This is a genomic window from Pseudomonas sp. G5(2012) (assembly GCF_000408945.1).
Lineage (GTDB): Bacteria > Pseudomonadota > Gammaproteobacteria > Pseudomonadales > Pseudomonadaceae > Aquipseudomonas > Aquipseudomonas umsongensis.
In genome coordinates this window covers 1-109613 of the sequence record NZ_APIO01000006.1, presented here as the reverse complement: position 1 = coordinate 109613, position 109613 = coordinate 1, and the positions used below count along the sequence as shown (strand labels likewise).

General features: G+C 61.2%; 97 protein-coding genes and 8 tRNA genes. 56 read left to right on the top strand and 49 right to left on the bottom strand.

The annotated features are described in order from the left end of the window. Positions 1 to 133: 133 nt before the first annotated feature. The 14 genes from paaZ to paaF all read right to left on the bottom strand — a co-directional run bounded on the left by paaZ (position 134) and on the right by paaF (position 14705). Positions 134 to 2188 (bottom strand): phenylacetic acid degradation bifunctional protein PaaZ, encoded by a 2055-nt coding sequence (paaZ, locus tag PG5_RS02780; protein WP_020795557.1) that lies wholly within the window; start codon positions 2186 to 2188, stop codon positions 134 to 136. 35 nt (positions 2189 to 2223) lie between these two features. After that, positions 2224 to 3870, bottom strand: a complete 1647-nt coding sequence (locus tag PG5_RS02775; protein WP_020795556.1) for a cation acetate symporter — start codon at positions 3868 to 3870, stop codon at positions 2224 to 2226. Beyond that, positions 3867 to 4175 (bottom strand): DUF485 domain-containing protein, encoded by a 309-nt coding sequence (locus tag PG5_RS02770; protein WP_020795555.1) that lies wholly within the window; start codon positions 4173 to 4175, stop codon positions 3867 to 3869. Before PG5_RS02770 ends, PG5_RS02775 begins: the two co-directional genes overlap by 4 nt. A 194-nt stretch (positions 4176 to 4369) precedes the next feature. Beyond that, positions 4370 to 5446, bottom strand: coding sequence for a 1,2-phenylacetyl-CoA epoxidase subunit PaaE (gene paaE, locus PG5_RS02765; RefSeq protein ID WP_020795554.1), 1077 nt, complete (start codon positions 5444 to 5446; stop codon positions 4370 to 4372). Between the two features lie 31 nt (positions 5447 to 5477). Beyond that, positions 5478 to 6011, bottom strand: a complete 534-nt coding sequence (gene paaD / locus PG5_RS02760) for a 1,2-phenylacetyl-CoA epoxidase subunit PaaD (RefSeq protein WP_020795553.1) — start codon at positions 6009 to 6011, stop codon at positions 5478 to 5480. Further along, entirely contained in the window at positions 5998 to 6759 is a 762-nt protein-coding gene (paaC, locus tag PG5_RS02755) for a 1,2-phenylacetyl-CoA epoxidase subunit PaaC (protein WP_020795552.1), read from the bottom strand. Before paaC ends, paaD begins: the two co-directional genes overlap by 14 nt. Positions 6760 to 6767: 8 nt before the next feature. Beyond that, entirely contained in the window at positions 6768 to 7049 is a 282-nt protein-coding gene (paaB, locus tag PG5_RS02750; protein ID WP_020795551.1) for a 1,2-phenylacetyl-CoA epoxidase subunit PaaB, read from the bottom strand. Between the two features lie 152 nt (positions 7050 to 7201). Further along, positions 7202 to 8191, bottom strand: a complete 990-nt coding sequence (gene paaA / locus PG5_RS02745) for a 1,2-phenylacetyl-CoA epoxidase subunit PaaA (RefSeq protein ID WP_020795550.1) — start codon at positions 8189 to 8191, stop codon at positions 7202 to 7204. A gap of 318 nt (positions 8192 to 8509) precedes the next feature. After that, the gene (paaK, locus tag PG5_RS02740) at positions 8510 to 9835 is read right to left on the bottom strand and encodes a phenylacetate--CoA ligase PaaK (protein WP_020795549.1); all 1326 of its coding nucleotides are present in this window, start codon (positions 9833 to 9835) and stop codon (positions 8510 to 8512) included. Between the two features lie 98 nt (positions 9836 to 9933). Next, positions 9934 to 11145: a 3-oxoadipyl-CoA thiolase gene (pcaF, locus tag PG5_RS02735; protein ID WP_020795548.1), complete on the bottom strand. Its 1212-nt coding sequence runs from the start codon at positions 11143 to 11145 to the stop codon at positions 9934 to 9936. Beyond that, positions 11138 to 11587: a hydroxyphenylacetyl-CoA thioesterase PaaI gene (paaI, locus tag PG5_RS02730; protein WP_020795547.1), complete on the bottom strand. Its 450-nt coding sequence runs from the start codon at positions 11585 to 11587 to the stop codon at positions 11138 to 11140. Before paaI ends, pcaF begins: the two co-directional genes overlap by 8 nt. Beyond that, on the bottom strand, positions 11580 to 13097 hold the full coding sequence (gene paaH, locus PG5_RS02725) for a 3-hydroxyacyl-CoA dehydrogenase PaaH (RefSeq protein WP_020795546.1): 1518 nt from the start codon (positions 13095 to 13097) through the stop codon (positions 11580 to 11582). Before paaH ends, paaI begins: the two co-directional genes overlap by 8 nt. A 3-nt stretch (positions 13098 to 13100) precedes the next feature. Next, positions 13101 to 13892 carry a 2-(1,2-epoxy-1,2-dihydrophenyl)acetyl-CoA isomerase PaaG gene (paaG, locus tag PG5_RS02720; protein ID WP_020795545.1) on the bottom strand — a complete coding sequence of 264 codons (792 nt, stop codon included), beginning with the start codon at positions 13890 to 13892 and terminating at the stop codon, positions 13101 to 13103. A gap of 39 nt (positions 13893 to 13931) precedes the next feature. Then, positions 13932 to 14705, bottom strand: a complete 774-nt coding sequence (paaF, locus tag PG5_RS02715; RefSeq protein ID WP_020795544.1) for a 2,3-dehydroadipyl-CoA hydratase PaaF — start codon at positions 14703 to 14705, stop codon at positions 13932 to 13934. 349 nt (positions 14706 to 15054) lie between these two features. Between paaF and paaY the strand changes: the two genes are divergently transcribed. From paaY to feaR, 3 genes are all read left to right on the top strand, one after another. Continuing rightward, the gene (gene paaY / locus PG5_RS02710) at positions 15055 to 15651 is read left to right on the top strand and encodes a phenylacetic acid degradation protein PaaY (RefSeq protein WP_020795542.1); all 597 of its coding nucleotides are present in this window, start codon (positions 15055 to 15057) and stop codon (positions 15649 to 15651) included. Between the two features lie 168 nt (positions 15652 to 15819). Beyond that, positions 15820 to 16743, top strand: a complete 924-nt coding sequence (gene paaX, locus PG5_RS02705) for a phenylacetic acid degradation operon negative regulatory protein PaaX (protein ID WP_020795541.1) — start codon at positions 15820 to 15822, stop codon at positions 16741 to 16743. Between the two features lie 85 nt (positions 16744 to 16828). Beyond that, positions 16829 to 17743, top strand: a complete 915-nt coding sequence (gene feaR, locus PG5_RS02700; RefSeq protein ID WP_020795540.1) for a transcriptional regulator FeaR — start codon at positions 16829 to 16831, stop codon at positions 17741 to 17743. A gap of 188 nt (positions 17744 to 17931) precedes the next feature. Here feaR and tynA read toward each other — a convergent pair whose 3' ends face one another. The 3 genes from tynA to PG5_RS02685 all read right to left on the bottom strand — a co-directional run bounded on the left by tynA (position 17932) and on the right by PG5_RS02685 (position 21359). Next, on the bottom strand, positions 17932 to 20220 hold the full coding sequence (gene tynA / locus PG5_RS02695; RefSeq protein WP_020795539.1) for a primary-amine oxidase: 2289 nt from the start codon (positions 20218 to 20220) through the stop codon (positions 17932 to 17934). A 147-nt stretch (positions 20221 to 20367) separates the two neighbouring features. Continuing rightward, positions 20368 to 21039, bottom strand: a complete 672-nt coding sequence (locus PG5_RS02690; RefSeq protein ID WP_020795538.1) for a DUF3313 domain-containing protein — start codon at positions 21037 to 21039, stop codon at positions 20368 to 20370. Beyond that, positions 21039 to 21359: a hypothetical protein gene (locus PG5_RS02685; RefSeq protein ID WP_020795537.1), complete on the bottom strand. Its 321-nt coding sequence runs from the start codon at positions 21357 to 21359 to the stop codon at positions 21039 to 21041. Before PG5_RS02685 ends, PG5_RS02690 begins: the two co-directional genes overlap by 1 nt. A gap of 120 nt (positions 21360 to 21479) precedes the next feature. Here PG5_RS02685 and PG5_RS02680 point away from each other — a divergent pair, with 120 nt between their 5' ends. The 5 genes from PG5_RS02680 to PG5_RS02660 all read left to right on the top strand — a co-directional run bounded on the left by PG5_RS02680 (position 21480) and on the right by PG5_RS02660 (position 27743). Then, on the top strand, positions 21480 to 22229 hold the full coding sequence (locus tag PG5_RS02680) for a response regulator (RefSeq protein ID WP_050511638.1): 750 nt from the start codon (positions 21480 to 21482) through the stop codon (positions 22227 to 22229). Further along, complete coding sequence (locus PG5_RS02675; protein ID WP_020795535.1) at positions 22226 to 23617, top strand: ATP-binding protein; 1392 nt, start codon at positions 22226 to 22228, stop codon at positions 23615 to 23617. The genes PG5_RS02680 and PG5_RS02675 overlap by 4 nt, the downstream gene beginning before the upstream one ends. A gap of 85 nt (positions 23618 to 23702) precedes the next feature. Beyond that, entirely contained in the window at positions 23703 to 24203 is a 501-nt protein-coding gene (locus PG5_RS02670) for a sigma-70 family RNA polymerase sigma factor (protein WP_020795534.1), read from the top strand. A 40-nt stretch (positions 24204 to 24243) separates the two neighbouring features. Continuing rightward, a complete protein-coding gene (locus tag PG5_RS02665; RefSeq protein WP_020795533.1) occupies positions 24244 to 25227 on the top strand; it encodes a FecR family protein in 984 nt (327 codons plus the stop codon). 98 nt (positions 25228 to 25325) lie between these two features. Further along, positions 25326 to 27743, top strand: a complete 2418-nt coding sequence (locus PG5_RS02660) for a TonB-dependent receptor (RefSeq protein ID WP_020795532.1) — start codon at positions 25326 to 25328, stop codon at positions 27741 to 27743. Positions 27744 to 27788: 45 nt separating this feature from the next. Here the strand turns inward: PG5_RS02660 and PG5_RS02655 are convergent, their stop codons facing one another. Next, the gene (locus tag PG5_RS02655; RefSeq protein ID WP_020795531.1) at positions 27789 to 28940 is read right to left on the bottom strand and encodes an MFS transporter; all 1152 of its coding nucleotides are present in this window, start codon (positions 28938 to 28940) and stop codon (positions 27789 to 27791) included. A 166-nt stretch (positions 28941 to 29106) separates the two neighbouring features. Between PG5_RS02655 and PG5_RS02650 the strand changes: the two genes are divergently transcribed. Continuing rightward, positions 29107 to 30099, top strand: a complete 993-nt coding sequence (locus PG5_RS02650) for a DeoR family transcriptional regulator (RefSeq protein WP_042955215.1) — start codon at positions 29107 to 29109, stop codon at positions 30097 to 30099. Positions 30100 to 30209: 110 nt separating this feature from the next. Here the strand turns inward: PG5_RS02650 and codA are convergent, their stop codons facing one another. The 5 genes from codA to PG5_RS02625 form a co-directional block, all read right to left on the bottom strand. Next, positions 30210 to 31457, bottom strand: coding sequence for a cytosine deaminase (codA, locus tag PG5_RS02645; RefSeq protein WP_020795529.1), 1248 nt, complete (start codon positions 31455 to 31457; stop codon positions 30210 to 30212). Positions 31458 to 31559: 102 nt separating this feature from the next. Beyond that, positions 31560 to 32390, bottom strand: coding sequence for an alpha/beta fold hydrolase (locus PG5_RS02640; protein ID WP_042955214.1), 831 nt, complete (start codon positions 32388 to 32390; stop codon positions 31560 to 31562). A gap of 83 nt (positions 32391 to 32473) precedes the next feature. Beyond that, complete coding sequence (queD, locus tag PG5_RS02635; RefSeq protein ID WP_008056290.1) at positions 32474 to 32830, bottom strand: 6-carboxytetrahydropterin synthase QueD; 357 nt, start codon at positions 32828 to 32830, stop codon at positions 32474 to 32476. Positions 32831 to 32905: 75 nt separating this feature from the next. Then, entirely contained in the window at positions 32906 to 33985 is a 1080-nt protein-coding gene (locus PG5_RS02630; RefSeq protein WP_020795527.1) for a hypothetical protein, read from the bottom strand. Positions 33986 to 34089: 104 nt separating this feature from the next. Beyond that, positions 34090 to 34791: a murein L,D-transpeptidase catalytic domain family protein gene (locus tag PG5_RS02625; RefSeq protein ID WP_020795526.1), complete on the bottom strand. Its 702-nt coding sequence runs from the start codon at positions 34789 to 34791 to the stop codon at positions 34090 to 34092. An 82-nt stretch (positions 34792 to 34873) separates the two neighbouring features. Between PG5_RS02625 and PG5_RS02620 the strand changes: the two genes are divergently transcribed. The 3 genes from PG5_RS02620 to PG5_RS02610 all read left to right on the top strand — a co-directional run bounded on the left by PG5_RS02620 (position 34874) and on the right by PG5_RS02610 (position 38331). Further along, entirely contained in the window at positions 34874 to 36628 is a 1755-nt protein-coding gene (locus PG5_RS02620; RefSeq protein ID WP_020795525.1) for a murein L,D-transpeptidase, read from the top strand. Between the two features lie 109 nt (positions 36629 to 36737). After that, positions 36738 to 37526: a 6-hydroxymethylpterin diphosphokinase MptE-like protein gene (locus PG5_RS02615; RefSeq protein WP_020795524.1), complete on the top strand. Its 789-nt coding sequence runs from the start codon at positions 36738 to 36740 to the stop codon at positions 37524 to 37526. 145 nt (positions 37527 to 37671) lie between these two features. After that, the gene (locus tag PG5_RS02610; protein ID WP_020795523.1) at positions 37672 to 38331 is read left to right on the top strand and encodes a ribonuclease T2; all 660 of its coding nucleotides are present in this window, start codon (positions 37672 to 37674) and stop codon (positions 38329 to 38331) included. Between the two features lie 7 nt (positions 38332 to 38338). Here PG5_RS02610 and PG5_RS02605 read toward each other — a convergent pair whose 3' ends face one another. After that, entirely contained in the window at positions 38339 to 38809 is a 471-nt protein-coding gene (locus PG5_RS02605) for a hypothetical protein (protein ID WP_033044156.1), read from the bottom strand. Positions 38810 to 39017: 208 nt separating this feature from the next. On the opposite strand from PG5_RS02605, the gene PG5_RS02600 reads away from it, so the two are divergent. Beyond that, positions 39018 to 40589: a GGDEF domain-containing protein gene (locus PG5_RS02600; protein ID WP_020795521.1), complete on the top strand. Its 1572-nt coding sequence runs from the start codon at positions 39018 to 39020 to the stop codon at positions 40587 to 40589. A gap of 123 nt (positions 40590 to 40712) precedes the next feature. Beyond that, positions 40713 to 42119 (top strand): DUF1254 domain-containing protein, encoded by a 1407-nt coding sequence (locus PG5_RS02595; RefSeq protein ID WP_020795520.1) that lies wholly within the window; start codon positions 40713 to 40715, stop codon positions 42117 to 42119. Between the two features lie 53 nt (positions 42120 to 42172). Here PG5_RS02595 and PG5_RS33140 read toward each other — a convergent pair whose 3' ends face one another. Further along, positions 42173 to 42481, bottom strand: coding sequence for a hypothetical protein (locus PG5_RS33140; protein ID WP_080725375.1), 309 nt, complete (start codon positions 42479 to 42481; stop codon positions 42173 to 42175). A 155-nt stretch (positions 42482 to 42636) separates the two neighbouring features. On the opposite strand from PG5_RS33140, the gene PG5_RS02585 reads away from it, so the two are divergent. Together PG5_RS02585 and PG5_RS02580 are read left to right on the top strand one after the other, a co-directional pair. After that, entirely contained in the window at positions 42637 to 43431 is a 795-nt protein-coding gene (locus PG5_RS02585; RefSeq protein WP_020795518.1) for an exodeoxyribonuclease III, read from the top strand. Positions 43432 to 43527: 96 nt separating this feature from the next. After that, entirely contained in the window at positions 43528 to 44355 is an 828-nt protein-coding gene (locus PG5_RS02580) for an arylamine N-acetyltransferase (protein ID WP_020795517.1), read from the top strand. 63 nt (positions 44356 to 44418) lie between these two features. Here PG5_RS02580 and PG5_RS02575 read toward each other — a convergent pair whose 3' ends face one another. Both PG5_RS02575 and PG5_RS02570 read right to left on the bottom strand, forming a co-directional pair. Beyond that, complete coding sequence (locus PG5_RS02575) at positions 44419 to 44742, bottom strand: BrnA antitoxin family protein (RefSeq protein WP_020795516.1); 324 nt, start codon at positions 44740 to 44742, stop codon at positions 44419 to 44421. Positions 44743 to 44745: 3 nt separating this feature from the next. Next, positions 44746 to 45027 (bottom strand): BrnT family toxin, encoded by a 282-nt coding sequence (locus PG5_RS02570; protein ID WP_020795515.1) that lies wholly within the window; start codon positions 45025 to 45027, stop codon positions 44746 to 44748. Positions 45028 to 45282: 255 nt separating this feature from the next. On the opposite strand from PG5_RS02570, the gene PG5_RS02565 reads away from it, so the two are divergent. Further along, positions 45283 to 46800: a nucleobase:cation symporter-2 family protein gene (locus tag PG5_RS02565; protein ID WP_020795514.1), complete on the top strand. Its 1518-nt coding sequence runs from the start codon at positions 45283 to 45285 to the stop codon at positions 46798 to 46800. 129 nt (positions 46801 to 46929) lie between these two features. Here the strand turns inward: PG5_RS02565 and PG5_RS02560 are convergent. Beyond that, positions 46930 to 47005 (bottom strand) — tRNA-Asn (locus PG5_RS02560). Between the two features lie 230 nt (positions 47006 to 47235). Here PG5_RS02560 and PG5_RS02555 point away from each other — a divergent pair. Next, on the top strand, positions 47236 to 47466 hold the full coding sequence (locus PG5_RS02555; RefSeq protein WP_020795513.1) for a hypothetical protein: 231 nt from the start codon (positions 47236 to 47238) through the stop codon (positions 47464 to 47466). On the opposite strand, the gene PG5_RS02550 is transcribed toward PG5_RS02555, so the two are convergent. Next, positions 47463 to 47666 carry a hypothetical protein gene (locus PG5_RS02550; protein ID WP_020795512.1) on the bottom strand — a complete coding sequence of 68 codons (204 nt, stop codon included), beginning with the start codon at positions 47664 to 47666 and terminating at the stop codon, positions 47463 to 47465. The genes PG5_RS02555 and PG5_RS02550 overlap by 4 nt on opposite strands. Positions 47667 to 47915: 249 nt before the next feature. After that, positions 47916 to 49112 carry an amino acid aminotransferase gene (locus PG5_RS02540; protein WP_020795511.1) on the bottom strand — a complete coding sequence of 399 codons (1197 nt, stop codon included), beginning with the start codon at positions 49110 to 49112 and terminating at the stop codon, positions 47916 to 47918. 336 nt (positions 49113 to 49448) lie between these two features. On the opposite strand from PG5_RS02540, the gene uvrB reads away from it, so the two are divergent. Continuing rightward, positions 49449 to 51464, top strand: coding sequence for an excinuclease ABC subunit UvrB (gene uvrB / locus PG5_RS02535; protein WP_020795510.1), 2016 nt, complete (start codon positions 49449 to 49451; stop codon positions 51462 to 51464). Between the two features lie 105 nt (positions 51465 to 51569). Here the strand turns inward: uvrB and PG5_RS02530 are convergent, their stop codons facing one another. Then, positions 51570 to 53060 carry an MDR family MFS transporter gene (locus tag PG5_RS02530; RefSeq protein WP_177326131.1) on the bottom strand — a complete coding sequence of 497 codons (1491 nt, stop codon included), beginning with the start codon at positions 53058 to 53060 and terminating at the stop codon, positions 51570 to 51572. 49 nt (positions 53061 to 53109) lie between these two features. Beyond that, on the bottom strand, positions 53110 to 54198 hold the full coding sequence (locus tag PG5_RS02525) for an HlyD family secretion protein (RefSeq protein ID WP_020795508.1): 1089 nt from the start codon (positions 54196 to 54198) through the stop codon (positions 53110 to 53112). Between the two features lie 220 nt (positions 54199 to 54418). On the opposite strand from PG5_RS02525, the gene gltX reads away from it, so the two are divergent. The 10 genes from gltX to PG5_RS02475 all read left to right on the top strand — a co-directional run bounded on the left by gltX (position 54419) and on the right by PG5_RS02475 (position 60463). Then, positions 54419 to 55900: a glutamate--tRNA ligase gene (gltX, locus tag PG5_RS02520; RefSeq protein WP_020795507.1), complete on the top strand. Its 1482-nt coding sequence runs from the start codon at positions 54419 to 54421 to the stop codon at positions 55898 to 55900. A gap of 262 nt (positions 55901 to 56162) precedes the next feature. Further along, a tRNA-Ala gene (locus tag PG5_RS02515) sits at positions 56163 to 56238 on the top strand. Between the two features lie 79 nt (positions 56239 to 56317). Next, positions 56318 to 56393, top strand: a tRNA-Glu gene (locus tag PG5_RS02510). 53 nt (positions 56394 to 56446) lie between these two features. Further along, positions 56447 to 56522, top strand: a tRNA-Ala gene (locus PG5_RS02505). 79 nt (positions 56523 to 56601) lie between these two features. Beyond that, positions 56602 to 56677, top strand: a tRNA-Glu gene (locus tag PG5_RS02500). Positions 56678 to 56861: 184 nt separating this feature from the next. Beyond that, positions 56862 to 57401, top strand: a complete 540-nt coding sequence (locus PG5_RS02495) for a TetR/AcrR family transcriptional regulator (protein ID WP_020795506.1) — start codon at positions 56862 to 56864, stop codon at positions 57399 to 57401. A gap of 29 nt (positions 57402 to 57430) precedes the next feature. Next, entirely contained in the window at positions 57431 to 58264 is an 834-nt protein-coding gene (locus tag PG5_RS02490) for an alpha/beta fold hydrolase (RefSeq protein ID WP_020795505.1), read from the top strand. Between the two features lie 49 nt (positions 58265 to 58313). After that, positions 58314 to 58763 (top strand): thioesterase family protein, encoded by a 450-nt coding sequence (locus PG5_RS02485; RefSeq protein WP_020795504.1) that lies wholly within the window; start codon positions 58314 to 58316, stop codon positions 58761 to 58763. 159 nt (positions 58764 to 58922) lie between these two features. Then, a complete protein-coding gene (locus tag PG5_RS02480) occupies positions 58923 to 59882 on the top strand; it encodes a tRNA-dihydrouridine synthase (protein WP_020795503.1) in 960 nt (319 codons plus the stop codon). Positions 59883 to 60013: 131 nt separating this feature from the next. Beyond that, positions 60014 to 60463 carry an Hsp20 family protein gene (locus tag PG5_RS02475; protein ID WP_020795502.1) on the top strand — a complete coding sequence of 150 codons (450 nt, stop codon included), beginning with the start codon at positions 60014 to 60016 and terminating at the stop codon, positions 60461 to 60463. A gap of 97 nt (positions 60464 to 60560) precedes the next feature. On the opposite strand, the gene PG5_RS02470 is transcribed toward PG5_RS02475, so the two are convergent. The 10 genes from PG5_RS02470 to PG5_RS02425 all read right to left on the bottom strand — a co-directional run bounded on the left by PG5_RS02470 (position 60561) and on the right by PG5_RS02425 (position 73014). Further along, a complete protein-coding gene (locus tag PG5_RS02470) occupies positions 60561 to 61493 on the bottom strand; it encodes a phosphatidate cytidylyltransferase (protein ID WP_020795501.1) in 933 nt (310 codons plus the stop codon). Between the two features lies 1 nt (position 61494). Continuing rightward, positions 61495 to 62115 carry a 1-acyl-sn-glycerol-3-phosphate acyltransferase gene (locus PG5_RS02465; RefSeq protein ID WP_020795500.1) on the bottom strand — a complete coding sequence of 207 codons (621 nt, stop codon included), beginning with the start codon at positions 62113 to 62115 and terminating at the stop codon, positions 61495 to 61497. A 9-nt stretch (positions 62116 to 62124) separates the two neighbouring features. Next, positions 62125 to 62580 (bottom strand): hypothetical protein, encoded by a 456-nt coding sequence (locus tag PG5_RS02460; RefSeq protein WP_020795499.1) that lies wholly within the window; start codon positions 62578 to 62580, stop codon positions 62125 to 62127. Then, positions 62570 to 63913, bottom strand: a complete 1344-nt coding sequence (locus PG5_RS02455) for a phosphatase PAP2/dual specificity phosphatase family protein (protein WP_020795498.1) — start codon at positions 63911 to 63913, stop codon at positions 62570 to 62572. Before PG5_RS02455 ends, PG5_RS02460 begins: the two co-directional genes overlap by 11 nt. Then, entirely contained in the window at positions 63913 to 65667 is a 1755-nt protein-coding gene (locus tag PG5_RS02450) for a bifunctional alpha/beta hydrolase/class I SAM-dependent methyltransferase (protein ID WP_020795497.1), read from the bottom strand. Before PG5_RS02450 ends, PG5_RS02455 begins: the two co-directional genes overlap by 1 nt. A gap of 10 nt (positions 65668 to 65677) precedes the next feature. Further along, a complete protein-coding gene (locus PG5_RS02445; RefSeq protein WP_020795496.1) occupies positions 65678 to 66301 on the bottom strand; it encodes a CDP-alcohol phosphatidyltransferase family protein in 624 nt (207 codons plus the stop codon). A 115-nt stretch (positions 66302 to 66416) separates the two neighbouring features. Then, a complete protein-coding gene (locus PG5_RS02440; RefSeq protein WP_020795495.1) occupies positions 66417 to 67034 on the bottom strand; it encodes a hypothetical protein in 618 nt (205 codons plus the stop codon). Next, positions 67031 to 68506, bottom strand: coding sequence for a PAAR domain-containing protein (locus tag PG5_RS02435; RefSeq protein ID WP_020795494.1), 1476 nt, complete (start codon positions 68504 to 68506; stop codon positions 67031 to 67033). The genes PG5_RS02440 and PG5_RS02435 overlap by 4 nt, the downstream gene beginning before the upstream one ends. A 273-nt stretch (positions 68507 to 68779) precedes the next feature. Next, a complete protein-coding gene (locus PG5_RS02430; RefSeq protein ID WP_020795492.1) occupies positions 68780 to 72058 on the bottom strand; it encodes a PAS domain S-box protein in 3279 nt (1092 codons plus the stop codon). Between the two features lie 65 nt (positions 72059 to 72123). After that, positions 72124 to 73014, bottom strand: a complete 891-nt coding sequence (locus tag PG5_RS02425) for a LysR family transcriptional regulator (protein WP_020795491.1) — start codon at positions 73012 to 73014, stop codon at positions 72124 to 72126. Between the two features lie 148 nt (positions 73015 to 73162). Between PG5_RS02425 and leuC the strand changes: the two genes are divergently transcribed. The 19 genes from leuC to PG5_RS02330 all read left to right on the top strand — a co-directional run bounded on the left by leuC (position 73163) and on the right by PG5_RS02330 (position 92314). Further along, the gene (gene leuC, locus PG5_RS02420; protein ID WP_020795490.1) at positions 73163 to 74581 is read left to right on the top strand and encodes a 3-isopropylmalate dehydratase large subunit; all 1419 of its coding nucleotides are present in this window, start codon (positions 73163 to 73165) and stop codon (positions 74579 to 74581) included. Between the two features lie 11 nt (positions 74582 to 74592). Beyond that, complete coding sequence (gene leuD / locus PG5_RS02415; RefSeq protein ID WP_008056361.1) at positions 74593 to 75237, top strand: 3-isopropylmalate dehydratase small subunit; 645 nt, start codon at positions 74593 to 74595, stop codon at positions 75235 to 75237. Between the two features lie 138 nt (positions 75238 to 75375). Next, complete coding sequence (locus PG5_RS02410) at positions 75376 to 76143, top strand: class I SAM-dependent methyltransferase (RefSeq protein ID WP_020795489.1); 768 nt, start codon at positions 75376 to 75378, stop codon at positions 76141 to 76143. 62 nt (positions 76144 to 76205) lie between these two features. Further along, the gene (gene leuB / locus PG5_RS02405) at positions 76206 to 77288 is read left to right on the top strand and encodes a 3-isopropylmalate dehydrogenase (RefSeq protein WP_020795488.1); all 1083 of its coding nucleotides are present in this window, start codon (positions 76206 to 76208) and stop codon (positions 77286 to 77288) included. A 69-nt stretch (positions 77289 to 77357) separates the two neighbouring features. After that, positions 77358 to 78470 carry an aspartate-semialdehyde dehydrogenase gene (gene asd, locus PG5_RS02400; protein ID WP_007975660.1) on the top strand — a complete coding sequence of 371 codons (1113 nt, stop codon included), beginning with the start codon at positions 77358 to 77360 and terminating at the stop codon, positions 78468 to 78470. A 255-nt stretch (positions 78471 to 78725) separates the two neighbouring features. Beyond that, a complete protein-coding gene (locus tag PG5_RS02395; RefSeq protein ID WP_020795487.1) occupies positions 78726 to 79736 on the top strand; it encodes an aspartate-semialdehyde dehydrogenase in 1011 nt (336 codons plus the stop codon). A 177-nt stretch (positions 79737 to 79913) separates the two neighbouring features. After that, positions 79914 to 82601, top strand: a complete 2688-nt coding sequence (locus tag PG5_RS02390) for a FimV/HubP family polar landmark protein (protein ID WP_020795486.1) — start codon at positions 79914 to 79916, stop codon at positions 82599 to 82601. Positions 82602 to 82886: 285 nt separating this feature from the next. Continuing rightward, positions 82887 to 83711, top strand: a complete 825-nt coding sequence (truA, locus tag PG5_RS02385; protein WP_033039317.1) for a tRNA pseudouridine(38-40) synthase TruA — start codon at positions 82887 to 82889, stop codon at positions 83709 to 83711. 63 nt (positions 83712 to 83774) lie between these two features. After that, the gene (locus PG5_RS02380; protein ID WP_020795484.1) at positions 83775 to 84401 is read left to right on the top strand and encodes a phosphoribosylanthranilate isomerase; all 627 of its coding nucleotides are present in this window, start codon (positions 83775 to 83777) and stop codon (positions 84399 to 84401) included. Between the two features lie 185 nt (positions 84402 to 84586). Next, entirely contained in the window at positions 84587 to 85507 is a 921-nt protein-coding gene (gene accD / locus PG5_RS02375) for an acetyl-CoA carboxylase, carboxyltransferase subunit beta (RefSeq protein WP_020795483.1), read from the top strand. Continuing rightward, entirely contained in the window at positions 85504 to 86811 is a 1308-nt protein-coding gene (gene folC / locus PG5_RS02370; RefSeq protein WP_020795482.1) for a bifunctional tetrahydrofolate synthase/dihydrofolate synthase, read from the top strand. Before accD ends, folC begins: the two co-directional genes overlap by 4 nt. Then, complete coding sequence (locus PG5_RS02365) at positions 86795 to 87463, top strand: SPOR domain-containing protein (RefSeq protein ID WP_020795481.1); 669 nt, start codon at positions 86795 to 86797, stop codon at positions 87461 to 87463. The genes folC and PG5_RS02365 overlap by 17 nt, the downstream gene beginning before the upstream one ends. Positions 87464 to 87561: 98 nt before the next feature. Then, a complete protein-coding gene (locus PG5_RS02360; RefSeq protein ID WP_020795480.1) occupies positions 87562 to 88122 on the top strand; it encodes a CvpA family protein in 561 nt (186 codons plus the stop codon). A gap of 41 nt (positions 88123 to 88163) precedes the next feature. After that, the gene (purF, locus tag PG5_RS02355) at positions 88164 to 89669 is read left to right on the top strand and encodes an amidophosphoribosyltransferase (RefSeq protein WP_020795479.1); all 1506 of its coding nucleotides are present in this window, start codon (positions 88164 to 88166) and stop codon (positions 89667 to 89669) included. A gap of 73 nt (positions 89670 to 89742) precedes the next feature. After that, positions 89743 to 90954, top strand: coding sequence for an O-succinylhomoserine sulfhydrylase (locus tag PG5_RS02350; protein ID WP_020795478.1), 1212 nt, complete (start codon positions 89743 to 89745; stop codon positions 90952 to 90954). After that, complete coding sequence (locus tag PG5_RS02345; RefSeq protein WP_020795477.1) at positions 90951 to 91724, top strand: SDR family oxidoreductase; 774 nt, start codon at positions 90951 to 90953, stop codon at positions 91722 to 91724. The genes PG5_RS02350 and PG5_RS02345 overlap by 4 nt, the downstream gene beginning before the upstream one ends. 215 nt (positions 91725 to 91939) lie before the next feature. After that, positions 91940 to 92015, top strand: a tRNA-Val gene (locus PG5_RS02340). A gap of 53 nt (positions 92016 to 92068) precedes the next feature. Continuing rightward, positions 92069 to 92145, top strand: a tRNA-Asp gene (locus PG5_RS02335). A 92-nt stretch (positions 92146 to 92237) separates the two neighbouring features. After that, a tRNA-Asp gene (locus PG5_RS02330) sits at positions 92238 to 92314 on the top strand. A 233-nt stretch (positions 92315 to 92547) separates the two neighbouring features. Here the strand turns inward: PG5_RS02330 and aldA are convergent. Genes aldA through PG5_RS02310 form a run of 4 tightly spaced genes read right to left on the bottom strand, consistent with a single transcriptional unit; the run spans position 92548 to position 97313 of the window. Further along, positions 92548 to 93981 carry an aldehyde dehydrogenase gene (gene aldA, locus PG5_RS02325; protein WP_020795476.1) on the bottom strand — a complete coding sequence of 478 codons (1434 nt, stop codon included), beginning with the start codon at positions 93979 to 93981 and terminating at the stop codon, positions 92548 to 92550. Between the two features lie 19 nt (positions 93982 to 94000). Then, positions 94001 to 94801: an HpcH/HpaI aldolase/citrate lyase family protein gene (locus PG5_RS02320; RefSeq protein ID WP_020795475.1), complete on the bottom strand. Its 801-nt coding sequence runs from the start codon at positions 94799 to 94801 to the stop codon at positions 94001 to 94003. Positions 94802 to 94815: 14 nt separating this feature from the next. After that, complete coding sequence (rhmD, locus tag PG5_RS02315; protein ID WP_020795474.1) at positions 94816 to 96000, bottom strand: L-rhamnonate dehydratase; 1185 nt, start codon at positions 95998 to 96000, stop codon at positions 94816 to 94818. A gap of 17 nt (positions 96001 to 96017) precedes the next feature. Then, positions 96018 to 97313 (bottom strand): MFS transporter, encoded by a 1296-nt coding sequence (locus tag PG5_RS02310; RefSeq protein WP_020795473.1) that lies wholly within the window; start codon positions 97311 to 97313, stop codon positions 96018 to 96020. Between the two features lie 124 nt (positions 97314 to 97437). On the opposite strand from PG5_RS02310, the gene PG5_RS02305 reads away from it, so the two are divergent. The 6 genes from PG5_RS02305 (at position 97438) to PG5_RS02280 (ending at position 104710) form a co-directional block, all read left to right on the top strand. Further along, positions 97438 to 98379 carry a LysR family transcriptional regulator gene (locus PG5_RS02305; RefSeq protein WP_020795472.1) on the top strand — a complete coding sequence of 314 codons (942 nt, stop codon included), beginning with the start codon at positions 97438 to 97440 and terminating at the stop codon, positions 98377 to 98379. A 175-nt stretch (positions 98380 to 98554) separates the two neighbouring features. Beyond that, a complete protein-coding gene (locus PG5_RS02300) occupies positions 98555 to 101386 on the top strand; it encodes a xanthine dehydrogenase family protein molybdopterin-binding subunit (protein WP_020795471.1) in 2832 nt (943 codons plus the stop codon). Further along, positions 101379 to 101918 carry a (2Fe-2S)-binding protein gene (locus PG5_RS02295; RefSeq protein WP_020795470.1) on the top strand — a complete coding sequence of 180 codons (540 nt, stop codon included), beginning with the start codon at positions 101379 to 101381 and terminating at the stop codon, positions 101916 to 101918. Before PG5_RS02300 ends, PG5_RS02295 begins: the two co-directional genes overlap by 8 nt. Before the next feature lie 2 nt (positions 101919 to 101920). After that, the gene (locus PG5_RS02290; protein WP_020795469.1) at positions 101921 to 103156 is read left to right on the top strand and encodes a cytochrome c; all 1236 of its coding nucleotides are present in this window, start codon (positions 101921 to 101923) and stop codon (positions 103154 to 103156) included. 1 nt (position 103157) lies between these two features. Continuing rightward, positions 103158 to 104129, top strand: coding sequence for an XdhC family protein (locus PG5_RS02285; protein ID WP_020795468.1), 972 nt, complete (start codon positions 103158 to 103160; stop codon positions 104127 to 104129). Between the two features lie 272 nt (positions 104130 to 104401). Next, positions 104402 to 104710, top strand: a complete 309-nt coding sequence (locus PG5_RS02280) for a hypothetical protein (protein ID WP_020795467.1) — start codon at positions 104402 to 104404, stop codon at positions 104708 to 104710. A 14-nt stretch (positions 104711 to 104724) separates the two neighbouring features. Here PG5_RS02280 and greB read toward each other — a convergent pair whose 3' ends face one another. From greB to PG5_RS02265, 3 genes are read right to left on the bottom strand one after another with little or no spacing between them, the layout of a single operon-like run. After that, positions 104725 to 105222 carry a transcription elongation factor GreB gene (greB, locus tag PG5_RS02275; protein ID WP_020795466.1) on the bottom strand — a complete coding sequence of 166 codons (498 nt, stop codon included), beginning with the start codon at positions 105220 to 105222 and terminating at the stop codon, positions 104725 to 104727. A gap of 36 nt (positions 105223 to 105258) precedes the next feature. Further along, the gene (locus PG5_RS02270) at positions 105259 to 107763 is read right to left on the bottom strand and encodes an ABC transporter permease (protein WP_020795465.1); all 2505 of its coding nucleotides are present in this window, start codon (positions 107761 to 107763) and stop codon (positions 105259 to 105261) included. Continuing rightward, positions 107763 to 108446, bottom strand: a complete 684-nt coding sequence (locus PG5_RS02265) for an ABC transporter ATP-binding protein (RefSeq protein ID WP_020795464.1) — start codon at positions 108444 to 108446, stop codon at positions 107763 to 107765. The genes PG5_RS02270 and PG5_RS02265 overlap by 1 nt, the downstream gene beginning before the upstream one ends. A gap of 10 nt (positions 108447 to 108456) precedes the next feature. On the opposite strand from PG5_RS02265, the gene PG5_RS02260 reads away from it, so the two are divergent. Together PG5_RS02260 and PG5_RS02255 are read left to right on the top strand one after the other, a co-directional pair. Beyond that, positions 108457 to 109062, top strand: a complete 606-nt coding sequence (locus tag PG5_RS02260; protein WP_020795463.1) for an arylesterase — start codon at positions 108457 to 108459, stop codon at positions 109060 to 109062. A gap of 56 nt (positions 109063 to 109118) precedes the next feature. Further along, on the top strand, positions 109119 to 109412 hold the full coding sequence (locus PG5_RS02255) for a hypothetical protein (RefSeq protein ID WP_008055299.1): 294 nt from the start codon (positions 109119 to 109121) through the stop codon (positions 109410 to 109412). The last annotated feature ends 201 nt before the right edge of the window (positions 109413 to 109613 follow it).

Sequence of the window (109613 nt, the reverse complement as noted above, 5' to 3'; positions counted from 1 at the left end):
ACATGAGCCAAAATCGAGTCTGAAAAATCCGATTATGACTGACGGCCGCCAACAGCAAGGGGGAGCAAGCTCCCCCTTCGGTTTTTACCGGACACTAGTGACGCGGAGCGTGGGAATGATCAGGTGAGGCAGGTCAGTCTTCGCGTTTGACTACGAGGGTCAGAATGTCATAACTGGCCACCAGCTCGCCGAGCTGGTTGGTCACTTCCACATCCCACGCCACCACCCCTTGCGGAACGCCTTGCGGGCTCTTCTTGCCCTGGTCGATCTTGCGTTTGCAGGTCAGGCGCGCCTGGATGGTGTCGCCGATGCCGACCGGGTTGATGAAGCGCAGGGTGTCCAGGCCGTAGTTGGCCAGGACCGGGCCGACGCCAGGGGATACGAACAGGCCGGCTGCTGCCGACAGCACGAAGTAGCCGTGGGCGATGCGCTTGCCGAATTGCGATTCCTTGGCCGCGATGTCGTCGAAGTGCATGTAGAAGTGGTCGCCCGACAGGCAACCGAAGTTCACCAGGTCCGCCTCGGTGACGGTGCGACGGTGAGTCAGCAGCGACTCGCCGATCTGCAGGTCCTGGAAATAGCGACGGAATGGGTGCACTTCGGTTTCGATGACCTTGGCGCCGCGTACGTATTCACCGGTGACCGCTGCCAGCATGGTCGGCGAGCCTTGTACCGCCGCGCGTTGCAGGTAGTGTTTCACCGCACGCAGGCCGCCGAGTTCTTCACCACCGCCGGCACGACCCGGGCCGCCGTGCTTGAGTTGTGGCAGTGGCGAACCGTGACCGGTGGATTCACCGGCGCAGTTGCGGTCAAGTACCAGCAGACGGCCGTGCAGGGCCGCGGCCACTGGAATCGCTTTGGCGGCGATGTGCGGATCCTTGGTCACCAGGCTTGCCACCAGGCTGCCTTTGCCGCGTGCGGCCAGGGCCAGTGCTTCGTCCAGATCGTCGTAAGCCATCAGGGTGCTGACTGGACCGAACGCTTCGATGTCGTGAGCGCCACCTTCGGCGTGCGGGTCGCGGGCCTGCAACAGGGTCGGGGCGAAGAACGCGCCCTTATCGACGTTCTCGCCGCGAGGTTCGAAACCGTCGCGGGCGCCGAACAGCAGGTCGCTGCTCTGCAACAGCATTTCCAGGCGTTCGGCCACGTCTTTCTGCTGATCGTGGGACGCCAACGCACCCATGCGCACGCCTTCCACCGACGGGTCTCCAACCACCACTTTGGCCAGGCGATCACGCAAGCGCGTGGCCACTGCATCGATGTGCTTGGCCGGGACGATGGCGCGACGGATGGCGGTGCATTTCTGCCCGGCCTTGGTGGTCATCTCCCTGGCGACTTCCTTGATGAACAGCTCGAACTCTTCGTCATCCGGGGTGACGTCCGGAGCGAGGATCGCGCAGTTCAGCGAGTCGGCTTCGGCAGTGAACGGCACCGAATTGCGAATCAGGTTCGGGTTGACCCGAAGCTTGGCCGCGGTGTCGGCGGAACCGGTGAAGGTCACCACGTCCTGGCCTTGCAGGCGATCGAGCAGGTCACCGGTGCCGCCGATAATCAGCTGCAGGCTGCCCGCCGGGAGCAGGCCGGAGTCGTCCATCAGGCGCACCACGGCTTCGGTCAGGTAGCTGGTGGCGCTGGCTGGCTTGACGATGCACGGCATGCCGGCGAGGAAGCTCGGCGCGAATTTTTCCAGCATGCCCCAGATTGGGAAGTTGAAGGCGTTGACGTGCACCGCGACACCGCCGCGTGGCACCAGGATGTGGGTGCCGGCGAAGGTGCCCATCTTGCTCAATTGCAGCGCCGGGCCTTCGTGGACGACGTTGCCCGATGGCAGTTCACGCGAGCCAAGGCTGGCATAGGTGAACAGCGTGCTGTTGCCGCCTTCGATGTCGATCCAGCTGTCGGCACGGGTCGCGCCGCTGTGGTGGGATATCGCGTAGAGCTGTTCCTTGCGTTCGGCCAGGTACAGGGCCAGGGCCTTGAGACGCTGGGCGCGTTGCTGGAAGTCCAGCGCCATCAGGCCGCTGACGCCTTGGCGGCGGCCGTGTTCGATGGCTTCGGCGAAGTCCGGACGCTCTTCATGGGTGCGTGCGATTTCATGGCCGTCGATGGCACTGCGCAGGATTTGCGCGCCTTGTTGGCCGATCCAGCGGCCGGCGATGAAACTTTGCAGGGTAGGGGCGTGGGACATTGCAAATGCTCCGGGTTTGGTCATCAAGTTAAGAATTAGTGTTGGCTGGCGCCCGAAGCGCCGATGCCGGTCATGGAACGAATGAACTGCGCCAGGTAACGGCCGCGCTCAAGGGCGGCACGTGGCGAACGGTCGGTGACGGAAAACAGCCAGGCGCTGAAAAAGGCCAGGCTCATGGAAAACAGTGCGGGGTTGGAATAGGGGAACAGTGCCTGGTCGTGATGCAGCACGTTGACCCACACCGCCGGGCTCAGCACCAGCAAGACGATTGCCGACACCAGCCCCATCAGGCTGCCGCTGACCGCGCCACGGGTGGTCAGGCCTTTCCAGTACATCGAGAGGAACAGCACCGGGAAATTCACCGAGGCCGCGATGGCCAGCACCAGCCCGGACAGGAAGGCAATGTTCTGCGATTCGAACAAAAGGCCAAGGATGATCGCCAGCACACCGATGCACAGGGTGGCGATTCGCGATACGCGCATTTCCTGCTGCTCGCTGGCCTGGCCCTTGCGCATCACGCAGGCATACAGGTCGTGGGACACCGCCGAAGCGCCGGACAACGCCAACCCGGCGACCACTGCCAGGATGGTGGCGAAGGCGACCGCAGAAATGAAACCAAGGAACAGGTTGCCGCCGACAGCCTGGGCCAAATGCACGGCGACCATGTTGCCGCCGCCGATGATCGCGCCGCTGGTATCACGGTACGCCGGATCGGTGCCGACCATGACGATCGCACCGAAGCCGACGATGATCAGCAGCAAGTAGAAGTAGCCGATGAAACCAGTAGCGTAGAACACGCTTTTACGTGCTTCCCTGGCATCGCTGACGGTGAAGAAACGCATCAGGATATGTGGCAGGCCGGCGGTGCCGAAGATCATGCCCAGGCCCAGGGAAATGGCATCGACCGGATTGGACAGCAAGGCGCCGGGGGCCATGATCGCGCTGCCTTTGGCGTGCACGGCGGTAGCACCGGCGAACATCGCTTCGGTGCTGAAACCGAAATGCTTGAGCACCATGAACGCCATGAAACTGGTACCGAATAGCAGCATCACCGCCTTGATGATCTGCACCCAGGTGGTGGCGAGCATGCCGCCGAAGGTGACATAGAACACCATCAGCACGCCGACCAGCATCACCGCGTAGAGGTAATCGATACCGAACAGCAATTCGATCAGCTTGCCGGCGCCGACCATCTGCGCCACCAGGTACATCAGTGCCACGGTCAGGGTGCCGAAGGCCGACGTCAGGCGCACGGGCGTCTGTTCCAGGCGATAGGAGACCACGTCGGCGAAGGTGTATTTACCGAGGTTGCGCAGGCGTTCGGCGATCAGGAACAGGATGATCGGCCAGCCGGCCAGGACGCCCAATGCATAGAGCAAACCGTCGTAGCCGTTAAGGAACATCATCGCGGAAATGCCGAGGAAGGATGCTGCCGAGATCATGTCGCCGGCAATCGCCAGGCCGTTCTGGAAGCCGGTCATGCCGCCGCCAGCGGTGTAGAAGTCACTGGCCGAGCGGGTGCGCAACGCGGCCCAGCGCGTCACACCGAGGGTGAACAGGACGAACAGCATGAACATGCCGATGGCGTTCCAGTTCAGTGGACGGGACGCGCCCTCGGCGGCTACCGCAAGATCGGTGACCAGCGCCAGCGGCAACAGGAACAACGCAAGAAGACGGCTCATCGGGCGCACTCCTGCTTGAGTTTTTCATTCAGCGGGTCGATCACGTTGTTGGCGCGATAGACGTAGAAACCGGTCAAGGCAAAGGCCAGCACCACGATCACCACACCCACCAGCATGCCCACGGTGGTCACGCCGCCACTCAGGGACTGGCCGAGGGTGGAGGGGGAGAACGCCACCAGCAGGACAAAGCCGAAATAGATCACCAGCATGATCAGCGACAGGGACCAGTACAGCGCCTGCTTGCGGCGTACCAGCTGGATGAAGTGGGGGTGCTGGTGGATTAGTTCTATGTCTTGGGGGCTCATGGTGGTGTCCTTTGTTTTTTTTTGTTGTGGGCGCAGCTATGGGATACAACACAGATCATTGTGGGAGCGGGCTTGCCCGCGAAGACGGAATATCAGGCGACATCAATGTTGAATCTGATGGCCTCTTCGCGGGCAAGTCGAATCGTCGCACCGCCGCTCCCACAGGGTTTTGTGTAAGTCCGGTAGATCGGATATCAGAGCTGATCGAAATCCAGCACCACCTTGTCGCTGATCGGGAAGGCCTGGCACGACAGCACATAGCCGGCGGCCACTTCGTAGTCTTCCAGGGCGTGGTTGCTGTCCATTTCCACTTCGCCTTCGATGACCTTGCATTTGCACGTCGAGCACACACCGGACTTGCACGAGTAGGGCAGTTCGGCGCCCTGGGCGTTGCCGGCATCGAGGATGCTCTGGCTGTTGCGCGGCAGGTCGAAGGCCAGGGCACGGCCATCGCTGATCACGGTGATCTGGCTGACCGCCGCATCGACCTGGCGGGCGGCTTCGCGGGCCTGGCGTTTCTGCTGGCTGCCAGCGGCGGCGAACAATTCGAAATGAATGCGCTCAGGCGCCATGCCCTTGGCCTTGAGGCTGTCGCGCACGGTCTCGGTCATTTCCTGCGGACCGCAGATGAAGGCGGCATCGAGGGCTTCGACATCGAGCCAGCGGCTGAACAGCTGCTCGCATTTCTCGGCGTTGATCCGGCCGTTATACAGGTCGACATCCTGCTGCTCGCGGCTGAACACGAAGATCAGGTTCAGGCGTTGCAGATAGCGGTTCTTCAAGTCTTCCAGCTGTTCGCGAAACAGTGCACCGGAGCTGGAGCGGTTGCCGTACAGCAGGGTGACGCGGCTGTGGGGCTCGGTTTCCAGGGTGGTCTTGATGATCGACAGGATCGGCGTGATGCCGCTGCCGGCGGCGACGGCCAGGTAGTTGCCGTGGCGGGCGGGATCGAGTTCCACGCTGAAATGCCCGGCGGGCGGCATCACTTCCAGGCTGTGCCCGGCCTTAAGCTGTTCGTTGGCAAACGCGGAAAAACGACCGCCTGCGACGCGCTTGATAGCAACCCGCAGTTCACCGTCGTTGACGCCGGTGCAGATCGAGTAGGAGCGGCGCACTTCCTCGCCGTCCAGCTGGGTGCGCATCACCAGGTGCTGGCCCTGGGTGTAATGAAAGCTGTCCTGCAGGTGCTGCGGAATCTCGAAGGCGATGGACACCGCGTCACGGGTCTCGGTGCGCACATCCTTGATGGTCAGGCTGTGAAATTTGCTCATTGTTGTTCTCCAGCTGGACGGCAGACGCCGCTCAGATGCACTTGAAATAGTCGAACGGTTCCCGGCAATCGACGCAGCGATACAGCGCCTTGCACGCGGTGGAGCCAAACTCGCTGAGCACTTCGGTGTGGACGCTGCCGCATTGCGGGCAGGCGATCACCGGGCTTTCGCCGAGCAGGCTGCGTTTGCTGGTGCTGCCTTCAGGTGGTGCGATGCCGTAGGCGCGCAGGCGTTCGCGGCCGCTGTCGGTGATCCAGTCGGTGGTCCAGGCCGGGGTCAGGCGGCGCTCCAGGTTCGGTGCCTGGAAGCCGGCCTGTTCCAGCGCCTGGCGGATATCACCCTCGATCACTTCGGTCGCCGGGCATCCGGAATAGGTCGGGGTGACCACCACATGCAAGTGCCCGGCTTGCCAGTCGAGATCGCGGACGATCCCCAGGTCCACCACGCTGACCACCGGGACTTCCGGGTCCATGACCTCGGCCAGGATCGCCCAGGCGGCGGTTAAGTCGCTCGGTTGTACCGGCCGGGCGCCCTGGTCGCTGGCGATCAACTCACCAGGTTGCATCGGGGTACGCTCGTGGCAGGAACTGCATTTCGGCCAGCAGGATGCCCAGGTGCTCGGTGTGCAGGCCCTTGCGCGCATTCAGGTAGAAATAGCTCGGTGCTGCCGGCACGGGCAGGGTGGCGCTGGCGAAAATGTCGTTGACCTTGGCTTGCCACTGCGCCCTCACGCTGGCGATGTCCGGGGTGATACCGGCTTCGCACAGGCGCTGTTCGCTGTCATCGGCGGCGATCAATTCAACGGTAAAACGCCAGACCTCGGGAATGGCCGTGAGCATGCGCTGGTGGCTTTCCTCGGTGCCGTCACCCAGACGCTCGACCCACTCGCCGGAGCGGCGCAGGTGATAGGTGACTTCCTTGACCGCTTTGGCGGCGATCCCGGCAATGCGCTCATCGCTGGACTGGCTCAGGCCCTGGAGGACCGGCAGGTGCCAGGCGTCATACAGGAACTGCTTGAGGAGGGTTACCGCGTAATCGCCGTTAGGTTGTTCCACCAGCAGCAGGTTGCGATAGGCGCGCTCGTCGCGGCGGAACGCCAGGTCGTCGGCGTCGCGGCCGTCGTCCAGCAACTCGGCGGCGTAGTCCAGCCAGTTGCGGGCCTGGCCCACCAAGTCGAGGCCGACGTTCATCAGTGCCAGCTCTTCTTCCAGCGCCGGGGCCTTGCCGCACCACTGGCACAGGCGCTGGCCCTGGATCAGGGCGCTGTCGCCCAGGCGCAGCAGGTATTCGATCAGATCGGTCTTGTTATTCATGGTCGACCTCACATGTGCCCGACTTCGGCCGGCAGCTCGTAGAAGCTGGCATGGCGGTAAACCTTGTCGTCCGACGGATCGAACAGCGGGTCTTTCTCATCCGGCGATGAGGCGGTGATCAGCTTTGAGGGCACGACCCACAGGCTCACGCCTTCGCTACGGCGGGTGTACAGCTCGCGGGCGTTCTCGATCGCCATGGTGGTGTCGGCGGCATGCACGCTGCCGACGTGCTTGTGGTTGAGGCCGTGCTTGCTGCGCACGAAGACTTCGAAGAGGGTCCATTCGGACATTTCAGTTACTCCACATCTGTTCGGTTTTTTGCTGACGGGGCTGAAGATCAAAAGATCGCAGCCTTCGGCAGCTCCTACATGGGATCACCGGCTCCTGTAGGAGCTGGCGCAGCCTGCGATCTTTTGGCGGCATGGAAGCCGCCGAAGATCAATCAAGCGGCGTTCTTGTTTTGTTTTTTGCGGGCGTGGGCGACGGCGGCTTCACGAACCCAGGCGCCGTCTTCAATCGCCTTGCGGCGGGTAGCGACGCGTTCGGTGTTGCACGGGCCGTTGCCCTTGAGCACTTCGTAGAATTCGTCCCACTGGATTTCGCCGAAGTCGTAGTGACCGCGCTCGGCGTTCCACTTCAAGTCCGGGTCGGGGCAGGTGCAGCCCAGCAGTTCCAGCTGCGGGATGGTCTGGTCGATGAAGCGCTGGCGCAGTTCGTCGTTGCTCTGGCGCTTGATTTTCCAGGCCATGGATTGCGCGCTGTTTGGCGAGTGTTCATCGCTTGGGCCGAACATCATCAGCGACGGCCACCACAGGCGGTTGATCGCATCCTGGACCATGTCTTTTTGCGCCTGAGTGCCGTGACGCATCATGGTCAGGAGGATTTCGTAGCCCTGGCGCTGGTGGAAACTCTCTTCCTTGCAGATGCGGATCATCGCCCGGGAATAGGGGCCGTAGGAGGTGCGCTGCAGCACCACCTGGTTGACGATCGCCGCGCCATCCACCAGCCAGCCCACTGCGCCCATGTCGGCCCAGTTCAGCGTCGGGTAATTGAAGATGCTCGAGTACTTGGCCTTGCCGCTGTGCAGCTTGGCGATCTCTTCATCTCGGTCGGCCCCCAGGGTTTCCATGGCGCTGTACAGGTACAGGCCGTGACCGGCTTCGTCCTGGATCTTGGCCATCAATTGCAATTTGCGTTTGAGCGTCGGCGCGCGGGTGACCCAGTTGCCTTCCGGGAGCATGCCGACGATTTCCGAGTGGGCGTGCTGGGAAATTTGCCGGATAAGGGTTTGCCGGTAGGCATCTGGCATCCAGTTCTTGGCTTCGATCTTGATTTCTGAATCGATTTTTTCCTGGAAGGCACGCTCCTCATCGGACATCTCCGAGAGGTCTTTGATGCGCTTTACGCCTGTTTCTACGAGCTGTGCGTACATGGGGGTCTCCCGCCGTGAATCTGTTCGAGGGCATGGAGAACTTTATAAGCGATACAGAAATTAATATCAAACAGAAAATGACGTGTCGTATTTGTTTTTGTATCGCTTTGGGATGAAAGGTTGGTTTTTTGGGGTGAGCCTCTGTGGCGAGGGGATTTATCCCCGTTGGTCGCGGAGCGGCCCAGGAGAATGGGACTGCTGCGCAGTCCAACGGGGATAAATCCCCTCGCCACAGAGGCTCGCTCCCACAGGTGCATGCAGGGCGGTGAAGGGGCAAAAAAAAGCCCCGCATCAGCGGGGCTTAAAGGGGTGCAGCAGTCATGCTTTAGGGCGTTTATCGACGACGTGGCAGGCTTTGCCCTCGGATCGCTTGATCGAATGGAAAGGCTGCAGGACGATTCGCGAACTGATCCCGATGTAGGTCTTGATGTGTTTGCCGAGCTCCCCGCAAACGGCCTTTTGCTGTTCTTCGCTCAGGTGCTGGTGCTCGGCCTTCAACTCGACATGCACATCAACGCTGTCCAGGTTGCCGTTGCGATACAGATGGATCTCGTAGCACTCGGAAAGCTGTTTGATTTTCAGTACTTGCTCCTCGATCTGCGTCGGGAACACGTTGACCCCGCGGATGATAAGCATGTCGTCGCTGCGCCCGGTGATCTTGTCGATCCGCCGCATCGGCCGCGCAGTGCCCGGCAGCAGGCGCGTCAGGTCGCGGGTGCGATAGCGGATCATCGGCAGCGCTTCTTTGCTCAGGGACGTGAACACCAGTTCGCCCATCTGCCCGTCCGGCAGCACTTCGCCGGTGACCGGGTCGATGATTTCCGGGTAGAAGTGGTCTTCCCAGATGGTCGGGCCGTCCTTGGTCTCGGCGCATTCCATGGCGACACCGGGCCCCATGATTTCCGAGAGGCCGTAGATGTCGAGCGCGGTGATGCCCAGGCGTTGCTCGATGGCGCTGCGCAGCTCGGCGGTCCATGGCTCGGCGCCGAAGATGCCCAGGCGCAGGGCCAGTTTGTGCGGGTCGATGCCCTGGCGCTCGATCTCGTCGGCGATATTGAGCATGTAGGACGGCGTGACCATGATGATGTCCGGCTGGAAATCCTTGATCAGCTGCACTTGTTTTTCGGTCTGGCCGCCGGACATCGGGATCACCGTGCAACCCAGGCGTTCGGCGCCGTAGTGTGCACCGAGGCCGCCGGTGAACAGGCCGTAGCCGTAGGAGATGTGCACCTTGTCGCCACGTCGGCCACCCGCTGCGCGAATCGAACGCGCCACTACGTTGGCCCAGGTGTCGATGTCGTTCTGGGTGTAGCCGACCACGGTCGGTTTGCCGGTGGTGCCGCTGGATGCGTGCAGGCGCACGATGTCATGCATCGGCACGGCAAACATGCCGTAGGGGTAGTTGTCGCGCAGGTCGGACTTGGTGGTGAAGGGGAATTTCGCCAGGTCGTCGAGGGACTTGATGTCGTCCGGGTGCACGCCCAGGGCATCGAAACGCTGACGGTATAGCGGCACATTGTTGTAGGCGTGGTTCAGGCTCCAGCGCAGGCGCTCCAGCTGATGTTGGCGCAGCTCGTCGATGCTGGCGGTTTCCAGCGGGTCCAGCACGGGATCTAGCACGGCTCGGGCAATTGGCATGTTCATGTGTTCACTCGAATTGTTTTTGTGTCCAGTCCCTGCAGGCAGGGGCTTTGAGTGCATGCCCCAAGGATACCTCTCGGCTCCCCGGGAATCGCGATTCTTTAGTGGGGTAGACGCTCGATGATCAGCGCGATCCCTTGGCCGACGCCGATGCACATGGTGCACAGGGCATAGCGGCCATTGCGCTCCTCCAGTTCATGCAGGGCGGTGGTGACCAGGCGTGCGCCGCTCATGCCCAACGGGTGGCCCAGGGCGATGGCGCCGCCGTTGGGGTTGACCCGTGGGTCGGTGTCGCTCAGGCCCAGTTCGCGCAGGACGGCCAGGCCCTGGGCGGCAAAGGCTTCGTTGAGCTCGATCACGTCCATGTCCGCCAGGCTCAGGTTTGCAACCTCCAGCACCTTGCGGGTGGCCGGGACCGGACCGATACCCATGATGCGCGGCTCGACGCCAGCGGTCGCCATCGCCACCACCCGGCCACGAGCGATCAGGCCGTGGCGTTTGGCCATTTCGGGGCTGGCCAGCAGCAGCGCGCAGGCACCGTCGTTGACGCCCGAGGCATTGCCGGCGGTGATGCTGCCGCCTTCACGGAACGGCGTGCCCAGTTTGGCCAACTGCTCAAGGGTGGTGTCGCCGCGTGGGTGCTCGTCGTGCTCGACCACTTTGGCCGGGCCTTTGCGCTGGGGAATTTCCACCGCGACGATTTCTTTCGCCAGGCGTCCGTTGGCCTGGGCAGCGGCGGCGCGTTGCTGGCTGCGCAGGGCGAAGGCGTCCTGATCGGCGCGGGAGATATTGAACTGTTCGGCAACGTTCTCTGCCGTTTCCGGCATGGAGTCGATTCCGTACGTCTTTTTCATCAGCGGATTGACGAAACGCCAGCCGATGGTGGTGTCGAACATCTCGGCCGCACGGGAAAACGCCTGTTCGGCCTTGCCCATCACCAGTGGGGCGCGGGACATCGATTCAACGCCGCCGACCAGCATCAACCCGGTTTCGCCACTGCGAATCGCCCGCGCTGCGGTGCCGACCGCATCCAGCCCGGAGCCGCACAGGCGATTGAGGGTGGTGCCGGGTACGCTGACCGGCAACCCGGCCAGCAGTGCCGACATGCGTGCGACGTTGCGGTTGTCTTCGCCGGCCTGGTTGGCGCAGCCGTAGATCACATCGTCCACCGTGTTCCAGTCCACTTGCGGGTGGCGACGCAGCAGTTCGCGCAGTGGCACCGCGCCGAGGTCGTCGGCACGCACGCTGCTCAGCACTCCGGCGTAGCGGCCGATCGGGGTGCGAACGGCGTCGATGATCAGGGCGTCATTCATTGGGGGTCTCCTGCGCCAGCACCGGGCCGCGCACTTTGTAGGACTTGCCGTGGAACAGGGCGATCAACTGGCCCTGCTGGTTTTCAATGCGTACGTCGTAGTTGCCGGTGCGCCCGGAGCGGCTTTGCTCGATGCAGTCGGCATTGAGCGTGTCGCCCAGGCGCGCCGGGGCGATGTAGTCGATGCTGCAGCCGATGGCCACGGTGGCTTCGTTGTAGCTGTTGCAGGCAAAGGCAAATGCCGAGTCGGCGAGGGCGAACAGGTAGCCGCCGTGGCAGGTGCCGTGGCCCTGGACCATGTCTTCGCGCACGGTCATGCCCACGCGAGCGGAGCCTGGGCCGGCGGACAGCAGGCGCATGCCCATGGCCTGGCTGGCGTTGTCGCGCTGGAACAACGCTTGCGCGCAGTCGCTGGCCAGGTTCATCGCTTCGTGGTTAGTCATGGAAGTTTCTCCCTTCGGCTACGCGGCGGCGCAGCAGCAACGATGGCCGGTAGCGTTCTTCGCCATAAGCGGCTTGCAGGTTGTCCAGCGTATTGAGGATGTGCGGCAGACCCACGGCATCGGCCCAGGCCAGCGGGCCTTGGGGATAATTGACCCCGGCGCGCATCGCCAGATCGATGTCGGCGGCCGAGGCCACGCCTTGCAACAAGGCGTCGGCGGCCTCGTTGGCGAGCATCGCCACGGTGCGCAGGACGGCGAGGGCCGGGCTGTCGCTGAGCAGGCTGACCTTGAGCCCGGCCCGTTGCAGCAGTGCAACGCCTTGTTCGAGTGCCAGCGGATCAATGCCGGCTGCATGGCTGATAGCGATACGTTGGGCCTTGGCATAGTCGAACGCCAGATCCAGCAGAATCAGGTTACGCAACCCGTCTTCCCGGGCTCGCTGACAGGCCATGCGTCCGTCGCTCAGGGCCAGCACGGCATCACCTACGCGCAGCAAACCGCGGCCATCTCGCTGGAGGACTTCAACGCCTTGCTCTTGCAGGCGCCCGAGCAGGCCTTGGGCGAACCCCAGGTCACCCTCGACAGCGCAAACATCGACGGTCGCCGCACTGCTGATTTCAGCCGCTTGCGGGCGCTCGGCGCCTTGGGCGTAAGCGTAGAAACCCTGTCCGCTCTTGCGCCCCAGTCGTCCACCGTCTACCAGCTCTTTCTGGATCAGCGACGGCTGGAAGCGCGTGTCCTGGTAATAGGCATCGAACACCGAGCAAGTCACGGCGTAGTTAACGTCATGGCCGATCAGGTCGGTGAGCTCGAAGGCGCCCATGGCAAAGCCCCCGGCCTCGCGCATCAGCGCATCCAGGGTTGGGCAATCGGCGGTGCCTTCCTGCAGCAGGCGCAGGCTTTCGGCGTAGAAAGGCCGGGCCACGCGGTTGACGATGAAACCCGGCGTGGAGCGGGTGTGCACCGGTTTTTTGCCCCAGGCCTTGGCGGTGTCGTACAGGCACTCGGCCAAACCCGGATCGCTGGCCAGGCCCGAGACGATTTCCACCAGCGCCATGACGGGTGCCGGGTTGAAGAAGTGCAGGCCGAGCAGGCGTTGCGGGCGTTGCAGCTGCGCGGCAATGCTGGTGATCGACAGCGACGAAGTGTTGCTCGCCAGGATGCACTGCGCGCTGCAGATGCCTTCCAGCTGGCGGAACAACGCGCGCTTGACCTCGAGGTTCTCGACGATGGCCTCGATGATCAAATCGCAATCGGCCAGGGCTTCGATGGCTTCCACGGCCTGCAGGCGGGCGATGGTTGCGCTGCGCGACTCGGCGGGCAGCTTGCCGTTCTCGACCCGTTTGCCCAGTTGCCGGTCGATGCCTTCAATGGCCTGGGCCGCAGCGCCGGGGCGATTGTCCAGCAGCAACACCGAATGCCCGGCCTGTGCGGCTACCTGGGCAATGCCGGCGCCCATGGCACCGGCGCCGATCACGGCGATGCGTGCAGAAGTGTTCAATGCGCTCATGACTCAACGTCCCTTGAAGCTTGGGGTGCGTTTTTCCATGAAGGCGCCGACGCCTTCGCGGTAATCCTCGCTGCGCCCGGCCAGGCGTTGCAGGTCACGCTCCAGTTCCAGCTGTTCATCAAAGCTGTTGCTCATGCTGGCGTTCAGGCTGCGTTTGATCAGCGCCAGGCCGTAGGTCGGCTGGGTGGCCAGGTGTTGCGCCAGTTTCAACGCTTCGTCGCGCAGTTCGGCGTCTTCCACGCAGCGGTAGATCAGCCCCCATTGCTCGGCCTGTTCGGCGCTCAGGCGATTGCCGAGCAGGGCCAGTGCCTTGGCTCGGGCCATGCCGACCAGGCGCGGCAGGGTCCAGGTACCCCCGGAATCAGGGATCAGGCCGATCTTGCAAAAGGCCTGGATGAAGCTGGCCGAGCGCGCTGCCAGCACCAGGTCGCAAGCGAGTGGGATGTTGGCGCCAGCGCCAGCGGCCACGCCGTTGACCGCGCAAATCACCGGCATCGGCAAGTCACGCAGTTGGCGGATCAGCGGGTTGTAGAACTTCTCGATGGACTCGCCCAGGTCCGGTACGGCACTGCCTGGTGCGACATTGCGGTCGCTCAGGTCTTGTCCTGCGCAGAAGCCACGGCCTTCGCCGGTCAGCAGCAGCACGCGCACGTCGGGGTTCTGCCGCACCTGCTTGAGCGCCTCCTTCACTTCGCCATGCATCTGGGTGTTGAAGCTGTTGAGCTGATCCGGGCGATTGAGGCTGAGCAGGGCGACGCCGGCCTCGATGGAAAACAGGATGTGTTCGAAGTTCATGGTCTTGGCGCTCTCTAAGAGGTCGTACGAATTCATGGATTACTGGCCGGTGAAAGTCGGCGTGCGTTTTTCCTGGAAGGCGGCAATGCCTTCGTCGCGGTCGCGGGTGCCGGCCAGCACGGTGAAGGCGTGACGCTCGAAGCGCAGGCCGCTGGCGAGGTCGGTGTCCATGGCCTTGAGCAGCGCTTCCTTGGCCAGGCGTACCGCCAGCGGTGCCTTGGCGGCGATCTGGCGGGCAACCTGCAGAGCGCGATCGACAGTGAATTCAGGCTGGGTGACTTCGCTGACCAGGCCGGCGCGCTGGGCCTGGCGAGCGTCAATCGGCTCGCCGCTCAGGACCATCTGCATGGCCATGGATTTGCCGACGGCGCGCAGCAGGCGTTGGGTGCCACCCGCGCCGGGCATGATCCCGAGGTTGATTTCCGGCTGGCCGAAGCGCGCATCTTCGCCGGCAATGATGATGTCGGCGTGCATGGCCAGTTCGCAGCCGCCGCCGAGGGCGAAGCCGTTGACGGCGGCGATCAGCGGTTTGTTGAAGCGGGTGATGGCTTGCCATGAGGCCTGGCGCGGGTCATCGAGGATGCCGACCAGATCGCGCTCGGCCATTTCCTTGATGTCGGCACCGGCGGCGAAGGCCTTGCGGCTGCCGGTCATGACCACGGCACGGGTCTTGGGGTCGGCTTGGGCGATGCTCAACTCATCAGCCAGCTCACCCAGCAGCTGGGTGTTCAGAGCGTTCAGCGCTTGTGGGCGCTGCAGGGTAATCAGGCGTACGCCAGGCTCGATGAATTCGACGGCAAGGGTTTGAGGCATGGCGGATGCCCTCACGGTGAACGCTCGGCGCTGAGGCCGGCTTGTTATTGGATCGGCCGCAGGGGCCGGTTTTGCCGGAGTATACCTATAATGTGATACGTAAAATCAACATAAAAAACGAATTAATGTGTCCTATTGTCAGATTTATGATTTCTGAAGGTGGTCTGCATGAAGCAGAAAATTACGCTATGAGCATTGATTTTATTGGTGCTGTCGCGGGCTGTGGCGATTGAAATGCACCCCGTTGGAACGCCGCTATCAAGTGATACGCTTTTTAGTCTTTGTGCTGGTAAAAGCGATGTGATACAAAATAAGTCAATATTTGCATCGCTTTGCCAAGGAACCTCCCATGACCTGCTACAGCCTTGATGGCCTGACCCCGGTGGTTGACCCGAGCGCCTATGTGCATCCGTCCGCCGTGTTGATCGGTGACGTGATCATTGGCCCCCACTGTTATGTAGGGCCGCTGGCCAGCCTGCGCGGTGATTTCGGGCGGATCGTGCTGGAGGAGGGCGCCAACATTCAGGACACCTGCGTGATGCACGGCTTCCCCGACAGCGACACCGTGGTCGAGCGCAATGGCCACATCGGCCACGGTGCCGTGCTGCACGGTTGCCGGATCGGCGCCGACGCGCTGGTGGGGATGAATGCGGTGGTGATGGACAACGCACGTATCGGCCCGCGGTCTTTCGTGTCGGCGGCGGCGTTCGTCAAGGCCGGGTTCGAATGCCCCGAGCAATCATTGGTCATGGGCGCGCCGGCGAGTGTCAAACGCATGCTTAGCGATCAGGAAGTGGCGTGGAAGCAGGCGGGTACTCGTGAGTATCAGGAGCTGGCCAAGCGTTGCCTCACGCAAATGCAGGTGTGCGAGCCGTTGGCGGAGCCAGAGCCGGAGCGGCCGCGAATCAGTGACAGAGGCCTTCGACCGAAAGGCAATACCTTGTGAACACAATCCCCCTGTGGGAGCGAGCCTGCTCGCGAATGCGGTCTGACATTCAATATTGATGGTGACTGGTACACCGCTTTTACGAGCAGGCTCGCTCCCACAAGGGGATTTGCGATTAACAGGCAGGTTTTCGGTATATTCCTTTTCTTTTTTCAGCCCGGTACGCCCATGTCGTCCCTGATACCCTTGAACCATCTGATTACACGCTTTCAAGAGCAGACACCGATCCGTGCCAGTTCCTTGATCATCACCCTGTACGGTGATGCCATCGAACCCCACGGCGGGACCGTCTGGCTGGGCAGCCTGATCCAGTTGCTCGAACCGATCGGCATCAACGAGCGGCTGATCCGCACCTCGATTTTTCGCCTGACCAAGGAAGGCTGGCTGACCGCCGAAAAGGTGGGTCGTCGTAGTTACTACAGCCTGACCGGCACCGGTCGCCGGCGTTTCGACAAGGCGTTCAAACGTGTCTATAGCACCAGCATGCCGGCCTGGGATGGTTCCTGGTGCCTGGTGATGCTGTCGCAACTGACCCAGGACAAGCGCAAACAAGTGCGCGAAGAGCTGGAATGGCAAGGTTTTGGTGCGATTTCGCCGGTGGTGCTGGCCTGTCCGCGCAGCGATCGCACGGATGTCAACGCGACGCTGCTGGACCTCGGCGCCCAGGAAGAAACCATCGTCTTCGAAACCACCGCTCAAGACGTACTCGCCTCCAAGGCCCTGCGCCTGCAAGTGCGCGAGAGCTGGAACATCGAGGAGCTTGCAACCCACTACAGCGAATTCATCCAGCTGTTCCGGCCGCTGTGGCAAGCCCTGCGCGAACAGGAAAACCTGCAGCCAGCCGACTGCTTCCTGGCGCGGATCCTGCTTATTCACGAATACCGAAAACTGCTGCTGCGCGACCCGCAATTGCCGGACGAGTTGTTGCCCGGCGACTGGGAAGGGCGAGCAGCCCGGCAGTTGTGCCGCAACATTTACCGTTTGATCTACGCCAAGGCCGAGGAATGGCTGAACAGCGCACTGGAAACCGCCGACGGACCGCTACCGGATGTGGGCGAGAGTTTTTATCGACGGTTTGGCGGGTTGAAATAACCCGTCGACGGTCAGGGAGAGTCGCTGTTCAGGAGAACCTGTTGATTGACGTAGACAATAAAAATAAGCCTGCGTGAGGCCTGACATGATTTCTACAACCGCACAGCGCCAGGATGGGTTCGATCAGTGGATCCACCAGATCAACCAGATCTGTGGCGCCTTCAACGCCCAACCCCTGGGAACCGGCTTTGCCGGGCAGATTCGCGAACACCGCAGCGATGCCCTCAAGCTCAGCTTCGTCGATGCCTGCCAGGCGCGGCTGTACCGCACGCCGCAGGAAGTCGCGGCGGGCGAGGACGGTAAGTACTTTGCGGTGTTCCAGCTCGATGGCACCGCGGGCATGGCCCAGGGCGACGACAGGGTCCAGCTGTCCGCCGGGGACATCACGTTGATCGATGCTGCGCGGCCCAGCGACTTCACCTACAGCGAAAACTCCCGACAATTGTCGCTTATCCTGCCGTACCAACTGGTGGAGCAGACGTTGCGCTTCAACCAGGTCAAGTGCGGCCATCGGATTGCCGCGACATCGCCCATCGCCATGCTTTCGCACCGCTTGATCCTCGATGCCACGCGCCAGCAGAACCTCAGTCGCCAGGAAAGCGAGGCGACCCTGGAGGCGATTGTCAGCCTGCTGCGCCCGGCCATCAGCCAGAGCGACGATTGCACGGATCCGCACGAGCGCACCTTCCGCAAGACCCTGAGCGTCATCGACCAGCACATCCGCTGCGAAGAGCTGTGCCCGGAATGGCTGGCGCGGGAAGTCGGCATGTCGACCCGTGGGTTGTACCGGATGTTCGCCAAGAAAGGCCTGGTGGTGGCGCGCTACATCAAGAACCGTCGGTTGGACCTGTGTGCCGAAACCCTGCGTCAATCGGGCAAGGAACAGAAGTTGTCGGTGCTGGGGTATTCGTGGGGTTTTTCCGATTCGAGCTATTTTTCCACGGCATTCAAATCGCGCTTCGGCATTGCGCCGGGAGAATATCGCAAGCGGCATGCGTGATCGTTTTTCATGAACATTGATTAACCCTGTGGGAACCAGGCTGTGGCCAGGGGATTTATCTGTGGCGAGGGGATTTATCCCCGTTGGACTGCGCAGCAGTCCCTTTTTTTCAAGGGCCGCTTCGCGCCCCAGCGGGGATGAATCCCCTCGCCACAGCCCGCTCCCACAGGTTTTTGTGCCTTGCCTGGTTATTTCGGCGAGTTGAGATTCAGCGTCGGCGTTTCATCGAAGAAATTCCACGGTTTCAACAGCACATGCACCCACTCGGTCGGCATGATCGGCCATTCTTCGGCCCGGGCGATGTGGGTGGTGCCGGTGGTCAGCCAGACCACGTCGTCGGTGTTCTCGATGGAATGGTTATCCTGGGTGAATTGCCCCAGTCCCGAGTCCTTGTCCGAGCGGTTCGGGTATTTGCCTTCCGGGTACTTTTCCTCAGGGTTGTATTGCGTCACCCACAGCTGCTTGTCCATGAAGCTCAGGCGGTGGTACAGCCATTCGTCCGTGCCGAAGTTGGCGCCCTTGGCCACCGGGTGCGTGCCGCCGGCATAGGGAATCAGCTGGTACGACACCGGGTTGCCGACCTTGTTTTCCTTGCTCAAGTTGCTCAGCAGGCGCACGGTCGAGGGGTCGAACTTCTGCGCGGCCTGTTGTTCGGTGCTGACCACGCGGGTTTCGGTCTGCATGGTGCTGGTGCGCGGCCCGCCACGGTCGTTGGGCAGTACGACGGGGTTCACTTCCACCAGCGAGTTGCTTTCGCCGTCCACGTCCATGTCCAGGCGGAAGTTGTAGATGTGCTGGTGCGTGGTGCCGACGATGTTGTGATCGAGCAGGGTGCCGTAGCGCGTGTCTTCCTTGGCGGTTTCTTCGTGCATGGTTTTGGATTTCACACCCTTGACCGCTTCGATGCCGGTGGCGCCGGCGTCGATGCCGATGGTGCCGTTCTGCTGGAAGACCCAGTCGAAAATGTAGTCATAGTTGCCGACGGTACTGATCCAGCGCACCACCAGCTCACGCCGTTCGGTGCTGAGGTTGGGCTGGCCCATTTCCTGGTGTTTGTATTCCGGGCCGGCATAGCGCTCGAACACCGCCATGGCGCGCGGAATCGACGTCGGTGCGCCGGTGTAGTCGGCGATGGTGGCGTCCAGCAGCACGGCGTTTTCCGGGGCGTCTTTGCCACGGGCGATAGGCGAGGTCAGGGTGCCCATGCCGTAGTCGCCGGAATCCAGGTATGCCTTGAAGTACCAGCCGACATCCGGGTCGCCGTAAGGCACGATCATCCCGCCCAGGGAGCCTTCGTACATGATCTTGCGCTTCTTGCCCTTGTCGTCGTAGGTGACCGTGGACAGGATCGGGCCGACCCGCGAATCGAGGCGAACGTGGAAGTCCCAGTTCTGCCAGTGAATGCTATTGCCGGTGATGGTGTAGTTCTTGCCTTCGGGTTCGATGATTTCCAGCGGCTTGACCGCCACGCCCTTGCGCCCGCGTCCGTCGTAGGGCGTCGGTTTCATCGGGACCGGAACCAGCGCTTCGTCTTCGATCTTGATCAGTTTTTTCTGCTCCAGATCGACAATCGCCACCAGGCCCTCGATCGGATGCGCCCAGTAGTTGCCGTCATCGACATTGAGGTAGCTGACGATCTTCAGCAGGCGCTTGTCCTGGGCCAGCCCGTCCTTGCCGTCGAAGTAACCGACGGTCAGCGGCGTGGCGACGACTTTCTTCACATCGTTGATGCCGCGCTTGGCCAAGGCTTGCGCGTATTCGGGGCTGGTTTCGACAGCGGTTTGCACCGTGGCGAAATCATCCAGCAGCACCATGCCATGGGCGCCTTCGATGGGCTTCCAGGATTGCAACGCCTTGCCGTCGAGATCCACCAGCGCTTCGATCACGTGCTTGCCGTCCAGCACGACGATATTGGCCTGGCGCGGCTGGGTCACGTTTTGCCCGGTGTAGACGAAGTTCCACACCTGATCCTTCGGCGGCGCCTTGACCGAGACTTCGGTGAAGCGAAAGCCCGGCTTGTAGTGTTCCGATTGCTTGACGATGTCCACCGCCGCGGTGATTTCGTCCGCACTCAGGGGGTTGAGCGGGTTAGGACGGGTCTCTACCACAAAGGTCGTGTCCAGGCCGGACTGGAACACCTGGTTGATGAAGTCCTTGGACATGAAGGCGGTCTTGCCCTTGAACACCACGGGCACCGTCAGCTCCATGCGCTTGCCGTTGAGCATGGCCACTTTGCTGTCCGGCTTGACCTTGAGGTAGACACCGTCCTTGGCAATGGTGAACAGGTTCGAGTAGTCGTCCCATTTGACCGTGGCGCCAAATTCCTCGAGGCCTGCCTGCAGCGGCACCATTTCGGCTTGGCCGCCGTGGGCCTGGGCATTGTCCATGCACATGGGCAGGCCGAGGACGCTCAGGGAGATGGCCAGGGCGAGCCGGGCAAGCGGTGATCTTTTTGGCAGTGCTTTGGCGCTGGACATGGGTGCATTCCTGGGGAAAAGCCGGTGACTGGCATGCTTGCACTTTGCAACAGCCAGTCGAAACCTGCATTTGGATTCCTGCCAGATTGCTTTGACTGCCTGCCTGAATCAATTTTCCCCATTGGATCCCGATTGGCAAGCAGCCTTTTATTTATGCATCGCCAGGTACGACTTGCGCAGGTCGCTGGCCCAGCCGTCGAGCACGCCCTTGATGTTTGCCGTGGTGATGACCTGCTTGTCGTTCTCCAGCGGTATCCCCGTGCCCACGCGCACCACTTTGGCGACAAGGGTCCTGGTCTCGCCATCGAGAAAGGCAACCTCGGTGGCAATTTCACTGTCCTGGTCGCGGATCCCGGTGGCGGTGCTGACGCCTGCTGCAACCAGGGTGATCGGTAGCCATTCGTAATAGCGCAGGCTCTGGGTGCTGGCGCTCACTCGGGTGATTGACGGTCGCACGATCAGGGTCTTGGGCCCCGGGGTGGTGACCACGGTCAAGACCTTGCCCATCTCAAACTTGAGCACCGCATCGTAGTACCAGGTCGTGTCGCCGAGCGTGGTCTGTGGCAGGCGCTCGCTGGGTTTGGGCTGCGGGTAGTATTGGCTCGGTTCGATATAAACCTGGGTGTAGCGGTCGAGCTCAAGTTTGGGGTTTACCCAGCTCAGCACCGGTTGGCCTGAAGGTGACTGGTGCTCGGTCAAGGCGCTGTAGTCGTTCAGAAAGCCTGAATAGGTGTCCGGTGTTGCGACTTTTTTGTTGCTGCACGCCGAGAGGACGAGGGTTACAGCGGCCAATAGCGGCAGCGAGAAGCGCTTTCTCATCAAGGGATTCCTGATTGGAGGGTGGAGCCTGGCAGGTCTTCCGAGCATTCGATACGCAGATCGCCGTTGGCCATGATCCACTGGGTAAACTCGGCAATCGGCACGTGATGGATGTATTCCACCCAGTTGCTGGTGGTCGGGCTGTAGCGCTCGAAATAGCGGCGCAGCACGACCTGGGTCCGATCGTCGGTCAGTCCCAGGCACGATTGCTGGAATAGAATCGGCTCGTCTTGCCCTGGCGCACTGGTGCGCTGGTTGAGGATCACCGTGTGAGCGCTGTCGGTTGTCTCGGTTGCGTAGGAGCTGTTCGAACCCTGCATGGAAGACCTCATGAGTTGGAATTCGCGCAGGGTGCCGTAAGTGGGTTGCGACCGTATGTCCGATTGATGTCATGCAAGTAGAAATGTTGCTGGATTGAAATATATGACCCTGGCACCGGAATGGTTTTAGATACGCTCTTTTTTGGCCGTGGATCCCCGAACGTGAGCAGACTGCTGATCGTCGACGACGATGTGGAAATCCTGTCCCTGCTGAAACAGTTTTTTGTTCAGCATGCCTACGAGGTGGACTTGGCCACCCATGGTGAGGCCATGTGGGCGATGATCGAAAAGAACCGCCCGGACATCATCATCCTTGACCTGATGCTACCCGGCGAAGGTGGCCTGAGCCTCTGCCAGAAACTGCGGGCGCGGACGGATATTGCGATCGTCATGTTGACCGCGATGGGTGAACTGAGCGACCGCATTGTCGGCCTGGAACTGGGCGCCGACGATTACCTGACCAAGCCATTCGATCCTCGGGAGCTGCTTGCCAGGCTGCGTGCCGTGCAGCGTCGCGCTGGCGAGAAAAGCCCGGGGCTCGAGCCCTCGCGTCCGATCATCACATTCGCCGATTGGCACCTGGACATCACTTGTCGTGAACTGCGTTCGCCCGAGGGCGTGATGATTCCGTTGTCCGCGGGCGAGTTCGATTTGCTGCGGGTTTTTCTCGAGCATCCACAGCGCATTCTCACCCGGGAACAGCTGATCGACCTGGCGCGTGGCCAGGGGCACGATGCCTATGACCGCAGCATCGATGTGCAAGTCAGTCGACTGCGTCGCAAGATCGAGCCGGACAGCAAGCGCCCGGATCTCATTCGCACCGTGCGTAACGGCGGGTATATGTTCTGCGCCAAGGTGACCCGCTCATGATCCGCCGCCTGGTCGCTCGAATGGTTCCGCGATTAGTCCCGCGAATAGTCCCTCGCGATACCCTCAGGTCGCGCATTGCGCTGACAATCGTCGCGGCGATGCTCGCGTCCCTGGCCCTCAATGGCCTGTTCGTACAGCTCGCCGGAACCTGGGGCCGTCCGCCCATTGAGCGCACCGGCCTGCTCGAGCAAATGGCCGCGAATGTGCGGGTGATCGAGGCAGCGCCTGTGCCGTTGCGCTCGTCGTTGGCCTCTGCCGCCAGCCATCCGATGCTTGAGGTGGTTTGGCACGAACGGCGGGCCGACTTCCATCTGCCCCTGGGCGGTATGCAGGTGGGGCACGAACATTCGCCGCTGCAGCAATTGCTGGGTGATGTTCCCCGTGACATTCGAGTCTTCAACCCCGGCGACTGGCCGGACGAAAGCCCCCAGGCGCACTACGTGGCACTGGTTGAGCTACGCGATGGCAGCTGGCTGTCGTTCACCCCGCCGGAACGCAGCTGGGGGCTCGACTCCAGCGTACGGATCGCGATCATCATCGCCCTGGGGCTGGTGGCTACCCTGCTGGTCGCCTGGATTGCCACGCGACAACTGGCCAGTCCGCTGCAACGTTTTGCCAGCGCTGCACGGCGCTTTGGCGATGACCTGCGCGCGCCGCCGATCAAGATCGAAGGCCCCCATGAAATACGCCAGGCCACCATTGCCTTCAACACCATGCAGGCGCAGATCCGGCACTTTCTCAGCGAGCGTACGCAGATGCTCGCGGCCATCTCCCACGACTTGCGCGCGCCCCTGACCCGGATGCGTCTGCGCAGCGAATTCATGGACGACCTGGAACAGCAGCGCAAAATGGTGCGCGACATCGAAGAGATGCAAACGATGATCAACGCGGCGCTGGGTTTTTTCCGTGATGAAAGCCACGGGGAGCACGCCACGGCATTCGACCTTTCGGAATTGCTGCAAACGATCGTCGATGATTTTCGCGACCAGGACATCGTCGTCCACTTCACGGGTCCCGCCCACCTGGTGTACGACGGCCGCCCGCTCGGGATCAAGCGCGTGATCGTCAACCTGCTGGAAAACGCCGTGAAATATGCACATGAGCCGGCAATCGAGCTAAGGCGTGAAGGGCACATGGTCTGCATCGAAGTCAGTGACGATGGCCCCGGCATACCCGAGTCCGCCCTCGAACAGGTGTTCGATCCCTTCTACCGTCTGGAGACCTCACGCAACAGGGATACCGGTGGCGTGGGGCTGGGATTGTCTGCTGCGCGGGCGATCGTTCGAGAGCAGGGTGGGGAGCTGACACTGCGCAATCGCACCGGCGCAGGGCTGGTGGCGCGTGTGGAACTGCCGGGTACTCGCGGCGCGAAGGCTAATATGCGTTAGCCTTCGCGCCGCTCAGCCGCAAACCGTTGCCTTGGGTTAATAGGAAGCATTACTATTCACGTCCTCGTCTCCACAGCACACCGCAATGACCCCCAAGCTGCCCCGCAGACACGGCTTTTTCGAGCATTACGAAGAGTTGATTGGCACCTGGACCCGTCGCCTGAGAAACCGTCAGCAGGCCGAGGACCTGGCCCACGATACCTTCGTGCGCGTGCTCGAGTCGGATTCGGCGGCGGTGCAGCAACCCCGGGCCTATCTGCACCAGACTGCGCGCAACATCGCGGTGGACGGTTATCGACGTGAGGATCGACGGAGTGCCATGGAGTCAGGGGCAATTGATCTCAGTGTGTCGTCGTCCGGCGACCCGGAGCATTACATGCAGGCGATCCAGTTGGCTGACTCCATCGAGCGGGCGCTCACCGAGCTGCCGGTCAACTGCCGCAAGGTGTTTGTCTGGCAGAAGATCGAGGGCTTGACCCAGGCTGAAATCGCCGAACGCCTGGGGCTGTCCAGGAACATGGTGGAAAAGTATATGATCCGCACCCTGCGGCATCTGCGCGACCGCCTGGACGGGTTGCAGTCATGATGCGGTGTGGTTATTCATCCCCGGCTCAACAGGAACTTCCATGATGGATACTCGTGATTGTGCGTGCGGGCAAACAACGGTTCGCGATGAAGCGGCGCGCTGGTTCGTGCGTTTGCAGGAGTCCGTCGTCGATGTCGACGCGCAACGCCAATTCGAACGCTGGCTGAATGAACACCCTCAACACCGGGACGAATTCAGGTTGCTCCAGGGCCTGTGGACAGCCGTCGACCTGGTGCTGGCGGCGCGTCTGCGGGCGTTGTGCGAAGAAACACCGTCACGCAGCAAACGTCGACCGATATTGCGCTATGCAGTGGTCGCCAGTGTGTTGGCGGTGGCAGTTGGCTTGGGCCTGTCCAACGGGTTGAAGCAACCGTCGCCTTACACGGCCGAGTTTTCCACAGCCCTGGGCGAGCGTCGCCAGGTAGCCTTGCCCGATGGTTCGATGGTCGACCTGGACAGCCGCAGCCGGATTCAGGTGCGCTTCGAAAAGCATCGCCGCGCCATTGAGCTGAGCGAAGGCGAGGCGATGTTCAGCGTCCAGCATGACAGCCGTCGGCCCTTTGTCGTTGAGGCGGGGAGTGGCAAGGTCACGGTCACCGGAACCCGCTTCGATGTACGCCGGGGCAGCGCCGAAACCCGGGTCGTGGTGGAGCAGGGCACGGTCAAGGTGCAGGGGCGCGATGCCGCCGCCGATGATTTCATCAGCTTGACCGCGGGTCTCGGTACCCATGTCGATGCCGGGGGCAAGGTCGCTGTGGCCTATCCGGTCAACCCGGCTGAACTGACGGCCTGGCGCAACGGCAAGCTGGTGTTCAACAACGCCAGCCTGGCCGATGTCGCCGAACAGGTCTCGCGTTATCGCGAGAAGCCGCTCAAGGTCGGCAATGCCGCAGTGGGCAATCTGCGCCTGACCAGCGTGTTCAAGTCTGACAACACCGACGCGTTGCTCAAGGCCTTGCCGAGCATCCTTCCGGTGGCCGTGCGCACGCTCGATGACGGCAGCCAGGAAATAATTTCAAAATAAAATTCAGGTTTTTTTCGAGTTCAGCGTCTTCCTGTTCAACTGCAACTGGTTTGCATTAACAAGCGCACACTTTTGCGATCTTCAGGACTACGTTCGACGTGAAAAAAACCATCGCTAAAAACAACAATTCCCCTTGGTTGCCGCTGGCCCTTGCACTGGCGGTCAACCTGGCGCTGCCCCAGGCATTCGCTGGAGAGGCTATCCGCATCCCGGCGCAACCTTTGGGGCAGGCCCTGAGCCAGTTGGGCCAGCAAACGTCGCTGCAGGTTTTTTTCAGTCCTGAACTGGTGGCCGGCAAGCAGGCCCCGGCAGTGGATGGCAATATCTCGCCGGAAGAAGCGCTGCGCCAGTTGCTGCAAGGCAGCGGCCTGCAATACCAGATCAACGAAGGCTCGGTGACGCTGCTACCGGCCCCTGCGGCAGATGGCCCGCTGGAGCTGGGCATGACCGACATCAAGGTGGTGGGCGACTGGCTCGGTGATGCCGATGCCGCGGTGGTGCAGAACCACCCCGGCGCCCGTACCGTGATTCGCCGCGAGGCCATGGTCGAGCAAGGCGCGATGAATGTCGGCGACGTATTGAAGCGCGTGCCGGGTGTGCAAGTGCAGGAGGCCAACGGTACCGGTGGCAGTGATATTTCTCTGAACGTCGGTGTTCGCGGGCTGACTTCGCGCCTGTCGCCACGCTCGACCGTGTTGATCGATGGCGTGCCGGCGGCCTTCGCCCCCTATGGCCAGCCGCAGTTGTCCATGGCGCCGATTTCCTCTGGTAACCTCGACAGCATCGACGTGGTACGCGGCGCCGGCTCCGTGCGTTATGGGCCGCAGAACGTGGGTGGGGTGATCAACTTCGTGACCCGTGCGATCCCGGAACAAGCCTCGGCTGAAATCGGCAGCACCCTGGAAACCTCCCAACACGGTGGCTGGAAGCACATCGATACGCTGTTCGCCGGCGGTACCGCCGACAACGGCATGGGCATGGCGCTGTTGTATTCCGGGGTGAACGGCAACGGTTATCGCAAAAGCAACAATGGCAATGACATCGACGACGTGATTCTCAAGACGCACTGGGCGCCGACCGATGTGGATGACTTCAGCCTCAACTTCCACTATTACGATGCCAAAGCCGACATGCCCGGCGGCCTGACCCAGGCCCAGTATGACGCCGACCCGTTCCAGTCCGACCGCGACCACGACAACTTCAGTGGCCGCCGCAAGGACGTGTCGTTCAAGTGGATTCGTCAACTCGACGACCGCACCCAGGCCGAAGTGCTGACCTACTACTCCGACAGTTTTCGTGGCAGCAACATCGCCGCTCGCGACCAGAAGACCCTGGGTTCGTTTCCGCGCACCTATTACACCTATGGCATCGAACCGCGTGTGTCCCACGTGTTCGACGTCGGCCAGACGACCCAGGAAGTCAGCGTCGGTTATCGCTACCTGAAAGAAGGCATGCACGAAGAAGCCAGCCGCCTGGCGCTGGTCAACAACGAGCCGGTCGCGCGTCCGGGGTCGGACGGCCATGTGTACCAGGACCGTACCGGGGGTACTGAAGCCCACGCGGTGTATGTCGACAACAAAATCGATGTCGGCAACTGGACCATCACTCCGGGTGTACGTTTCGAACATATCCAGACCGAGTGGCATGACCGCCCGGTGCTCGACACTGCAGGCAAGCCAGTGCAGGAAAAACGCCGCAGCATCGAGAGTAACGAGCCGCTGCCGGCGCTGAGCGTGATGTATCACATGTCTGATGCCTGGAAACTGTTCGCCAACTACGAAACCTCGTTCGGCTCCCTGCAGTATTTTCAGCTCGGCCAGGGTGGCGCAGGTGACGAAACGGCCAATGGCCTGGAACCGGAAAAGGCCAAGACCTACGAGCTCGGTACGCGCTACAACGATGAGGTGTGGGGCGGTGAAGTGACGCTGTTCTACATCGACTTCGATAAAGAGCTGCAATACATCAGCAACGATGCGGGCTGGACCAACCTCGGCGCTACCACGCACCGGGGCATCGAGGCATCGGTGCACTACGACATGGCGGCGCTGGACCCACGGCTGGCCGGTCTTACCGCCAATGCCGGCTACACCTACACCCGCGCCGTCTATGAAGGAGAGATTCCGGACTTCAAGGGGCGTGACCTGCCGTTCTACTCGCGCCAGGTAGCAACCGCTGGCCTGCGCTACGACATCAATCGCTGGACCTACAACCTGGATGCCTTCGCCCAGTCCAAGCAACGCTCCCCCGGCGTGGCGGTGAATGCTGACGGTAGCTTCAGCAACAACTACATCACCGAAGGCACAGCGGATGGGCAGTACGGCGACATTCCGGGCTACGTCACCTGGAACGTGCGCGCCGGCTATGATTTCGGTCCGCAGGTGTCGAACCTGAAGCTGGGGGCCGGGGTGAAAAACATCTTCGACAAGCAGTACTTCACCCGCTCCAGCGACAACAACGCGGGCATGTACGTCGGCACGCCGCGCACGTTCTTCGTGCAGGCCAGCGTCGGGTTCTGAGAGACCGGGGTCGGAACGCCGCCGGGTGGCGTTCCGACGATGCTTTTAAACCTTCAACACTCTCCCGCCAATCGCCACCGCCAGCAGCAACAGCGCCATCAAGCCGAAGGCAAAACTCAAGCTGGCGGCATGGGCGACAAATCCGATCACCGCAGGCCCTGCGAGTATCCCCGCGTAACCCAAGGTGGTAATGGCCGGCACGGCGATGCTTTGCGGCATCACGGTCTGCTTGCCCACCGCGGTATACAGCACTGGGACGATGTTCGAGCATCCGGCTCCCAGCAGCGCATAGCCCGCCAGCGCCGCTTCCCAGCTGGGGGCGAACGTGGCCAGCAGCAGACCGGCCGCCGCCGCCGCCCCACCGAAGACAATGACCCGCGTTGCGCCCAGGCGACGCACGATGGCGTCACCGGTCAACCGGCCCACCGTCATGGTCAGTGCGAAAGCCGCGTAACCCAGGCCGGCGTAGGCCTTGTCGATGCCGCGTTCCTGCACCAGGAACACCGCGCTCCAGTCCAGGGCGGCACCTTCGGCGAGGAACACGATGAAACACATCCCGCCGATAAACAGCACGATACCGTGGGGAACAGCGAAGGCCGGCCCCGAACTTTCGCTGCCATAGGGCAGCATGTGCGGGGCAGCCTTGAGCAGTGCGACCAGCAGCAACACGATGACCACCAGCATCGCCCCCAGTGGCGCAAGCCCCAGGCCGAGCAGCGCACTGACGCCCGCCGCGCCGACGATTCCGCCCAGGCTGAACAACCCGTGAAACCCCGACATCATGTTTTTGCCACTGGCGCGCTCGACGATCACCGCCTGCAGGTTCACCGTCGAATCGACGGTGCCCAGGCCCGCGCCGAACATGAACAATGCGCCAATCAAGGCCGGAATCGACGATACCGTGGCCAGCAAAGGCAACGCGGCACAGATCAGCAAGGTGCCACCGGTCGCCACTTTGCGGCACCCGAAGCGCGTGGCCAGGATTCCAGCTATAGGCATCGCCAGTATCGAGCCCACACCGAGGCACAGCAGCAACAAACCCAGGGTGCCTTCGTCCAGCCCGGCCCGCGCCTTGGCATAGGGCACCAGCGGCGCCCACGCGGCGATGCCGAACCCGGCGATGAAAAAGGCGACGCGCGTGGACATCTGTTCCAGGCGCCCTGGCACGAATGAGGTCTGGGTGTTGAGGTTGGTCATATCAATCCTTGGAAAAATCGTCGCGTCTGCAACTGACAGTGATCAGGCCCTGAGGGTTCGCTCAGCGTCCGTGATCTGGCACGCCCACAGGCTGACATCCTTGCACAGCCAGACGGTGTTTCGCGATATGTTGTGCCAGAACCAGATGTCCAACAGGGAGGGCGCCATGGCGCGGATGTACGATGCACGGGGCAATATCTACAACGTGGTGGCGCCCGAGGCGCTGCGCCAGCAGGGCATCGACGTGCCCGATCAGGCAGACCGCGCCGCTCAAACTCGCGAAGACTGGGCGCTGGCCGCCATCGAAGCGTGCTGTGCCTGGGCGCCCGGCACGCAACCGCCGGGCAGCAAGGATCATTGCAGCGACGGTTTGCTGGTCGGGCCGTTTCAGTCATCGCCGCCCTTTGACCTGTTGATCGTCAACACCGACGGCACACTGGCCGAGCGCAGCGGCAACGGGCTGACGATTTTTTCCCAGGCGTTGAGCGATCAGGGACTGTTTCCGAGCGATGAAGCCTGCGTACTCAGGGTACATCACGACAAATCCGACACACCCTCGCCGGGGCAAACATCGGTGAAAGCCGCGCAAGTCGAGGGTGCGCAGGGTTTCTGGCTAGACCTGGGCCAGCCTGGCTTCGGGCCATCGGCGGTCAGTGCCGTTGACGTTGAAGCTGTGCAGTTGAACGGCCGTGAGCTCAGCCACGTGCGTCAGTTGTCAGCACTTAATGGCGCCTGGTCGCGCAGTCAGTTTGCCAGGGTCGGCAATCCGCATTGCGTGACGCTGGTGGACAGTGCCGAGGCCTTGCCGGGCAATGAGCAGATGAGGCAATCGCCATTGGCCGAGGGACTGATGCGGATCGCCTATGCGATGCCTGCAGGTGCAGGTAAACCCTGTCCGGCAGGGATTAATCTGCAATGGGCGATGCGTGAGTCCGAAGGTCATGTTGTCGCGCGGGTGTTCGAGCGCGGGGAAGGGCCGACGGCGTCCTCGGGGACGAGTGCGTCGGCGGTGGCGTGTGCGGCGTGGCGGGTAGGTTGGGTGAGTGCCGGCGAGGTGAAAGTGGTAATGCCGGGTGGTACGGCGCCGATTTTGCTGGAAGAGGAGCAGGGGGAGCTGAGTCGGGTCAGCCTGTTTGGTACGGCTCGATTAGTGAGGTGAATTTGAGATCGCCTTCGCGAGCAGGCTCGCTCCCACAGTAGTTTTTTGTCGTTCACAAAACTGTGGGAGCGAGCCTGCTCGCGAAGGGGTCAGTCCAATCACAGCAACCTTCAGATCTGCTCGCTGGAGAACTCCACCACCGGCATCGTGCGCTTCATCAATACCTTGCCGCCGCGTACCGAATACAGCGGCAAGCCCTGGCTGCGGATCACCTCGTAATCGCTTTCCGCCGAGAGGATCAGCAGATTCGCCGGCCGTCCGGGTTCGAGCCCGTAGCGCTCACCCAGGGCCATGGCCTTGGCGCTGTTGACGGTGACCAGGTCCAGGGCGTTTTGCAGGTTGCGATACCCGAGCATGTGGCAGATATGCAGGCCGGCTTCGAGCACCCGCAGGATGTTACCGTTGCCCAGCGGGTACCAGGGGTCGACGATCGAGTCCTGGCCGAAACATACGTTCATGCCGGCTTCCAGCAGTTCGTTGACCCGGGTCACGCCCCGGCGTTTCGGGAAATTGTCGAAACGTCCTTGCAGGTGAATGCTTTCGGTAGGGCAGGAGACAAAGCTGATCCCTGCGTGCCCAAGCAGGCGAAACAGCTTGGCGCAGTAGGCGTTGTCGTACGAGCCCATGGCCGTGGTATGGCTGGCGGTGACCCGCGAGCCCATGTCGCGGCTGCGGGCTTCTTCGGCCAGCACTTCAAGGAAGCGTGACTGCGGGTCGTCGGTTTCATCGCAATGCACGTCCACCAGGCAGCCCGTGCGCTCGGCCAGGTCCATGAGGAACTTCACCGAGCTGACGCCCTGGTCGCGGGTGTACTCGAAGTGCGGAATGCCGCCTACCACATCGGCACCCATGCGGATGGCTTCCTCCATCAGCTCGCGGCCATTGCGGTATGACTCGATACCTTCCTGGGGGAATGCGACGATCTGCATGTCGACCAGATGCCGGCTTTCTTCGCGCACCTCGAGCATGGCCTTGAGCGCCGTGAGCTGCGGGTCGGTGACGTCGACGTGGGTGCGCACGTGCTGGATACCATGGGCGGCAAGAGCCTGGAGGGTTTTCCTGGCGCGAACCCTGGTGTCTTCTTCGGTGATGGTGACCTTGCGCTCACCCCAGCACTCAATGCCTTCGAACAGCGTGCCGCTCATGTTCCAGCGCGGCTCGCCAGCGGTCAGGGTGGCGTCGAGGTGGATGTGCGGCTCGACGAAGGGCGGCACCACCAGGTTGCCACCGGCGTCCAGATCGTCGGGGCCCAGGGTCGGCGCTTCGGTCTGCCGGGCGATGTTGCTGATCAGGCCGTTTTCCAGGTGCAACTCATGCAGGCCTTCCTGGTTGCGCAGCCGGGCGTTGATGATGTGCATCGGGCAGATCCTTTCAGAGAACCGTTTGGACAATAGCTCTACGTTAGCTCGGCAGCGGCGAATGCCGCCAGTGGTCTTTTCGCGGATGTACACTCTCTACTGTCAGGCCGTCATATCCAGCGGCAAAAAACGCATCAGCGCAGCGACAACGGCTTCAGGCGCATCCTCCTGCACCAGATGCCCGGCGTTGGCCACCGCATGAAACTGCGCTCCAGGTATCATCTGCTGCAAGGCACGCCCGCGATCGATGGGAATCCATTGGTCGTCCTTTCCCCAGAGAATCTGCACTGGGCAGCGAATCGTCGGGTACAGCCCCTCGGCCTCGCGGGTGTAGCGTTCGTCCATTTGCGCGATCTGCCGATAGAATCCCGCTTGCCCAGGATCACCCAACCACGGTTGCACGTAGGGTGCGAGTTCGTCATCCGGGATGTTTCGCTTGATTGCCCCGCGAATATAAGCCGCCACGATGGCTCGCTGGATATAGTCCGGCACACCACTGAAAGCGGCTTCGTACTGACGGACATGCTGCACGAAAGGAGACCCCCAGGGCGTTAGCGCCACCGGATCGATCAATGTCAGGCTGCGGTAATCCTTGCCGTTGAGCAAATGGCTGCGCAGGGCGGTTGCCCCGCCAAAGTCGTGGGCCACCACATCCGGGCGGTCCAGGCCCCAGTGTTCCAGCAATTGGGCCAACAGTTGGTTTTGTACTCCCAGGGAGACATCGCCATCGACCTTTTCCGATTGCCCGTAGCCCAGCAAGTCGAAGTAGTACACCCGGTGGGTGGCGATGAAGTGCGGCGCAATCCGATGCCAGACAAACGAAGAGAAGGGCGTGCCGTGCACGAACACCAGCGGCGGTCCATCGCCGCGTACGGCGTAGCGAACGTTATGCCCATTGAAACGATAGCTTTGAGCCAGCGGCCAGTCAGTCATTTGCGTGTCCTCTTGGCGGATGCAAGGGCAAAGCATAGGCATAAAAAAACCACCGGTCTCGGTGGTTTTTTTGATCGAATGGCTCACTCGCCGCGATAGATGCACCCACTGGTGCAGGTCTCGTGAATCCGGATGGCGCTCAATTCCGGCAGCAGCGGCTTGAGTTCAGCCCAGATGAATTTGGCCAGCACTTCACTGGTCGGATTCTCCAGGCCAGGAATATCGTTCAGGTAGTTGTGGTCCAGACGCTCGTACAACGGCTTGAAGATCGCCTTGATTTCCGAGAAATCACGAATCCAGCCAGTATGCGGGTCGAGGTCGCCACTGAGGTGAATCGCCACTTTGAACGAGTGACCGTGCAGGCGGCCGCACTTGTGACCGTCCGGGACGTGAGGCAGGCGGTGGGCGGATTCGAAGGTAAATTCTTTGAAGATTTCCACAGTGGTTTCAGCTCTGTTCAGGTGGCGATCGCCGCGGCGATGTGGGCAGATGGCGAGTTTAACAGCTTGTCCTGACTAAAGGGTCAGCAAGCGTTCGGCGAGATGACCGTTGGCCGTCAGTTCGAGAAACTCGTCGCCCAGGCGGCGGCTTTCCTCCATCGTCGTGCGCCAGTATTTCTGGCGGCTCGGGGCGTCGCCCATGAAGCGCTTGAAGTCATTACGATCCGGCAATTTGCCATAAGGCAGGCGCGCCAGGTATTCCTTCGATGGTGCCAGCAACACCACATCCTGCAAGCGCGCAGGGCAGGCGCGGCGCCACGGCAAGGTCTTGTCGAACCAACCGGGAATCACCCGGTCGGTGAAGTGCGGATACAGCACGATGTCATTGCCGCTGTAGGGCAGGTCCAGGTGATAGTCCAGCAGGCCGCCATCGCGGAACGTGCCCGCACCAGCGCCTGGCAGGTGGCGAACGCCTTCCATCACCATCGGGATCGAACCCGAGGCCAGCAGGGCCTGGCGTAGATTGGAGGTGTCCAGTGCGACGAAGCGCGACGGGAAGTCGTTCAGCGCGTTAACCGGTGGTGCCAGGCGCGGGTCGTGGATGATCAGCCGTTCGAAGTGCCGGGCCAGCCGCGCACGACCGCGCAGGTTATCGGCGATCACCGACGACAAGCCCAATCCCAGGCGGCCACGGTGGTCGTCCGCGAGCAAGCCGTGACTTTTGACTACCATGATGTTCAAGCGATAGTAGGGGTTGTCGAGCAGGGTCGCGTCACGACCATCGAGCAGATCATCGAGCATGCGCCGCGAGCTTTGGCTGATCTGCGCCATGGTTACGCCTTTGGCGAAGTTTTGTTCGGTATAGAGGTGGCCAAGGCGCCGCAAGCCTTCGGCAGCATCCGGCAGGCAGGCGCTGGCAAAGCGCCACGAGCCCACCGATGCGCCGATCAACGAGCGCTCGCGCGGTGCCGCCGGCAGCCATTCGCCGAACAATGCCAGGTCCAGCCCCTGAATCCCCAGGGCTTTGGGCCCGCCAGCCGCGCCGGGTAGCGTGCCAACATCCGCAGCGCTCAAGCCACGCTCGCGAATGCGCGCCAGCGCCCTGGCGCCGGCCTTGAGGGTCAGGGAGGGGAACTTGATATGGATAGCGGTCATACCGGTCTCGAATGCGGGCGAACGAGCGGATTATAAGCGTGTAGGTGACGCAATTTCCGTGATGCAATGTCCGCCTTTAGTAGATACCCGCTTCAGCAGTCGGTTTACTGGCGTGACGTGACCTTGTCCGACGAGGCCACCGTGCCGCTGCCGCAATTGATGTAAGAAGAGGATTTCAGCCAGCGCTGGTCCGGGTAGTAGGAAAACAACAGCTGCCCATCTTTCATCGAGTCGATCAGGCGGTGAGCGATGGCCGGCCTGACCGCCGGGCAGCCGAGGCTCCTGCCGATCCGGCCGTTGGCGCGGGCCAGCACCGGGCTGACATAGGGCGCGCCGTGAATGACGATTGCCCGGTCGAAAGCGTTATCGTTGAAGCCAGGCTCCAGGCCTTCCATGCGCAACGAATAACCGTTCTGGCCGACATAACTCTGTTGGGTACGGTACAGGCCCAGGCTGGTTGCGAAACTTTCGTTCTGGTTGGAGAACTGGGTCGCCATGTTTTCGCCGCTGTTACGGCCATGGGCAACCAGTTCGTGGAACAGCAGCTTGCGTTTTTTCAGGTCGAACACCCACAGGCGCTGTTCGGTAGAAGGCAGGGAATAATCGATCACTGCTAGTCTCTGTGCCGGTGCTGCACCTTGGGCACGGGTACACTGTGTTGCGCGAACCGCCAGGGCAATGACCTTGGCATTGGCGTTTGGAGCAGCTTTGGCCAGCGCGACTTCGAGCGAATCGGCGTAGGCTGATGGAAGGATAGCCGACGTCAGCAACAGGGCTGTCAGGAAGCCAAAGCGATGTAGCGCCATAAAAATGTCTCATCAGGAATATGTCGAGTCTAGCAGCGAGTTGAACGCTAGCCCTTTGATTACAGGCGATTAAGGATTATCCATGGGTCAATTAACAAGGTTATTCGTCATAAGCCGCGTATTTTTTATGGTCTTTCTGATCAGCGGCACTGCTGTGGGTGAAACTTCGCCGATCGTGCCGGTATCTCCGGCGTCAGTGAGTGTGCTTGGTGCAGCGCCCGATGACGAAATCGGCCAGGCGATCCAGGCGCAGCTCGAACCCTTGCAATCGGCATTTCCTCCGCTGCTGACCTCACGCAAACATCAACGGGTGGATGTGGCCCGGGTGGTGCTGGATTTTTATTCGCACCGCAATTTCCGCGCCGCGTGGATGAACGGGCGAGATGTCAGCCAGTTGCTCAAGGGCCTGGATGATACCCAGGCCGATGGCTTGGTTCCTGCCGATTATCGGGCCGGCGAGCTGGCCCAGGCGCAACTGGCGTTGCAGGCCACGGCGCCAACCCCGGCGCAATGGGCGGCTTTCGATATTGCGGCGACCCGCACGTACGTCACGGCGTTGCTGCAGTTGCGCCGGGGCAAGGTTGACCCGGCACGCCTGGATTTTCATTGGAACTTCGAACCCGAGGGCATCGATCCTCGCGAAGACATGAACACCTTCTTCACCGCCCTGGATGCTCACGACGTGGCTCGCGCTTTCGCCCAAGCGCCACCCCAGGAAGCCGTTTATCGCAGCCTGCGCGAGAGCCTTGCGCAATTGCGCAAGGTCCGCGATGCCGGTGGTTGGCCGAAAGTCGCCGAAGGGCAGTCGCTCAAGCCCGGCATGGACAATGCTGCTGTCAAGCAGTTGCGCGCGCGCCTGGTGGCCGCCGGGTACCTGGACCCGCAAAAGTCCAAGCGTACCGATTACGACGACAGTGTCATTGCCGCGGTGAAGAAATATCAGCTTGAACAATACCTTGGCGCAGATGGCGTGGCGGGCGCGGGAACCCTGGCGGCGCTGAATGTACCGGTCGAGGCGCGAATCGACCAGGTGCGGGTGAACATGGAGCGGGCGCGCTGGTTGCTCTATAAGCTGCAAGGCACTTTTGTCATCGTCGATATCGCTGGCTACAAGGTCGCCCTGTACCGCGACGGTCAGCCGATCTGGCGTTCCCGGGTGCAGGTCGGCAAACCGTTTCGCAGCACGCCGGTGTTCCAGTCCGAAATCACCTACGTCACCTTCAACCCCACCTGGACCGTTCCGCCAACGATTCTCGTCAAGGATATGTTGCCCAAGATCCAGCAGAATCCGGGTTACCTGGCGGCCAACCGGATTCGCGCCCTGGATCGGCAAGGCAATACGCTCGACCCGTCGACCGTCGACTGGTCCAATGCGCGCGGCATCACCCTGCGCCAGGACGCCGGCCCGGATAACTCGCTCGGGCAGGTGGTGATCCGGTTCCCCAACGACTATGCGATCTACCTCCACGATACCCCGCACCGCGAGCTGTTCTCCAAATCCATGCGTGCCACCAGCTCCGGTTGCATCCGGGTGGAGAATCCATTGCAGCTGGTTGAACTGCTGTTCAACGACCCTGTGCGCTGGAACGCGGCGGGTATTCAAAGGCAACTGGCCAACGGCAAGACTCAAAACATCAAGCTTCCCGTCAAGGTGCCCGTGCTGCTGGCCTATTGGACAGTGGATCTGAATAGCGACGGACGGGTGACGTTCAAACCGGACGTTTACGGTTACGATTCGCCAGTGCTTCGACTCTTGAACCAGCCTTCCAAGTTGCCTGCCCTGGAGTTGCAACGAGCAGAGCCGTCACTGGTCGTTACGGGTCAAGACACGCTGTAGCCCTGGCGCCTTGTCGAGAAGCCAGGCCGGGGGGACCCATTGAGAACCATGGACATGAAAATGGGTCACAGTTGATCAGTAAATAGGGATAGGGATAGGGATATTGACGATGGATGTTGCCGACAAAAAAACGACACTCATTTCCCGGGCGCTTCGGGTGCACGACCTGGATGAGTGTCGCAACATTCAAAAGGGGCCCGTGTTCATCGTGGCGTCGGGTAAATCGGCCAAGGATTTCCCGTTGCACAAGTATGCTGGCGTTCCAATGATCAGCATGAACGGTGCCATTTCGAAATTCACGGGTACAGGTATCAAGCCGTACTTTTATGTGTGTACCGACCAGGGTTTTTCCGAGCAACAGCCGGAATTGTTCACCGAGGCCATGCGCATCAGCGAGCGGGTTGCGCTGTGGGAAAAACATGTCTGGCACACCTCGCTTAAGCCCCAAGGCAAGCTGTACTTGCTGAGCCGGGCACCCAGATTGGTGTGGAGTGATTTTTTCAGGGCTGACAAAGACCTCGTCAGGGTCCGCAAGCTAGGCAGGGGGCGGAGTAAAACCCTGGGTTTCAGCAAGAACCTCAAGCGCGGTTTTTTTGACGCGCGTACCGTCGCCTACCTGGCGCTGCAGCTTGCCTATCACCTGGGATTCAACCGGGTGTTCCTGGTGGGAGTCGACCTGGACCCGACAGCGGGGCGCTTCTATGAAGTCCCAGGCAAATTCGTTTCTCCCTGCGTGCTCGACGACCATTTTCAGACGAGAATCCTGCCGTCGTTCGAGATCTTGTCGAAGCAAGTCATCAACGAGGATTTTCAGGTCTACAACTTGTCCGACGTCTCGAAAATTCCATCGCGATTGATTCCTCGGATGACCCTGGAAGAGCTCGACAGGTTGCTCTGACGGATTGTTCGACTGCACGACATCAAACATTTCGAATGACTCTCGTGGTGGAACGCGTTCGTGGCTGTGCCAAAGTATCGGCTTTTGACCGGCCCAATGTCGGTCGGTGTTATTTGCACTGAAGTCACCCCGAAGGAACGTGCCGATGAAAAGACTTTACGCCGCAGTCGCGCTGATCGTGTTGACGTTCGCCAGCGTGGGCCCGAGCAGCGCCCGGGATTCAGGGGGCGCCAGGCCGCAATCCGTGGCGGGGGTGTTCGACTACTATCTGTTGGTGCTGTCCTGGTCACCTACCTACTGCCTGACCCATCGTGACGACGCGCAATGTTCCGGCAAAGGCTATGGCTTTGTACTTCACGGCCTCTGGCCGCAATACGCCCGGGGTGGTTGGCCGAAGTCCTGCGCGCCGAGGGTGAAGCTCTCGCCAGAGGAGCGGGCGAAGGGCTTGATGCTGTTCCCGACCAACAAGCTGCTCGAGCACGAATGGGCCAAGCACGGCACATGCAGCGGCCTCGGCGCCATCGGTTACCTGGAGGCCTCCGACAAGGCCTTGGGCGCGGTCAGGATTCCCGAGCAACTGCAACCCTTGAATAACACGCTTTATTTTTCAGCCCGGGACATTGAGCAGATGTTTCGCCAGAGCAATCCGGGGTTGCCGGGGGACGGCATTGCGGTGATCTGCAACGGGCCGCAGTTGTCGGAGGTTCGGGTCTGCATGGACAAGGACCTGGCGTTCGCGTCTTGTGGCACAGGAGTGAAGACACGATGCCGCGCCGGGGATATCCGGGTTCCACCTTTGCGGTGATGGTGCTTCACCCGAGCTCCAGTCCTGCCTGGACCACCGACAGCAGATTGTTTTCGGTCAGCGCGACCGCATCCGGTTGCGCTACGGCTTGTTCGATTACTTGTAGCCACCAATGTGTTGCGCCGTGTTCGTCCACGGTGCGCAACAGGGCCAGTTCGTTGCCTTTGCAGTGGATTTCGACCCGCCCCTCTCCATCCGCCGTGAAGCGTGCAACGGGATCGAGCGTGATGCTGTGGTGATTGCCGGTGATCACCAACTGGTCGATGGCATAGTCGAAGGTGTCGCCCTGCGGGTGGCTCTCGAACACGTGAGTGGGGTTGCGCCGCAAGACCAGGCCGGCCTCGGTCAATGGCTGTAACCAGGCCTCGATCCGGTGATACAGCTCGTAGACCTGGCCCGGCCAACTATCGATCGCCTGATCGATGCCGGAGGGCCGGGTCTGTTTCAGTTTTATGGCCAGCTCGTCTGCCTTGCTCATTTCATTTCCCTGTCGTGGTGTAACACTCATCGTAGCTCCTTGATGGTGATGTGGCAGTTGTCCTGCGTCATGTCGCTGACGGTTTCCAGGGGGTGGTTAAACATTTGGTATCTGCTGCGCTTTTCTCGCGGGTAACATCGTAGACTTGGCGCCCAAAACCAGAGGCATGGGGGTGTCGCTCGTGCCTTGTCCTTTCAGGGAGCGCTTTTTGCCAACACGCCTTGATGAGTTGTATCACGCCCAAGGCATCGCCTTGAAACGCATACCGCTGCGCAACGCCGCAGTGTTGTTTATCGGCGCGGTGTGCCTGTGCCTGTGCGCCTTGCTTTATTTGCAACTGGAACAGTCCCGGCGCCATGACCTGAGCCAGGCCCAGGTCGCTTCGTCGAACCTGACGCGGGCCATGGCGCAGCAGGCCGAAGACACCTTCATGCAAGCCGATCTGGTGCTGACCAGCCTGGTGGACTGGATTCAGGCCGACGGATTCGGTCCAGCCCAACGTCCACGTTTGCAGAAGACCTTCGTCCGGCGGGTGCAGGCGCTGGATCAATTGCACGGCATCCTGTTGTTCGACCAAAAGGGCCAGTGGGTCGTGACCTCGTTTGAAGCACTGCCTCGCGGCAACGGCGTGGCAGATCGCGAATACTTCAGGTTTCACCAGCAGAACATTTCTTCCGTGGCGCACATCGGCCCGGCCATCCGTAGTCGGGAAAATGGCGAATGGATCATTCCGATCTCCAAGCGGGTCAATGACAGGAAGGGTCAGTTCCAGGGGGTGCTGCTGGCCGGGATCAAGATGTCGTACTTCGAGCAGTTCTTCAAAGGCTTCAGTATCGACGACAACGGCGCGATGTTCCTGGCATTGACCGATGGCACGTTGCTCGCCCGTCGGCCCTATGTGCAAGCGCAGATCGGTACGTCATTGGCCAAGGGTGAAATCTTTCAGAACCTGCTGCCCCGCGCGACTTCCGGCAACGCGATGTTCGCCTCAGAGATGGATTCGATTGTCCGCCTGCATGGTTATCGGCAGCTGGAGGCCTACCCGCTGGTGGTCTCGGCGGCATCGTCGCGGGACTCGATTCTCGCGGACTGGTACGACACGGTATTTCGCTCCAGCGCCATCGTCGTGTTGGTCATTCTGGGCATCGGACTGATCGGCTGGGTGTTCATACGCCAGGTGCGTGTGGGTGAGCAGGTCGAGGCGGACTTACGACAAGCTCAGCAAGCACTTGAGCTGATTGCCACCCACGACAGCCTGACCGGCCTGGCCAATCGCCGGTTGTTCGAGCGGGCCCTCGATATCGAATTCGGGCGCGGTGCCCGCCAACAAAGCCCGCTGAGCCTGATCATGCTCGATATCGATTTTTTCAAGCGGTACAACGATACCTACGGTCATGTGGTGGGCGATCACTGTCTGGCCGAAGTGGCACGTGCCGTGAAAAGTTGCTGCCATCGCAAAGCCGATCTGGCGGTGCGATACGGTGGCGAAGAGTTTGCGGTGTTGCTGCCTGACACCGATATCCAGGGCGCCATGAACCTTGCCGAACAGATTCGCCGCGGCGTAATGGACAAGAACATCAGCCATTCGGGATCGCCCTGCGGATACGTGACCGTCAGCCTCGGTTGCTATTCGTTCGTGCCAACGGGGCGCGATAGCGTGGAAGTGTTCATCCAGCGCGCCGACGCGGCGCTGTATCAGGCCAAGCATTCGGGCAGGAACCGTTCGGCGACGTTGTCGGTGGAGGGCGGGGCGCAGGCACTCGTGCGATCAGACCGCTGACGTGGCTGCGCGACTACCGGTAGCCGATTGTCTGCCTGTCAGAACTTGTTCAATTGATCGTCTAGAGTTCCGATAGCTCTGCCACTCCCGGCAGATCTCCCCATCGCAAGGACGATCGCCACTATGTCGATAACCCAAGCTTTGTCCTCCATAGCCCTTATTGTTGCGTCCAGCGCGGTCTTTCCGCTGGTCAGTCAGGCGCAATCGAAAATCACCGCCGAAGAAGCGCATGCCATTGGCGTGGATGCCTACGTTTACTTTTATCCGCTGTTGACCATGGACATCACCCGCAAGCAATTCACCAACATCGAACCGGGCAAGGAGTTCGGCAAAGGTCCGATGAACATGTTTGTGAGTGTGCCAGAGTACCCGCCTGCGAATTTCAAAGGGGTGGTGCGTCCCAATTTCGACACGTTGTATTCCATTGCCTGGCTCGACCTGACCAAGGAACCGCTGGTCATCGCTGCGCCAGACACAGCCGGACGCTTCTATTTGCTGCCGATGCTCGACATGTGGAGTGACGTATTCGCTTCGCCAGGCTGGCGCACCACCGGAACCGACGCTGCGCAGTTCCTGGTGACGCCACCGGGATGGACCGGCACAGTGCCTGCGGGACTGAACCATCTGCCGGCGCCGACGCCTTTTGTCTGGGTGATCGGGCGAACCAAGACCGATGGCGCGGGGGACTACGCGGCGGTGCACAAGATCCAGGCCGGCTACACCGTGACGCCGTTGTCTCGGCTGGGCAAAGGTGCTGAACCGGTCAGCGTCAAGATCGACCCGGCCGTGGACATGAAGACCCCGCCGAAAATCCAGGTCGACACAATGTCGGCGGCCGACTACTTCGCCTACGCCGCCGAACTGCTCAAGGTGCATCCGGCCCACGGCACCGATCAGCCGCTACTGGCGCAAATCAAGCGCATCGGCATCGAACCTGGCAAGTCGTTCAGCATGGATGCCCTGGACCCTGAGATAAAAGCTGCCTTGGAGACTGCGCCCAAGGACGCGCAAGCACTGATGGCGTGGAAGGTGCCTACCCTCGCACGGGTGGTCAACGGCTGGTCGATGAACACCGACACCATGGGTGTCTACGGCAACTACTACCTCAAGCGCGCGATCGTGGCGCAGGTGGGGCTCGGCGCGAATCTGCCGGAAGACGCGATCTATCCGTTGAATATCGGTGATACAAATGGCAATGCCCTCGACGGCGCGCACAAATACGTGCTGCATTTCGCCAAGGATGAAGTGCCTCCAGTGAATGCCTTCTGGTCGATCACGCTGTACGACCCTGAAGGTTTCCAGGTAGGGAACGAGCTCAACCGATTCGCGGTCAGCAGCTGGATGCCGTTCAAGAACAACGCTGACGGCTCGCTCGATATCTATTTCCAGAATGAAAACCCTGGCAAGGACCTGGAAGCCAATTGGCTGCCGGCGCCCAAGGGGCCGTTCAACCTGACCATGCGCTTGTACGGTCCGAAGTCCGAGGCCTTGAACGGCAAGTGGAATCCGCCAGCGGTCAAGCAGATGTAGTGCGGGCAATCGAGGCAGCCGACGATGATCCGTCATCGGCTGCCTTTACGCGTTCAGCTGCCCGTCCCGCCGCCAGCCCCGCCAGCCCCGCCGGTCCCTCCGCCAGCCGCCCCGGTGCCCCCTCCGGCACCCGAACCGCTGTTGCTGCCCGCGCTTCCACTTGATGAGCCGGTTGCACCACCGTCACCGGCGTTGCCGCCCGAGGGCGAGCTCGGCGTGTTGTCCGGTGGCATGACCGGCCCGCTGGTTGCGCCGGATTTAGTGCCCGCCGCCTCAGCACCATCGCCGGCTGCGAAGGTGGCCAGGGAGGCCGCGCAAAGCAATCCAGCGAGAAACAGCGAAGTGATTCTGGTGTTTTTCATGGTCCGTCTCCAAAAGATGGGTCGTTACCTGAAGTTGGTGTGAAGGGCAGGGCGGTTGGTGCCGGTTGCATGACGAGTGGCAGGCTATGGTGGACCGAACACCTGGCAGGCCGTGCGGTCACACCCATGAGACCCAGCCAAACGGGACGGTGGTCATGAAAAAGCTGCGAATTGCGACATTCAACGTCAACGGCATGCGCGCTCGCCTGCCAAATCTGTTGGCCTGGCTTGAGCGCGAACAACCGGATATCGCCTGCCTCCAGGAACTCAAGTCGGCCGACAGTGCGTTTCCCGCCGCGCAGCTAGAGGCCATCGGCTACGGAGCGATCTGGCAGGGGCAGGCGTCGTGGAACGGGGTGGCGATTCTGGCACGCGATGCGCAGCCACTGGAAAGCCGTCGAGGTCTGCCGGGCGATGACGAGGATAATCACAGTCGATACCTGGAAGCTGCCGTACACGGGATTGTGGTGGGTTGTCTGTACTTGCCCAACGGCAACCCGCAACCAGGGCCGAAGTTCGATTACAAACTGGCCTGGTTCGAGCGCCTGATACGTTACGCAAAGGCGCTGCAGGGCAGTGAGCATCCGGTGGTACTGGCGGGTGACTACAATGTGGTTCCCACCGACCTCGACATCTATAACCCACGTTCCTGGCTCAAGGATGCCTTGCTGCAACCCGAGAGCCGCGAGTGTTATCAGCGTCTGCTGGACCAGGGTTGGACCGATGCTCTGCGACACCTGTATCCGAACGAGCGGGTCTACACCTTCTGGGATTATTTTCGCCAGCACTGGCAGAAGAACTCAGGGTTACGCATCGATCACCTGTTGCTCAACCCGGCCTTGAGTCCATACCTGGAGGACGCGGGTGTCGATGCCTGGGTGCGCAACGAACCCCATGCCAGCGACCATGCGCCCACCTGGATTCAGTTGAGCTCGCGTAAGCGCCGTTGAGTGTTCTTGCCGGCCGATTGGCTAAATCAATTGTCGGCCGTACCCCTTCATCCCTTATACATAGCGTCCACAGCTTGCGTGCATAAGGATCAAGCGATGAGCGAGCCAAGTCTGGCAAACACTGTTTCCTATCTAAAGCGCCTGGGATTCGACGCTCCCCCGGCACCTACGCTTGAAACCCTGCGCCTGCTTCAATTGCGTCACACCGGCGCCTTCGCGTTTGAAAACCTCACCACGCTGGCGGGCGAGCCGGTGCGCATCGACTTGGCGTCGATCGAGCATAAGGTCCTGCAGGATGGGCGCGGCGGTTACTGCTACGAACTCAACTATCTGTTTCTGGTCTTGCTCCAGGCGCTCGGCTTCGACGCGCGGGGTATCAGCGGGCGCGTGGTCATGGGCCAGCCGGAGGGCGCCTGGACCGCGCGTACGCACCGCTTGAGCCTGGTGACGCTCGATGGCGTGCGCTACATCACTGACGTCGGCTTCGGCGGCATGGTGCCCACGGCACCGCTGTCGCTCGACAGCCGCGGTGAACAATGGACTCCCCACGAGCCGTATCGCATTGAGCAGCACGTTGACGGCTACACCCTTCGCGCCAAGGTCGCGAATGAATGGCGGCCCATGTACATCTTCGACCTGCAGCGCCAGGAGGACATCGATTACGCCGTTGGCAACTGGTATGTCTCGACCCACCCCGAATCACCGTTCGCCAGGCAATTGATGGTGGCCCGAACCGGGGAAGGGTGGCGACGGACCCTCAATAACGGCAGCTTTGCAATCCATCGTACAGGGCAGGACAGTGAACGCCGGGAAGTGGCCGACCTGCAGGAGTTGATTGGCGTGCTGGAAAGCGAGTTCGAGATTCGGGTACCCACGCATGCGTCGTTGATGCACACACTTGAGCGATTGATAGCGCCGCAATAGTCGACGCATCGTGCACACAAAAAAAGTGCGGATTGGATCAATTTGCACCTTTTCCGTGCTTTTCTAAGGCCGGGCATCAGGCTCCATCACCCGCTGAATTTCGCTGAGGGCTTGCGCGAGCTTTTTTTCCAGGTTTTTCAACTCAGAGGCGGTGATCCCCTTTTTCAGGTGCCTGCCAGTGCTGCCTTCTGTTTTGTCATGCCCGGTCAGCAACGCCCTGCGCAGCGTGTTGTTGATCGCGGTCTGGTAGCCATAACCCTCGCTCTCCGCGAGCGCGCGTGCCGCTTCGATGACGACGTCATCGAGCATGATGGTGATACGGGTCTTGCCTTTGCTGGAGGCAACTGCCCCACGCCTGGCATGGCTGAAGTCGTACTCGTCTTTCATGGGTCAAGCCTCCAGATACTGGCGGCGCTCGTTTTTGCTGGCGAGGCGCGCGGAAATGATTCGAACGAAATTCGGGTCACGATGGGTGTACGCCACGACCAGCAAACGACCTTTGCCGTCCAGCCCCATGATGATCCAGCGCTGTTCATCATGATGATTGTCCTCAAGGGTCAGCGCCCGTTCATCATGGAACACTGGCTCCGTCTCTGCGAGGCTGATACCCAGGTGCTTGAGTTTATTGGCTGCGTTCTTCGCCCTGTGATACTGAATTTCGAATGACTTCATTGTGCATACTTTATATGTATATGAAAGAGGGCGATCACTACCGATGGTCACCAGGAATTCAAAAGACTAGTGGGCGCGGGAGAATGGGGCGCGCGGATGTATTTCAAGGTTTTTTACGATGTGATGCGCGATGGCACACAGCCTGCATGAACGACCGTTCATAATTTGACTGGCAAGTTGTATACAACTCTATAGACATTTGTCCTGGATCTTGAATACAGTGTGCGCATAACAAAAACCAGGGAACCCCCTAACATGAAAACGCCCCATGTTTCACACCAACGGCCTGAAGATGAAAATCTCGGGATCGGCGCGAATATGGCTTACGGCCTGCAACATGTTCTGACCATGTACGGTGGCATCGTCGCGGTGCCCTTGATCATTGGGCAGGCGGCCGGGCTGTCGCCGGCGGACATCGGTTTGTTGATTGCTGCTTCATTGTTTGCGGGGGGGCTGGCCACGTTGCTGCAAACCCTGGGTCTACCGTTTTTCGGTTGTCAGTTGCCGCTGGTGCAGGGCGTGTCGTTTTCCGGCGTCGCGACCATGGTGGCGATTGTCAGCAGTGGCGGCGAGGGCGGGTTTCAGTCGATCCTGGGGGCGGTCATAGCCGCTTCCCTGATCGGATTGCTGATCACGCCGGTGTTCTCGCGAATTACCAAGTTCTTCCCGCCGCTGGTCACGGGCATCGTGATCACCACCATCGGTCTAACGCTGATGCCGGTGGCGGCACGCTGGGCCATGGGTGGCAACAGTCACGCCCCTGACTTTGGCAGCATGGCCAACATCGGGTTGGCAGCGGTGACGCTGGTGCTGGTGCTGTTGCTGAGCAAGATCGGCAGCGCCACCATCTCAAGGTTATCGATCCTGCTGGCGATGGTCATCGGTACGGTCATCGCGGTGTTCCTTGGCATGGCGGATTTCTCGTCCGTCGGCCAGGGGCCAATGTTCGGTTTCCCGACACCTTTTCACTTTGGTATGCCGACCTTCCACTTCGCGGCAATCCTGTCGATGTGCATCGTGGTCATGGTGACCCTGGTGGAGACCTCGGCGGATATCCTGGCCGTGGGTGAAATCATCGACACCAAGGTCGATTCCAAGCGCCTGGGCAACGGTTTGCGCGCGGACATGCTGTCGAGCATGATCGCCCCGATCTTCGGCTCCTTCACCCAAAGCGCCTTCGCCCAGAACGTCGGGCTGGTGGCGGTGACCGGCATCAAGAGCCGTTATGTGGTGGCCACCGGCGGCCTGTTCCTGGTGATCCTCGGCCTGCTACCGTTCATGGGGCGTGTGATTGCCGCCGTGCCGACCTCCGTCCTCGGCGGTGCCGGTATCGTGCTGTTCGGCACCGTTGCGGCCAGCGGCATTCGCACGCTGTCCAAGGTCGACTACCGCAATAACGTCAACCTGATCATCGTCGCGACCTCCATCGGTTTCGGCATGATCCCGATCGCCGCGCCGAACTTCTACGATCACTTCCCAAGCTGGTTCGCCACGATCTTCCATTCGGGCATCAGCTCTTCGGCAATCATGGCCATCGTGCTCAACCTGGCCTTCAACCACCTGACCGCCGGTAACTCCGACCAGCAGTCGGTGTTTGCGGCGGGCACCGAGCGGGTGTTGCGCTACCAGGACCTGGCGGCGTTGCGCGAAGGGGATTACTTCAGCGACGGCAAGTTGCACGACTGCGATGGCAAGGAGATTCCAGTGGTGGAATCGGCACATGGGGCGGTGGACCCGCGACCGGTGCTGGCCAAGAGCAGTGAGCATGTCTGACGCAAGGCGTCACTGAAAAGGGCCGATCTGTTGAATAGACAGGTCGGCTTTTTTCTTTTGAAATAAAAAACAACGACCACAAAAAAGCCCCTGAATCTTTCGATTCAGGGGCTTTTCGATATTGCTGTCTGGCTCCACGACCTGGACTCGAACCAGGGACCCAGTGATTAACAGTCACTTGCTCTACCAACTGAGCTATCGCGGAATGGCGCCTATGTTACTGATTCAAAAAGAGAAGTCAAGCACCTGATAGTAAAATCAGGGTTTCATCGGGACGGACGGTGATTTATCGCTGATTGGCGGTTACCGGAATCGCTGGCGAGGGCTACCATGGCAACCCGGAAGTGGTTCCACGCGCTGCCGGCCATTCGCCGATAAGGTACGTGCCATGACTTGCTTGACCGTCACAAAGCTTCGACACAATGGGGTATTCCCATGAGCATCGCGCAAATCAGCCTGCCCAAGGGGGTCGGCCCGCACGCCGAAAAACTATTCGATGCAATCACCCAGGCCAGCAGCGCCGATGAGTTGAACCGTGCAGGGGGCAAGGCCGAGGGTTTTGTCCTGGGCCTGGAAAGCACCAAGGCGATCAAGAGCCAGGTCGCGGAATCGCTATATGTCGCCTATGACGATGCCGCCAGCCAGCGCGCGACCGAACTGGCCTAGCCGCCGAAGGTAATGGTGCCAAGCATCAGTTTGGCGTAGAGCGCCGTTGCACCCAGTTGCACCAGCCACAGGGCCAGGCCGCCGAGAAACACGCCGGCAGCGACTTGCATCACCAGGTTGTTGCCGCGTTGTCTGGCCGGGGTGCGGGGGATGAAGTCGTCCAGGTCATCGCGATCAGCGCGTAGGTCATCGTTTTTCATATCGGCTCTCGTAAGAAATCTCGGGTGTACACCACACCTTGTAGGAGCGAGCATGCTCGCGAGGAACCTGAGGGCACCGCGGGGCGTCAGGTTTCCCGAGTCATCGCTAACGACCATCGCGAGCATGCTCGCTCCTGCAGTGGATGGATGTGTGCAGTTTAGAGGGCTCGCTCTGGTTGCTGAAAATTATCTGCGCCAAACAAAAAACGGGAAGCCAGTGGCTTCCCGTTTTTCGTATCAGCAGACCAATCAGATCACCTGAACGATCGCATCCGTCACAACCTTGATGTTGCTCTGGTTCAGGGCAGCCACGCAGATACGGCCGGTGTCCAGGGCGTAGATGCCGAACTCATTGCGCAGGCGATGCACTTGTTCAACGCTCAGGCCAGAGTACGAGAACATGCCGCGCTGGCGACCGACGAAGCTGAAGTCACGCTGCGGCGCGTTTTTCGCCAGGGTCTCGACCATTTGCGTGCGCATGCCACGAATGCGCAGGCGCATCTCGGCAAGCTCCGCTTCCCACTGGGCGCGCAGCTCCGGGCTGTTGAGTACGGCGGCGACGATGCTTGCACCGTGGGTTGGCGGGTTGGAGTAGTTGGTGCGGATCACGCGCTTGACTTGCGACAGTACGCGCGCGCTTTCTTCTTTCGATTCGCTGACGATCGACAGGGCGCCAACGCGCTCGCCGTACAGCGAGAACGATTTGGAGAACGAGCTGGAAACAAAGAAGGTCAGGCCCGATTCGGCGAACAGGCGCACGGCAGCGGCGTCTTCATCGATGCCGTCGCCGAAACCTTGATATGCCATGTCGAGGAACGGCACGTGACCCTTGGCTTTTACCACTTCCAGGACGTTGTTCCAGTCCGCTGGGCTCAGGTCCACACCGGTCGGGTTGTGGCAGCAAGCGTGCAACACAATGATCGAGCCGGACGGCAGGGCGTTCAGGTCTTCCAGCAAACCAGCACGGTTCACGTCATGGGTGGCGGCATCGTAGTAGCGATAGTTCTGCACCGGGAAGCCGGCGGTTTCAAACAGCGCGCGGTGGTTTTCCCAGCTTGGGTCGCTGATCGCCACGACGGCGTTCGGCAGCAGTTGCTTGAGGAAGTCGGCACCGATTTTCAGTGCGCCAGTACCGCCAACGGCCTGGGTGGTGATGACTCGGCCAGCGGCGATCAGTGGCGAATCATTGCCAAACAGCAATTTTTGCACGGCCTGGTCGTAGGCGGCGATGCCGTCGATTGGCAGGTAGCCACGGGAAGCGTGTTGAGCGACGCGAATGGTTTCGGCTTCGACAACGGCGCGCAGGAGTGGGATTTTCCCCTCCTCGTTGCAATAAACACCGACTCCCAGGTTGACCTTGTTGGTACGGGTTTCGGCGTTGAATGCTTCGTTGAGGCCCAGGATTGGATCGCGTGGTGCCATTTCGACAGCGGAGAACAGGCTCATTTTTGCGGCGGCTCTGAATGGAGAATGGAGGGACGTGTCGCGCTCCAGCCGAATGCACTAGAGCGGTGCACAAACGGGGAGCTAGTATAGAGGCCATCCGCGAGAGATGGCGACAGACGAATCGGCTTTTAAGGTAAGTTTTTTCTATTATTTTTCGACCATTAGTCGATTAGCGCCGTCAAAGGCTTTACGCGTTGTAGGACGTTTACCTTGAAAGCGCCGGCAATCGGCTCCACATTGAGCGCAATCCAGTTTTTTCCTCGGGCGACATCGGTCGTTTGCGGTCTTTCTCGTTCGTGCCGGTTTTACTGGCAAGAGTGATCCCAGAGGTTTTACATGTCTGAATTCCAGCTAGTCACCCGCTTCGAGCCTGCCGGCGATCAACCAGAGGCCATCCGCCTGATGGTCGAGGGCATTGAGGCCGGGCTGGCGCACCAGACTTTGCTCGGTGTGACAGGTTCCGGCAAGACCTTCAGCATCGCCAACGTGATCGCCCAGGTACAGCGCCCGACCCTGGTACTGGCGCCGAACAAGACCCTGGCGGCGCAGTTGTACGGTGAATTCAAGGCGTTCTTCCCGAACAATGCCGTCGAATACTTCGTTTCCTACTACGACTACTACCAGCCTGAAGCGTACGTGCCGTCTTCGGACACCTTCATCGAGAAAGACGCTTCGATCAATGACCATATCGAGCAGATGCGGCTGTCCGCGACCAAGGCTTTGCTGGAGCGCAAGGACGCGATCATCGTCACCACGGTGTCGTGCATCTACGGTCTGGGCAGCCCGGAAACCTACCTGAAGATGGTTTTGCACGTGGATCGTGGCGACAAGCTTGACCAGCGTGAATTGCTGCGCCGCCTGGCTGACCTGCAATACACCCGCAACGACATGGAATTTGCCCGTGCGACGTTCCGGGTGCGCGGCGATGTGATCGATATCCACCCGGCGGAATCAGATTTCGAAGCGATCCGCATCGAGCTCTTCGATGACGAAGTGGAGAGCCTGTCGGCCTTCGATCCGTTGACCGGTGAAGTCATTCGCAAGCTGCCGCGCTTCACCTTCTACCCGAAAAGCCACTACGTGACACCTCGGGAAACCTTGCTGGATGCCGTCGAAGGGATCAAGGTCGAGTTGCAGGAGCGCCTGGACTACCTGCGTTCCAACAACAAGCTGGTGGAGGCGCAGCGCCTGGAGCAGCGCACCCGGTTTGACCTGGAGATGATTCTTGAGCTGGGTTATTGCAATGGCATCGAGAACTACTCGCGCTACCTGTCCGGTCGCGAAGCCGGGGCCCCACCGCCGACCCTGTACGATTACCTGCCGGCCGACGCTTTGCTGGTGATCGACGAATCCCACGTCAGCGTGCCGCAAGTAGGCGCCATGTACAAAGGCGACCGCTCGCGTAAAGAGACGCTGGTGGAATATGGCTTCCGCCTGCCATCGGCGCTGGACAATCGGCCGATGCGGTTCGATGAGTGGGAAAGCATCAGCCCGCAGACGATTTTTGTCTCGGCGACGCCAGGCAATTATGAGGCCGAACACGCTGGGCGCGTCATTGACATGGTGGTGCGTCCGACCGGTCTGGTGGACCCGCAGATCGAGATCCGCCCGGCACTGACCCAGGTCGACGATTTGCTGTCGGAAATCACCAAGCGCGTCGCCCTGGAAGAGCGAGTGCTGGTCACGACGCTGACCAAGCGCATGGCCGAGGACTTGACTGACTACCTGGCCGATCACGGCGTGCGCGTACGCTATCTGCACTCGGACATCGACACCGTGGAGCGGGTGGAGATCATCCGCGACTTGCGCCTTGGCACCTTCGATGTGCTGGTGGGGATCAACCTGCTGCGCGAGGGCCTGGACATGCCGGAAGTGTCGCTGGTGGCGATCCTCGATGCCGACAAGGAAGGCTTCCTGCGTTCCGAGCGTTCGCTGATCCAGACCATCGGTCGGGCGGCGCGTAACCTCAATGGCCGGGCGATTCTGTATGCCGACCGGATCACTCGCTCCATGGAGCGGGCGATCGGCGAAACCGAGCGTCGCCGCGACAAGCAGATCGCCTTCAACCTGGCCAACGGCATCACGCCCAAGGGCGTGTTCAAGGACGTTGCCGATATCATGGAAGGCGCCACCGTGCCGGGTTCGCGCAGCAAGAAGCGCAAGGGCATGGCCAAGGCCGCCGAGGAAAACGCCCGGTACGAAGCCGAGTTGCGCTCGCCGGGTGAGATCGCCAAGCGTATCAAGGCGTTGGAGGAGAAGATGTACCAGTTGGCGCGTGACCTGGAATTCGAAGCGGCGGCGCAGATGCGTGACGAGATTGCCAAGTTGCGCGAGCGCTTGATTACAGTCTGAGATTTGCGTTGCGTGCGCGGGCCTCTTCGCGAGCAGGCTCGCTCCCACAAGGTTTAGCGTAATTCCAGTGGGAGCGAGCCTGCTCGCGAAGGCCGCGACTCGGTCTCAATGTGCTTCCCCAGCCTTCAACCCCGCCGGCAATGTCCTGGTCAGCAGCACCGCCAACATGCTGATCCCCAGCGCAATCCCGACAAAATGAAACGCATCGTTGTAGGCCATGATCGACGCCTGCTGATGGGCGATCTCACTGAGTTTGCCCAAAGCCGCTGTTTCGTTGCCCAGCGTGTTGGTCAATGAAGCCAGGCGTTCGGCCACCTGTGGATTGCTTGGCACGATGGACTCGCGCAAATAATCAAAATAGGTCTTGGTCCGCGCATCCAGCAGGGTGGCGAGGAGGGCGATGCCAATGGCGCCGCCGAGGTTACGCAGGATGTTGAACAGGCTCGAAGCCGACCCCGCATCCTGAGGCAGGATGTACGCTGTGGCGATCAGCGAAATGGTGACCATGATCAGCGGCTGGCCCAATGCGCGAATGATCTGGATCTGGTTGAACTGTGGCCCGGCGAAGTCCGGGTTGAGCACGCCGGAGTAGAAACTTGCCAGGCCGAACAAGCCAAAACCAATCGTGCACAGCCATTTCGGCGAGACAACCTTCATCAGCTTGGGCACCAGGGGAATCAGGAACAGCTGCGGCACGCCCATCCACATGATCACTTCGCCGATCTGCAGGGCGTTGTAGTTTTGGATCTGCGCCAGGTACAGCGGTAACAAATAAATCGAACCGTACAGGCCAACTCCCATTCCGACGCTGGAAATACTCGATAAACCGAAGTTGCGATTGCCCAGGATGCCGAGGTTGATCAGCGGATTGGGCTTGGAAAACTGTACGATCACAAAAGTGATCAAGCTAATTAGCGCGATGCTGCCCAGGGCCACGATCAGGTTGGACTCGAGCCAGTCCTTGCGATGCCCTTCCTCCAGGAATACCTGCAAACAGCCAAGGCCGACGCCCAGGGTAACGATGCCGGCGTAGTCGGTGCTTTTAAGCAATTCCCAGTGGGCCGCTTTCTTTTCCAGGCCGTACATCAGCCCGGCGATCATGAGCAGGCCAGGCGGTATGTTGATGTAGAAAATGTATTCCCAGCCCCAGTTTTCCGTCAGCCAGCCACCGAGTGTCGGGCCGATCGATGGCGCGAAGGTTGCCGTCATCGCAAACATGGCCATGCCTTTGGCGCGGTGATGTTCGGGAAGTTTGATCAGGGTCAGGGTGAAGGCCAGCGGAATCAGCGCGCCGCCCGTGAAGCCCTGCAGTGCACGAAAGACGATCATGCTTTCCAGGCTCCAGGCCATGGAGCACAGCAGCGAGGCAACGAGAAAACCCAGGGAAACCCACACCGCGAGGCGTCGCGCTGATAACAGCTGAACCAGCCATGCGGTCAGCGGGATCATGATGATTTCCGCCACCAGGTACGAGGTGGAAATCCACGAGCCTTCTTCCAGGGTGGCCGACAGCGCCCCCTGAATATCCTTGAGCGATGAATTGGTGATCTGAATGTCGAGCACCGCCATGAAGGCGCCGAGCATCACGCTCATCACCGCGATCCAGTCCCGCCGGGTCGGTTCCCCGACCGGGCGAATCAGTTGATCACCGGCCATCGTCAAGTGTGTCTTTGCTGCTCACTTTGGTGGTGAGATCTTCCGGGGCGTCCTTGATATTCACCTTGGCGGTCACCGACATGCCCGGGCGGATCTTGCCGCGCAACGGGTTATCGGCGGCGAAGGTCAGCTTCACGGGGATCCGTTGCACGACTTTGGTGAAGTTGCCCGTGGCATTGTCTGGCGGCAACAGGCTGAACTGCGCGCCCGAGGCGGCGAACAGGCTGTCGACCCGGGCTTCGATCGGCGTGTCGCCGTAGGCGTCGAAGGTCAGCTCGGCTATCTGTCCGGGCTGCATGTGGCCAATCTGGGTTTCCTTGAAGTTGGCCTGAATCCAGATGTCTTCATCGGGCACCACCGACAGCAGATAGGCGCCGGCCTGCACGAATTGGCCATTGCGCGCGGCACGCTGGCCGATCAGGCCGCTGATCGGCGCATGGATTTCACTGCGGGAGAGGTTCAGCTCGGCCTGGGCCAGGTCGGCCCTGGCATTGGCGATCTGCGCGTCGAGGCGTTTGATCTCGGCACTCAACGCGTTGATTTGCTGGCGCTGGCCCTGGGCGTCCGCCTGGGCCTTGAGCAGCTGTGAGCGGGCAATGTGGTTGTCGGCCGAGAGCGTGGTCACGCGTTCTTCCGAGACATAACCGGGCTTGCGCAAGGTTTCGGCGCGGGTCAGGTCTATCTGTGAACGGCCCAGGCTCGCCTGGCTGGACGCGACTTGCGCGTCGCTGGCGGCAATCAGGCTGGCCTGCTGGGTCAGTTTGCTCTGGGCTTGCAGGCGTTCGGCCTGGCGGGTGGCGAGCGTCGCATTGGCGCGGTCGACGGCGAGGCGGAAATCATCGCCTTCGAGCCTTATCAGCAACTGGCCTTTCTCGACGTGCTGGTTGTCCTGCACCAGCACCTCATCGATGCGCGCCCCCAACTGGCTCGACACGCGGGTGATTTCGCCCTGGACATAGGCGTTATCAGTGCTTTCATAAAACCGCCCGTTGAAAAACCAATGGGCGAAAAAGCCCCCGGCGATCAGCAGGACAAGCAACAGGAAGAGGGACAGGCGACGCTTGAGTTGGGCAGGCATGGGGCAAACTGTAGTCGAGAATATGTAAGGAAAGTTATCAGCTGGTGAATCTGGCACACAGCCGATAAACGGTAAATGCCATCGGCTGATATCCGGCCATTCACCACGGCATACAGGCGTTGTAGACGCAAACTTGGCTTAAATGCCCTGTTCACTGGAGCGGGGCGGGTGTCGCCTGTTACCATTCGCCCTTTGTTTGATCTTCTTTTCGAGACTTGCCATGACCACCGTCCGCACGCGCATCGCGCCATCGCCTACCGGGGACCCCCACGTAGGTACCGCTTACATCGCATTGTTCAACTACTGCTTTGCCAAGCAGCACGGCGGTGAGTTCATCCTGCGGATCGAAGACACCGACCAGCTGCGTTCGACCCGCGAGTCCGAGCAGCAGATTTTCGACGCCCTGCGCTGGTTGGGTATCGACTGGAGCGAAGGCCCGGACGTCGGCGGCCCCCACGGCCCGTATCGTCAAAGCGAGCGCGGCGAGATCTATCAGAAGTACTGCCAGCAGCTCGTAGACATGGGCCATGCCTTCCCGTGCTTCTGCACCGCCGAAGAGCTGGACCAGATGCGTGCCGAACAAATGGCCCGTGGCGAAACCCCACGATACGACGGCCGAGCGCTGTTGCTGTCCAAGGAAGAAGTGGCGCGCCGCCTGGCCGCTGGTGAACCGCACGTGATCCGCATGAAGGTCCCGAGCGAAGGCGTGTGCGTAGTGCCGGACATGCTGCGTGGCGACGTTGAAATCCCGTGGGACCGCATGGACATGCAAGTTCTGATGAAGACCGACGGCCTGCCGACGTACTTCCTGGCCAACGTGGTCGATGACCATCTGATGGGCATCACCCACGTATTGCGCGGCGAAGAGTGGCTGCCGTCAGCGCCGAAACTGATCCTCTTGTACGAATACTTCGGCTGGGAACAACCGGAGCTGTGCTATATGCCGCTGCTGCGTAACCCGGACAAGAGCAAGCTGTCCAAGCGCAAGAACCCGACTTCGGTGACGTTCTACGAGCGCATGGGCTTTATGCCCGAAGCAATGCTCAACTACCTGGGCCGGATGGGCTGGTCGATGCCGGACGAGCGCGAGAAGTTCTCGCTGCAGGAAATGGTCGATAACTTCGACCTCAAGCGCGTCTCCCTTGGCGGGCCGATTTTCGACATCGAGAAACTGTCCTGGCTCAACGGCCAGTGGCTGCGTGACCTGCCGGTGGAAGAGTTCGCTGCGCGCGTGCAGAAGTGGGCATTCAATGCCGAATACATGATGAAGATCGCGCCGCACGTGCAGGGCCGCGTCGAGACATTCAGCCAGGTTGCACCGCTGGCCGGATTCTTCTTTGCCGGTGGCGTGAATCCGGACGCCAGGCTGTTCGAATCGAAGAAGCTCTCGGGCGATCAGGTTCGCCAGTTGATGCAGTTGATCCTGTGGAAGCTCGAAAGCCTGCGCCAGTGGGAGAAGGACAGCATCACCGCGACCATTCAGGCAGTGGTCGAATCCCTGGAGTTGAAGCTGCGTGATGCCATGCCGCTGATGTTCGCCGCGATCACCGGCCAGGCCAGCTCGGTGTCGGTGCTCGATGCGATGGAAATCCTCGGGCCGGACCTGACCCGGTTCCGCCTGCGCCAGGCGATCGATCTGCTGGGTGGCGTGTCGAAGAAAGAAAACAAGGAGTGGGAAAAGCTGTTGGGCGCTATCGCCTGATTCCCACTGTAGGAGCTGCCGCAGGCTGCGATCTTTTGATCTTGCTTCTAAAAGCCAACGTCAAAAGATCGCAGCCTTCGGCAGCTCCTACGGGTCTGCGTTCCTCGCAAACAGCCCGTTGTTTCGGGGGGAGGGCGGTAAGTGATTGTTATGTCGGCAAAAAATTTTATTTTTTTTGCAAAATAAGTTTGACAGGCTTTCGATACGCCCTTAAGATTCGCCCCGTCCTCAGCGATGAAGCCAACGGCAACATCAACGATGAGGGGCTATAGCTCAGCTGGGAGAGCGCTTGCATGGCATGCAAGAGGTCGACGGTTCGATCCCGTCTAGCTCCACCAATTTACACTTCGAGGTCTGGCCACACCGGCCTCGAAGCGATCAACACTCAGCGTTGATCAGTTGTATAGAAGGGTTTGCGTCCCCTTCGTCTAGTGGCCTAGGACACCGCCCTTTCACGGCGGTAACAGGGGTTCGAGTCCCCTAGGGGACGCCAGTTTTACAGAAGCGATGTTGCAAGATGTCGCTCCGCCGCGAGGCGAAAAATCCGGGGCCATAGCTCAGCTGGGAGAGCGCCTGCCTTGCACGCAGGAGGTCAGCGGTTCGATCCCGCTTGGCTCCACCAATTTTACAGTTCAAGGTCTGGCCACACCGGCCTTGAATCGATCAGTTCTCAGCGCTGATCATTGTATAGAAGGGTTTGCGTCCCCTTCGTCTAGTGGCCTAGGACACCGCCCTTTCACGGCGGTAACAGGGGTTCGAGTCCCCTAGGGGACGCCACGATTACCCGCTCTGCGGGATTTTATAAGGGTCATTCAATTATTGAATGGCCCTTTTGTTTGTCTGGCGTTTGGCCAAATCTCCCTCTTTCTCCCAAACTGTTCTTCAGACCAGCGGTCACATCCACGACTTGCAGAAAATTATTATGAGAATAATATTCTAGTCGTAATATTCGGAGGCAACGATGAACGATAAAAAAGCTCAAACCCGCGAACGCATTCTCAAGGCAGCCAGCGCCGCACTGATCCAGCGTGGTCCGGCCGAGCCAAGCGTTGGCGAAGTGATGGGCGCGGCCGGCCTGACCGTCGGCGGCTTTTATGCGCACTTCGAAAGCAAGGACGCGATGATGCTGGAAGCGTTCAAGCAGTTGCTGGGTCACCGCCGTGACCTGATTGCCGACATGGATGCCGAGTTGACCGGTGAAGAGCGTCGCGCGTTGGTTGCAGCGTTTTATCTGTCACGCAAACACCGCGATTCCAGCGAGTCTGCGTGCCCGATCCCGGCCTCGATCGGTGAGCTCGGACGCCTGCCCGAGGCGTTTCGAATTGCACTGAATGAACACATGGAGCTGATGGTCGCGCAATTGGCGGCCAGTCCTGAAGACACCGACAAAGCCCTGGCTGATCTGGCCTTGATGGTGGGCGGCCTGGCGCTGGCACGGGCGCTGGGACCCGGTGATTTATCCGATCGTTTGCTGCGCGCGGCCAAGTCGGCGGTGCGTTGACCTGAAGGCTGCGGCCTGGGGAGAATGCGATGAGCACGTTGAAGTGGGTTCGTGGCGTTAATGGCACCTTGGGTTGGTTCGCCCCGAAGCTGGTGGCGAGCAAAATGCGATTGGCATTCATGACGCCGCGCGATTTTCCACCGCGTGATTGGGAATTGCCGCTGCTGGCCAAATCCGAACGAATCACTTTGCGTTTCGGCCTTTCAGCGTTGCGCTGGGGGCAAGGCCCGGCAGTGCTTTTGATGCACGGCTGGGAAGGTCGGCCCACACAGTTTGCCAGCCTGATCACGGCGCTGGTCGATGCCGGGTATTCGGTTGTCGCTTTGGACGGCCCGGCGCACGGTCGCTCGCCCGGGCGCGAGGCGAATGTCGTGCTGTTCGCCCGAGCCCTGCTGGAAGCGGCCGCCGAATTGCCGCCGCTGCAAGCAGTTATCGGCCACTCCATGGGCGGCGCCAGTGCCATGCTTGCCGTGCAAATGGGCCTGCGCACCGAAACCCTGGTCAGCATTGCCGCCCCGGCGCGGATTCTCGGGGTATTGCGCGGTTTCGCCCGCTATGTGGGGTTGCCCCCGAAAGCCCGCTCGGCGTTCATCCGCCAGGTCGAGTCTGACGTCGGCATGCGCGCGGCGATGCTGGATGTCGCGCACTACCAGCTCGACATGCCTGGCCTGATCGTGCACGCCGAGGACGACACCCATGTCCCGGTCAAGGAATCACAACTGATCCACGAAGCCTGGTTCGACAGTCGTCTGCTGCGTTTGCAGGAAGGCGGTCATCAGCGGGTGCTGGCTGACCCGCGGGTGATTGATGGCGTGTTATCACTGCTGGCCGGTCGCAGCCTGCAATCGCGCCAATCGGCTTGAGCATCCGTTACACTGCCCCGGTCGAATCAATCTGACCGGGGAGTGGGGCATGGGCTGGGATCGGGCAACGCCGTTTATCATAGATCTGCAAGTGGGCGCCGAAGACATCGACGGGCTGGGGCACGCCAATAACGCGGTGTACGTGACCTGGCTCGAACGTTGTGCCTGGCGCCACTCCCAGCGCCTCGGCCTGGATCTGGTCGAATACCGTCGGCTGGACCGGGCGATGGCGGTGGTGCGCCACGAAATCGATTACCTGGCGGCCGCCTATGAAGGCGATGAGCTGCAACTGGCGACCTGGATCGTCGATTGGGACCAGCGCCTGAAAATGACCCGGCATTTCCAATTGAAACGCCCCAGCGATAATTCGACCTTGCTGCGCGCGCAAACCACGTTCGTTTGCATCGAGCTGTCCACCGGCAAGCCCAAGCGCATGCCTGCCGAGTTCATCGAAGGCTACGGCCCGGCGCTGCAAGCCCCCGCCTGCCCCCCCCTGTAGGAGCGAGCATGCTCGCGATGGTCGTCAACGATTACGCTGGGAACCTGACACCCCGCAGCGCTCTCAGGTTCATCGCGAGCAGGCTCGCTCCTACAGGGTTCTGCGATTTCTCGCGATATCCAGTAAACTGCCGCACGTTTTTCGTTGAGTGTGTTTTTCATGCAAATTGCCTTGGCGCCCATGGAGGGGTTGGTCGACGATATCCTGCGCGACGTGCTGACCCGAGTGGGCGGTATCGATTGGTGCGTGACCGAGTTCATTCGGGTCAACGATCAACTGCTCACGCCTGCTTATTTCCATAAATTCGGCCCGGAACTGCTGAACGGCGCCCGGACTACTTCTGGCGTGCCGCTGCGCGTGCAGTTGCTGGGTTCGGACCCTGTGTGCCTGGCGGAAAACGCCGCGCTGGCGTGTGAGCTGGGTTCCGAGGTGATCGACCTCAACTTCGGCTGCCCGGCCAAGACGGTCAACAAGTCCCGGGGCGGCGCTGTGCTGCTCAAGGAGCCTGAGCTGCTCAATCAGATCGTCGAGCATGTCCGTCGCGCCGTTCCGGCGCACATTCCGGTAACGGCCAAGATGCGCCTGGGCTTCGATAGTCCGGACGGTGCGCTGGTGTGCGCCACGGCCCTGGCTGAAGGCGGTGCCGAGCATATCGTGGTCCACGCCCGGACCAAGACTGACGGCTACAAGCCACCTGCCCACTGGGAGTGGATCCCGCGGGTACAGGACGTGGTCAAGGTGCCGGTGTTCGCCAACGGTGATATCTGGAGCGTCGAAGACTGGCGTCGTTGCCGCGAAATCAGCGGCGTGGAAGACATCATGCTCGGTCGCGGCCTGGTTTCGCGCCCCGATCTGGCCCGGCAAATCGCGGCGGCGAAGGCCGGTGAAGAGGTCGTTGAGATGACCTGGGCCGAGTTGCTGCCGTTGATCCAGGATTTCTGGCTGCAAGCCAAGGCGCAGATGACTGCGCGTCAATCGCCGGGCCGCTTGAAGCAGTGGCTGGCGATGTTGACCCGCAATTATCCCGAGGCGGTCGAGTTGTTCAGCGTCCTGCGCCGTGAAACCGAGCTGGACCAAGTCTCGCGTTTGTTGGGGTTGCAGGTGGCTGAAGCGGCCTGAAAAAAGTTAAAAAAATCTGAAAAAAATCTCTTGAAAAGCAAACAGCGGTCCCTATCTAAGGATTACGCGATGCCGAATTCGGGTCGCGGAGACAAAAAAACTTGCTGATCTGTTTTCAGGAGATTTGAATCATGAGTACTGCATTTTCCATGGCACCACTGTTCCGTTCCTCGGTTGGCTTCGACCGTTTCAATGACCTGTTCGAAACCGCCCTGCGCAACGAGCCAGGCAGCACCTACCCACCTTATAACGTGGAAAAGCACGGCGACGACCAATACCGCATCGTCGTAGCGGCCGCCGGCTTCCAGGAAGAAGACCTGGAGCTGCAAGTGGAAAAAGGTGTGCTGACCATCAGTGGGGGCGGCAAACGTGAAGTGAACGAGGGCGTCACTTACCTGTACCAGGGTATCGCACAGCGGGCCTTCAAACTGTCCTTCCGCCTGGCGGACCATATCCAGATCAAGGCCGCCGACCTGAGCAACGGTTTGTTGAGTATCGACCTGTTGCGGGTGATTCCCGAAGAAGACAAAGCCAAGCGCATCCCGATCAACGGGACACAAAAACCGGCTCTGCAGCATTGAGTCGGACCGGGCAGGGTTGTCTGAGGACGACTTGACCGGCTGAAGCAAAAGACCCCGACTTGTCGGGGTCTTTTTTTTTCGGGGCCGGTTCCTGCGATCAGGTCCACCCATACCGGACCAGATGAAAGAAAATCGGCGCGGCAAAACACACCGAATCCAGGCGATCGAGCATGCCACCATGACCTTCGATCATATGCCCCCAGTCCTTCACGCCACGGTCGCGCTTGATCGCCGACATCACGATGCCGCCGGCGAATCCCAGCAGGTTGATCAGCAGGGCGATGAGCAGCGACTGCCAGGCAGTGAACGGCGTGATCCACCACAAGGCGCAGCCGATCAGTGAGGCCAGCAGGATGCCGCCGACAAAACCTTCCACGGTCTTGGACGGCGACAGGTTCGGCGCAATCTTGCGTTTGCCGAACAATTTGCCGCACACGTACTGCAGCACATCCGACATCTGCACCACGATCACCAGATAGGCGATTAACAGCAGGTTTCGCCCCTCATAACCGGCGATGTCCAGGGTCAGCAGGGCGGGTACATGGGATACGCAGAACACCGCAATCATCAGGCCCCACTGGACTTTCGAGGCTCGCTCGAGGAAGTGCGTACTGTCGCCGCCCAGGGACGCCAGGATCGGCAGCAGCAGGAATACGTAGACTGGAATGAAGATCGAGAACAGCCCGTACCAGTCGTAGTAAATCAGCAGGTACTGCAGCGGCAGGGCCAGGTAGAAGGCCGCGACCAAAGCCGGATAGTCGCTGCGGCGAGTGGGCGTGAGCGTCATGAATTCGCGCAGGGCGTAGAAGGACACCGTGTAGAACAGCACGATCACGGCGGTGGTGCCGAGCCAAAAGGCGATCCCGATGACCAGTACCATCACCCACCAGGCGTTGATCCGTGCGTTGAGGTTGTCGATCACCGGGTTGGGGCTGCCGTGGCTGCGGCGCTTGAGCACGAAACCAATTGCCGAGGCCAGCAATAGAAACGCGCCAATCGCGCCAAACAACATCAAGGTCTGTCTATCCATGTCAGGCATGCTCTCCGGCCAGGCTCAGTAGCGCTTCGCGACTGCGTTCGAGAAAGTGCGTCTTGCTTTCATCTTCGTCCAGGGTCAACGCGGCGCCAAAGCTGATGGTGCATAAAAGCGGCAGCGGCAGGACCCGCCCCTTGGGCATGACGCGGTTGAGGTTGGCGATCCACACCGGGATCAACTGCGCCTGGGGATATTGCCTTGCCAGGTGGTAAAGCCCGCTCTTGAACGGCAATAAACCCTCATCGGGGTTACGCGTGCCTTCGGGAAAAATGATCAGCGAGTCGCCGTTTTCCAGGGCATCGAGCATCGGTTGCAAGGGATTGTCGGCGGGTTCCTTGCGTTCACGGTCAACCAGTACGCCGTTGAACACCTGGTTGATGATGTAGCGCCGCAACGGGCTTTTCAGCCAGTAGTCCGAGCCTGCCACGGGCCGGGTGATGGTGCGCAGGGTCGGCGGCAGCGAGGCCCACAGCAGGACGAAATCGCCATGGCTGCTGTGGTTGGCAAAGTAGATACGCTGTACAGGTTCCGGTGCGCAGCCGAGCCACAGGCTGCGCGCGCCGGTCAGTATGCGCGCGGCCGAGGTGATGAGGGTGGCAACCACGGGTTCGAGCATGGGAACTCCTTATCCGGCAAAGTTCAGCCAAGGGTCGGCCAGAATGAAAAACAGGGTCAACAGCACCTGTGCCACCACCAGCAGCGCCTGGTTGCGCAACAGCTTCAGGGCGCCGGTGATACGTTCGCTCCAGGGGCGCCCGCCATGCTCGGCGGGCTGCAGATTCAGCGTTGTCAGGGCTTGATCCAGGGACAGGGTGTGCTCCGGAAGGTTTTCAGCTCGCTCGGCAAGGCGTTGGAACAGATCGGCATCGAATGCCACCCGCAGCGCCCAGTATTTTTGCCCCAGGCCGAGCAACAGCAGCCCACCGCTGCAGGTCGCGCTCCAGAACCCCTGGCCGTCCAGGAGGGACTGGCTCAGGCCGAACAAGGCGCCCAACAAGGTAAGCCCGTTGGACAGTCGATCCAGCATGTCGCCACGACGCAACAGACTGGCTGTCACCTGTAATTGCATATCAATGGACACCGCGTGCCTCCATGTGGGTCGCCAGCGGCTCTAGCGCCTCTCGGTGAAAGGACCCCAGGACAATTCCCGGGCGCGCGCGCTGGATCAACAAAAAGGCTTCGGCGACACTACTGGCCCTCCCGGTGTGCAACAGCCAGGCGGCTACGGCCGTGGCGCTGCGCGAATAGCCCAAGGCGCAACAGACCAGGAGCGGTCCGTGCTGGCGCAGGCTTTCGATGGCCAGTGCGGCTTCCCGGCATTGCGCGGTGGTGGGGGCGGTCAAATCCAGGACAGGCAGTGTGCGGTAGGCGACAGTCCCCGGATCAAGCGACAGCTCGGCGCACAGATCGAACACTGCGGTAAAGGTGCTGCCCTTGAGTTCCCGACGGGTCGGTATGCGCCCGAGCCAGACGTCATCGAGCACTTGGTCGGGCTGCGGATTGTTGCGGGTCCACAGGCGCGAGTTGAGCCAGGCGGCAGCCACGTAGGGCGTCAGCAACCAGCGCGCGGCGGGGGACAGGCGTCCATCGGCACGCTTTTGAAAACCTCCTGCGTCGAGTACGGCGTAATTGAGCGATACCAACAGCAAGGCCATCGCCGGCCAAGCCAGCCACAGCCAGGCTCCCCCTAAGTAGAAGGCCGGGGCGGCGAACACGGCAGCTCCCGACAGGTAATACAACGCCAGTCTCCAGCGTTTTTTTACGGCCGCCAGCCGGGCACCGTGCAGAGGCCCTGGTCCCTCCAGCGGCCATAGCCAGACACACAGCCAGCCCAGCAGCGCTCCGCTTGGCAGATCAATGAAGTGGTGCTGGTAAGTGGTCAGCACCGAGAGCCCGATCAGGGTAAACCAGACATGCATCAATCCGCGCCACAGGCCCTGCAAGTGCTTGTGATAGCAGGTCCACAGGATGACCAACAGCGCAATGTGCAGCGATGGCGCCTGATTGAACGGCTTGTCGAAACCGGCCAGTACGTCGAACAGCCAACCAAATACACCGTCCAGTTCCGGTCGGGCGAAGGTGAAGCGCAACGGCCAGATCAGAAAGCAACTGACCGCAATGAGTTGCGCGGTCAACAGGCGCAAGGCGTGCCGCTTGAGTTCTTCGCGACTGTTGGGCAACAACAGGGACAACCCGTACAGCAAGTCGATAGACCAGTACGGGACGATGCTCCAGGCCCAGAACGGCATGTGGTTTTCCCAGCCGAACACCAGGCTGCCAACATCGTCGCGCTGGGTGGTGAACCAGGTGGCGAAACCGTAGGTGCCGAAGAACAACGGCGCCAGGAGCAGCAGCCAGAGCACCGCAGGTTTGAGCAGACCAGGCTCGCGTGCCGTCGTTGCACTGCGCAGCATCAAGACACCCGTTGCGCGAGAGCCACGCTGAAAATACCCCATTCGTCGACGCGCATGCCGACCTTGCGAAAGCCGGCCACCTCCACCAGTTGGTCCATTTCCGCCTGGGTGCGTCGGCGCATGACCCAGGCCTGGCCTTCACGGTGGCTGGTCAAGGCTCGGGCGATCAGTTCCAGTTGCGGGTGCCAGGGTTGGCCGGTGTAGACCAGGTATCCGCCAGGTTCCACCGCGTCCCCCAAGCCCGCCAGGGAAGCACTGACCATCTGATTGTCGGCGAACAGCTCGTACAGTCCGGAGACCACCGCCAGGCTAGGTTTGGGATCCAGCGCGGCCAGGTCGGCACGGTCGAAGGCGTCGCCCTTGACGAACCGAGCGATCCCTTCCAGGCCTTTTTCGCGGATCAACGCGCTTCCGTCACGCACGTTGATGTCGCTGTAGTCGCGCAACAGGATCGATTCGGGAAGCGGGCTGACGCCCTGCAAGGCTTCGAGAATGTAGCGCCCGTGTCCGGCGGCGATGTCGACGATGCGCACTTCGCGGCCCTGGTCGCGTAATTGCTGCATCGCCAGGCGCAGCAGTTCTTCGACGTGCAGCTTGCGTTGGCGAATGCCGCGCCAGCCGATGGAGTCGAGGTAGTTGCGATCGATCATGCGGCCGACAGCCGACGTGCCCGTGGGGGTGTTGCAATAGACGTAGTCCAGTGTGCTTCCAGAGTCGAAACCGGTGTCGAAGCCTAGCTTGATCCCGGACGACAATTGGCTGCCCAGGCGCATGCTGGCGCGGGTCATGCGCCAATACAGATCGCGCAGGGAATTGCGCGGCAGCGGCGCGGCCAATGATTCGGATTCGGCGCAAGTCAGGCCCAGTCGATCGGCGGCCAGCAAGCCAGGGCGTTCAATGGGTTGCGCGAAGTTCTGCAGGATGAAGCGTCGTGCGCTGGCGACGGCGTGTCCACGGTTCTTTTCACCCAAGGTGTCGTGGAAGAATCCCGGCAGCACATGTTTTTCCTTGTGCAGAGTGCCCAGGCGCTCGAAAAACTGTTCCTGGGGTTGGCGATGCACGACGAAGTCGGCCCCGGAGATCAACAACTGAGTGGGTATCGTTATGGCCTGGGCATCGGCCACCACGCGATCGGCGGCCTCGTACAGGCCGAGCAGGACATTCACTGAAATGGCCTTGGTGATCAGCGGGTCGTTGTCGTAGCTGGCGACGCGCTGCGGGTCATGGCTGAGAAAGCGCGCCTTGACGTAGCTGTTGACGAAAAAGTTACCGCGCCACCGGCGCATCAGTGCCAAGCCCTGGCGGGCGAAGGGCACATAGAGCTTGACCTTGAACGCCGGAGACGCCAGCACCAGCGCCCGTATGCGCGGTGCGTAATCGTGGGCCCAAGTGGCGACGATCACTGCGCCGACGCTCTGGGCGATCACCGCGAGGTTTTCCTCAAGGATCTGGTAGGACGCGCTCAGGTGCTCGCAGAAGGTCTGCACGTCGCGCACGCTGGTGGCAAAGCTGGGGCTGTCGCCCCGAGCGCCTGGTGAAAGGCCATGGCCCCGGGCATCCCAGGCGAAAAAATCGAAGCCGGGCAGGTCCAGTTCATCCACCAGGTGGGCAATACGCCCGGAATGCTCGTGGCCGCGGTGGAACAGCAGTACGGCCTTGCGTGGGGTTCCCGGTTCTGGGGTGCCGGGCCAGTGGCGGTAAAACAATTGCACACCGTCGTGGGTGGTGAAGGTCTGTTCCTGTGCTTCGCGCATTGCCATTTCCTTAGGCTGAAGAGCTGTCGATTTGTGCTTCCCTGAGGCCCTGGCGGACCCGGTTGATCAAGGTATAAGCCAGCAGCATCGCGATGATCGCGAACACCGCGTTGATCCAGAATGGGCTGATCCAGCCCGGTACGATGCCGGCGGCCACGACCCCCAGCACGAAAGCCCGGTCACTTTTGCCCATGGGCCCGTCATAGCGCCGCGAAGCACCGACCATCGGCCCCAGCACGCCGCTGTACTCGCTGAACAAGGCGAGCAAGGTCACCAGCAGCACCAGCCACAGGCTGACGCCGGGCAGCAGGGCAAAGGGCAGGATCAAGGCGCAGTCGGCGGTGATATCGCACAACTCGTTGAGATAGGCCCCCAAGTGCGACTGCTGGCCGAACTCTCGAGCCAGCATGCCGTCGATGGCGTTGAGCGCCATGCGCACCAGCATCCAGATCGGCACCAGCACGAATATCCAGCGGTGATGCACGAAACCGGCGATCAGCACGCCCACCAGGATTGAGCCGATGCCGGCGATCAAAGTGATCTGGTTGGCGGTGGTGCCCTTGGCGAACAAGCGCCGGACCAGGGGGCGCAGGAGATTTTGGAATGCGGGTTTGATCTGGTAGATGCTGGGCACGTTGGTGAGGTCTCGGGAGAGGCGGTTTGGTTACTGAGTGTAGATGGCATCCGGGGATGGATTTGGCGACAGTGCCTGGAATGCTGAAAGCGTGATTTGTCGCGATAAAGGCCAATCAGGGATTCGTCCAAGGCGTGGCCAGTGACAGCTTGATGAGGTAGCGCTCTTCGGTGGGGTGCCTGTAATCCTTGAAGCGATTGACCACTAGCATCACTTGGTACTGGGTGCCCGCGTGCCAGTAGGATTTTCCACCTTTGTTTACATCACGCAGTTGAGCACGCCATTGCGGGGTGTCGGCGAACGAGGGGAAGTCCTTGACCCGGATGGGTGTCCAGCCAGCATTGCGCCATTGCTCCTGCAGATCCAGCACGACCTTGAGGGTATCGTCGAGTAGCAGGGGTTCGATTTGCGGGGACATATTGACACCGTTGATTGACTCGTCACGGTTGAACGTAACCGTGAAGTAGCGAGCCAGCGGAGTTATGAACCCATATTGAGGATCGATGAAACGAAGGCGGGCATCCGACTTAGGCAAACGACCCCAAAAATGGCCAGGAATAGCTGGATCAATGGTTGCACTGGATCGACGGCGCATATCCTCCCAAGGCTCGCCAATCAATAGGGCGATTTCGGGCTCTTCCGACAGGACCTCAATCGACGCAAGCGTCAGGAGGGCCGCGACGGCCAGCGCCAACACGCCGCGTCGCCAGCCTATACGTTGCAGCAGGCTCATCGCACGCCACCACCCAGGGCAATATCCCGAATCGAATGCTCAAGCAGCTTGCGCTGGTCGCTGTGCAGCAGATCGTCAAACTGCTTCGCGGCCCTCAGCACGAAGGGCATACGCTGATTGATATCGGCCAGGTTGGCATTGAGGTTGTTGCTGAAACCAATGGTGCGTCCGTCGTCCACGCGGCGGCACTGACTGGCGAGGGACAGCTCGACGGCTTCGGCGGCGCCGGACGGGATACCGATGACGTAGGAAAAATGGTTACTGCGCAACAGTGAGTTGAGCCGCCAGTCGCTGTACATCGCCGGTTGCAGAATATTCCGTTGCTCGTGCCAGGCTAGATGCTCAACGCTTTCGGCGATATAACCGGCCTCAATCGCCTCGAAGGCCAGGAGAATTTCCTTGTGGTCAATCCCGAATTCCAGCGTTTCCTGTCCGACCGGCCACAGCACCGGATGTTGGCCATTCCCATAAATGTTGCTACGTGATTCCAGGCAATCCCTCAGCGCTTCCAATCCCCGCTCCTGGTAGAACACATGCAACGGATACACATCCAGGAACAGCGTGGTATTACCCATCGCCAGCATCTCGTACACAAACCGGTACATCCGTTGCGAGTATGACAAGGGAAGGTCGGCACCCCATTGGGTGAAGCCCCACACCGGGTTGTCCCGGTTGGCCTCTTCGTACTCGCGTTGACGCTGCTCAAACGCCCGAATGGTCGCGCGCTTTTCCCGCTCACTGGGGCTGAGCAAACCTCTCAATCCTTGTCTGGCACTGTCCCTCAGTTGCTGTATCGTTTCCTCTTCCGTCTGAATTTTCTCGATCGTGTCAGCCGCGTGCAGCAAGCCACAGCCCACCTGCTTGGAGGCGAAGGCTGCCAACCCGGCCCACTGGAATCGCGGATCGTGGCGCCACAGCTGGGCGTAGGCCGCATTGATCGCCTTGTTGCGCGCCTTCGGGTCGGCGATCAACTTGCCGCCGGGTGCCACGACGTTTTCGACCCTTTGCTGGTAGCCGCGCCACAGGTTTTCACAAATCGTCCCTGGCCGTTCGCTGAGCGTCGGTGTGGGCGCCCGCGCTGAAGTGGAAGTGGAAGTGGAAGTGGATTGTCGCGGCGCGACCGGGTTGTTGGGAGCAACGGGCGCGGCTTCCTGTTGAGGGGCGCTCCTCAAGGCTTGCGGCGCAGCACCCTGTCTGGATTCATAGGTGGCGGTGGTAAACGAGGGGATAAGCCCGGCCTTGCAGGGACAGCCGCTGCGGCTGTCCAGCGAGCCCGCCACCAGGCCCCCGTGACTGCCAAAGAACGCGATGCCACCCTCGATTTCGTAGGTTTCATCATTTTTGCCACAGGACACCGGGTCCCCTGCGCGAGCATGGGCGAAGCCAAACATCATGACGCGGGTATCGGCGTCCAGCACCTCGCCACCACAGCTGGTCTTGTCACCCTTGCGAATGAAATATCCCTTAGCCATAGCTGCAACTCCTTGTCTGTTGACCATCAAATTGCGCCTGCCTCCGAAGGATTGGAGACAGGGCAAAGTGCAGAGCAAGGGTTCTATACGAAGCTGTCAGGCGTAAATCAGACGTTTCCGGAATGTATGTAGGAAAGGGGGATTGAATCGAAGGTGGGGATTTTTGTAGGAGCGAGCATGCTCGCGATGAACCTGAGAGCGCCACGGGGTGTCAGGTTTCCCGCATCATCGTTGACGACCATCGTCGGAACGCTGCCCGGAGCATGCTCGCTCTTACAACAGAAGCTTTTGCAGTTCCTCCACCGGCAGCGGCCGGCTATGCAGGTACCCCTGATAGAGATGGCAGCCCAGCCCCTGCAGGAATTCCAGCTGTTCCGAGGTCTCCACCCCTTCGGCGATGATTTTCAGCCCGAGGCTGCGGGCCATGGCGACGATGGCGCGGATGATCTCGGCGTCGTTGGGGTCGGTGGTAGCGTCGCGAATGAATGACTGGTCGATTTTCAGGGTGTCGACCGGCAGGCGCTTGAGGTAGGTCAGCGAGGAATAACCGGTGCCGAAATCGTCCATGGCAAAGCTCACGCCGAGCTTTTTCAGGCGCAGCATCTTGTTGATGGTGTCTTCCAGGTTCTGGATGACGATGCCTTCGGTGATTTCCAGTTTCAGCAGCGAACTGGGCAGGCCGTAGGTGGCGAGGCTGTTTTCGATGCGCTCGACGAAGTCATTCTGGCGGAACTGGCGCGGGCTGATGTTGACGCATAGGCTGAATTTCAGCGGGTCCACCCGGCCATCGGCGATCAGTTGCCTGAAGGCCTGGCAGGCTTCGTCGACGATCCAGGTGCCAACTTCCAGGATCAACCCGCTGTCTTCCAGCACCTTGATGAACTCGGTGGGCGACTGCGCGCCGAGCTCCGGATGGTTCCAGCGCACCAGCGCTTCGGCACCGACAATGCGGTTATCCCGGGCGTCCACCTGGGGTTGGTAGTGCACGCGAAACTCGCCGCGCGAAAGCGCCAGGCGCAGGTCGGTTTCCATGCGCAGGCGCTCGCTCGCCGCTTTCTGCATGGTGTTGTGGTACATCTGCGCGGTATTGCGTCCTGAATCCTTGGCGCGATACAGGGCGATATCGGCACGCTTTAGCAGGTCGGTCGGCGTGGACCCATGGTCGGGAATCAACGCAATGCCGATACTCGGTGTCACCTGCAGGCGCTGACCGTCGAGGAACATCGGTTCAGACAGCAGCTCACGAATGGTATCGGCCAGTTCGCAGACCTGAGCGCTGACCTCGTTGCGCGAGCCTTCGAGGCCGCTGAGCAGCACCACGAATTCATCGCCGCCCAGGCGCGCGACGGTGTCTTCCATGCGCACGCTGGCTTCCAGGCGTGCGGTGATGATTTTCAGCACCGTATCGCCCACCGGATGACCGAGGGAATCGTTGATGTGCTTGAAGTGGTCGAGGTCGAGGAACATCAAGGCGCCGCGCAGGTTGTGGCGCTTGAGCAGGGCGATCTGCTGGCTCAGGCGATCCATCAGCAGTGCGCGGTTGGGCAGGTTGGTCAGCGGGTCGTGGTAGGCCAGGTGGCGGATCTGCGCCTCGGCATTTTTCAGCAGGCTGACGTCCCGCGCGGTCAATAGTAGGCACGCGGTTTCGTTGAGGGTGATCGGCTCTACCGACACTTCTACCGTCAGCAATTCGCCGCGCTTGTTGCGCCCGAGCATTTCCTGGTGATGTACCCGGCCCTTGATCTGCAGTTCGGCCAGCAACGCCGAGCGTTGTTTTTCTTCAGCCCAGATCCCTACCTGATACACGGTACGGCCGATCACTTCATCGGCGCGGTAGCCGGTCAGGCGGCAAAAGCCGTCGTTGACCTCCAGATAGCGTCCGGTATCGCGTTCGGTGATGGTGATGGCGTCGGGGCTTGAGTGGAAGGCCTTGGCGAACTTCTCTTCGCTGGCCTTGAGCGCCGCTTCCGAGCGTTGCTGCTGGGTGATGTCGCGCAAGGTGGTGACGATGCAGGGCTGTTCGCTGACGCTGATCTGACGGCTGGAAATCACGCAAGTCAGCGACTGCCCATCCTTGTGCTGGACGAGGATTGCCACATTGTTCAGGCCTTGTTCGCGGATCACCTGTTCGATCCGCTGCAGGCTTTTTGCCGAAGCGTCCCACAGGCCGATTTCGTCGGCACTGCGGCCGATCACGTCGGCGGCGCTCCAGCCAAAGGTCTGGGTGAAGCTGGAGTTGATCTCGATGAATTGCCCGGTGTCCTGGCGCGTCACGCAGATCGGGTCCGGGCTGACCTGGAACAGGGTAGCGAATTTCTCTTCGGAAGCTATCAGGCGCTGTTCGCGCTCGACCTGGTCGGTGATGTCGAGCAAGGTGCCGGCCATGCGCAGGGGGACACCGTTTTCATCGCGGTAGAGGCGGGCGCGGCTCTCCAGGTAGCGAGAGCTGCCATCCGGCATTTGCACCCGATAGGTCAGCTGATAGTTGCCGGCGGGGCCTTCGCGCAGGCTGCGGTAGGCATCGCGCATGGTGTCGCGTTCTTCGCCGGGCACGCCTTCGAAAAAGTCGTCGAAGGATTCATGGAATGGAATGGGCTCCATGCCGTGTAACTGGGCGGCGCGCGCCGAGCCATACAGCATGCCGCTGGGTATGTGCCAGTCCCAGGTGCCCAGTTGTGCCGAGTCCAGGGCCAGGTCGAGGCGCTCCTGGCTGTCTTTGAGGGCGTGTTCGGCCGCTTTGCGTTCGGTGGTGTCGAGGAAAGTGCTCAGCAGGTAGGGCTGGCCTTCGAGTTCGACCTTTTGCGCACTGAGGATGCCATCGTGGACCTGCCCGTTGCTGGCGCGAAACTGCACCTCCATATTGGTCAGCTCGCCCTTGGCCTTGGTCGCCTTGACCAGTTGCGCGCGTTGCTCGGGGTGCACCCAGAGGCCCAGTTCCAGCGTGGTGCGGCCGATCGCGTCCTGCACCGGCCAGCCGAACAGGCTTTCGAAATACTGGTTGGCTTCGGTGATCAGGCCGTCTTCCTGGCGCGTCAGCAGGACCATGTTCGGACACAAGTGAAACAGCGTCGCGAAGCGTTTTTCCGAACTGCTCAGCGCCTGTTCGCGCAGACGCTGGTGGGTGATTTCGCGGATCACGCCAATCATTCGGGGACGGCCGAGCTTGTCCGGCAGCAGGCTGCCGCTGATCTCCAGCCAATGCAGGCTGCCGTCGGGCCAGCGAACGCGGTGGTGCATCGCTTGCTCGAGCGGTGCGCCTGCGATCACGGCATGGAAGGCGCGAAGGGTCTTTGCCCGATCTTCGGCAGGCAACAAGTCGAGGTATTCCAGGTCGGCCGGCAACGGTTGCCGGGGGTCGAAGCCAAACAGCGCCTGCGTGCCCCGGGACCAACTGATCTGCCCACGCTCGATATCCCAATACCACGCGCCCAGCCGCGCGCCATTGAGCGCGGCCAGCAATTGCGAGGCACTTTCCCAGCTTTGTTCGGAGCTTTTCGGGTCAAGCGCCTGGATGCGCGGCATCGGCGGAATACGGTCAACAGATTTCGGCATTGGCAAGCCTTGAGCTGAATTGGGTCTCGGGTACAGAAATTCGGGCTCTATAGGAGTAGCACAAGTTAGCCTTGAGTCCCTGGCAGATCGATCTGGGCATCCAGTAAGGCCATGAAGGCCCGCGCTGCATTCGATAGCGTCCTTTCTGTGTGCAGGATATAGCCTAGCTGGCGAGTCAGTTGTATGCCCGGTAAAGGTATTCGCGCAACCTGGTCGTCGAGCATGGTGCGTGGCAAGACACTCCAGGCCAGGCCGATCGACACCATCATCTTGATGGTTTCGAGGTAATTGGTACTCATGGCGATGTTCGGCGTCAGGCCTTGGGCCTCGAACAGGCGTTGGACAATGTGATGGGTGAACGTGTTGCCGCCGGGGAACACCGCCGGGTGTCGGGCGATGTCCGCGAGGCTGACCTTGCCGTTGCCGAGCAACGAATGCTCCGGGGCGACCACAAAGTCCAGCGGGTCGTCCCACACCGGTGTGGCCTTGACCAGGGCATGGGGCTCCGGCGCCAGGGTGATGACCGCCAGTTCAGCCCGACCATGGAGGATTTCTTCGTAGGCCACTTCCGAATCGAGAAACTGGATATCCAGCGCCACCTCGGGATAACGCCGAGTGAACTCTCTCAATAAAGGCGGCAAACGGTGCAGGCCGATATGGTGACTGGTGGCCAAGGTCAGACGACCGGTCACCTCCCCGGTGAGGTTGGTCAGGGCGCGGCGCGTATCATCAAGGACATTCAGGATCTGATAGGCCCGGGGCAGCAGGGCGCGGCCGGCCTCGGTCAGGCCGACTTCGCGGCCCAGCCGATCGAACAGGCGCACCTTCAATTGCTGCTCCAGGCCAGCGATGCGCTTGCTGATCGCCGGTTGGGTCAGATGCAGTCGCTCGCCGGCGCCGGAGAAGCTTCCGGTCTCGGCGATGGCAATAAAGGCATTGAGATTGGCGAGGTCCATTGCTGTATTCCAGTTGGTTATCCAAAGCATAAAAAATATGAATTTGAGTTATTTAATCTAACCCCATAGGATCAGCCTCACAAGCCAAAGGGTTATTGAACCACTCAAGACCCAGGGCATAGAAACAAGCTGATGAGGAAACCGTCTGATGGCCGGCAAAACGCTCTACGACAAGCTCTGGGATTCGCATTTGGTCAAACAGCGCGACGATGGCTCGGCGCTGATCTATATCGATCGTCACATCATCCACGAAGTGACTTCGCCGCAAGCTTTCGAAGGGCTGCGACTGGCCGGGCGCAAGCCATGGCGCATCGATGCCAACATCGCGACCCCGGACCACAACGTACCGACCACCCCGGAGCGCAAGGGCGGCATCGCAGCCATTGCCGACCAGGTCTCGCGTTTGCAGGTCCAGACCCTCGACGATAACTGCGATGAATACGGCATCGTCGAATTCAAGATGAATGACGTCCGCCAAGGCATCGTCCACGTCATCGGCCCGGAGCAGGGCGCTACTTTGCCGGGCATGACCGTGGTCTGCGGCGACTCCCATACCTCGACCCACGGCGCGTTCGGTGCCCTGGCCCATGGTATCGGCACTTCCGAGGTCGAGCACGTGCTCGCCACCCAGTGCCTGGTCGCCAAGAAAATGAAGAACATGCTGGTTCGCGTCGAAGGCCAATTGCCGTTTGGCGTGACTGCCAAGGACATCGTGCTCGCCGTGATTGGCAAGATCGGTACCGCCGGTGGTAACGGTCACGCCATCGAATTCGCCGGCAGCGCGATTCGCGACCTGTCCGTTGAAGGCCGCATGACCATCTGCAACATGTCCATCGAGGCCGGTGCTCGCGTTGGCCTGGTAGCCGCCGATGAAAAAACCGTGGCTTACGTGAAGGGCCGTCCATTCGCCCCGAAAGGCGCGGAATGGGATTTGGCCGTCGAAGCCTGGAAAGACCTGGTATCCGATGCCGACGCGGTGTTCGACACGGTTGTCGAACTCGACGCGACCCAGATCAAGCCGCAAGTCAGCTGGGGCACTTCGCCCGAGATGGTCCTGGCGGTCGACCAGCACGTTCCGGATCCTGCGAAGGAAATGGACCTGGTCAAGCGCGGTTCCATCGAGCGCGCCCTGAAGTACATGGGTTTGACCGCCAATCAGGCGATCACCGACATTCAGTTGGACCGTGTGTTCATCGGCTCCTGCACCAACTCGCGGATCGAAGACCTGCGCGCAGCGGCGGTGATCGCCAAGGGCCGCAAGGTGGCCTCCACCATCAAGCAGGCCATCGTGGTGCCGGGTTCGGGCCTGGTGAAAGCACAGGCCGAATCGGAAGGCCTGGACAAGATTTTCCTCGAAGCCGGTTTCGAATGGCGCGAGCCAGGTTGCTCGATGTGCCTGGCGATGAACCCGGACCGCTTGGAGTCTGGCGAGCATTGCGCTTCCACGTCGAACCGCAACTTCGAAGGCCGCCAGGGTGCCGGTGGTCGTACCCACCTCGTGAGCCCGGCCATGGCCGCCGCCGCCGCGGTGAACGGTCGTTTCGTCGACGTCCGTGAATTGATCTAAAGGAGCGCAGCATGAAAGCTTTTACCCAGCACACTGGACTTGTCGCGCCTCTGGATCGTGCCAACGTCGACACCGACCAGATCATCCCGAAACAATTCTTGAAGTCGATCAAGCGCACCGGTTTCGGTCCGAACCTGTTCGACGAATGGCGTTACCTGGACGTGGGTCAGCCCTATCAGGACAACTCCAAGCGCCCATTAAACAAGGACTTCGTCCTCAACGCCGAGCGTTACCAAGGCGCCAGCGTGCTGCTGGCCCGCGAGAACTTTGGCTGCGGCTCCAGCCGCGAGCACGCGCCATGGGCGCTGGAAGAGTACGGTTTCCGCAGCATCATCGCGCCGAGCTATGCCGACATTTTCTTCAACAACAGCTTCAAGAACGGCTTGCTGCCGATCATCTTGAGCGACGCTGAAGTCGACGAGCTGTTCCAGCAGGTCGAGGCCAATCCGGGCTACCAGCTGCAGATCGACCTGCAGGCCCAGACTGTGACCCGCCCGGACGGCAAAGTGCTGAGCTTTGAAATCGACGCGTTCCGCAAGCACTGCCTGCTCAATGGCCTGGACGATATCGGTTTGACCTTGCAAGACGGTGATGCGATCGCGGCGTTCGAGGCCAAGCACCGGGCGAGCCAGCCGTGGTTGTTTCGCGACGCTTGATTTTGCGTAGGACGTGATGACGCCTTCGCGAGCAGGCTCGCTCCCACATTTGAAATGCATTCCACTGTGGGAGCGAGCCTGCTCGCGAAGAGGCCCGAACAAACACCACAAGACTCAACCCCAAAAAGGAAGTCCCCCATGACCAGCACCGCCCAGCACAGCCAGGTAGTCCAAAAGCAATTCGGTGAACAGGCCGCGGCCTACCTGAGCAGCGCCGTACACGCTCAAGGCACCGAATTTGCGCTGCTACAGGCCGAACTGGCGGGACAGGGCGAGGCGCGGGTCCTGGACCTGGGGTGCGGCGCCGGTCACGTGAGTTTTCAGGTGGCCTCGCTGGTCAAGGAAGTGGTGGCCTACGACCTGTCGCAGCAAATGCTCGACGTGGTCGCCGCCGCAGCCATTGATCGGGGCCTGAGCAATATTTCCACGATCAACGGCGCCGCCGAGCGCCTGCCGTTCGCCGATGGCGAGTTCGATTTCGTTTTCAGCCGCTATTCGGCGCACCATTGGAGCGATCTCGGCCTGGCCTTGCGGGAAGTGCGCCGGGTGCTGAAACCGGGTGGCGTAGCGGCTTTCATCGACGTGTTGTCACCAGGCAGCCCATTGTTCGACACTTACCTGCAAAGCGTCGAAGTGCTGCGCGACACCAGCCATGTGCGCGACTATAGCGCCGGTGAGTGGTTGCGCCAGGTCAGTGAGGCGGGGCTGCATACCCGCAGCACTAGCCGCCAGCGGCTGCGCCTGGAATACAGCTCCTGGGTCGAGCGCATGCGCACGCCAGAGGTGATGCGCGCGGCGATCCGCGAGTTGCAGCAGTCGATGGGTAACGAGGTGCGCGAATATTTTGAGATTGAAGCCGATGGATCGTTCAGTACCGATGTGCTGGTGCTGATGGCTGAAAGATAAGCGACTAACAGACTTTTTCCGGGAGCGCCCGAGGGCGCACCGACTGATGACATGAGGAACGCATGAGCAAGCAGATTCTGATTCTCCCAGGTGACGGTATTGGCCCGGAAATCATGGCCGAAGCGGTCAAGGTGCTGGAACTGGCCAACGACAAGTACGCCCTGGGCTTCGAGCTGAGTCACGACGTGATCGGTGGCGCGGCCATCGACAAGCACGGCGTACCTTTGGCCGATGAAACCCTGGAGCGTGCCCGCGCGGCGGACGCCGTACTGTTGGGCGCGGTGGGCGGCCCGAAATGGGACACCATCGAGCGTGATATCCGTCCTGAACGCGGCCTGCTGAAAATTCGTGCGCAACTGGGCTTGTTCGGCAACCTGCGTCCGGCGATCCTGTACCCGCAACTGGCCGAGGCTTCCAGCCTGAAACCGGAAATCGTTGCCGGCCTGGACATCCTGATCGTTCGCGAGCTGACCGGCGGTATCTACTTCGGCGCGCCACGTGGCACCCGGACCCTGGAAAACGGCGAGCGTCAGTCCTACGACACCCTGCCATACAGCGAAAGCGAAATCCGCCGCATCGCCCGTGTCGGTTTCGACATGGCCATGGTCCGCGGCAAGAAGCTCTGCTCGGTGGACAAGGCCAACGTGCTGGCCTCCAGCCAGCTGTGGCGTGAAATCGTCGAGGAAGTGGCCAAGGATTACCCACAAGTCGAGCTGAGCCACATGTACGTCGACAACGCTGCCATGCAACTGGTGCGGGCACCGAAGCAGTTCGACGTGATCGTCACCGACAACATGTTCGGCGATATCCTGTCCGACCAGGCGTCGATGCTCACCGGTTCCATCGGCATGCTGCCGTCGGCATCCCTGGACACCAATAACAAAGGCATGTACGAGCCGTGCCACGGTTCGGCACCGGACATCGCAGGTAAAGGCATCGCCAACCCGTTGGCGACCATTTTGTCGGTGTCGATGATGTTGCGCTACAGCTTCAACCAGCAGGCCGCCGCCGATGCCATCGAAAAAGCGGTAAGCCTGGTATTGGACCAGGGCTTGCGCACCGGTGACATCTGGTCGAACGGTTGCACTAAAGTCGGTACGCAGGAAATGGGCGACGCAGTAGTCGCCGCGCTGCGGAATCTGTAATCTCTCGGGCCCGCTGCCTGATTTCACCCCCTAAAGCAGCGGCCCACATTTCAAGAAGGTGTAGTTGCGATGAAACGTGTAGGTCTGATCGGTTGGCGCGGTATGGTCGGTTCCGTGCTCATGCAGCGGATGCTGGAAGAGCAGGATTTCGATCTTATCGAGCCGGTGTTTTTCACCACTTCCAATGTCGGTGGCCAAGGCCCGTCCGTGGGCAAGGACATTGCTCCGCTCAAGGACGCTTACAGCATTGAAGAGCTGAAGACCCTCGACGTGATCCTGACCTGCCAGGGTGGCGACTACACCAGCGAAGTCTTCCCGAAACTGCGCGAAGCCGGCTGGCAGGGTTACTGGATCGATGCCGCCTCCAGCCTGCGCATGCAGGATGACGCCGTCATCGTGCTGGACCCGGTGAACCGCAAGGTCATCGATCAGCAACTGGACGCGGGCACCAAGAACTACATCGGTGGCAACTGCACCGTCAGCCTGATGCTGATGGGCCTGGGCGGCCTGTTCGAGGCTGGCCTGGTGGAGTGGATGAGCGCCATGACTTATCAGGCGGCCTCCGGTGCCGGCGCGCAGAACATGCGTGAACTGATCAAGCAAATGGGTGCGACCCATGCCGCTGTTGCCGATCAACTGGCCGATCCGGCCAGTGCGATCCTCGACATCGATCGTCGTGTGGCGGAAGCCATGCGCAGCGACGCGTACCCGACCGAAAACTTCGGCGTACCGCTGGCTGGCAGCCTGATCCCGTGGATCGACAAGGAACTGCCGAACGGTCAAAGCCGTGAAGAGTGGAAGGCCCAGGCCGAGACCAACAAAATCCTCGGTCGCTTCAAGAGCCCGATCCCGGTGGATGGCATCTGCGTGCGCATCGGCGCCATGCGCTGCCACAGCCAGGCGCTGACCATCAAGCTGAACAAAGATGTACCGATCGCCGATATCGAAGGGCTGATCAGCCAGCACAACCCTTGGGTCAAGCTGGTGCCGAACAGCCGTGAGACCAGCATTCAGGAACTGAGCCCGAACAAGGTTACCGGCACCCTGAACATCCCGGTTGGCCGCCTGCGCAAGCTGAACATGGGCTCGCAGTTCGTCGGCGCGTTCACCGTCGGCGACCAGCTGTTGTGGGGCGCGGCCGAGCCGCTGCGTCGCATGCTGCGGATCTTGCTCGAGCGTTGATCGATTGAAGCCATTAAAGAACCCGCGCCTTGAAAGAGGTGCGGGTTTTTTTATTCCGGCAATCTGATGTTGATGGGGTGTTTATACCGACCCCTTCGCGAGCAGGCTCGCTTCCACATCAGACCGCAATCAACTGTGGGAGCGAGGCCTGCTCGCGAAGGGGTCGGTACAGCCACAGCAAATATCCGGCAGAATTGCCTGCATGCCCCCCACCCGGTAAAGTGCCGCTCCCCCCGTTTCGCCAGAGGTAAAACCATGAGCCAGACCCTTGATATTGCCGTGATCGGCGCCACCGGTACTGTCGGCGAAACGCTGGTGCAGATCCTCGAAGAACGTGATTTTCCGATCGGCAGCCTGCATCTGCTGGCCAGCAGTGAATCCGCCGGCAGTTCGGTGCCGTACCGCGGCAAGAACGTACGGGTGCGTGAAGTCGATGAGTTCGATTTTGGCAAGGTCCAGTTAGTATTTTTTGCCGCCGGTCCAGCGGTGACATTGAGTTACACCGCGCGTGCCACGGCGGCCGGTTGCTCGATCATCGATCTGTCTGGCGCCTTGCCGGCCGAGCAAGCGCCACAGGTGGTCCCGGAAGCGAATGCTTCAGTGCTGGCCGGCCTGAAAAAGCCCTTCCAGGTCAGCAGCCCGAGCCCGGCGGCCAGCACCCTGGCGGTGCTGCTCGCACCCCTGCTGGGGCTGCTCGATTTGCAACGCATCAACCTGACCGCCTGCCTGGCAGTATCGGCCCAGGGCCGCGAAGCCGTGACAGAGCTGGCCCGGCAAACCGCCGAATTGCTGAACGTTCGCCCACTGGAGCCAACCTTCTTTGACCGGCAGATGGCTTTTAACCTGCTGGCCCAGGTCGGCAAGCCGGACGAACAGGGCCATACCCTGCTGGAAAAGCGCCTGGTGCGTGAACTGCGTCAAGTCATGGCGTTGCCTTCATTGAAGATTTCCGTCACTTGCATTCAAGCCCCGGTGTTTTTTGGCGATAGCTATAGCGTGACCTTGCAGTGTGCGAGCGATATCGACCTGGCAAAGGTCAACGCCGCGCTCGAGGACGCTCCCGGCATCGAGTTGGTGGAAGCCGGCGATTACCCGACGGCGGTCGGCGATGCGGTAGGGCAGGATGTGGTCTACGTTGGTCGGGTGCGCTTGGGGATCGACGAACCGTCGGAACTTAATGTGTGGCTGACGTCAGATAACGTACGCAAAGGCGCGGCGCTCAATGCTGTGCAGGTCGCCGAGTTGTTGATAAAAGACCTGCTGTAAAAGATACTTCCAAACGAGCGTCATGCTTGGCCGTAATGTCGAAGGCGAGCCGCCCTGAAGGGCTTTGCAGGGCATGCATGAAACGATCGCGCGCGGCGACCTTCGCCCGCGCGCAATGCCTTACGGCAGCGGCTATCTGCCTCGCTGGCCGAGGAATGTGAAAACTAAGGATAAGCTATGGTTCAAGTTCGCAAACTGGTGTTAGCAATAGCGGCCGCCTCGGCGCTGTCCTCCGGTATGGCGCATGCCCTCGGGCTCGGGGAACTGACCCTGAAGTCGACGCTGAACCAGCCGCTGGTGGCGGAAATCGAGTTGCTCGACGTCAAGGAACTCACCGCTGCCGAAGTGGTGCCGAGCCTGGCTTCTCCTGACGATTTCGCCAAGGCCGGTGTCGACCGCCAGGCGTTTCTCAACGACCTGACCTTTACTCCGGTACTCAACGCCAGCGGCAAAAGCATCCTGCGCGTCACCTCCAGCAAACCCCTGACCGAACCGATGGTGAAATTCCTGGTTCAGGTGATGTGGCCCAACGGTCGACTGCTGCGCGATTACAGCGTGCTGCTCGATCCGTCCAAATTCTCGCCGCAGACCGCTGACGCGGCTGCGCAAGCTGCACCTGTTCAAACCGGTACCACGCCCGTCACTGGCGCGACCAAACCGTCCGAATACACCACCACGCGGCGCGACACCCTGTGGGAAATCGCCGCGAAGGCGCGTAATGGCGGTTCGATTCAACAAACCATGCTGGCCATCCAGGCGCTGAACCCGGATGCCTTCATCGATGGCAACATCAACCGGCTCAAAACCGGCCAGGTATTGCGTCTGCCCGATCAGGCGCAAAGCACGAGCTTGCCGCAATCGAAGGCCATCGCCGAAGTGGCTGCACAAAATACCGCCTGGCGTCAGGGGCGTCGTTATGTCGCCAAGCCTGGAGCAGGCCAGCAGCAACTTGACGCCACCAATCGGGGTCGCGGTGAAGCCACTTCATCGCAAGCTGGCCAGGATAAGCTGAGCCTGGTTTCCGCCGAATCCGGAAAAGCCAAGGGCAAGGGCGTCGCAGGCGATGCCAAGGCCTTGAACAACCAGTTGGCGGTAACCCAGGAAAGTCTCGATACCAAGCGCCGCGACAGTGCTGAGCTGAAAAGCCGCATGACCGATCTGCAAAGCCAGATGGACAAGCTGCAACGCCTCATTGAGCTGAAGAACAACCAACTGGCCAAATTGCAGGCCGAAGGTGCGGCAGGAGCGCCTGCGACAACTGCGACCGCTGCGGCGATCCCGGCTGAGCTGCCCGCTGATCCTGCGGCAACGCCTGCCGAAGCGCCGGCTCCGGTTCCGGCCGAAGCAACGGCCCCCGCGCCTGTTCCGGCTGAAGCGACGCCTGCTGCGGCTCCGGCAGAAACACCGATCGAATCGAAACCTGCAGCCTCCGATGAGCAGAAATTCAATGAGTTGCTGACCAATCCGTGGCTGCTGGGTCTGGCGGGTGGCGGGGCAGTGGTGGTGTTGCTGTTGCTGCTGTTACTGGCCCGTCGCCGCAAAGCCCAGCAGGAAGCCGAGAAACATCTGCGCATGGCCCGCGCCCTGGCCGAAGAGCAGGCGTTTTCCTCCGAGCTTGACCTGTCAAAAGGCATCTTCGATGACCTGGAGGATGCGCCACCGAGCCCGAAACTGGCCACTGCACCGACTCCAGCGCCAGCTCCCGCCCCCGCCCCCGCTCCGGTGATTGCTCCGGTCGTGGTCACGCCGCCGATTGCCGCGCCACTGGTATCGCCCGCCGCCGAGCATTCCGACGATGTGTTGGGTCGCGCGCAGTCGCACATCGACGGCGGTCGGTTGAACCAGGCTGCCGCGCTGCTTGAAGAGGGCGTCAAGCAGGAGCCTCAACGCAGCGATTTGCGCCTCAAGCTGATGGAAGTCTACGGTTTGCAGGGTGATCGCGACGCGTTCGTGGTCCAGGAGCGGCAGTTGGTCGCCAATGGCGACAATTATGCCCAGGTGGAAAAACTCAAGAGCCGCTTCCCGGCCATGGCGCTGGTCGCTGCGGGCGGTATCGCCGCTGCCGCCGCTGCTGCCGAGCTGGACGCACAGTACGTCAAGGACCTGTTGCTCGACGAGCCTCAGGCGCCGGCTGCATTCGATGACGATTTTGACAGCGCGTTCGACTTGAGTCTGGATGACCTGGAAAATGTCACGCCGGTAACGCCGGTCGCGGTTGAGCCGGCACCCGTACCAGCGCCTGAGCCTGAGCCTGAGCCGGAAACAACCCTGGCCGATCTGGAAGATTTCCCGCTGGACGATGACCTGAGCTTCGAGTCGGTCTTGCAGCAGCAGACTGAAATCAAGGAAAACCTCGATGACCTGTCGGAGTTCGATCTGGATATGGACCTCGGTGGCGAGCCAACGCCCGCGATCCTGGCCGAGGACGACTTCCTGCTGAGCCTGGATGAAGATGTCAAGGACCTGCCGGCGGCGCCAGCGCCGGACGTGCCACAAGTGACCCTGGACGATCTGGACCTGCCGGCGGATTTCGATTTGTCGCTGGCCGATGAGATGGACGTTCCGGCGCCTGAGCAGGCATTTGGTACTGAGCTGGATGACGTCAGCGCCGAATTGGAAAGCCTGTCCCAGAGCATCAGTGAGCCAAGCTTCACGGTGGATGACGCCCTGGCAACCGTGGATGATGAGCCGGAATTCGATTTCCTGTCCGGTACCGACGAGGTCGCGACCAAGCTCGATCTGGCCCAGGCCTACATCGACATGGGCGATAACGATGGCGCGCGTGACATCCTCAACGAGGTGGTGACCGAAGGCGACGACGGGCAGAAGAGCGAAGCGAAGGAGATGCTTGCGCGCCTGGCTTGAGTGATTGAGCGGTCGGTTGTAAGCAAAGCGGCAGCCCATTGAGGCTGCCGTTTTTGTTTGCCGCGGTGATGCGATGGCGTCTGCGAGGCCGCTTTCGCGAGCAGGCTCGCTCCCACAGACACCAATCCCCCTGTGGGAGCGAGCCTGCTCGCGAAGGCGACAGCCGATTCGCCACAGTACCTGCTGTTGTACTGGCGTCCCCGCTCGGCAGCCTTATAATGCCCCCCTTTGCGTACATCAGCAGGCTGTCACTCCTTGGCAAACATAGATAACCCGGCCGCCGAAATGGCGGCCGACGGCTTTTTCCGGATCGCGTTGGGCGTTGAATACAAGGGCTCGCGTTATCGTGGCTGGCAGCGCCAGGCCTCCGGCGTGCTCACGGTGCAGGAAACCCTCGAAAACGCCTTGTCGAAGGTGGCCGACTCTCCCGTTTCGCTGCTGTGCGCCGGGCGTACCGATGCCGGCGTGCATGCGTGTGGCCAAGTGGTGCACTTCGATACGCAAGTCGAGCGTTCGATGAAAGCCTGGGTCATGGGCGCCAATATCAATTTGCCGCACGATGTCAGCGTCAGTTGGGCCAAGGTCATGCCGGCGCATTTTCATGCCCGGTTCAAGGCCATTGCCCGGCGATATCGGTATGTGATCTACAACGACCAGATCCGTCCGGCGCACCTGAACGAGGAAATCACCTGGAACCACCGTCCACTGGACGTCGAGCGCATGGCCGAAGCGGCCCGGTACCTGGTGGGCACGCACGATTTCAGCGCTTTCCGAGCCGGCCAGTGCCAGGCCAAGTCGCCGATCAAAGAGCTGCATCACCTGCGAGTCACGCGCCACGGCAAGATGATCGTGCTGGATATTCGCGCCAGCGCCTTCCTGCACCACATGGTGCGCAACATCGCCGGCGTGCTGATGACCATCGGTGCTGGCGAGCGTCCGGTGGAGTGGATGAAGGAAGTGCTGGAGAGCCGGATTCGCCGTTCCGGCGGGGTGACGGCGCATCCGTTCGGCCTGTATCTGGTGCAGGTCGAGTACCGCGACGAGTTCCAGTTGCCCGAGCGTTACATCGGCCCACATTTCCTTACCGGTTTCAGCGAACTTGACGGCTGACGCCTTCGAACGCTTTTGTTACCATCCGGGACTTTCCCGGATTTACCGTGAGGATTTATCGACATGCCAGCCGTTCGCAGCAAGATTTGCGGGATTACCCGCATAGAAGATGCGTTGGCGGCGGTCGAGGCCGGGGCCGATGCCATCGGCTTTGTGTTCTACGCCAAGAGCCCGCGGGGCGTGACGTTCCAGCAGGCGCGCGCGATCATCAAGGCGTTGCCGCCGTTCGTCACCACCGTGGGCTTGTTCGTCAACGCCAGCCGCTGCGAGCTGGGAGAAATCCTCGACGCCGTGCCACTGGACCTGCTGCAGTTCCATGGCGATGAAAGTGCAGCGGATTGCGAGGGCTGGCATCGTCCTTACATCAAGGCGCTGCGGGTCAAGGCGGGGGATGATATCGCGGCCGCTTGCGCTGCTTATCCGAGTGCCAGCGGTATTTTGCTCGACGCCTATGTCGAAGGTGTTCCCGGTGGAACCGGCCAGGCGTTCGACTGGTCATTGATACCGCAAGGCTTGAACAAGCCGATTATCCTGGCGGGCGGCCTGACTCCGGAAAACGTCGCCGAGGCGGTGGCGCGGGTTCGACCTTATGCCGTGGATGTGAGTGGCGGGGTAGAGTCGAGCAAGGGCATCAAGGATCACGCAAAGATTCAGGCGTTTATCAAGGCAGTCCGTGGCAGCTTGATGTGACGGCTGGCAGACTGCCGCCGTCCACTGCACTGTACAAAACGGCTGAGGATTGATGGGTTGTACGCAGGTCACGCTGCACTGACCCGGCACCCATCGAACATCGCCGCACACATGAATTTAGCTCAAGGGCATACGCGGGGCTGCGAACCAGAGCGTTCGGGCCGCCGGTACTGGAGAAAGAAAGCATGAGCAACTGGTTAGTAGACAAACTGATCCCTTCGATCATGCGTTCCGAGGTCAAGAAGAGCTCGGTGCCTGAAGGTCTTTGGCACAAATGCCCGTCTTGCGAGGCTGTGCTGTATCGTCCGGAGCTGGAAAAAACCCTGGACGTTTGCCCCAAGTGCAATCATCACATGCGCATCGGCGCGCGCGCGCGCATCGACATTTTCCTCGACGCCGAAGGTCGTACCGAGCTGGGCGCTGACCTGGAGCCGGTTGACCGCCTGAAGTTCCGCGACGGCAAGAAGTACAAGGATCGCCTGACCGCGGCGCAGAAGCAGACTGGCGAAAAAGACGCGCTGATCTCGATGAGCGGCACCCTGCTGGGCATGCCTGTCGTGGTATCGGCGTTCGAATTCTCGTTCATGGGCGGCTCGATGGGCGCCATCGTCGGTGAGCGCTTCGTGCGCGCGGCCAACTACGCGCTGGAAAAACGCTGCCCGATGATCTGCTTCTCCGCCTCCGGTGGCGCGCGGATGCAGGAAGCCCTGATCTCGCTGATGCAAATGGCCAAGACCTCCGCGGTGCTGGCGCGTCTGCGTGAAGAAGGCATTCCGTTCATTTCCGTGCTGACCGATCCGGTCTACGGCGGTGTTTCCGCCAGCCTGGCGATGCTGGGCGACGTGATCGTCGGCGAGCCCAAGGCCCTGATCGGCTTTGCCGGTCCGCGCGTGATCGAACAAACCGTTCGCGAAAAACTGCCCGAAGGCTTCCAGCGCAGCGAGTTCCTGCTGGAGCACGGCGCGATCGACATGATCATTCACCGTCAGGAGCTGCGTCCGCGCCTGGGTAACCTGCTGGCGCAAATGATGGGCCTGCCGACGCCGAAGTTCGTCGCTGCGCCAATCGAGCCAGTCGTGGTTCCACCGGTACCTGCCAACCTATGATCGAACGTACCCTTGGCGAGTGGCTCGCCTACCTTGAGCAGTTGCACCCTTCGGCCATCGACATGGGGCTTGAGCGCTCGCAGCAGGTAGCGTCCCGAATGGGATTGGGCAAGCCGGCACCTCGGGTGATCACGGTCACCGGCACCAATGGCAAGGGCTCTACCTGTGCATTCGTGGCTTCATTGCTGCGGGCGCAGGGCCTGCGCGTCGGTGTCTACAGCTCTCCGCACCTGCTGCGTTACAACGAGCGGGTGCAGGTCAATGGCGTCGAAGCCACTGACGCCGAGCTTTGCCAGGCTTTTGCTGCGGTCGAAGCCGGTCGCGGCGATACCTCCCTGACCTATTTCGAGATGGGGACCCTGGCGGCGTTCTGGCTGTTTCAACAGTCCGGGCTTGACGCCGTGGTCCTGGAAGTGGGTCTGGGCGGGCGCCTGGATACCGTCAATGTGGTAGACGCCGACATGGCGTTGGTCACCAGTATTGGCGTGGATCATGCGGATTACCTGGGTGATACCCGCGAGTCCGTGGCCTTCGAAAAGGCCGGCATCTTCCGTCAGGGCGCGCCTGCGCTCTGCGGCGACTTGAATCCTCCGCAACCCCTGCTGGACAAGGCGCGCGAGCTCAATTGCCCGTTTTTCCTGCGTGGGCGCGATTTCGACCTGGGTGTTACCGATCAGCATTGGCAATGGCGCGGCGTCGATGCCAGGGGGCAAGTGGTCGAATTGCACGACCTGCCGCTGCTCGACCTGCCGATGGAAAACGCCGCCCTGGCGCTGCAAGCCTATCTGTTGCTCGGGTTGCCTTGGGCAAACGCGCAGATTGTCCAGGCGCTGCAAGCGACGCGGATAGTGGGTCGACTCGATCGCCGGCAGTTCGACTGGCAGGGTAAGCGCCTCAATTTGTTGCTGGATGTGGGGCATAACCCCCATGCCGCAGAGTATCTGGCCCGGCGCCTGGCCAGTCGTCCACCGGCGGGCAAGCGTCTGGCGGTATTCGGGTTGCTGGCTGACAAGGATCTGGAGGGTGTCATTGGCGAATTGAGTGCTAGTGTCGAGCATTGGGCAGTCGCGCCGCTGGATTCGCCCCGGGCGCGACCGGTGACCGACTTGCGTGAAGCGCTGGACAAGCGCGGTGCTTCGGTGACGTCGTATGATAGTGTGGCCACCGCTCTGGAAGGGCAGTGTGCGCAGGCGACGAGTGACGACGAGATTCTGTTGTTCGGATCATTCTATTGTGTTGCCGAGGCCCTTGAGTGGCTGGCCCGGCACTCCACGGAGGAAGCGGCAAATGGCATTGCTGGATAAGGCTTACAAGCAACGCATGGTCGGTGCCCTGGTCCTGGTCGCCCTGGCCGTGATTTTCCTGCCGATGCTGTTTTCTCGCCAGGATGAACAGCGCCAGGTGGAGGTCCAGGCTCCGGCCGCGCCACAAGCGCCGGCGATGCCGCAAGTGCAGGTGGAGTCCGTGGTGGTGCCTGAGCCCCAGGCCCTGCCGCAGGAACCTGTGCCGAGCGACGAAGAAATCGCCCAGCAGGAAGCGCCGGTTGCACCGGTTGCGCCTGTCGCTCCGGCACCCGCCGCCAAGCCGGTCACGCCGCCCCCTGCGCCAGCCCCTGTTCCGGCGCTGGCGGCCAAGCCCGCCACGCCACCGTCGCAACCGATCAGCGCCGCACCCGGCAAGCCGGATACCAGCCAAAGCCGCGTCGACGCCAATGGCCTGTCGGTCAGTTGGTCGGTGCAATTGGCCAGCCTGGCCAATCGCGAAAGCGCGGAAAAGCTGCAAAAAAACCTGCGCAGCCAGGGTTATAATGCCTATATCCGCACAGCCGACGGCAAGAATCGCGTGTTTGTCGGGCCACTGATCGAGCGTGCAGAGGCTGATCGCCTGCGTGACCTGTTGAACCGCCAGCAGAACCTCAAGGGGTTTGTCGTGCGCTTTCAACCAGAGCGTGGCTAAATCTATCGCCGCGATTTGAAATGCACTGACAATCGCAGCTTACCGATAAGCATGGGCTCTGCTAAAATGCGCCGCCTTATCCGTCTGTAGGCTGCACTGTGCCATTTACCTGGGTTGACTGGGCGATCGTTGCAATCGTCGCCATCTCCGCTTTGATCAGTCTGAGCCGCGGCTTCGTCAAGGAAGCACTGTCGCTGGTGACCTGGATCATCGCAGGAGCCGTTGCCTGGATGTTCGGTGGCTCATTGTCCGAGTACCTCGTCGGATATATCCAGACCCCATCGGCTCGTATAATCACGGGCTGTGCCATCATGTTTGTCGCCACGCTGATCGTAGGCGCAATGATCAATTATCTTATCGGCGAGTTGGTTCGCGTCACCGGGTTGTCCGGGACCGATCGATTCCTCGGCATGGCTTTCGGCGCAGCGCGTGGCGTGCTGCTGGTGGTCGTGGCGGTCGGGCTGTTGAGCCTGGGGCCGGTACAACAGGACGAGTGGTGGAAACAGTCGCAGCTCGTGCCAAAATTTCTATTGGTCGCAGATTGGTCCAAAAACCTGATTCTCGGGTGGAGCAGTCAGTGGCTTGCCAGCGGTATCAGCGTACCCGCTGATATTCCGTTCAAGGAGCAGCTCTTGCCGATGGCCAAAACGCCTCAGTGAGTGTTGTTCAGTTCAGATCCATTAAGTAGGGGTTGCGTCGCATGTGTGGCATCGTCGGTATCGTCGGTAAGTCGAACGTCAATCAGGCGCTGTATGACGCGCTAACCGTCCTCCAGCACCGCGGCCAGGACGCTGCCGGTATCGTGACCAGCCATGATGGCCGGTTATTCCTGCGCAAGGACAATGGCCTGGTGCGTGACGTGTTCCATCAGCGTCACATGCAGCGCCTGGTCGGCCACATGGGCATTGGCCATGTGCGCTACCCGACCGCGGGCAGCTCGACCTCGGCCGAAGCTCAACCGTTTTACGTCAACTCGCCTTACGGCATCACCCTGGCGCATAACGGTAACCTGACCAACGTTGAACAACTGGCCAAGGAGATTTACGAATCTGACCTGCGCCACGTCAACACCAGTTCCGATTCGGAAGTACTGCTGAACGTGTTCGCGCACGAGCTGGCCCAGCGCGGCAAGCTGCAGCCGACTGAAGAAGACGTATTTGCTGCCGTCACCGACGTGCACAATCGTTGCGTCGGTGGCTATGCGGTCGTGGCCATGGTGACCGGTTACGGCATCGTCGGTTTCCGTGACCCCCACGGCATCCGTCCGATCGTGTTCGGCCAGCGTCACACCGACGAAGGCGTCGAATACATGATCGCCTCCGAGAGCGTGTCCCTGGACGTGCTCGGTTTCACGCTGATTCGCGACCTGGCACCGGGCGAAGCGGTCTACATCACCGAAGACGGCAAGCTGCACACTCGTCAGTGCGCAACCAACCCGTCCCTGACCCCTTGCATCTTCGAGCACGTCTACCTGGCGCGTCCGGACTCGATCATCGACGGCGTGTCGGTGTACAAGGCCCGCCTGCGCATGGGTGAGAAGCTCGCCGAGAAGATCCTGCGCGAGCGTCCGGATCACGACATCGACGTGGTCATCCCGATCCCGGACACCAGCCGCACCGCGGCCCTGGAGCTGGCGAACCACCTGGGCGTGAAGTTCCGCGAAGGTTTCGTGAAGAACCGCTACATCGGCCGCACCTTCATCATGCCGGGCCAGGCGGCACGGAAAAAATCCGTACGCCAGAAGCTCAACGCCATCGAGCTGGAATTCCGCGGCAAGAACGTGATGCTGGTGGACGATTCCATCGTGCGCGGCACCACCTGCAAGCAGATCATCCAGATGGCACGCGAAGCAGGCGCCAAGAACGTTTACTTCTGCTCCGCAGCCCCGGCCGTGCGTTTCCCGAACGTCTACGGCATCGACATGCCGAGCGCCCACGAGCTGATCGCCCACAACCGTTCGACCCAGGACGTTGCGGACCTGATCGGTGCCGACTGGCTGATCTATCAGGACTTGCCTGACTTGATCGAAGCGGTCGGTGGCGGCAAGATCAAAATCGACAAGTTCGATTGCGCGGTGTTCGACGGCCAGTACGTCACCGGCGACGTCGACGAGGCTTACCTGAACAAGATCGAGCAGGCGCGTAACGATGCCTCCAAGGTCAAGACCCAGGCAGTCAGCGCGATCATCGATCTGTACAACAACTGAGTAACTACCGGCCCTGAGGGGCCGGTTTTGTATCTGGCTTTTAATTTACGAGAATAGGGAAAGGAGTGACAGCATGAGTCAGGATTGGGATGCCGGTCGGTTGGACAGCGACCTCGAAGGCGTAGCGTTCGATACCCTGGCCGTTCGTGCCGGTCAGCACCGTACGCCGGAAGGCGAACACGGTGATCCGATGTTCTTCACTTCGAGCTATGTATTCCGTACCGCCGCCGATGCGGCCGCGCGTTTTGCCGGGGAAGTGCCGGGTAACGTTTATTCGCGCTACACCAACCCCACCGTACGCGCCTTCGAAGAGCGTATTGCCGCCCTGGAAAACGCCGAGCAGGCCGTGGCCACTGCCACCGGCATGGCTGCGATCATGGCGGTTGTGATGAGCCTGTGCAGTGCCGGCGATCACGTGCTGGTGTCGCGTAGCGTGTTCGGCTCGACCATCAGCCTGTTCGAGAAGTACTTCAAGCGCTTCGGCATCGAAGTCGACTACGTACCCCTGGCGGATTTGTCCGGCTGGGATGCGTCGATCAAGGCCAACACCAAATTGCTGTTCGTCGAATCGCCGTCCAACCCGTTGGCTGAGCTGGTGGATATCGCCGAACTGGCGAAAATCGCTCACGCCAAGGGCGCGATGCTGGTGGTCGACAACTGCTTCTGCACCCCGGCGCTGCAACAGCCGTTGAAAATGGGTGCGGACATCGTCGTGCACTCGGCAACCAAGTTCATCGACGGCCAGGGCCGTTGCATGGGCGGTGTCGTGGCCGGACGCAGCGAGCAGATGAAAGAAGTGGTCGGCTTCCTGCGCACCGCCGGGCCGACTTTGAGCCCGTTCAACGCCTGGATCTTCCTCAAGGGCCTGGAAACCCTCAATCTGCGGATGAAGGCCCATTGCGCCAACGCCCAGCAACTGGCCGAATGGCTGGAGCAGCAGGACGGCATCGAGAAAGTCCATTACGCCGGCCTCAAGAGCCATCCACAGCACGAGCTGGCCCTGCGTCAGCAAAAGGGCTTCGGTGCGGTGGTGAGTTTCGAGGTCAAGGGCGGTAAAGAGGGCGCCTGGCGCTTTATCGATGCGACCCGCCTGATTTCGATCACTGCCAACCTGGGCGACAGCAAGACCACCATCACCCACCCGAGCACCACCTCCCACGGCCGCCTGGCGCCGCAAGAGCGTGAGGCTGCGGGCATTCGTGACAGCCTGATCCGCATTGCGGTCGGCCTGGAGGACGTGGCAGACCTGCAAGCCGACCTGGCGCGCGGTTTGGCTGCCCTGTGATCGAGTTGTCCACGCCATCGGGCACCAATGGCCGCGTGGCACTGGTGACTGGTGCGGCGCGGGGCATTGGCCTGGGAATTGCGGCCTGGTTGATCAGCGAAGGCTGGCAGGTGGTGCTGACGGACCTGGACCGGGTGCGCGGGTCGAAAGTGGCGAAGGTACTGGGCGACAACGCCTGGTTCATCGCCATGGACGTCTCGAACGAAGGGCAGGTGGCGCTGGGTGTTGCCGAGGTGCTGGGGCAGTTCGGGCGCCTGGACGCGCTGGTGTGCAATGCCGCGGTTGCCGATCCGCACAACATAACCCTGGAAAGCCTCGACCTGGCTTACTGGAACCGGGTACTGGCGGTGAACCTCAGTGGGCCGATGCTGTTGGCCAAGCACTGTGCGCCGTACCTGCGGGCCCATAGCGGGGCGATCGTCAACCTGGCCTCGACCCGTGCCGCACAGTCGGAGCCCGATACCGAGGCCTACGCCGCGAGCAAGGGCGGCCTGCTGGCCTTGACTCACGCGCTGGCCATCAGCCTTGGCCCGGAGATTCGGGTCAATGCGGTCAGCCCTGGCTGGATCGATGCGCGGGACCCGTCGGTGCGCCGTGCCGAGCCGCTGACCGATGCCGACCATGCCCAGCATCCGGCGGGCAGGGTAGGGACAGTCGAGGACGTGGCGGCGATGGTGGCCTGGCTGCTGTCGAAGAACGCCGGGTTTGTTACCGGCCAGGAGTTCGTGGTCGATGGTGGCATGACCAAGAAAATGATCTACAGCGAGTAGGGCGAGCCGGGCATTGATGTTGAGTGCGCCATCGTCTTCGCGAGCAGGCTCGCTCCCACATTGGAAGTGCTATCCACTGTGGGAGCGGGCCTGCTCGCGAAAGCGGTCGACACGGTATCGATTGAAAGAATTTTGTCTTTTTCAGAAAAACTTCAATCCTGCTATTGACTTAGGTTCGCTACCTGCGTAAATTTCGCGGCCTCGGAGATGCAAACGGGTGATTAGCTCAGCTGGGAGAGCGTCTGCCTTACAAGCAGAATGTCGGCGGTTCGATCCCGTCATCACCCACCACTCCCGAGAAACTTGCGAAAGCAAGAGGTAGGCTGAGATGCCTCCACCGACGCGCAGCGGTAGTTCAGTCGGTTAGAATACCGGCCTGTCACGCCGGGGGTCGCGGGTTCGAGTCCCGTCCGCTGCGCCATATTCAACGAATCGGATTCATCCGGTTCGCGGTTGAAAAGCACCGAAGCTTTCGACCAAACGAGTTACTTGGACGCAAGTCCACAGCGATACGCAGCGGTAGTTCAGTCGGTTAGAATACCGGCCTGTCACGCCGGGGGTCGCGGGTTCGAGTCCCGTCCGCTGCGCCATATCTGCCCCGAGGCCCACTGAACGCCTTGGAGCTACGAAGAAAGCCACTGCTTTACTTCGCGTCGATAGCAAAGACCCTGGTCGAAAGACCGGGGTTTTTTGTGTCTGAAATTTGAGCGGAAGCCCGTACCCGCAAGGGTTGAGTGTTGTTCATTGAATCAATGTAAAAATACAGATCCAATGGGGGAACGGGCTTGCTTGCGAAGGCGGCATCAGCAGCACCGCCCGATTTTCAGCCTTGCAGATACACCGCGTGGGTATGGGTGTACTCATACAACCCATGCTTGCCATCCGCACCGCCGATCCCGGATTTACGCACCCCGGCATGGAAACCCTGCATCGCTTCGAAGTTCTCGCGGTTGACGTAGGTTTCGCCAAAATCCAGCTCGCGCATGGCGTGCAGGGTCTTGCTCAGGTCACGGGTGTAGATCGACGAGGTCAGGCCATAGTCGCAGTCGTTGGCCAGGGCGATGGCTTCATCCAGGTCGTCGACGATCTGGATTGGCAGCACGGGACCGAAGATCTCCTCGCGCATGATCTCCATATCGGCGTGGCAGCCGGCCAGAACGGTAGGCTGAAAGTGAAAGCCGTGTGGGAGGTCGGCAATCTGCCCGCCACTGATCAGGCTCGCGCCCTGGCTCAATGCCGTACGGACTTTTCGATTGACGCTGTCCAGGCCCTGGCGATTGATCAGCGGGCCCATCTCCACATCAGGTTGCGCAACCGGGTCGCCATAACGGGTGGCATTCATGGCGGTGGCGATGCGCTCGATGAATTGATCGGCCACCTTGCGCTCGACATAGACCCGCTCGGCGCAATTGCACACCTGGCCGCTGTTGATGATGCGCGAATCACGAATGGCCTTTACCGCCAACTCCAGGTCGGCATCCGCCAAAACAATGGCCGGGGCCTTGCCACCCAGTTCCAGATTGAGCTTGGTGATATTCGGCGCCGCGGCGGCCATGATCCGTGAACCGGTGGCGACGCTACCGGTGAAACTGATCATGTCCACGCGCTTGTGCGCGCTCAGTGCGGCACCGACCTGACCATCGCCACAGACCACATTGAACACGCCGGGTGGCAAGTCGGTTTGCGCGACCAATCGTGCGAATTCGAAGCAGTTGTTGGGTGTTTCTTCGCTGGGCTTGATGACGATGGTGTTGCCGGTGAGCAGCGCTGGGGCCATCTTGCGAGCGATCAGGAAGAACGGGAAATTCCACGGCAGGATCCCGGCCACCACGCCCAGCGGTTTGCGGAACAGGAAGATGTTTTCATCCTGGCGGTCGCTGGTGATGATTTCACCTTCGATGCGCCGCGCCCACTCGGCCATGTAGTCGAGATAGTCGGCGGTGAAGTTGACTTCGACTTCGGCCAGGGCGCTGATCTTGCCTTGTTCCAGGGTGATGGTGCGCGCCAGGTGCGCCACGTTTTCCCGCAGTTTGGCAGCGATGCGGCGCAAGTAGCCGGCGCGGTCATTCGCCGGTTTGCGCGCCCAGTCCTTTTGCGCGGTGCGTGCAGCAGCGAGTGCGCGATCGACATCTTCGGCATTCGACGCTGGCACCTTCGACAGCAGGGCGCCGGTGGCCGGGTTGATCACATCGAGGTGGGCAGCGCTGGCCACGAACTGGCCGTTGATGAAGTTTTGGTAAACAGGCACGGATGACATGGAGCGACTCCTGGGCTGATCAGTAGGTGCGCGACGGCGCTTGTTCGGTAGCCGGTGTGCGGTAACGGGCGAGGGTGGCCATGGCGCTGTGGCGCAACAGGCTGATATCGATCGCCACGGCGATGAACTGGCAGCCCCAGTCCTGATAGCGGCGCGCGTCTGCTTCATTCGGCGCGAGGATGCCGCAGGCCTTGCCGGCCGCCAGCGTCGCGTCGACCGCGTATTGAATGCGCTCCTGAACGTCCGGATGGCCGGGATCGCCGGCATGGCCCAGGCCAATGGACAGATCCGCCGGCCCGATGAATACCGCATCGACGCCTTCGACGGCGGCAATGGCGGCGACGTTTTCCACGCCGAGCCGCGATTCCACTTGCACGATCAGGCATAGCTGTTCGTGGGCGGTAGCCAGATAGTCCGGCACGCCGTCCCAGCGCGTGGCGCGGGTCAGGCCACCGCCGACGCCACGAATGCCGTGGGGCGGATAACGCATGGCGCGAACCAGGGCCTGGGCTTGCTCGGCGGTCTCGACCATCGGGATCATCAGCGTTTGCGCGCCGATATCCAGCAATTGCTTGATCAGGCTGGCATCGCCATTCACGGCGCGCACGATGGGTGCGGTGGCATAGGGCGCCACAGCCTGTAACTGGGCGAGTACGCCGGGCACGGTGTTCGGCGCGTGTTCGCCGTCGATCAACATCCAGTCATAACCGGTGGTGGCGACGATCTCGGCGGCGTAGCCCGTGGCGAACCCGGCCCAGATGCCATATTGGGGCGCATTTTTTTTCAGTGCGGCCTTGAAAGTGTTGTGCGGCATGTTCATCACGAACTCCTGGCTCAGCGGCTATACGGCCGATGCAGTTGGCATTCCGGGTTGAGGGTCACGCCGAATCCGGGCTGGTCGAGTGCCGACAGGCGCATGCGCCCGTTGACCGGTACCGGTTCGCCGAGCAATTGCGGATGGAACATCGGCACCACTTCGTCCGCCTTGGGCGCCATCATCAGGAATTCGGCGAACGGGCTGTTATGCCGGGTGGCAACGAAGTGATAGCTGTACACCGACGAGCCGTGGGGAATGACCAAGGCATTGTGGGCGTCGGCCAGGGCCGAGATCTTCACCAGTTCGGTGAGGCCGCCGCACCAGCCGACATCCGGCTGGATGATGTCGCAGCAACCCATCTCCAGCAGCATGCGGAAGCCCCAGCGGGTTGCTTCGTGTTCGCCGGTGGTCACCAGCATGCCTTTGGGCACGTTGTTGCGCAGGGCGGCGTAGCCCCAGTAATCGTCTGGCGGAAGGGCTTCTTCGATCCACTTCAAGCCGTGTTCGTGGGCGCCGACCGCCAGTTTGGTGGCGTAGTTGAGGTCCAGGCTCATCCAGCAGTCGAGCATCAACCAGAAGTCCGGGCCGACCCGTTCGCGCATGGTCGCCAGTTCTTCGAGGTTCTTGCGCAGGCCTTCCTCGCCTTCGGCCGGGCCGTGGTGCAACGGCATCTTGCCGCCGATGAAGCCCATTTTCTGGGCCAGGTCCGGGCGGGCGCCGGTGGCGTAGAACTGCAATTCATCGCGTACCGCACCGCCGAGCAACTGGTGTACCGGTTCCTGGCGGATCTTGCCGAGCAAGTCCCACAGCGCCAGGTCGACGCCGGAGATCGTATTGATCACGATGCCCTTGCGCCCGTAATACAGGGTCGATTGGTACATCTGGTCCCAGATCTTTTCGATGTCGGTGACTTTCGCGCCCTCGAGGAACCGCGCCAGGTGTTTCTCGACGATGTAGGCAGCCGGTTCGCCGCCCGTGGTCACGGCGAAACCGACAGTGCCGTCGCTGGCTTCAATCTCCACCACCAGGGTGCCGAGTACGTTGATGCCAAAGGTGCGACGGCTTTGGCGGTACTCCGGATATTTGCTCATTGGAGTGGCAATGTGATCGTCGATCCAGTGGCCGTCCGCCTGATCGTGATAATCCGCGCCACCGCCTCGCAGGGTGAAAGCGCGTACGTGTTTGATGGTTGGAATGCCCATGGTGTGACTCCTCAGGTTTAAACAGTGGCCGGTTTATTCGAAGCTTCATGGCCGGGCGAACGCACGCCCAGCACCAGCAACGCGGCGATGACGGTAGTAGCGGACAGCAGGTACAGGCCGGCTGCCGGAGAGTGGAAGGCGCCTTCGGCCCAGTTCTTCAGCACCGGGGCGATGAAGCCGCCGAGGGCGCCGAACGAGTTGATCAGGGCGATCCCGGCCGCCGCGGCACTACCAGCGAGGTAGCTGGAAGGGAAGGTCCAGAACACCGGTTGCACGGCGATGAAACCGGATGCGGCGAAGCACAGGGCGACGATGCCGAGGAACGGACTGCTGAAGGTTACCGAGCAGGCGATACCGGCGGCGGCCATCAGCAGGGTCAGGCTGGCAGTGCGGCGGCGTTCGCCGGTGCGGTCGCTGTAGCCAGGAATCAGATAAGCCGCCACCAGTGCGCAAATCCAGGGAATCGCCGAGACCAGCCCGACCATCAGCCCGACCTTGGTGCCCAGCAACCCGCCGACCTGGGTGGGCAGGTAGAACACCACGCCGTAGACGCTGGCCTGGATCAGCAGGTAGATCAGGCACAGGTACAGCACCGACGGCTGGCAGATCACGTTGAGCAGGCTGCGGCCGTGGTTCTGTTTGTGGCTGTCTTCCTGGTCGAGGAGGCTCTGTACTTGTTGGCGTTCCTCGACGGTCAACCATTTGGCGTCCGCCGGGCGATTGTCCAGGTAAAAGTAGGCCCAGATGCCCACCGCCGTGGCCATCAGGCCTTCCACGGCAAATAGCCACTGCCAGCCGTGGAAACCGGCAAAGCCGTCCAGTTCCAGCAGCAGGCCGGACAACGGACTGCCGAAGATGAAGGCCAGCGGCGCGCCGAAGTAGAAAAATCCCATGGCCTTGCCGCGCACGGCGCTGGGGAACCAGTAGGTGAGGTACAGGATCACGCCGGGGAAGAATCCGGCTTCGGCCACGCCCAACAGGAATCGCAGGATGTAGAAGCTGGTTTCAGTGTGAGCGAAGACCATGGCCGCGGAGACCAGGCCCCAGGTGACCATGATTCGGCACATCCACAGACGGGCGCCGACGCGGTGCAGGATCAGGTTGCTCGGCACTTCGAGCAGCGCGTAACCGACGAAGAACACCCCGGCACCGAAGGCGAAGGCGGCGTCGCTGATATTGGTGTCGGCCTGGAAGGCTTGCTTGGCGAACCCGACGTTGGCGCGGTCGAGGAAGGCCATGATGTACATCAGCAGGAGGAACGGGAGCAGCCGCCAGGAAATCTTGGCGAGCAGGGGCGCGGGTAGAGTCTTCATCGCGGTTTTCCTTTGGTAGGGCATTTGTTCTTATGGGGAAGACTGTACGGCCGCTTATCGATGCGTTACAAATCGAATCTAGCTCACAACTGATACCTTCAAGGTATCGATAACAAGGCCCTCCATGACCACGCCAACCATCTCGCGCAGTCTGCTCAACCGCCTGCGCTACAAGCACCTGCACATGCTGGTGACGCTCAATTCGAGCCAGAACCTGCATCGTGCCTCGCAAAGCCTGAACATGTCGCAACCGGCTGCCACCCGTATGCTCCATGAAATCGAAGACATGTTCGGTTGCGACCTGTTCGAGCGGTTACCCAGGGGCATGCGACCGACAGCGCTGGGCCAGGAGCTGGTTCGCTTTGCCGAATCGGCCCTCAGTGGCCTCGACCGCTGCGCCGAGGATCTGATAGCGCGGCAACAGGGCGGTTACGGCTATCTTTCGATCGGTACCATCATGGGCGCGGCGCCGGACCTGGTGATGGATTCGATTGCCGAGATCAAGGCGCTTAACCCGCAGCTGCGCATTCGCATCATGGGCGACACCAGCGACCAGGTGATCCAATTGCTGGAGCAGGGCCGCATTGACCTCGCCATCGCCCGGCGCAATGCCGCCACCGACAGCGAGCATTACGTTTTCGAACAACTGGGCAACGAACGCTTGCTGGTGGTGGTGCATGCCGGCCACCCGTTGGCCCGGCGCAAGAAACTGCAGATGGCGGAGCTGGTCAGCGGCTGGCCGTGGATCCTGCAACCGGAAACCAGCCCGGCGCGTATTGGTCTTGATCAGGCCCTGCAGCGCCTGGCCTTGCCGTTGCCGGCCGACATCATCGAATGCAGCTCGGTGTATTCGATGCAGCAGCTGATTCAACTGACCGACGCGATCATGGTCCTGTCGGAGACCGCGTTACGCGACTACCTGAAAATGGGCCTGGTGGTGGCGCTACCGGTTGAGCTCGATGTGCAACTGGCTCCGTTCGGCTTGCTGCTGCGCAAGGGTGAGCACATCAGTCGGGAGCTGGGGGTGTTCATCGATCTGCTGCGTCGAAAAGTCGCGGTTTTTTGATTTCCTGGTCAGTTTTTTGTTTTCCGCGAGCGAATAAACCTTTAAAGTTAACCTTTCGGTCAGCTTCGCATTGTCATCACGGCCCCTTGCATCGTCAAAAGGGGCTTCTGCACGACTCGAGATTTCCAGAACATAACCAGAAGGGTGGCCTCCATGACCGCCCATAGGATGATCCATGTCCAACCGTGAAATATCCCGGCGCTCGTTCCTTCAGGGCGGGCTGGTGGCGGGTGTGAGCGTGACGCTTGCACCGCTGAGCAGTCAGGCGCTGGCAGCCTTGATGGAAAACAGCGTCACCGTGCCGTCCGAGCAATGGCTTGGTAACAACGGCAAGGCGCGGGCCCGTAACGATGCCTTGTCCAAGGTTTGCGGCAGCAAGGTCTTTGCCCGCGACATCCGTGCCAAGGACATGCCGGGCTGGCCGCAGCAGCAAGGCCACGCCATGCTGCTGAAAACCATCAAGGCCGACCGTATCTATGACGGCTATGACCTGTCGTGGCTTGGTGCCGACCTGCAGCCTGATCGCATCGTCACCGCCGACGACCTGGTCAAGGACGGCATCGTCTTCCCCGAAGAGCACGCCCCCGACCCCCTGTTGCCGGCCGGCAAGGTGCCGATGTTCATCGGTCACCCGGTGGCGATCCTGATCTGGAACGACTTCGAACGTTTCCGCCAGGCCAAGGCTCAGCTCAAGTTCAATGACAAAGCAATTCGTTACGGTGCCCAGGTACCGTTCTACGAGGGCGATCCCTACGGCAGCTTTCGCTACGTGCGCGTCGGCGGCGCTACCTCGGCGGACGAAGACGAATTCGCCAGCCTCAAGGACTCGATCCTGTTTCCGATGCTGAAAAACCGTCGCCCGGTGTGGAATTCCCAGCCCAACCTGCACGGCAACCTGACCGAGCGCGGCCTGTTCTACGCCGACCGCATGAAGCAGCAGATCGATACGCCGCCAGACAACTGGCTGGTGTTCGACGAGCGCTACAAGACCCCGTCGATCGAACCCGCGGCGATGGAACCGGACAACGGCAACGGCTGGTACGACCCGGCGACCAAGACCCTGCACTTTGTCGTTGCGACACAGTGCCCGCTGGAGACCGCAACCGAGACCGCGAAGATGATCGCGCCGTCGCGTTTCGGCCTGGCGAACCTGAACATGCACCCTGGCTACACCGTCGGCTACGGCTCGAAAGACCACAACATTTTCGTCTACTACGCGGCCTTGGCGGCGTTGTACGGCGCCGGCGTCCCGGTACGCCTGGCCAACGACCGCTACGAGCAATTCCAGAGCGGCATCAAGCGTCACCCGTTCGATATCCGCTATCAGTTGGCGGTGGACAAGACCGACCACAGCTTCAAGATCTTCCGCGCCGAGATGAGCGTCGACGGCGGCGGGCGGGTCAACTACAGCCCGTCGGTAGCGGCAGTAGGCGCCACGGCGGCGCAGTCGATCTACTACATGCCGCAGAACGATCTGCAGGTCACCGCCTATCATTCGCGCGCGGTGGAAGCCGGGTCGATGCGCGGCTACGGCACGTTGCAGAGCATGGCGGCCACCGAAATGATGGTCGATGAAATTGCCGATCGCCTCGGGGTCGATGCCATTGAACTGCGGCGCAAGAACGCCCTGCGTTCGGGCATGAAAAACACCCAGGGCGCGATCCCGGCCGGTGCCCTGCGCCTGCACGAGATTCTCGACAAGGCCGCGGTCAACGAAGTCTGGAAAAACCGTCACGCGATCAAGCAACAACGCGAATCGGCGGACCCGGACCACTGGTATGGCGTCGGTTTCGCCATTTGCCAGAAAGACTTCGGCACCGGCTCCGAAGCGCCGATGGCCAGCATCGAATACACCGTTGACGGTCGCATCACCCTGCGCCACATCGGTATCGAAATCGGTACCGGCATGTCCACCTCGCAGGCGATGGTAGTGGCCGATTTCCTCGGCAGCCCGGCGCACGAAGTGAAGACCGGTGAAACCGAATGGGAAGAATTGCAGCTGATCAGCGGCGGCAACCCGTACATCATGAGCCAGGCCGAGCAGGACAACTTCCTGCGCAACCCGCGCTGGGTCGGCAAGGTCGCGTCGGCGTCGTCGGCGACCAACTCCGCCTATTACTTCAGCCACGCCACCCGTGAAGCGGCGCGCGTGCTGTTCAATCACGGCCTGTGGCCGGCGGCGCTGGAGATCTGGCGCCAAGGCCCCTACGGCGGCCAGGCCAACCCTTACGTGGTGCGCCGCGAGGACGCCCATTGGGTCGACGGCAAGCTCACCGCCAACGGCATGGAACCCTTGCCGTTCGCAGTATTGGCCAAGCGTGCCCACGAACGGGGCCTGGTCACCGGTGCCACGGTGCACGGCTTCAACCGCTGGAGCTGGGCTGAGGCCGAGTACAGCATCGACGGTGTGCGTGAGCGTTTGCCGCTCGATGGCCTGGCGGTCAAGTACGGCGACGGTGCGCCGAAGGCGAAGAAAGCGCAGATGAGCAGCGCCGGTTTCCATCTGCTGGATCGGCAGAACATCGCCTATCCGCCAACCCAGTTGAACAACGCGGCGGTGACTTACTACAGCCCCGTGGCGACGCTGGTGGAAGTGAAGGTGAACAAGGGTTCGAACGAAGTGTCGGTGCTCAATCACCACTCGTGGGTCGAGTGCGGTCGGGTGCTGGTGGAAGAGTTGGTCAAGGGCCAGGTCGAAGGTGGCATCGCCATGGGCATCGGCCACGCGCTGATGGAAGAAATGCCGCTGTACGAAGGCGGACCGGGGGAGGGCGACTGGAACTTCAACCGTTACCGCTTGCCGATGGCGCGGCACGTGGCGGTGTGGAAACAGACCGCGGAGATCCTGCCGCCGCTGTCGCCGAGCGATCCGTCCAAGGGCATCGCCGAGGTGGTGATGATCCCGGTGGTCGGTGCCATTGGCAACGCCGTGGCCCACGCCATTGGCAAACGTGTCCGCGACCTGCCTATCACTTCTGCACGCATCAAGGAGGCCCTCAATGGCTAACCGTCCGCTTCAACTGACCCTCAACGGTCAATCCGTCGGCCCGGTGGACATCCCTGATGACCTGCCGATGATCGACTACCTGCACGAGTACAAGAACCTCACTGGCTCGCGCCTGGGCTGCGGCCAAGGCATTTGCCACGCCTGCGTGGTGATCGTCGACAACCCCGACGGCACCAGTGAAGAAGTGCGCACCTGCATCACCGGCGCACACTATTTCGAAGGCAAGAAAGTTCGGACCATCGAAGGTCATGCCACCCGTGACGACGAGGGCAAGGTCACCGAGTTGAACCCGATCCAGCAGCGCTTCGTCGATGAGTTCGCCTTCCAGTGCAGTTACTGCGCGCCAGGTTTCGTGAATGCCGCGACGGTGCTGGTGGAAAAGCTGCAGCGTCAGCCGATCGTCAAGAGCCAGCTGGAAAAAGTCATCGAGGACAGCCTCGGTCATCACATCTGCCGTTGCACCGGATACGTGCGCTACTACAGCGCCACGCGCAACGTGCTGACCGATCTCGGCCTGGTCAAGGAGGGCTAAGCATGAAGCAATTACTTACCCGCCTGACCCTGGCGGTCGGCCTGGCTGCGCCCGTGTTGCTGGCGCAGGCGGATGATCAGGTCAAGCGCGGCGAATACCTCGCCCGCGCGGCTGACTGCATGGCTTGCCACACCGCACCGGGTGGCGCGCCCTATGCAGGCGGCCTGCCGATCGTCTCGCCGTTCGGTACGATCTACGGCACCAACATCACCCCGAGCAAAGAGCACGGCATCGGCTTGTACAGCGATGATGAATTCTTCGCGGCGCTCACCGAAGGCAAGCGACGTGATGGCGCCAACCTGTACCCGGCGATGCCCTACACCTCGTATCACCTGGTGCCGCGTGAGGATTCCGACGCGATCCACGCCTACCTGAAAACCGTCGAGCCGATTGAGCGCGCCGCGCCGGTCACAAGCCTGAGTTTTCCGTTCAACGTGCGCCTGGGCCTGATGGGCTGGAACATGATGTACGGCAAGGACGTGAAGCTGGCTCCGACCGAAGGCAAAAGCGAAGCCTGGAAGCGCGGCCAGTACATGGTCGACGTGCTCGGTCACTGTGGCGAATGCCACACCCCACGCGGTCTGCCGGGTGCGATGCAGCAGGATAAACGCATGACCGGCGGTATTCTCAACGGCTACCTGGCGCCAAGTCTCTTGGCCACTGACCTGGCGGCCCGTGGCTGGAATCACCAGGACCTGAGCTCGTTCCTCAAGCACGGCATGAGCGCCCAGGGCACCATGTTCAACGAGATGTTCCCGGTGTTCCACAACAGTACCCAGGGCCTCAGCGATCCGGACCTGGCGGCGATGGCAACCTTCCTCCTCGGCGACCAGCCGCCAGCGGCGAAAGTCTTGACCGACGTCCCGCTGGACCAGCTCAGTGCCAGCGCACAGCGCGGTCGGCAGGACTACCTGAACGTCTGTGCCGGTTGCCACGCGCCGGGTGGCGAAGGCAAACCGCATATTGCCGTCGCCATGCGCGGCAATACCACCCTGCGCCTGGAAGATCCGCGCAACCTGGTTCGGGTGATCGACGATGGCATCGGCGAGCAGAAATTCGCCGGCTTCGAACACATGCAACCCATGCCCGGTTTCGCGCAAAAGCTCACCGACGAGCAGCTTGCGGACCTGTTGAACTACCTGCGCCAGGCGTGGGGCGGTCAACCGGGTGACCTGGCCTTGAACGATGTGCAGAAGCTGCGGGCTGACGCGCCGCCGCTCGAGCACAAGGCGCACTGACATGCAGCATCTGGATCTGCAGGTAGTGCGGCGCGCGCTGGCATGGTCGGCGGCCGGACAGCGTGTGTGGCTGTGCAGCGTACTGGCCACCTACGGCTCGGCGCCTCGAGCGCCGGGTTCGTTGCTGGCGGTGAATGCTGACGGGCAGTGGATCGGATCGCTGTCCGGTGGGTGTGTCGAGGAGGACTTCCTCGAACGCGTCGCCGAAGGTGCATTCGAGCAAGCGGTCAGCGTCGTGCTCTACGGCGAAGGCGATGACCCGCGCTCGCGGGTCAGCCTGCCCTGCGGTGGAGTGCTCGATGTGCTGGTGGAAAAGCTTGAGCCTGTCTGTGAGGTGCAGGCGCATCTGCGGGAGCTGGAGTCGGCGCTATTGGGCCGGCGCCGGCTGATCCGTGAAGTCGACCTGGCCAGCGGCGTGCGCAGTCTGTTCGATGATCGCGAGCAGGGTGTGCGCGTCGAGCGCGAGATTGATCGCGTCAGGCTGCGCATCGGCGCGGCACAGCGCCTGTTGCTGGCCGGGTACTCCAGTGTCGCGCAGGCCTGCGCGGAGTTCGCCGTGGGCCTGGGCTTCGAGGTGATTCTTTGCGATCCGCGGGACGAAGTGCTGGAAGGCGTGGTGCTGGATAACGTGGAGATTCGTCGTCAATTGCCCTCGGTGTTCATCGCCGACGGGGGCTGCCACAGCGACACGGCGGTGGTGGCGCTGACCCACGATCCGCGCATCGATGACCTGGCGATGATGGAAGCGGTGCGTACCGACGCGTTCTACATCGGCGTGATGGGATCACTGCAGACTTCGCAAAAGCGCTTCGAGCGCTTGCGGCGCATTGGTGGGCTGGGTGAAGCGCAACTGGCGCGGATCCATGCGCCCATCGGGCTGAACCTGGGCAGCAAGACCCCGGCGGAAATCGCCCTGGCGGTACTTGCCGATATCCTGCGAATTCGCAGCGGGATCCCTCGCGATCGGCTGTGATGCAGTCCCTGTCAGGGCTAAGGCTTGTTCGAAAGGAGGCTCGTCGCTTGATTGGACGAGCCTTTTTTGTTGTGCGTCATTCTTGACACTGTCCGGTCAGCTTCTCTAGGATGCTGCCCATGCGCCGATTTAAACAGCTACTTGCGGGGCGCCAGGTAACTCATTGAGTTACCGACAGAAGCTTGAAGCAGGCTTCGAAATACCGCTAAAGCGCTGGTTCGGTGTTGCCTCTCACCTGCCATGCAGACTTTTTGAGGCTGAGACACGACTCGATGAATGCACTAAGCCCTGTTGTACGTCCCGCGCCGATCACGGCACATCTCACCCAGCGCAATCCAAAAATCCTGCTTGGCGGTAAACATCAGCCGACGCTCCTGCGTTATCTCGATGGTTGGCCACGTCGTACCGGTGGGCCAGCAGCTTTCCTGATCCAGTTTGTCGAAGACGGTGAATCCCTGGCGCGCTTTGCCGCGGACAGTTTTGACCTGGCAGTGATTCAGTCGCCAAGCGTCGAAGACGCCCCGGAAATGATCAGGCAACTGACCCGCGTCGCCCGGCAAGGGCTGATTACCCGTCGCTGAGGCCCGTTGAAGCCTCAGGGATAGTCGATCTCGACGATGTACACACACTGCTCACCCGTCGGTGTCTGGACCCGTACTTCGGCGTCCAGGGCCTTGCCGATCAGGGCGCGGGCCAAGGGCGAGTCGATGCTGATCAAGCCCTGTTTCAGGTCCAGTTCATCCGGTCCGACGATGCGATAGCGTGATTGCTTGCCATCCTCGTCTTCAATCGTGACCCAAGCGCCAAAATAAACTTTGTTCGGATCGCTGGGCTTTTCGCTGACGACCTTGAGGGCTTCCAGGCGTTTGGTCAGGAAGCGCACGCGACTGTCGATTTCGCGCAGCATTTTCTTGCCATAGGTGTATTCGGCGTTTTCCGAACGATCGCCCTGGGCTGCCGCTTCGCTGACTGCTTGCGTCACCTGGGGGCGGCGTACGTGCCACAGTTCATGAAACTCGGCGCGCATCCGCGCTTCACCTTCAGGGGTGATCAGCGCGGTTCCGGCGGTACGGGGAGGGCGATAACGGCTCATGGCAACTTTTCTTCGAATCAGGAGCGCTTGAGTCTATCAACCCTCGCGCAGGACTGTCAGGGGGCTGGCATTCAGGGCGCGCCGGGTGCCGAACACACCAGCACCGCCGATCAGCACGGCGCCGATCAGCGGCAGTACCAGCAGCCATGGGTGCGGATGCCAGGGCAGGTCAAAGGCGTAGCGGTAGAGCACCAGGCTGACGACTTCCGAACCGAGTGCCGCGAGCAGGCCGCTCACCGCGCCAAGCAACCCGAACTCGATCCGTCGTGCCTTCACCAGCAGTTGCCGTTCGGCCCCCAGTGCGCGCAGCAGGGCACCCTGGCGGATGCGTTCGTCCAGGGTCGCCTGCAGGCCGGAAAACAACACCGCCATCCCTGCCGCCAGGACAAACAACAGCACGTATTCCACAGCCAGGGTGACTTGGGCGAGGATGCTGCGCAATTGCGCCAGCAGCGCTTCGACCTGCAGGATCGTCACCGCCGGAAAACTGCGCGACAGGTCGACGATCTGCTGGTCATGCCCTGCCGCCAGATAGAAGCTGGTCAGGTAGGTGGCGGGCAAATCCTTCAGGGTGCCTGGCTGGAAAATCATGAAGAAGTTCGGCTGGAAATTATCCCAGTTGATCTCCCGCAGGCTGGTGACTTTCGCCTCGCGATTGGCCCCGCCGACGGTAAAGACCAAATGGTCGCCGAGCTTGAGCTTCAGGCTTTCGGCGACCTTGCCCTCCACCGACACGCCGGGGATATCATCCGGCGGTTGCTCTGGCCACCAATGACCGGCGGTGATCTTGTTGCCCGCAGGCAGGTCTGCCGCCCAGGTCAGGCTCAGGTCACGCTGGATCGCCCGGTCGCCTGCCGATTCCTTGGTGACGATTTGCTGCACCGGTTCGCCATTGATGCTGATCAGCCTTCCGGGGACTACCGGATACAGGGGGGCCGATTGCGCCGACAACGAGATCAGGCGGTCGGTAAACGCCTGCTTGTCCGCGGGCAGGATGTTCAGGGCAAAATAGTTCGGTGCGTTCCTGGGCAGCTGGTTCTGCCAGGTGTCCAGCAACTCGCCGCGCAGCAGGGCGATCAACGCCATCGACAGCAGGATCAGACCGAATGCCAGGGACTGCCCTGCGGCTGCCAGCGGATGACGCAGCAATTGGCCCAGCCCCAGGCGCCACGGCAGGGAGGCACGAGCCAGCAGGCGTCGCAGGCTTTTCAATAGCAGCAACAGCAAGCCACCCAATATCAGTGCCGCGACCACGCCGCCGCCGAGCAGGGCGAAGGTCAGTAGCAAGTCCAGGCTCAGGCGCCACATGATCAACCCGAGGGCACCCAATGCGGCGCCGTAGACCATCCAGGTGCTGGAGGGTATCGGCAGCATGTCCCGCCGCAATACGCGCAAGGGTGGAACCCGACCCAGCGCCGCCAGCGGTGGCAGGGCAAAACCGGCCAGGGCCACCAGTCCGGTGCCGATACCGGCGATGGCCGGGAACAGGCCGCCCGGTGGCACGTCGGTCGGCAACAAATCATGCAGCAGGGCAAACAGTCCCAGTTGCGCCAGCCAACCGATGGCGGCGCCAATGAGGCTGGCGAGCAGGCCGAGTATGGTCAGCTGCAGGCTGAACAGCACCATGGTTTCCCGGCGGGACAGGCCAAGGCAGCGGAGCAGCGCGCTGGCATCGAAGCGGCGGGTGGCGAAGCGCGTCGCTGACAACGCTACGGCCACCCCGGCCAGCAATACCGCCACCAGGCTGGCCATGTTCAGGTAGCGCTCGGCCTTGCCCAGTGCGCCGCCAATCTGCCGGTTGCCGTCGCGGGCATCCTGGATGCGCTGGTTGGCGGCCAGGCCGGGCTTGATCAGTTGGCGATAGGTCTCCAGGGCCGAGGCATCGCCGCGCCAGAGTTCGCGGTAGCTGACCCGGCTGCCAGGTTGCACCACGCCAGTGGCTTGCAGGTCACTGAGGTTGATCAACACCCGGGGTGTCAGGCTGTAGAAGTTGCCGGCGCGGTCGGGCTCGTAGGTCAGTACCCGTGCCAGCTTCAGGGTTTTCATGCCGACATCGATGCTGTCGCCGATCTTCAAGTCCAGCGCCGTCAGCAATCGCGCCTCGACCCAGGCCTCACCGGGTTTCGGCCCGCCGCCGGATTCTTCCGGGGCGAAAGGCGCAGGGGCGCTTTTCAGTTCCCCGCGCAGTGGGTAGACGTCGTCTGCCGCCTTGATGCTGGAGAGCTGTATGCCGTTGTCCGTGGCGATAACACTGGAAAACTCCACCACCCGGGCGTGTTCGAGGCCAAGCTCGGTACCGCTTCTTACTTGCTCGGGGCGCGCTGGCGAGCTGCCTTCGAGCAGCAGGTCGGCTCCGAGAAACTCCGTGGCGCGCAACATCATCGCGCCATTCAGGCGCGCGCCGAAATAGCCGATGGCGGTACTGGCCGCTACCGCGACCACGAGGGCAAAAAACAGCACGCGCAGTTCACCGGCGCGGGCATCGCGCAACAGTTGACGGAGGGCGAGACTGAACAGGCGCAACAGCGGCAGGCGTGCCATCAAGGCTCCAGAGGGGCGACCAGCAGGCCGGCTTCAAGGCGGATCAGGCGCCGGCAGCGGTGTGCCAGGCGTTCATCATGGGTCACCAGCACCAGGGTCGTGCCGCGTTCCTGGTTGAGTTCGAACAGCAGGTCGCTGATGCGCTCGCCGGTATGGCTGTCGAGGTTACCGGTGGGCTCGTCGGCAAACAGCACGTCGGGTTCGGCCGCGAACGCCCGGGCAATCGCCACGCGCTGCTGTTCACCGCCGGAGAGCTGGCGTGGCGAGTGGGTCAGGCGTTGCCCCAGGCCGACCCGTTGCAACAGCTCGGTGGCGCGGCCACGGGCGTCCTGGCGGCCATCGAGCTCCAGCGGCAACATGACGTTTTCCAGGGCGTTGAGACTGTCGAGCAGTTGGAATGACTGGAAGACGAAACCCACGTGTTCGGCGCGGATGCGCGCACGTTGATCTTCATCGAGGTTGCTCAGGTCCTGGCCGGCGAGGGTGACTTCGCCGCTGCTCGGCAAGTCGAGGCCGGCGAGCAGGCCGAGGAGGGTGGACTTGCCCGAACCGGAGGCGCCGACGATGGCCAGGCTGTCGCCCTTGTTCAGTTCCAGGCTGAGTTGGTGCAGGATGGTCAGTTCACCTTCCGCGCTGGGAACCACTTTGCTAAGGTTCTTCGCGGTGAGAATGCTTGCGCCCATGGAGAATCCGATGCGTGTGTGGTTTTTGAGTGCTGGCCTGGCCTTGATGTGCATGGCCCAGAACGCAGCGGCGGGTACAGTCCTGATCGTTGGCGATAGTATCAGCGCCGGTTTCGGACTGGATACCCGCTTGGGGTGGGTGTCGTTGCTCGAGCAGCGGCTCAAGCGCGAAGGTTTCGACGATAAGGTGATCAATGCGTCCATCAGCGGCGACACCAGTGCCGGCGGCCAGGCACGCCTGCCAGCGCTGCTTGCAGAGCATAAGCCTGAGTTGGTGATCCTCGAATTGGGGGGCAATGACGGCCTGCGTGGCTTGCTGCCAACACAATTGCAACAAAATCTTGCGTCGATGATTCAGCAGTCGCAGGACGCGGGCGCCAAGGTGCTGTTGCTCGGCATGCAATTGCCACCCAATTACGGTGCTCGATACACCAAGGCCTTTGCCGACGTCTACAGCAACCTGGCCGATGAGAAAAACATCCCGTTGGTGCCGTTTTTCCTCGACGGCGTGGGCGGTCATCCGGACCTGATGCAGGCCGATGGCATTCACCCGGCAGCCGGGGCTCAGGACAAGTTGCTGGAAAATGTCTGGCCTACGCTAAAACCACTGTTATGACACTTTTCTAGGAGCGGGCTTTCGGCTAAGGTGGCGCCCCCGATTTGGAGCCCCCGATGCCGCGTTCTGCCTGGTCACTTTATGCCTATCAACTGATCGAGCCTGACGAACAGCTGGATCTGTTCGCCTGCCAGGAAGTGCGGGTACACCTGGTGACCCGACAACTGGAGCTGGGCGGCTCGGCGGACCGGACCCTGTGCGGCAGCCTGCTGCCGGCTCAACCGCGTTGGTCGAACGTCGATCGGCGGGTGTTTCAGGATCAGCGCCTGTGCTCGTTGTGCCGGGCCATTCTGGAATCGCAGAAGCGAGGCACGTCGCCGATCTGGCCGGAGTTGCGGTTCGAGCTTTGATCGTTTCTGCTTTGCTGTGGCTTGGGCATCGGATGAAAACCTGTGGGAGCTGGCTTGTCGGGTCGCCGCATCGCAGCGATGGCGGCCTGACAGCCGACCTGTATCCCGCAGATGTACTCCAATCAAACTGTGGGAGCGGGCTTGCTCGCGAAGGCGGCCTTATAGCCGACCTATGTTTTGTTGACTGCGTACATATCCATT

Coding starts and splice junctions, on each gene's coding strand:
- paaG (WP_020795545.1), bottom strand. CDS start 13,892: ATGAACTTCGAACACATCCTGTTTTCCATCGAGGCCGGCGTCGCCCTG.
- paaF (WP_020795544.1), bottom strand. CDS start 14,705: ATGCCTCAAACCCTTGCCGTCGAATTCATCGAGCCTGGCGTACGCCTG.
- PG5_RS02655 (WP_020795531.1), bottom strand. CDS start 28,940: ATGACCAACCTCAACACCCAGACCTCATTCGTGCCAGGGCGCCTGGAA.
- PG5_RS02485 (WP_020795504.1), top strand. CDS start 58,314: ATGGGCTGGGATCGGGCAACGCCGTTTATCATAGATCTGCAAGTGGGC.
- PG5_RS02410 (WP_020795489.1), top strand. CDS start 75,376: ATGACCAGCACCGCCCAGCACAGCCAGGTAGTCCAAAAGCAATTCGGT.
- PG5_RS02350 (WP_020795478.1), top strand. CDS start 89,743: ATGAGTCAGGATTGGGATGCCGGTCGGTTGGACAGCGACCTCGAAGGC.
- asd (WP_007975660.1), top strand. CDS start 77,358: ATGAAACGTGTAGGTCTGATCGGTTGGCGCGGTATGGTCGGTTCCGTG.
- truA (WP_033039317.1), top strand. CDS start 82,887: ATGGCGGCCGACGGCTTTTTCCGGATCGCGTTGGGCGTTGAATACAAG.
- PG5_RS02450 (WP_020795497.1), bottom strand. CDS start 65,667: ATGCGCGAAGCACAGGAACAGACCTTCACCACCCACGACGGTGTGCAA.
- PG5_RS02305 (WP_020795472.1), top strand. CDS start 97,438: ATGACCACGCCAACCATCTCGCGCAGTCTGCTCAACCGCCTGCGCTAC.
- PG5_RS02615 (WP_020795524.1), top strand. CDS start 36,738: ATGGATGTTGCCGACAAAAAAACGACACTCATTTCCCGGGCGCTTCGG.
- PG5_RS02775 (WP_020795556.1), bottom strand. CDS start 3,870: ATGAGCCGTCTTCTTGCGTTGTTCCTGTTGCCGCTGGCGCTGGTCACC.
- PG5_RS02285 (WP_020795468.1), top strand. CDS start 103,158: ATGCAGCATCTGGATCTGCAGGTAGTGCGGCGCGCGCTGGCATGGTCG.
- PG5_RS02565 (WP_020795514.1), top strand. CDS start 45,283: ATGAAAACGCCCCATGTTTCACACCAACGGCCTGAAGATGAAAATCTC.
- PG5_RS02270 (WP_020795465.1), bottom strand. CDS start 107,763: ATGGCACGCCTGCCGCTGTTGCGCCTGTTCAGTCTCGCCCTCCGTCAA.
- rhmD (WP_020795474.1), bottom strand. CDS start 96,000: ATGGGCATTCCAACCATCAAACACGTACGCGCTTTCACCCTGCGAGGC.
- leuD (WP_008056361.1), top strand. CDS start 74,593: ATGAAAGCTTTTACCCAGCACACTGGACTTGTCGCGCCTCTGGATCGT.
- PG5_RS02425 (WP_020795491.1), bottom strand. CDS start 73,014: ATGGACCTCGCCAATCTCAATGCCTTTATTGCCATCGCCGAGACCGGA.
- PG5_RS02610 (WP_020795523.1), top strand. CDS start 37,672: ATGAAAAGACTTTACGCCGCAGTCGCGCTGATCGTGTTGACGTTCGCC.
- PG5_RS02540 (WP_020795511.1), bottom strand. CDS start 49,112: ATGAGCCTGTTCTCCGCTGTCGAAATGGCACCACGCGATCCAATCCTG.
- PG5_RS02640 (WP_042955214.1), bottom strand. CDS start 32,390: ATGACTGACTGGCCGCTGGCTCAAAGCTATCGTTTCAATGGGCATAAC.
- PG5_RS02380 (WP_020795484.1), top strand. CDS start 83,775: ATGCCAGCCGTTCGCAGCAAGATTTGCGGGATTACCCGCATAGAAGAT.
- PG5_RS02300 (WP_020795471.1), top strand. CDS start 98,555: ATGTCCAACCGTGAAATATCCCGGCGCTCGTTCCTTCAGGGCGGGCTG.
- PG5_RS02620 (WP_020795525.1), top strand. CDS start 34,874: ATGGGTCAATTAACAAGGTTATTCGTCATAAGCCGCGTATTTTTTATG.
- greB (WP_020795466.1), bottom strand. CDS start 105,222: ATGAGCCGTTATCGCCCTCCCCGTACCGCCGGAACCGCGCTGATCACC.
- paaC (WP_020795552.1), bottom strand. CDS start 6,759: ATGAATAACAAGACCGATCTGATCGAATACCTGCTGCGCCTGGGCGAC.
- PG5_RS02290 (WP_020795469.1), top strand. CDS start 101,921: ATGAAGCAATTACTTACCCGCCTGACCCTGGCGGTCGGCCTGGCTGCG.
- tynA (WP_020795539.1), bottom strand. CDS start 20,220: ATGTCCAGCGCCAAAGCACTGCCAAAAAGATCACCGCTTGCCCGGCTC.
- aldA (WP_020795476.1), bottom strand. CDS start 93,981: ATGTCATCCGTGCCTGTTTACCAAAACTTCATCAACGGCCAGTTCGTG.
- PG5_RS02675 (WP_020795535.1), top strand. CDS start 22,226: ATGATCCGCCGCCTGGTCGCTCGAATGGTTCCGCGATTAGTCCCGCGA.
- PG5_RS02585 (WP_020795518.1), top strand. CDS start 42,637: ATGAAAAAGCTGCGAATTGCGACATTCAACGTCAACGGCATGCGCGCT.
- PG5_RS02680 (WP_050511638.1), top strand. CDS start 21,480: ATGGTTTTAGATACGCTCTTTTTTGGCCGTGGATCCCCGAACGTGAGC.
- uvrB (WP_020795510.1), top strand. CDS start 49,449: ATGTCTGAATTCCAGCTAGTCACCCGCTTCGAGCCTGCCGGCGATCAA.
- gltX (WP_020795507.1), top strand. CDS start 54,419: ATGACCACCGTCCGCACGCGCATCGCGCCATCGCCTACCGGGGACCCC.
- PG5_RS02570 (WP_020795515.1), bottom strand. CDS start 45,027: ATGAAGTCATTCGAAATTCAGTATCACAGGGCGAAGAACGCAGCCAAT.
- paaZ (WP_020795557.1), bottom strand. CDS start 2,188: ATGTCCCACGCCCCTACCCTGCAAAGTTTCATCGCCGGCCGCTGGATC.
- paaH (WP_020795546.1), bottom strand. CDS start 13,097: ATGAGCGCATTGAACACTTCTGCACGCATCGCCGTGATCGGCGCCGGT.
- PG5_RS02480 (WP_020795503.1), top strand. CDS start 58,923: ATGCAAATTGCCTTGGCGCCCATGGAGGGGTTGGTCGACGATATCCTG.
- PG5_RS02320 (WP_020795475.1), bottom strand. CDS start 94,801: ATGAACATGCCGCACAACACTTTCAAGGCCGCACTGAAAAAAAATGCG.
- leuB (WP_020795488.1), top strand. CDS start 76,206: ATGAGCAAGCAGATTCTGATTCTCCCAGGTGACGGTATTGGCCCGGAA.
- PG5_RS02440 (WP_020795495.1), bottom strand. CDS start 67,034: ATGAGCCTGCTGCAACGTATAGGCTGGCGACGCGGCGTGTTGGCGCTG.
- leuC (WP_020795490.1), top strand. CDS start 73,163: ATGGCCGGCAAAACGCTCTACGACAAGCTCTGGGATTCGCATTTGGTC.
- PG5_RS33140 (WP_080725375.1), bottom strand. CDS start 42,481: ATGAAAAACACCAGAATCACTTCGCTGTTTCTCGCTGGATTGCTTTGC.
- PG5_RS02670 (WP_020795534.1), top strand. CDS start 23,703: ATGACCCCCAAGCTGCCCCGCAGACACGGCTTTTTCGAGCATTACGAA.
- PG5_RS02255 (WP_008055299.1), top strand. CDS start 109,119: ATGCCGCGTTCTGCCTGGTCACTTTATGCCTATCAACTGATCGAGCCT.
- PG5_RS02265 (WP_020795464.1), bottom strand. CDS start 108,446: ATGGGCGCAAGCATTCTCACCGCGAAGAACCTTAGCAAAGTGGTTCCC.
- pcaF (WP_020795548.1), bottom strand. CDS start 11,145: ATGAATGACGCCCTGATCATCGACGCCGTTCGCACCCCGATCGGCCGC.
- purF (WP_020795479.1), top strand. CDS start 88,164: ATGTGTGGCATCGTCGGTATCGTCGGTAAGTCGAACGTCAATCAGGCG.
- paaI (WP_020795547.1), bottom strand. CDS start 11,587: ATGACTAACCACGAAGCGATGAACCTGGCCAGCGACTGCGCGCAAGCG.
- PG5_RS02650 (WP_042955215.1), top strand. CDS start 29,107: ATGGCGCGGATGTACGATGCACGGGGCAATATCTACAACGTGGTGGCG.
- feaR (WP_020795540.1), top strand. CDS start 16,829: ATGATTTCTACAACCGCACAGCGCCAGGATGGGTTCGATCAGTGGATC.
- PG5_RS02455 (WP_020795498.1), bottom strand. CDS start 63,913: ATGCTGCGCAGTGCAACGACGGCACGCGAGCCTGGTCTGCTCAAACCT.
- PG5_RS02630 (WP_020795527.1), bottom strand. CDS start 33,985: ATGACCGCTATCCATATCAAGTTCCCCTCCCTGACCCTCAAGGCCGGC.
- PG5_RS02665 (WP_020795533.1), top strand. CDS start 24,244: ATGATGGATACTCGTGATTGTGCGTGCGGGCAAACAACGGTTCGCGAT.
- PG5_RS02435 (WP_020795494.1), bottom strand. CDS start 68,506: ATGGCTAAGGGATATTTCATTCGCAAGGGTGACAAGACCAGCTGTGGT.
- paaY (WP_020795542.1), top strand. CDS start 15,055: ATGACCTGCTACAGCCTTGATGGCCTGACCCCGGTGGTTGACCCGAGC.
- PG5_RS02575 (WP_020795516.1), bottom strand. CDS start 44,742: ATGAAAGACGAGTACGACTTCAGCCATGCCAGGCGTGGGGCAGTTGCC.
- PG5_RS02395 (WP_020795487.1), top strand. CDS start 78,726: ATGAGCCAGACCCTTGATATTGCCGTGATCGGCGCCACCGGTACTGTC.
- paaD (WP_020795553.1), bottom strand. CDS start 6,011: ATGCAACCTGGTGAGTTGATCGCCAGCGACCAGGGCGCCCGGCCGGTA.
- PG5_RS02280 (WP_020795467.1), top strand. CDS start 104,402: ATGAATGCACTAAGCCCTGTTGTACGTCCCGCGCCGATCACGGCACAT.
- PG5_RS02470 (WP_020795501.1), bottom strand. CDS start 61,493: ATGGATAGACAGACCTTGATGTTGTTTGGCGCGATTGGCGCGTTTCTA.
- PG5_RS02260 (WP_020795463.1), top strand. CDS start 108,457: ATGCGTGTGTGGTTTTTGAGTGCTGGCCTGGCCTTGATGTGCATGGCC.
- accD (WP_020795483.1), top strand. CDS start 84,587: ATGAGCAACTGGTTAGTAGACAAACTGATCCCTTCGATCATGCGTTCC.
- PG5_RS02490 (WP_020795505.1), top strand. CDS start 57,431: ATGAGCACGTTGAAGTGGGTTCGTGGCGTTAATGGCACCTTGGGTTGG.
- PG5_RS02685 (WP_020795537.1), bottom strand. CDS start 21,359: ATGCAGGGTTCGAACAGCTCCTACGCAACCGAGACAACCGACAGCGCT.
- PG5_RS02580 (WP_020795517.1), top strand. CDS start 43,528: ATGAGCGAGCCAAGTCTGGCAAACACTGTTTCCTATCTAAAGCGCCTG.
- PG5_RS02465 (WP_020795500.1), bottom strand. CDS start 62,115: ATGCTCGAACCCGTGGTTGCCACCCTCATCACCTCGGCCGCGCGCATA.
- PG5_RS02595 (WP_020795520.1), top strand. CDS start 40,713: ATGTCGATAACCCAAGCTTTGTCCTCCATAGCCCTTATTGTTGCGTCC.
- PG5_RS02555 (WP_020795513.1), top strand. CDS start 47,236: ATGAGCATCGCGCAAATCAGCCTGCCCAAGGGGGTCGGCCCGCACGCC.
- folC (WP_020795482.1), top strand. CDS start 85,504: ATGATCGAACGTACCCTTGGCGAGTGGCTCGCCTACCTTGAGCAGTTG.
- PG5_RS02310 (WP_020795473.1), bottom strand. CDS start 97,313: ATGAAGACTCTACCCGCGCCCCTGCTCGCCAAGATTTCCTGGCGGCTG.
- PG5_RS02625 (WP_020795526.1), bottom strand. CDS start 34,791: ATGGCGCTACATCGCTTTGGCTTCCTGACAGCCCTGTTGCTGACGTCG.
- PG5_RS02430 (WP_020795492.1), bottom strand. CDS start 72,058: ATGCCGAAATCTGTTGACCGTATTCCGCCGATGCCGCGCATCCAGGCG.
- PG5_RS02770 (WP_020795555.1), bottom strand. CDS start 4,175: ATGAGCCCCCAAGACATAGAACTAATCCACCAGCACCCCCACTTCATC.
- paaX (WP_020795541.1), top strand. CDS start 15,820: ATGTCGTCCCTGATACCCTTGAACCATCTGATTACACGCTTTCAAGAG.
- PG5_RS02495 (WP_020795506.1), top strand. CDS start 56,862: ATGAACGATAAAAAAGCTCAAACCCGCGAACGCATTCTCAAGGCAGCC.
- PG5_RS02605 (WP_033044156.1), bottom strand. CDS start 38,809: ATGAGCAAGGCAGACGAGCTGGCCATAAAACTGAAACAGACCCGGCCC.
- paaB (WP_020795551.1), bottom strand. CDS start 7,049: ATGTCCGAATGGACCCTCTTCGAAGTCTTCGTGCGCAGCAAGCACGGC.
- paaA (WP_020795550.1), bottom strand. CDS start 8,191: ATGTACGCACAGCTCGTAGAAACAGGCGTAAAGCGCATCAAAGACCTC.
- PG5_RS02690 (WP_020795538.1), bottom strand. CDS start 21,039: ATGAGAAAGCGCTTCTCGCTGCCGCTATTGGCCGCTGTAACCCTCGTC.
- PG5_RS02295 (WP_020795470.1), top strand. CDS start 101,379: ATGGCTAACCGTCCGCTTCAACTGACCCTCAACGGTCAATCCGTCGGC.
- PG5_RS02390 (WP_020795486.1), top strand. CDS start 79,914: ATGGTTCAAGTTCGCAAACTGGTGTTAGCAATAGCGGCCGCCTCGGCG.
- PG5_RS02475 (WP_020795502.1), top strand. CDS start 60,014: ATGAGTACTGCATTTTCCATGGCACCACTGTTCCGTTCCTCGGTTGGC.
- PG5_RS02525 (WP_020795508.1), bottom strand. CDS start 54,198: ATGCCTGCCCAACTCAAGCGTCGCCTGTCCCTCTTCCTGTTGCTTGTC.
- paaE (WP_020795554.1), bottom strand. CDS start 5,446: ATGAGCAAATTTCACAGCCTGACCATCAAGGATGTGCGCACCGAGACC.
- paaK (WP_020795549.1), bottom strand. CDS start 9,835: ATGAACATGCCAATTGCCCGAGCCGTGCTAGATCCCGTGCTGGACCCG.
- PG5_RS02365 (WP_020795481.1), top strand. CDS start 86,795: ATGGCATTGCTGGATAAGGCTTACAAGCAACGCATGGTCGGTGCCCTG.
- codA (WP_020795529.1), bottom strand. CDS start 31,457: ATGCACATCATCAACGCCCGGCTGCGCAACCAGGAAGGCCTGCATGAG.
- PG5_RS02550 (WP_020795512.1), bottom strand. CDS start 47,666: ATGAAAAACGATGACCTACGCGCTGATCGCGATGACCTGGACGACTTC.